Annotated in this window: 64 protein-coding genes (1 of these 64 only partly in view); 22 read left to right on the top strand and 42 right to left on the bottom strand. The window is 71.3% G+C overall.

Annotation, left to right across the window (positions count from 1 at the left end; translation table 11 throughout):
* The coding region (locus tag ACIGXO_RS27670) for a GAF domain-containing protein (RefSeq protein WP_399792141.1) at positions 1 to 912 on the top strand (912 nt) is incomplete at its 5' end.
* A gap of 193 nt (positions 913 to 1,105) precedes the next feature.
* The gene (locus ACIGXO_RS27665) at positions 1,106 to 1,243 is read left to right on the top strand and encodes a hypothetical protein (protein WP_399792139.1); all 138 of its coding nucleotides are present in this window, start codon (positions 1,106 to 1,108) and stop codon (positions 1,241 to 1,243) included.
* A gap of 21 nt (positions 1,244 to 1,264) precedes the next feature.
* Here the strand turns inward: ACIGXO_RS27665 and ACIGXO_RS27660 are convergent, their stop codons facing one another.
* From ACIGXO_RS27660 to ACIGXO_RS27645, 4 genes are all read right to left on the bottom strand, one after another.
* Positions 1,265 to 2,071: a hypothetical protein gene (locus tag ACIGXO_RS27660; protein ID WP_399792137.1), complete on the bottom strand. Its 807-nt coding sequence runs from the start codon at positions 2,069 to 2,071 to the stop codon at positions 1,265 to 1,267.
* 398 nt (positions 2,072 to 2,469) lie between these two features.
* A complete protein-coding gene (locus tag ACIGXO_RS27655; RefSeq protein ID WP_399792175.1) occupies positions 2,470 to 3,069 on the bottom strand; it encodes a hypothetical protein in 600 nt (199 codons plus the stop codon).
* 382 nt (positions 3,070 to 3,451) lie between these two features.
* On the bottom strand, positions 3,452 to 4,705 hold the full coding sequence (locus ACIGXO_RS27650; protein ID WP_399792135.1) for an SLC13 family permease: 1,254 nt from the start codon (positions 4,703 to 4,705) through the stop codon (positions 3,452 to 3,454).
* 125 nt (positions 4,706 to 4,830) lie between these two features.
* Entirely contained in the window at positions 4,831 to 5,952 is a 1,122-nt protein-coding gene (locus ACIGXO_RS27645; protein WP_399792133.1) for a PrpF domain-containing protein, read from the bottom strand.
* Positions 5,953 to 6,136: 184 nt separating this feature from the next.
* Between ACIGXO_RS27645 and ACIGXO_RS27640 the strand changes: the two genes are divergently transcribed.
* From ACIGXO_RS27640 to ACIGXO_RS27625, 4 genes are all read left to right on the top strand, one after another.
* Complete coding sequence (locus ACIGXO_RS27640; protein ID WP_399792131.1) at positions 6,137 to 7,090, top strand: LysR family transcriptional regulator; 954 nt, start codon at positions 6,137 to 6,139, stop codon at positions 7,088 to 7,090.
* Positions 7,091 to 7,211: 121 nt separating this feature from the next.
* A complete protein-coding gene (locus ACIGXO_RS27635; RefSeq protein ID WP_399792129.1) occupies positions 7,212 to 7,676 on the top strand; it encodes a hypothetical protein in 465 nt (154 codons plus the stop codon).
* Positions 7,677 to 7,942: 266 nt separating this feature from the next.
* Positions 7,943 to 8,413 carry a hypothetical protein gene (locus ACIGXO_RS27630; RefSeq protein ID WP_399792127.1) on the top strand — a complete coding sequence of 157 codons (471 nt, stop codon included), beginning with the start codon at positions 7,943 to 7,945 and terminating at the stop codon, positions 8,411 to 8,413.
* Positions 8,410 to 10,416, top strand: coding sequence for an esterase-like activity of phytase family protein (locus tag ACIGXO_RS27625; protein ID WP_399792125.1), 2,007 nt, complete (start codon positions 8,410 to 8,412; stop codon positions 10,414 to 10,416). Before ACIGXO_RS27630 ends, ACIGXO_RS27625 begins: the two co-directional genes overlap by 4 nt.
* Before the next feature lie 50 nt (positions 10,417 to 10,466).
* Here ACIGXO_RS27625 and ACIGXO_RS27620 read toward each other — a convergent pair whose 3' ends face one another.
* Both ACIGXO_RS27620 and ACIGXO_RS27615 read right to left on the bottom strand, forming a co-directional pair.
* On the bottom strand, positions 10,467 to 11,579 hold the full coding sequence (locus tag ACIGXO_RS27620) for a winged helix DNA-binding domain-containing protein (protein WP_399792123.1): 1,113 nt from the start codon (positions 11,577 to 11,579) through the stop codon (positions 10,467 to 10,469).
* Between the two features lie 121 nt (positions 11,580 to 11,700).
* Complete coding sequence (locus ACIGXO_RS27615; protein ID WP_399792121.1) at positions 11,701 to 12,669, bottom strand: helix-turn-helix transcriptional regulator; 969 nt, start codon at positions 12,667 to 12,669, stop codon at positions 11,701 to 11,703.
* Positions 12,670 to 12,826: 157 nt separating this feature from the next.
* On the opposite strand from ACIGXO_RS27615, the gene ACIGXO_RS27610 reads away from it, so the two are divergent.
* Positions 12,827 to 14,311 carry an MFS transporter gene (locus ACIGXO_RS27610; RefSeq protein WP_399792119.1) on the top strand — a complete coding sequence of 495 codons (1,485 nt, stop codon included), beginning with the start codon at positions 12,827 to 12,829 and terminating at the stop codon, positions 14,309 to 14,311.
* A gap of 87 nt (positions 14,312 to 14,398) precedes the next feature.
* On the opposite strand, the gene ACIGXO_RS27605 is transcribed toward ACIGXO_RS27610, so the two are convergent.
* Both ACIGXO_RS27605 and ACIGXO_RS27600 read right to left on the bottom strand, forming a co-directional pair.
* Positions 14,399 to 15,547: an epoxide hydrolase family protein gene (locus ACIGXO_RS27605; RefSeq protein WP_399792117.1), complete on the bottom strand. Its 1,149-nt coding sequence runs from the start codon at positions 15,545 to 15,547 to the stop codon at positions 14,399 to 14,401.
* A 145-nt stretch (positions 15,548 to 15,692) separates the two neighbouring features.
* The gene (locus ACIGXO_RS27600; RefSeq protein ID WP_399792115.1) at positions 15,693 to 16,865 is read right to left on the bottom strand and encodes an FAD-dependent monooxygenase; all 1,173 of its coding nucleotides are present in this window, start codon (positions 16,863 to 16,865) and stop codon (positions 15,693 to 15,695) included.
* Between the two features lie 247 nt (positions 16,866 to 17,112).
* Here ACIGXO_RS27600 and ACIGXO_RS27595 point away from each other — a divergent pair, with 247 nt between their 5' ends.
* The 4 genes from ACIGXO_RS27595 to ACIGXO_RS27580 are packed head-to-tail and all read left to right on the top strand — an operon-like array spanning position 17,113 to position 21,495.
* Entirely contained in the window at positions 17,113 to 18,309 is a 1,197-nt protein-coding gene (locus tag ACIGXO_RS27595; RefSeq protein WP_399792113.1) for a cytochrome P450, read from the top strand.
* Between the two features lie 8 nt (positions 18,310 to 18,317).
* Entirely contained in the window at positions 18,318 to 19,736 is a 1,419-nt protein-coding gene (gene ccrA / locus ACIGXO_RS27590; RefSeq protein ID WP_399792111.1) for a crotonyl-CoA carboxylase/reductase, read from the top strand.
* Complete coding sequence (locus ACIGXO_RS27585; RefSeq protein ID WP_399792109.1) at positions 19,733 to 20,890, top strand: acyl-CoA dehydrogenase family protein; 1,158 nt, start codon at positions 19,733 to 19,735, stop codon at positions 20,888 to 20,890. The genes ccrA and ACIGXO_RS27585 overlap by 4 nt, the downstream gene beginning before the upstream one ends.
* Positions 20,887 to 21,495, top strand: coding sequence for an NADPH-dependent FMN reductase (locus tag ACIGXO_RS27580; RefSeq protein WP_399792107.1), 609 nt, complete (start codon positions 20,887 to 20,889; stop codon positions 21,493 to 21,495). Before ACIGXO_RS27585 ends, ACIGXO_RS27580 begins: the two co-directional genes overlap by 4 nt.
* Positions 21,496 to 21,558: 63 nt before the next feature.
* On the opposite strand, the gene ACIGXO_RS27575 is transcribed toward ACIGXO_RS27580, so the two are convergent.
* Positions 21,559 to 22,221, bottom strand: coding sequence for a response regulator transcription factor (locus ACIGXO_RS27575; protein WP_399792105.1), 663 nt, complete (start codon positions 22,219 to 22,221; stop codon positions 21,559 to 21,561).
* 515 nt (positions 22,222 to 22,736) lie between these two features.
* Here ACIGXO_RS27575 and ACIGXO_RS27570 point away from each other — a divergent pair.
* Positions 22,737 to 23,471, top strand: coding sequence for a BTAD domain-containing putative transcriptional regulator (locus tag ACIGXO_RS27570; protein ID WP_399792103.1), 735 nt, complete (start codon positions 22,737 to 22,739; stop codon positions 23,469 to 23,471).
* 78 nt (positions 23,472 to 23,549) lie between these two features.
* The gene (locus ACIGXO_RS27565) at positions 23,550 to 23,981 is read left to right on the top strand and encodes a nuclear transport factor 2 family protein (RefSeq protein WP_399792101.1); all 432 of its coding nucleotides are present in this window, start codon (positions 23,550 to 23,552) and stop codon (positions 23,979 to 23,981) included.
* A 110-nt stretch (positions 23,982 to 24,091) separates the two neighbouring features.
* Here the strand turns inward: ACIGXO_RS27565 and ACIGXO_RS27560 are convergent, their stop codons facing one another.
* The 6 genes from ACIGXO_RS27560 to ACIGXO_RS27535 form a co-directional block, all read right to left on the bottom strand.
* On the bottom strand, positions 24,092 to 25,021 hold the full coding sequence (locus tag ACIGXO_RS27560) for an MBL fold metallo-hydrolase (protein WP_399792099.1): 930 nt from the start codon (positions 25,019 to 25,021) through the stop codon (positions 24,092 to 24,094).
* Between the two features lie 4 nt (positions 25,022 to 25,025).
* Positions 25,026 to 26,249, bottom strand: coding sequence for a beta-ketoacyl synthase N-terminal-like domain-containing protein (locus ACIGXO_RS27555; RefSeq protein WP_399792097.1), 1,224 nt, complete (start codon positions 26,247 to 26,249; stop codon positions 25,026 to 25,028).
* The gene (locus tag ACIGXO_RS27550; protein WP_399792095.1) at positions 26,246 to 27,517 is read right to left on the bottom strand and encodes a beta-ketoacyl-[acyl-carrier-protein] synthase family protein; all 1,272 of its coding nucleotides are present in this window, start codon (positions 27,515 to 27,517) and stop codon (positions 26,246 to 26,248) included. Before ACIGXO_RS27550 ends, ACIGXO_RS27555 begins: the two co-directional genes overlap by 4 nt.
* Positions 27,511 to 28,359, bottom strand: coding sequence for an LLM class flavin-dependent oxidoreductase (locus ACIGXO_RS27545; protein ID WP_399792093.1), 849 nt, complete (start codon positions 28,357 to 28,359; stop codon positions 27,511 to 27,513). The genes ACIGXO_RS27550 and ACIGXO_RS27545 overlap by 7 nt, the downstream gene beginning before the upstream one ends.
* 69 nt (positions 28,360 to 28,428) lie before the next feature.
* Positions 28,429 to 29,544, bottom strand: a complete 1,116-nt coding sequence (locus tag ACIGXO_RS27540; RefSeq protein ID WP_399792091.1) for an acyl-CoA dehydrogenase family protein — start codon at positions 29,542 to 29,544, stop codon at positions 28,429 to 28,431.
* A gap of 46 nt (positions 29,545 to 29,590) precedes the next feature.
* Positions 29,591 to 30,073, bottom strand: a complete 483-nt coding sequence (locus ACIGXO_RS27535) for an SRPBCC domain-containing protein (RefSeq protein ID WP_399792089.1) — start codon at positions 30,071 to 30,073, stop codon at positions 29,591 to 29,593.
* 223 nt (positions 30,074 to 30,296) lie between these two features.
* Here ACIGXO_RS27535 and ACIGXO_RS27530 point away from each other — a divergent pair, with 223 nt between their 5' ends.
* Positions 30,297 to 31,136, top strand: coding sequence for a DNA glycosylase AlkZ-like family protein (locus tag ACIGXO_RS27530; RefSeq protein ID WP_399792087.1), 840 nt, complete (start codon positions 30,297 to 30,299; stop codon positions 31,134 to 31,136).
* On the opposite strand, the gene ACIGXO_RS27525 is transcribed toward ACIGXO_RS27530, so the two are convergent.
* From ACIGXO_RS27525 to ACIGXO_RS27495, 7 genes are all read right to left on the bottom strand, one after another.
* Entirely contained in the window at positions 31,111 to 32,922 is a 1,812-nt protein-coding gene (locus tag ACIGXO_RS27525) for a 3-hydroxyacyl-CoA dehydrogenase family protein (RefSeq protein WP_399792085.1), read from the bottom strand. The genes ACIGXO_RS27530 and ACIGXO_RS27525 overlap by 26 nt on opposite strands.
* Positions 32,919 to 33,197 (bottom strand): acyl carrier protein, encoded by a 279-nt coding sequence (locus ACIGXO_RS27520; RefSeq protein ID WP_399792083.1) that lies wholly within the window; start codon positions 33,195 to 33,197, stop codon positions 32,919 to 32,921. The genes ACIGXO_RS27525 and ACIGXO_RS27520 overlap by 4 nt, the downstream gene beginning before the upstream one ends.
* A 94-nt stretch (positions 33,198 to 33,291) precedes the next feature.
* Complete coding sequence (locus tag ACIGXO_RS27515) at positions 33,292 to 34,227, bottom strand: aromatase/cyclase (protein ID WP_399792081.1); 936 nt, start codon at positions 34,225 to 34,227, stop codon at positions 33,292 to 33,294.
* A gap of 19 nt (positions 34,228 to 34,246) precedes the next feature.
* Positions 34,247 to 35,032 carry an SDR family NAD(P)-dependent oxidoreductase gene (locus ACIGXO_RS27510; RefSeq protein WP_399792079.1) on the bottom strand — a complete coding sequence of 262 codons (786 nt, stop codon included), beginning with the start codon at positions 35,030 to 35,032 and terminating at the stop codon, positions 34,247 to 34,249.
* 101 nt (positions 35,033 to 35,133) lie between these two features.
* Positions 35,134 to 41,292, bottom strand: a complete 6,159-nt coding sequence (locus ACIGXO_RS27505; RefSeq protein ID WP_399792077.1) for a type I polyketide synthase — start codon at positions 41,290 to 41,292, stop codon at positions 35,134 to 35,136.
* 4 nt (positions 41,293 to 41,296) lie between these two features.
* Positions 41,297 to 44,296 carry a type I polyketide synthase gene (locus ACIGXO_RS27500; protein WP_399792075.1) on the bottom strand — a complete coding sequence of 1,000 codons (3,000 nt, stop codon included), beginning with the start codon at positions 44,294 to 44,296 and terminating at the stop codon, positions 41,297 to 41,299.
* A 60-nt stretch (positions 44,297 to 44,356) separates the two neighbouring features.
* Positions 44,357 to 45,382 carry an acyltransferase domain-containing protein gene (locus ACIGXO_RS27495; RefSeq protein WP_399792073.1) on the bottom strand — a complete coding sequence of 342 codons (1,026 nt, stop codon included), beginning with the start codon at positions 45,380 to 45,382 and terminating at the stop codon, positions 44,357 to 44,359.
* Positions 45,383 to 45,540: 158 nt separating this feature from the next.
* Here ACIGXO_RS27495 and ACIGXO_RS27490 point away from each other — a divergent pair, with 158 nt between their 5' ends.
* Positions 45,541 to 46,641: a ketoacyl-ACP synthase III family protein gene (locus ACIGXO_RS27490; protein WP_399792071.1), complete on the top strand. Its 1,101-nt coding sequence runs from the start codon at positions 45,541 to 45,543 to the stop codon at positions 46,639 to 46,641.
* 247 nt (positions 46,642 to 46,888) lie between these two features.
* Complete coding sequence (gene ggt, locus ACIGXO_RS27485; RefSeq protein WP_399792069.1) at positions 46,889 to 48,754, top strand: gamma-glutamyltransferase; 1,866 nt, start codon at positions 46,889 to 46,891, stop codon at positions 48,752 to 48,754.
* A 172-nt stretch (positions 48,755 to 48,926) separates the two neighbouring features.
* On the opposite strand, the gene ACIGXO_RS27480 is transcribed toward ggt, so the two are convergent.
* Positions 48,927 to 50,111, bottom strand: a complete 1,185-nt coding sequence (locus tag ACIGXO_RS27480) for an LCP family protein (RefSeq protein ID WP_399792067.1) — start codon at positions 50,109 to 50,111, stop codon at positions 48,927 to 48,929.
* On the bottom strand, positions 50,108 to 52,198 hold the full coding sequence (locus ACIGXO_RS27475) for a glycosyltransferase (RefSeq protein ID WP_399792065.1): 2,091 nt from the start codon (positions 52,196 to 52,198) through the stop codon (positions 50,108 to 50,110). Before ACIGXO_RS27475 ends, ACIGXO_RS27480 begins: the two co-directional genes overlap by 4 nt.
* 233 nt (positions 52,199 to 52,431) lie before the next feature.
* On the opposite strand from ACIGXO_RS27475, the gene ACIGXO_RS27470 reads away from it, so the two are divergent.
* The 3 genes from ACIGXO_RS27470 (at position 52,432) to ACIGXO_RS27460 (ending at position 56,437) form a co-directional block, all read left to right on the top strand.
* Positions 52,432 to 52,866: a hypothetical protein gene (locus tag ACIGXO_RS27470; RefSeq protein ID WP_399792063.1), complete on the top strand. Its 435-nt coding sequence runs from the start codon at positions 52,432 to 52,434 to the stop codon at positions 52,864 to 52,866.
* 1,064 nt (positions 52,867 to 53,930) lie between these two features.
* Positions 53,931 to 54,449 carry a helix-turn-helix domain-containing protein gene (locus ACIGXO_RS27465; RefSeq protein WP_399792062.1) on the top strand — a complete coding sequence of 173 codons (519 nt, stop codon included), beginning with the start codon at positions 53,931 to 53,933 and terminating at the stop codon, positions 54,447 to 54,449.
* Between the two features lie 266 nt (positions 54,450 to 54,715).
* A complete protein-coding gene (locus tag ACIGXO_RS27460; protein WP_399792060.1) occupies positions 54,716 to 56,437 on the top strand; it encodes a VanW family protein in 1,722 nt (573 codons plus the stop codon).
* Here ACIGXO_RS27460 and ACIGXO_RS27455 read toward each other — a convergent pair.
* The 6 genes from ACIGXO_RS27455 to ACIGXO_RS27430 form a co-directional block, all read right to left on the bottom strand.
* Positions 56,404 to 59,178, bottom strand: coding sequence for a hypothetical protein (locus ACIGXO_RS27455; protein WP_399792058.1), 2,775 nt, complete (start codon positions 59,176 to 59,178; stop codon positions 56,404 to 56,406). The two genes, ACIGXO_RS27460 and ACIGXO_RS27455, sit on opposite strands and share 34 nt — an antisense overlap.
* Positions 59,175 to 60,629, bottom strand: coding sequence for a hypothetical protein (locus ACIGXO_RS27450; protein WP_399792056.1), 1,455 nt, complete (start codon positions 60,627 to 60,629; stop codon positions 59,175 to 59,177). Before ACIGXO_RS27450 ends, ACIGXO_RS27455 begins: the two co-directional genes overlap by 4 nt.
* 165 nt (positions 60,630 to 60,794) lie before the next feature.
* Complete coding sequence (locus ACIGXO_RS27445; protein ID WP_399792054.1) at positions 60,795 to 61,739, bottom strand: alpha/beta hydrolase; 945 nt, start codon at positions 61,737 to 61,739, stop codon at positions 60,795 to 60,797.
* A gap of 766 nt (positions 61,740 to 62,505) precedes the next feature.
* Positions 62,506 to 63,504 carry an MASE1 domain-containing protein gene (locus ACIGXO_RS27440; RefSeq protein ID WP_399792052.1) on the bottom strand — a complete coding sequence of 333 codons (999 nt, stop codon included), beginning with the start codon at positions 63,502 to 63,504 and terminating at the stop codon, positions 62,506 to 62,508.
* 97 nt (positions 63,505 to 63,601) lie between these two features.
* Entirely contained in the window at positions 63,602 to 64,417 is an 816-nt protein-coding gene (locus ACIGXO_RS27435; protein WP_399792051.1) for a PP2C family protein-serine/threonine phosphatase, read from the bottom strand.
* A gap of 182 nt (positions 64,418 to 64,599) precedes the next feature.
* Positions 64,600 to 65,499, bottom strand: coding sequence for an oxidoreductase (locus tag ACIGXO_RS27430; RefSeq protein WP_399792049.1), 900 nt, complete (start codon positions 65,497 to 65,499; stop codon positions 64,600 to 64,602).
* 134 nt (positions 65,500 to 65,633) lie between these two features.
* Between ACIGXO_RS27430 and ACIGXO_RS27425 the strand changes: the two genes are divergently transcribed.
* Positions 65,634 to 66,548 (top strand): LysR substrate-binding domain-containing protein, encoded by a 915-nt coding sequence (locus ACIGXO_RS27425; protein WP_399792047.1) that lies wholly within the window; start codon positions 65,634 to 65,636, stop codon positions 66,546 to 66,548.
* 129 nt (positions 66,549 to 66,677) lie between these two features.
* Here ACIGXO_RS27425 and ACIGXO_RS27420 read toward each other — a convergent pair whose 3' ends face one another.
* From ACIGXO_RS27420 to ACIGXO_RS27385, 8 genes are all read right to left on the bottom strand, one after another.
* Positions 66,678 to 67,568 (bottom strand): chitinase, encoded by an 891-nt coding sequence (locus ACIGXO_RS27420; protein WP_399792045.1) that lies wholly within the window; start codon positions 67,566 to 67,568, stop codon positions 66,678 to 66,680.
* Positions 67,569 to 67,843: 275 nt separating this feature from the next.
* Entirely contained in the window at positions 67,844 to 69,244 is a 1,401-nt protein-coding gene (locus ACIGXO_RS27415) for a hypothetical protein (RefSeq protein ID WP_399792173.1), read from the bottom strand.
* Positions 69,245 to 69,353: 109 nt separating this feature from the next.
* Entirely contained in the window at positions 69,354 to 70,868 is a 1,515-nt protein-coding gene (locus ACIGXO_RS27410) for a PLP-dependent aminotransferase family protein (protein ID WP_399792043.1), read from the bottom strand.
* 4 nt (positions 70,869 to 70,872) lie between these two features.
* Positions 70,873 to 71,052 (bottom strand): hypothetical protein, encoded by a 180-nt coding sequence (locus tag ACIGXO_RS27405; RefSeq protein ID WP_399792041.1) that lies wholly within the window; start codon positions 71,050 to 71,052, stop codon positions 70,873 to 70,875.
* Positions 71,049 to 71,654: a LysE family translocator gene (locus ACIGXO_RS27400; protein ID WP_399792039.1), complete on the bottom strand. Its 606-nt coding sequence runs from the start codon at positions 71,652 to 71,654 to the stop codon at positions 71,049 to 71,051. The genes ACIGXO_RS27405 and ACIGXO_RS27400 overlap by 4 nt, the downstream gene beginning before the upstream one ends.
* A 110-nt stretch (positions 71,655 to 71,764) precedes the next feature.
* The gene (locus ACIGXO_RS27395; RefSeq protein WP_399792037.1) at positions 71,765 to 72,562 is read right to left on the bottom strand and encodes an ArsR/SmtB family transcription factor; all 798 of its coding nucleotides are present in this window, start codon (positions 72,560 to 72,562) and stop codon (positions 71,765 to 71,767) included.
* Positions 72,563 to 72,648: 86 nt separating this feature from the next.
* Positions 72,649 to 73,218 carry a hypothetical protein gene (locus ACIGXO_RS27390; protein WP_399792035.1) on the bottom strand — a complete coding sequence of 190 codons (570 nt, stop codon included), beginning with the start codon at positions 73,216 to 73,218 and terminating at the stop codon, positions 72,649 to 72,651.
* Between the two features lie 76 nt (positions 73,219 to 73,294).
* Positions 73,295 to 74,770, bottom strand: coding sequence for a UbiD family decarboxylase (locus ACIGXO_RS27385; RefSeq protein ID WP_399792033.1), 1,476 nt, complete (start codon positions 74,768 to 74,770; stop codon positions 73,295 to 73,297).
* Positions 74,771 to 75,013: 243 nt separating this feature from the next.
* On the opposite strand from ACIGXO_RS27385, the gene ACIGXO_RS27380 reads away from it, so the two are divergent.
* Complete coding sequence (locus ACIGXO_RS27380) at positions 75,014 to 75,391, top strand: MarR family winged helix-turn-helix transcriptional regulator (protein WP_399792031.1); 378 nt, start codon at positions 75,014 to 75,016, stop codon at positions 75,389 to 75,391.
* A gap of 45 nt (positions 75,392 to 75,436) precedes the next feature.
* Here the strand turns inward: ACIGXO_RS27380 and ACIGXO_RS27375 are convergent, their stop codons facing one another.
* Together ACIGXO_RS27375 and ACIGXO_RS27370 are read right to left on the bottom strand one after the other, a co-directional pair.
* On the bottom strand, positions 75,437 to 77,161 hold the full coding sequence (locus ACIGXO_RS27375; RefSeq protein ID WP_399792029.1) for a styrene monooxygenase/indole monooxygenase family protein: 1,725 nt from the start codon (positions 77,159 to 77,161) through the stop codon (positions 75,437 to 75,439).
* Between the two features lie 75 nt (positions 77,162 to 77,236).
* Positions 77,237 to 78,457: a styrene monooxygenase/indole monooxygenase family protein gene (locus tag ACIGXO_RS27370; protein ID WP_399792027.1), complete on the bottom strand. Its 1,221-nt coding sequence runs from the start codon at positions 78,455 to 78,457 to the stop codon at positions 77,237 to 77,239.
* Positions 78,458 to 78,940: 483 nt separating this feature from the next.
* Here ACIGXO_RS27370 and ACIGXO_RS27365 point away from each other — a divergent pair, with 483 nt between their 5' ends.
* Entirely contained in the window at positions 78,941 to 79,927 is a 987-nt protein-coding gene (locus tag ACIGXO_RS27365; protein ID WP_399792025.1) for an AraC family transcriptional regulator, read from the top strand.
* Positions 79,928 to 79,964: 37 nt separating this feature from the next.
* Here the strand turns inward: ACIGXO_RS27365 and ACIGXO_RS27360 are convergent, their stop codons facing one another.
* Both ACIGXO_RS27360 and ACIGXO_RS27355 read right to left on the bottom strand, forming a co-directional pair.
* Positions 79,965 to 80,708, bottom strand: a complete 744-nt coding sequence (locus ACIGXO_RS27360) for a hypothetical protein (protein ID WP_399792023.1) — start codon at positions 80,706 to 80,708, stop codon at positions 79,965 to 79,967.
* A gap of 22 nt (positions 80,709 to 80,730) precedes the next feature.
* On the bottom strand, positions 80,731 to 82,865 hold the 3' end of the coding sequence (locus tag ACIGXO_RS27355; protein WP_399792021.1) for an RHS repeat-associated core domain-containing protein. It continues 2,542 nt past the right edge of the window; the window shows 2,135 of its 4,677 coding nt (coding positions 2,543-4,677); its start codon lies beyond the right edge, outside the window; it ends in the stop codon at positions 80,731 to 80,733.

The following is an 82,865-nucleotide window of genomic DNA, read 5'->3' as shown; positions in this document are numbered from 1 at the left end:
TGCGGCGGCCGCGTCATGCGGCGCCGGGCCGAGCGCGTCAACTTCGCCCCCGGCGGCCGCTGGGACGAGCCGGCCATGGGCACCAACGCCCTCTCCCTCGCCCTGCGCACCGGCCGCCCGGCCACCGTCTTCTCCGCCGAACACCTGGTCGCGGCCCTGCACGGCTGGGTCTGCTACTGCGCCCCGATCCACGCCCCCGACGGCCGCATCCTGGGCGTACTGGACCTGTCCACCACCTGGGACCGCTCGCACCCGCTGGCCATGTCCACCGTGCGGACCCTGGCGGCCGGCATCGAGGCCGGCCTGCGCACCGCCCCCGACGCCCTGCCCCGGCAGGCCGGCCCCGCCGCGCCGGTGCGGCTGTCCTGCCTGGGCAGCGACGAGGTCCGACGGGACGGCACACTCCTGCGGCTGCGCCCCCGCCAGCTGGAGATCCTCACCCTGCTCGCGCTGGAGCCCGACGGCTACACCCCCGACCGGCTGCGCCAGGCCCTCTACGGCGACCGGCCGGTCACCACCTCCACGTTCAAGGCGGAGGTCTCCCACCTGCGGCGCGCCCTCGGCGGCGCGGTCGCCACCCGCAAGTACGCCCTGACCACCGCCGTCACCTGCGACGCGGTGGAGGTGTTGCGGGCGCTGGAGCGCGGGGACACCGAGACCGCCGTACGCCACTACCGCGGCCCGCTGCTGCCCGACTCCGAAGCCCCGGGCATCGTGGCCTGGCGCGAGCACCTCGAGGTCGCCGTCCGCGAGGCCGTCCTGGCCAGCACCCACCCCGAACACGCGCTGCGTTTTGGCGAGTACGCACCGTACGACGCCGAGGTGCACGAACACGCCCTGGACGTGCTCGGCACGCACGACGTCCGCCGCGGAATCGCCGCCGGGCGCCTGCGCACGGCACTGCGTGCCTGACAGCCGGCCCAACGGCGACTGGATCGCACCGGCCAAGGCGACCTCGCCCTGGACGCCGCGCACGCCGCGGCCGGTAAACGGGGCCGTACGCCCACCACCGCGCGGGCCAACCTCCTGAACAAGATCGCCGCCCGCATGGAGAAGCACCTCGAAAGCCGGCGGTCGCCGAACTACGTGGTCCGCGGGGACTGAGTTGGGCGGGCTGGAGGTGGCCGGCGAGCACCAGGACGGCCTGCGCGTTGACGACTGTCCACGCACCGCCTTCGACGGGTCCCGCCCGGTGGACGCCCGCGCGATCGAACCGGTCGGCCGGGCGGCCGCCACCGGCTGACCTGGTGGCGGCCGCCCGCGCTCAGAACTGCTGCGGGGGCTGCGGCTGCTGCCCGTACGGCTGTTGCGGGGCCTGGGGTTGCTGGTACGGGGCGTGGGACTGCTGCCCGTACGGCTGCTGCTGGTACGGGGCCTGCGCCTGCTGTGGGTACGACGGCTGGGCGTAGGGATGCTGTTGCGGCGGGATCTGGCCGGGGCCGGGGTACGGGCCGGGCTGAGGGCCGCCGGCCGGGGTGCCCTGGGCCGCGAGGGAGCTGCCCGCCGGGACGTAGTGCACTCGGCCCGTCGGGTCGGGGACCTGCACATAACCGGCCTGCTGCAACTGTGCTTCGTGCGTGGTGTGCCGTTTGCGGCTGTAGAAGACCATGCCCACTGCCAGGCACATCGCCAGGGCCCAGAACGGTATCCAGAACACTGCCGAGTCGCCGCCGTCCCGCATCAGCTGGATCAGTACGATCACCGTGATCGGGATGACGGCAAGGATGCGACGCTTCTCGTTGTGCCGCCCCGTCAGATCGAAGTTGATCTGGGCTTTGAGGAGTTCGGGGGCGTGCGTGGGCAGCGGCGGCACCGGGCCACCGGTGGCGGCCTGCGGGAACTGAGCCCAGGCATGCTGGGCGCGCTGGTACGCCTGCGGCTGCGGATCGGGCAGCAAAAGGAGTTGGGTGCCACGGTTCACATACCGGGCGTCCGCGTATTGGTAGCCGAACTGCTCGCCGAGGTGCGCCAAGCGCGCCAACTTGCTCACGGTCGCCCAGCTGTTGGTGACCTCGACCGGCGCTCCCTGAGCCATCAAGCTCACCATGGTGCGGACCTGGCCAGTGCTCACGGTTCCCCTTCCCCGGCGGGCAAACCTTGCACGTTCCGCCGTCCGGCCACCCTTTCACAGCAACGGACCAGCGCCGACCTGGGCCGAGCGGTATTGAGTGGTTGCGTTGTGGGTGGCGTTGTGGCCGCCGCTCGGCGGGTGAGGTGAGGTGAGGTGAGGTGAGGGCGAGGGTGAGGTCGAGGGCGGTGGGCAGGGGCGTCTGGAGCTACTGGCTACTCGCCGAACTCGCCTGATGCACTCCCGGGACCCGGGATGACGGCCGAGTCCGGCGGATCATGTCCCAAAGCCCACCAGCAGCTGTGGCAATGATCCGCCGGACAACACGCTCAGGCCGCCTGTGCCGGCCACTGCGATGCGGCTTGGCGCACCCGCTCCGTCGGAACGTCCTTACTAACGGATTAGGAGTTCTTGAACGTCCAGCTGTACGGCTCGCCGTCGTCCTCGGCCGACCAGCGGACGGAGAGTTCCTTCGCGTCCTTCGGGACCATGTAGGTCTCGCAGAGCACGTGGCTCTGGCCCTTCTTCCAGTTTTCGATGTCGCTGTCCGACTCGCAGCCGGGCGCGTCGTCCGCCGCACCGATCAGGATGGTTCCGCGCTGGCCGTCGGCGTAGATCTCGACGTTGTCACCGACGCTCGGGTACGAGGCGACGGTGCCGCCGCCCTTGTTCGTGTACCGCAGGTGGGCCACCGCGGGGACGAACCCCTTGGCCTTTGCCGGGTCGTCGACCATCTTCTTGGTGTCCGCCTCGGTACCCACGTCGATCTTCTGCGCGAGGACGGAGTACGTGATCTCGCCGTCGTCCTCCTTGAACTTGCTGGTGGCGCTCTCGCCGGTCGCCAGCTCCCGGCTCTCGGCCTTGTCTTCCTGGAGCTTGCTGGTGCCGCCCTTGGCGTCACCCTTGCTGTCCCCGCCGCCCGACCCGCCGCATGCGGTCAGCGTCAGCGCCAGAACAGCAACGGGCGCAGCCGCGCGGAGCCACAACGTCTTGCGCTTCAGCATGTTCGATCTCCCCGTTAGTTATGATCAGTTGGCATGATCATAACCAGAGATCCGGTTGGCGATCACTGTGGTCGGCCCCGGTGACCTGCGTTTTGTCATACTGGCCACCGGGATGCCTGACTAGTGACCGACGTCGACCGCGACGCCTCCCTGGCCGGCCTGCCCCCGCGCGCCGGTAGGGGGCATCCCGGTTGTCCTGCCCGGGATTTCAGGAGTGGACGCCGGTGACTCCGAAGCCGGGGCGTGCCGTTGCGTGCTGCAGTCAGCCGGTGCACTGTACGACGGCGTCCGCGACTACGGAATCGAAGTCTTCAGCAGTACCGCGTCCTTGCGCTGCTTGTTCCGTACCTCATCAAGGAGGTGAGCGGCGTCGCCGACGTTATGACCAGGGGAGGACCAGGGCGCCCCACGCGACGACGGGGCCGAGGGCGACGATGCCGCCGGTGTAGCTGATGATCTGGCGGTAGAAGCGGCGGGTGTCGATGCCGCGGGCGTTGCTGAGGACCAGGGCGCCGTTGGTGGAGAACGGGGACGTGTCGACGATCGTGGTGGAGACGGCGAGGGCCGCGATGAGGCCGGCGGCGTTGAGGTGGCTGGAGAGCAGCAGTGGTACGGCGAGGGGGATGATCGCGGTGAGGATTGCGGTGGAGGAGGCGAAGGCCGAGGTGATGGCTACGGTGAAACACAACACCAGGGCCACGAGGAGCGGTGCACCGAGACCGGCGGCGTGGTGGGAGATGTCCTCGATGATGCCGGCCTTCTCCAGCATGGCGATGTAGGTCATCATGCCCGCGACCAGCAGCAGCGTGGACCAGCTGATGCCGTCCACGGCCTTCTCCTGCCGTTCCATGTCCACCAGGGCCAGCAGGGCGCCGGCCACCAGGGCCAGGAAGCCGATCTCCAGCCGGAAGCCGAGCGCGCCGACCACCAGCGCGAGCAGGCAGGCGAGGGTGAGCCACTGACGCCAGTCCGGTCTGCCGGACGTGGCGGGGCTCTCGTCGTCGGCCGTCTCGTGTGCCGTGTCCGCCAGCGGGGCGGGGCGCTTGGCGAGGAACACGTAGGTGAGGAGAGACAGCAGCAGGTTGATGACGAAGCTGGCGGTGAACAGTGTTACGGGCGAGATGTGCAGCGTGGTGTCGTCGACCAGGCCCAGTACGAGGGCGCCGGAGACGGCGAGGGGGGAGAACGCGCCCGCGTGCCCGCCGCTGATCACCATCATGCCGGCCACCAGTGGGTTGATCTTGTAGCGGTGGGCGAAGTTCATGGCGATGGGGACGAGGATCGCGACGGCGGCGGGAGTGAAGGTGCCGAATGCCGTGAGCGTCGCGGCGACCAGGAACAGTACCCAGGGGATGAGTGCTACTTTGCCGCGCACCAGCCGTACTCCGGCCGCGACGAGCCAGTCGATCGTGCCGTTGCGGCGAGCGACGGAGAAGAGGTACGTGACCCCGACGATGGTCACGAAGAGGTCCACCGGGAAGCCCTCGAAGATCTCGTCCTCGGTGAGGCCGAGCGAGACGGTGCCGATGGCGAAGGTGGCGACGAAGGCGAGAATGCCCAGGTTGATCGGCAGAATGGTGCCGACCACGAACATCACCAGCAGCGCGCCTATGGAGATCACTTCAGTAGACATCTTTGTCCTTGGTGCGGTGGGGACAGGATGGCGCGCCCCGAGGGCGCGAGGTTACCCCGGGGCGGAGAGTGTGAACAGGTCCCGGGAGTGGAAGTCGCTCCGGTTCAGGTGGAGGTCGTTCCGGTTCAGGCTGCTTGTGGCCGGCCTGGTTCCGGTACGTAGATACGGGCATCGGCGAGCAGCCGTGCCGCCCGCTGTACGGTGACCCGGCCAGGCAGGCCGTCGCGCAGGTCCGAACAGCGGACCGCGATCACACCGGCCGGGGTGCCCAGGCGAAGCCACTCATCGGTCGGGCCGCCCGCGGCCCGGGAGACCACGGAGTCCTCCAGCAGACCCGCGGCCGCGACCGCGACGGCGGAGGTCAGGCCGATCGCGGGGTGCGGGGCGTTCATGGTGAGCATGCGTACGGAGACGTCGTAGTCCTGGGCTGCGACGCGTTCGCCGAGCGTTGTGGTGTACGGGACGGGGCGGCCGACCAGCCCCACCTTGGGGACCGCGTCACCAGGCTCCTCGCCCGGTTTGAGCAGGCCCATCAGCGGTGCGGCGGCGTGGCGGACGGTGCGCAGCCACGGTGCGTCCGCACGCATCCGGTCCAGGGGCTCGGCACCGGTGCGTGCGGCACTCGTCGCATCGACGAGGACGACCGGTGCCCCGGCGTCCACCATGCTCACCAGCATCGGATCCGCGGCACCGACCCGTAGCTCCTGCACGGCCAGCCCGGTGGGCAGCAGGGAACCGGTGGTGCGGCCCGCCGGGTCGCGGAAGGTGAGCCCGACCGCGACGCCGCCGGCCCGGGTGCCCGGTACGGTCTGGTCGCCGAAGTCGTGCGCCACGCCACCGGTGGTGTCCACGAGCCCTTCGAGCACCGCGCCGGTGTTCATGTTGCGCATCACCACACGCGTCCGGTCCCCGGTGATCGGCACCAGGCCCTTCGCGACGGCGTACAGGGCGACGCCGGTGGCGCAGTTGCCGCAGTTGCTCGTCCACTCCACCGCGCCGGTTCCGATGCCGACCTGGGCGAAGAGGTAGTCGATGTCCGTGCCGGGCTCGGGCGAGGCGCTGACGATCGCGGCCTTGGAAGTGGTGGGAGTGGCGCCGCCGACCCCGTCGAGTTCCACCGGGTCGGTGGCACCGTAGGCGGCGACCAGCAGTTTCTCCAGTGCGCCGAGTTCGGTGGGGACGTGGACCTGGTGGAACAGCCAGCACTTGCTGGTGCCACCGCGGACCAGGGTCGCGGGAATGTGCACGTCTGAGCTCTTTCTCGATCAACGCGGAGGGGGAGGGGCGGGAGGGGCCGGAGAGCGGTTACGGGCGTATTGCCAGCAGGTGAACCTGAACCGCTCCGGCGAATGCGAAGACCTTCGCAGAGGTGTGACTTGCGCACAATGGCAGTCAACTTCACCCGGGTTTAGCTGAGCTAAACTCAGCGCCATGCTGAACGTGCGCCATCTCCTGCTGCTCACCGAGGCCGCCGAACGTGGCTCACTCACCGCCGCGGCGGAGGCGCTGGGCATGACCACCTCCGCGGCCTCCCAGCAGATGTCGCTGCTGGAGCGCGAGGCCGGACAGCCGCTGATGGAGCGGCTGCCCCGCGGCATCCGTCCCACCCCGGCCGGCGCCGCGCTGGCCGAACGCGGACAGGCGATCCGCCGCGAGCTGCGCGCGGCCCAGGCCGACCTGGAATCCTTCGCCGATCTCGACCAGGGCACACTGCGGCTCGGTTCGTTCCCCACCGCGAGCGCTTCGCTCCTGCCGCTCGCTCTCACGCGCTTCCGTCGCCGTCACGAAGGGGTCCGTATCGAGGTGCGTGCGGGGGTCCTGGCCGAGCTGCGCGAGATGCTGCATACCGGCGAGGTGGAGCAGGCACTGCTGTGGGATTACGGCTGGAACCGCATCGAGGACCCGGCACTCGCCCTTACCCACCTGCTCGACGACCCCACGGTGCTGGTCGTCCCGGCGGACTCACCCCTGCGCGCCCACCCTTCCGTGCGCCTGAGCGACCTCGCCGACCAGGAATGGATCATCCGGGCCGACAACCACCCTGTCGCCGACGTACTGCGCCGCAGCTGCCGCCAGGCCGGGTTCGAGCCGCGCATCGCCTACGCCTCGCACGACTACCAGGAGGCGCAGGCCATGGTGGCCGCAGGACTGGGCATCGCGCTCGCACCCCGACTCGCTCTCACCAGCCGCCGCAGCGACGTCCGCCTGCTCCCCTTCGCCTCCGACGTACCGGCCCCCACCCGCCGCATCCTCCTCGCTCACGCCCAGGCCCGGCCCACCACGCCGCCCGCCCAGGCGATGGACCGTGTACTGCGCGTGGTGGCGCAGCGGTTCGCGTCCTCGGGGTTGCATCGGGCCCAGTTGGGGGCTGTTCGACGGGGGTGAGTGGGGGTCCACAGCCAGCCAGGCCGGCGAGAACCTCGACGCCGCCCCCAACAGGCGGGTGGGTACACCGTCGGCTTCCGGGTCGGTCGACGTGCGTGCGCCGGCAGGAGATGATCTGCAAGTGAAGCTGGTGACACAAATCCTGAGCGGATGCCTGGTCGCTATGGCGGTACCGGTGCTGACCGTTCTCGGACTTTTCACACTGGACAGCTGCCAGGCCAGTGATGCCACGCTCGACTCCGCGCAGATCGTCGGTACGTGGAGGGGGGAGGGCGGCGCTCGGGTGGAGTTCCACAAAGAGGGGACATTCGAGATGACGAGCGTCCCCCGCAGCGCGGTCGATGACGGTGCCATGGATCTTCCGCCCGGAAAGGGAAAGCTCTCCGGGAGGGGCACGTGGGACATGAGGGACGGTGATCGCCGGACCGGGTCCATCGCGCTGCACTTCGATGCCGCAGAGTCGTTCTCGGCCGGCACAGAGGTGGCCCTGCTCGAAGTCCAGCAGGCCGGCGACAGCCCGCAGATGTACTTCGACGTGAACCCGGACAAGCATTACGGCTACGAGATCCGGCGGGTGCGGGGGTAGGCAAGAGGAAAGCGCGTCGCCGGTGCACTGACGAGGAAACGGTCTGGTCCAGCCTCCCGCTGCCGGGAGCGGCATCGCTGGCTCTGCGCAAGTCTTGATGCGGGCCGGGCTGTCGCTGCACGATCTCCAACTGACGGGTGCGGATGGTGTTTCTGGCGCTGTAGTTCGGCGAGGGGCGGGTGCGTAACTTTCGCGCTGGGGAAAGATGTTGTAGAGGGTGCCAGTGCCACAGAGCCGTGCGTGAGTGACTTCCATGGGGGATGTTGATGAAGGTCGCGTTCGAGCAGAAGGACTCCGGCCGGGAGCGCGGTGGCCCTGACGAGACCGGTGGCGGGAGCGAGCGGAACGAGCAGAACGAGCGGAACGAACTGCGTCTACTGCATAGATGGCTGCTCGATGCGCGACGGCGGCAGGAGCACAGTGCCACGGTTGAGGTGGATGATGCCGCGCGACCCGGTGAGATGGGGAGCGGCGTCGAGGTCATCCTTGCCTCGGTGTCGACGGTCGTTTCGCTGGTCCAGTTGCTCATGTCGTACGACGCGTGGCGCCAGGCTCGCAGGCCACAGTCGGAGATCGTCATTCGTGTCCGTGGCGCCAGCTCTGGCGATCTCGAGGTGGTCCGTCGGGATGTCCCAGGTGTCACTGTGTTGCCCGACGAGAACGATGAGGACTTGGGGGATGGCGAGGATCAGGAAGGCGGAGAAGGCGCCGGCGCGGCTTCGGGGGAAGAGCGATGACCTCGCCCGGTACGCCATCCGGCTCTCCCGGACACCTGGGGCGGATCGACCCGGCGCGTTCGGCGTGTGTGCTGATCGGTGTCGATGCCTACACAGAACTGGAACCGCTGCGCAGCGTGCGGCGCAACCTCACCGAACTCGAGGCTGTGCTGGCCGACGAGGGAATCCTCGGCATTCCTGAGAACCGCATCAAAACAGTGCCCAATCCTCGGTCGGCCGCGGAGCTGGTGGGCTCGATCCGCGCGGCGGCTGAGCTCGCCACGGACACGCTGATCGTCTACTACGCGGGACACGGCCTGCTGGACTGGGAGGACGAGGAACATCTGTATCTGACCCTGCCCGACTCGGTCATGGACGCGCCGGAGACCTCCGTCCCTGATTCCTATATCCGGCGGGCCATCCGCGACAGCGCTGCCGAGCGCCGCGTCCTGCTGCTCGACTGCTGCTACAGCGGCCGGTTCCTCCAAGGGGAAATGTCCGCCGCCGACGCCGCCGACCAGGGCGCACGCGCCTCGGGGAAGGCGCTGGAAGGCATGAGCGGCGCGTATGTGATGACGTCCTCGTCCGGAACGCGTAAATCGCTCGCTCCAGATCCCAAGCGCTGCACGGTGTTCACGGAGGAGCTCGTCGGCGTGCTGCGCGAGGGCGTGCCGAAGGGGCCCGAGATGCTGACGCTGCACGGGGTCTTCGAGGCAGTTCGCGAACGTATGGCGCGGCGGAAGCTGCCCCAGCAGCAGGAGCCGCGGGTCCGGGACGACGGCGGTGTGGGCACACTGCCGTTCGTACGGAACCTGGCGGTGGCCCCGCCGCCACAGGCACAGGAGCCGGCCCCACCGGCCTCCCCGTACAGCAGGAGGCGGCTGTGGATGGTCACAGCGGGTGCGCTGGCCCTGGGCGTGATCGCCGGGCTCACCGTCGTCCCACGCGTGGCCGACTGGTGGCAGGAGCGCAACCCCCGGCCCGCTGGAGGCGTGTGTTCTGCCCGCGCGAAACTGCTCAGTTACTCCGACGCACTCGATAAACAGCAGGTATCGGGCGAGAAGGTGGAGGGGCTCTCAGCGCTCGCGCTCACCGGCCCCACGGATGCCTGGGCGCTCACGGACAACCACCCGGGGCGCATCTTCCCGCTGCGGCTCGGCGCGGCGACGAAGCTCGCACCACAGGTGCAGCGGGCCAAGACGTTGCGTACGCCGAGCAGGGGCACCGCTCCGTCGCAGTGGTTCGACGGCGAGGGCCTGGTCGTCGAGCGCAGCGGCAAGGGAGACAAGACGGGGGACAGGACGGTACTGGTCGCGTCCGAGACGGGCCCGGCCATCCGGCGCTTCAGCATGACCACGGGCAAGCAGGTGGGCAAGGACCTGCCGATTCCCCCGCAGCTCCGCGCTCGGCCGAAGGGGGACGCGCAGGCCGGTCGTACTCTGGAGTCGCTCGCGGCGTCCGCGGACGGACGTTACCTGTACGCCGCGATGGAAGGCCCGCTCGCCACGGACGGCGATGCCCGGGGCCGTAACCTGCTCCGTATCCAGCGATATCGCGGCACACCCGGCGGAGCCTACGAGCTCGACCGGCAGTACGCGTACAAGACCGGTGAGGGCATGTACGTCGCGGAACTGGCCACCGCCGGGGACGACCGGCTGCTGGCGCTGGAGCGGCAGTACGTGGCCGGCATCGGCAACACCATCCGGATCTACGAGGTGCCGCTCCAGGGCGCCGCGAGCGTGGACGAGAACACGGCGCTGTACGACCAGCCGTCCGACGTCTTCCTCCAGAGCCGTCTGCTGGTGGATCTCGCCGACTGCCCAGCGGGCGACGCAGGCGTCGTCCCCACCAGGAACAAGCAGCTCAACCCGCTGCTGCAGAACGTGGAAGGCATGGCTCTCGGCGAGCCCTGGACCACGGGCCCGGACAAGGGACGTCGCCCGTTGTATCTGGTCTCGGACGACAACGGGAGCAGTGAGCAGATCACACGTGTTTACGCCTTGAGTGTGCGCTTGGACCGGTGACGCGCGGTGACGCGGTGACGAGCCGAGCGGTACGCGCGGCGCTGCCGGCGTCAGTCGGTTGGGTTGTCGAAGCGGACCTTGACGTCGGTGTTGGGTGGGGTGAGGAAGCGGGCCAGGCGGAGGCCGGTGTCGTGGAGTTGGGTTTCGGTTGTCGGGGGGAGGGGTGCGAAGGGGGTGATGGTGAGGAGCCCGTCGTCGGCGCGCCAGGTGCCGGCCACCATGCCGTCGACGAGGATGGTGGCGGGCACGATGCCGTTGCGGGTGACCAGCCGCTTGCGGTGCTGCTCGGGGACGATGCGGGTGCGGTCGGCGTGCGAGAGTACGACGTTGTCGAAGTCCGGCAGGAACCGCGGCGGCGCCGGGGTGTCGGGATCGGGCAGCGGTGCGTCGGGCACGTCGAGGAGTTCGGCACCGTTCGCGCCGCGCAGCCGCCGCAGCCCGGTCATGCCGTCCGTCACCTCGCGCAGCCTGGTCAGCCCGCACCACGTCTGCACGTCGGCGACGGTCGCGGGCCCGAACGCGGCCAGGTAACGACGGATCACCGTCGGCATGTCCGCGGCCCGCAACGGCGCGCCGAGCCAGGACTCGGCGGTGTCGTACCGCGTCACGCCGCCCACGCCCCACACCGCGCGGGGCGGCAGCTGCACGAGCGCCAGCCGGGCCCGTGCCACGTCCGCCAGCACCCGCGGCGGCCCGCCGGGCAGCCGCTCCGCCAGCGCGTCCCCCAGCTCCTTCGGCGTCAACGGCCCCTGTGTGGCAAGCAGTTCCTCGGCGTGCCGGGCGATCACCTCGGGGTCGCCCGCGGCGGCCGTCGCCTTCGCCGTCACGTACATCCGGTCGATCACACGCTGCACGACGGGCCGCAGCGCCAGGCAGTCCGCCGCGCTCACCAGGTGAACCGTGCCGCGCTGCAGGAGGATCCGGGTGACCGAGCGGTCCTCGAGCAGCCGTGCCAGATCTTCGTGCCGGAAGGTCCTCAGCCGCGTCCACAGCCCGACGTACGGCGGATACGGGGCCTGCGCCTGCATGCCCACCAGGTGCTCGATCATGTCGAGCGCCGTCAGGCCGCTGGGTGCCAGCAGATGCTGCCGGGCCAGCGTGGCCCTGTTCAGCGCCCGCTCCGTGAGCCGACTGCCGCCGCCCGCTCCTGCGGTCCCTGTCATCCCCGCCGTACCTGCCGTCCCAGCCGTTTCCGTCAAGGTGTCCCCCTCGTCATGATCATCATCGTGATGTCGCAGGTCATTCGGTGTACGTACGTCAGCACAACGCTCAGCCTGATGGGGGTCACGCATCCCCATACCGCGCCGCCAGCACCCTGTGGTGTTCCGCGAAGCGGCGGCAGGCGTCGCGGAGTTCGGGCGGGTCGAGGACCGTGAAGTCGGCGTCGAAAGAGGCGAGCCACTGGGCGATCGCCGACAGTGACTCGCCGCGGAGGGCGACCACGCAGCGGTCGCTCTCGTCGGCCTCCACCGTTCCCCACTGGGCGGGTACCCGGCGCGCCGCCTGCTCGACCGGTACGTGCAGTCGCACCCGTGCCTGTACCTGCGTGAACGCGTTCGTGATGCCCTTCGTCACGAACGTGGTCGCGCCGCCGTCCGGCAGTTCGCGCGGTGTGAAGCGTGGCCCGGTGGGCGTCTTCAGTGTCATCCGGTCCACCCGGAACGACCGCCAGGCGTCGCGCCCCACGTCCCAGGCCACCAGGTACCACCGGGTGTCGGCGCGGACCAGCCGGTGCGGTTCGACCTCGCGCCGGCTCGCGGCGCCGTCCCGGGCCGAGTAGTCGAAGCGCAGCCGCTCCCGCCCGTGACACGCCGAGGCGATCGCGGCCAGTACGGACGCCTCGACCGCGGACGCGGCCTGCGGCCGCTCCACGACCTCCACCTGGAGTGCGTCGCACCGGATGCGCAGCCGGGACGGCATCACCTGCCGCAGCTTGGTCAGCGCCCGCAGCGCGGGCTCGGCGATCCCGATCACCGGCCCGATCGCGCCGGACTGCAGGCCGAACGCCACCGCCAGGGTCTCGTCGTCGTCCAGCAGCAGCGGCGGCATCTCCGCCCCCGCGCCGAGCTGGTACCCGCCGCCGACGCCGAGCCTGGCGTTGACCGGATAACCCAGCTCCCGCAGCCGCTCGACGTCGCGGCGCAGCGTGCGCGTGGTGACGTCGAGCCGCGCCGCCAGCTCGGCGCCGGTCCATTCGCGCCGCGCCTGCAGCAGGGAGAGCAGCCGGAGCAGCCGTGACGAGGTCTCTCGCATGGATCCGACAGTAGCGCGAAAGGCGGACCGTACCTGTCCTACATGGGTCCTACTGTGCCGAGTATGCACACGCCGTGTGCGGCACCGGCCGGCCGTGGAGCCGGCCGAGGCAGGCCGTCGTCGAGGAGACGACAGAGATGAGGAGTGAGCTCATCGCATGACAGTGATCGAGAATTCGGCCGGGAGGACCGGTTCGCGGCTGGGTCTGATCCTGGTCGCCTGCTGCACGGGGCAGTTCATGGTCGTGCTCGACGCGTCGATCGTGAACGTGGCACTGCGCCCGATCCAGGACTCGCTGGGCTTCGCACCCAGCACCCTGCAATGGGTGATCAATGCCTACACGGTCGTCTTCGCGGGCTTCCTGCTGCTCGGCGGCAGGCTCGCCGACCTCTTCGGGCGGCGGCGGGTGTTCGCCATCGGGCTCGCCCTGTTCACGCTCGCCAGCCTGGTCGCGGGCCTGGCCTTCGACCCGGCGACGCTGCTGATCGCCCGTGCCCTGCAGGGCCTCGGCGGCGCGGTGCTCGCCCCGGCCACGCTGACCGTGCTGTTCACCTCGTTCACGGACCCGGCGGGCAAGGCCAAGGCGTTCGGTACCTGGAGCGCGGTGGCGGCCGGCGGCGGGGCCGTCGGCGCGCTGCTCGGCGGCGTGGTCACGGAGTGGCTCTCCTGGCGCTGGATCTTCCTGGTGAACGGCCCGATCGGTGTCGTGCTGATGGTGCTGGTCCTGACGGCCGTCCCGGAGTCGCGCAACGACCAGGCGGACCGCCGGATCGACACGATCGGTGCCGTGGCCGTCACCGGCGGTCTGATGGCCGTCGTGTACGGCATCGTGTCGGCCAACGACGACGGCTGGGGCGCGGCCACGACCGTCGTCTCGCTGCTGGCCGGCGTGGCGCTGCTCGTGTTCTTCGTCCTCAACGAGGCCAAGTTCGCCCGGCAGCCGCTGGTGCCGCTGAGCATCTTCCGCAACCGGTCGGTCTCCGCCGCGAACATCGTCTCCTTCACCACCAGCGCCGCGCTGGTGGGCGTGCTGTTCCTCTTCACGCTGCTGATGCAGTTCGTCTACGGATACGACTCGCTCACCACGGGACTGGCGTACCTCCCGCTGTCGCTGGCCATCGTCGTGGTCGCCCGCGGCGTCGCCCCGAGGCTGATCACGAAGCTGGGCCCCAAGCCGGTCCTCGTCGCGGGCAGCGTCCTGTCGCTGGCGGGCCTGCTGTGGCTGTCGGTGATCTCCGGTGACGGCGGGTTCGTGGGCGATCTGCTGGGCCCGTCGGTGCTGTTCGGCGCGGGGCAGGGCCTGGTGTCGGCCACCGTCACCATGGCCGGTACCGCGAAGGTGCCGTACACCCAGGCCGGACTGGTCTCCGGCCTGCTCAACGCCAGCCGGCAGGTCGGCGGCGCGCTCTGGCTCGGCATCATGGCCGCCGTCGTGGCGAGCTTCGCGCACAGCCTCGTCCCGGGCGCCGACATCGCCGGGTACCACCGCGCCTTCCTGATCGCGGCGGTCTTCCCCGTGATCGGCATCCTCGCGGGCCTCGCCGTCCCCGCGGTCTCCCCGGAGGCCCTCGCCGCCGCGAAGAACAGCTGGTCGGCCAAGAAGTCGGCGCAGAGCGCGGAGGGGGACGCGGCGACGACGTGAGAACCCGCGCCTGAACCGAGACAGGAGGAAGGAAACGAGTACCGCCGGTGGCCGCGCGCCGCCGGCGGTACGCGTGTCAGCGCCGGGTCACCCGGACCGCACCGTGCGGAAGAACGTCCGGACGTCCGCCACCAGGTCGTCGGGGGCCTGCAACGAGGCGAAGTGCCCGCCGCCGGCGTGCCGCGTCCAGTGCGTCACCGTGTTGGACCGCTCCGCCAGCGCGCGGATCGCACGGTCCCCGGCGAAGTTGGCCACACCGGTGGGGACCGGCGCGGGCGCGGGCCGGCTGCCCCATGCCTCGGCCCCCGCCTCGCGGTAGATCCGCGCGGCCGACCCCGCGGTCCCCGTCAGCCAGAAGACCGACACATTGGTCAGGATGGTGTCGCGGTCGATCGCGCTCTGCTTGGTGCTGGTGGGGTCCCAGTCCACGAACCATTCGAGGTTCCACGCGAGCTGCCCGGCCGGTGAGTCGTTCAGCGCGTACGCCAGGGTCTGCGGCCGCGTGCTCATCTGCGTCGCGTAACCGGAGTGGCGGTACCACCACTCCTGGTTCCGGCGCACCTGCTCCCGGTCCGCCTCCGCGAGCGTGGCCAGTTCGTCGGGGCTCTGCGTGGTGGAGGCGTTGACCAGGGCGTTGACGTGGACGCCGAGGACCCGCTCCGGGGCGATCCGGCCCAGCTCCGTGGAGACCAGGCTCCCGAAGTCCCCGCCCTGGGCGCCGAACCGTTCGTACCCCAGCCGGTGCATCAGCTCGGCCCAGGCCCGCGCCGTGCGGCGCACGCCCCAGCCGGGCTGCCGGGTCGGCCCGGAGAACGCGAAGCCGGGCACCGAGGGCGCCACCACGTGGAACGCGTCCGCGGGGTCCCCGCCGTGCCGTGCCGGGTCGGTCAGCGGACCCAGGACGTCCACGAAGTCGTAGACCGTGCTGGGCCAGCCGTGCGTGAGGACCAGCGGCGTGGCGTCCGGCTCCGGGGAACGGACGTGCAGGAAGTGGATGTTCTGGCCGTCGATCTCGGTGGTGAACTGCGGGAAGTGGTTCAGCCGCGCTTCGTGCCGGCGCCAGTCGTACGCGGTGCGCCAGTGCTCGACCAGATCGGCCAGGTAGTCCTTGCTGACGCCGTACGACCAGCCGGCTTCGGGAAGTTCGTCGGGCCATCGGGTGCGGGCCAGCCGGTCGCGCAGATCGTCCAGGTCGGACTGGGGGACATCGATGCGGAAGGGGACTGCTGTGCTCATACGGCCAGCATCCGCCCCTTGTAGGACAGCCCGGGTCCGCTGCCGCGGTGAGGGGACGGGTTCGGACACTTTCGGGTGACACGGGGCGGTCGCCCTTGGCCTGGATGCGGTGTCCCGTCCCCGGCCGGGGACGGGACAGCGGCCCTCAGCCCCAGTCGATGTGGTGGTTGTGCACCCAGAGGGTCTTCCGGCCGTCGGCCTGCGGCTTCCGGAAGGTCCGGGCGATGAAGTAGTTGCGCACCATGCTGCGCACCGGTCCGCTCAGGTTGCCCTCGATGTTGCGCTTGCCCTGCGCCACCACCGCCTCGACCCGGGTGCGGCGCTGCGCCTCGAACGTCCGGAACGCCGCGTCCACCGTCGCGCCGTCCCGCAGACACTTCGCGAGGACGACCGCGTCCTCCATCGCGATGGAGGCGCCCGAGCCGGAGGTGGGCGAGGCCGCGTGCGCCGCGTCCCCGATGACGATCATGCGGTCGCGGTGCCAGCGGGGCACGGTCGGCAGGTCGCAGTTGAGGAAGGGGGCCGGCACGTCCGGCGTCGCCCTGATGATGTCCGCGACCGGCATCCTGTCGCGCGCGAAGAGCCGCACCAGCTCGTCCCGCCAGGCGTTGCCGCCGCGCAGGGTGGCCGGGTCCGGCCGTTCCGGACGCGGCGGGTTGGCGTACCAGCGGAGCTCACCGCCGGGCGCCTGGGTGTACATGAAGAAGCACTTCCTGCCGAAGAACATGCGGATGACGCCGGGCGCCTCCTCGACCGGGTAGTCGGGCACGCATCCCCACGCGTTGAGCACGCCGACGTAGCGCGGGGCCGGTGCCGCCGGGTCGATGATGTTCCGCACCCGTGAGTGGAGGCCGTCCGCGCCGATGAGGACCTCGCCCTCGGCCTCGTCCCCGTCGGCGAAGCGGGCGCGTACCGTGTCGCCGGTGCGCTGGGCGTCGATGATGCGCTTGCCGTACTCGATGCGCACGCCGCGGCGTTCGGCCTCGTCCCGGAGGGCGACGTAGAGGTCCGAGCGCTGGACCGTCGTGTTGCCGGTGCCCGAGACGCGGTTGAAGGCGATGTCGCCGGTCAGCCGCCGTCCGTCGTGCCGGTAGAACGCCATCGCGGGGGTCTCGAAACCGGCCTTGCGCACCACGTCGGCCAGGTCGACGCAGTCGCAGGCGTCGAGGCCGTTCGGGGCGATGTTCATGAACGCACCGACGCCGTCGGCGGTGCGGTCGAACGCTTCGTGGACCGTGGGCTCGAAACCGGCTTTCTGCAGGGCCATTGCGGCCACGGGGCCAGCGATGCCACCGCCGATGATGAGTGCGCGCGCCATTCTGGTCACCTCTGTTGGAGTGTGTGGGCCGCCGAGGCTACGGCCGGTCTTTCGAATGCGGTTCGTGAACCGTTCAAGAGGCGCGGCGCGTGGCGTGTCGCCGTGGTCTTCGAACGAGCCTCGAAGCGGCTGGGCCACGCTGCGGCAGGCCGGGCTCCGGCCCGGCCGTCCACCGCCCGCACGAGGTGAGAGCCTGCGCTGATCCGACCAGGGTCATGACACAGGCTCCGAGCGCGAGGAGCCCATCGTGACCAGCAACGACAACGACGCCGCCGCATTCCCCTACCCCCGCAGGTGCCCGTTCGCGGTGCCGGAGGAGTACGCGCGGCTGCGCGAGACGGGGGAAGTGCCCCGGGTGCCGCTGGCGGCCGGCGGCAGCGCGTGGATCGTGACCAGGTACGAGGACGTGCGCTCCGCGCTCGCCGACAGCCGGCTGAGCAACGACCGGACGCATCCCGGCTACCCGTCGCCGATCCCGATACCCCCCGCCATGCGCACCAACGGGTCCCTGCTGACCATGGACCCGCCCGAGCACACCGCGTTCCGCAAGCTGGTCAAGGCGGAGTTCACCCTGCAGCGGGTGCACTCCATGGAGCCGCAGGTCCGCAAGCTCGTCGACGAACACCTCGACGCCTTCGTCGCCGCGGGACCGCCCGCCGACCTCGTGTCCGCGTTCGCGCTGCCGCTGACCATGGCGGTCATCGGCGAGCTGCTGGCGATCCCGAGCGCGGACCGGGCCTCGCTGCACGAGGCGACGCGCGGCATGTTCGACGGCGCGCGGACGCCCGAGGAACGGCGGTCGGCCATCGCCTTCCTCGACCAGTACTTCGACGACTTCGTCGCCGCGAAGTACGACGACCCCGGTGACGACATGGTCAGCCGCATCATCGCCCGGAACCCCGAGCTGACCCACACCGAGGTGGTCCACCTCACGCGGCTGCTGCTCAACGGCGGCCATGACAGTACGGCGAGCATGATCTCGCTGGGGGTGCTGACGCTGCTTCAGCACCCCGAGCACTACGAAACTCTCGGTGCGGACCCGGCACTGGCCGAACCGGTCGTCGAGGAGCTGCTGCGCTACCTGAACGTCACGGACCTGGCCACGGCGCGCGTCGCCGCCGCCGACCTGATGATCGGCGGCAGCGCTGTCCGGGCCGGCGACGGCGTCTATCCGTCCACGGCGTCGGCCAACCGGGACCCCGACGTCTTCCCCGAGCCGGACGCCTTCGACCCGTTCCGCCCGGGCAACCGCAAGCACCTCGCCTTCGGTTACGGGCGGCACCTGTGCCTCGGGGCCGACCTGGCCCGCCTGGAGCTGCGGCTGGTGTTCGCCGCCCTCGCGCACCGGCTGCCGAAGCTGCGGCTCGCGGTACCGGTGGCGGACGTCGACCACCGGGACGGCGGCTTCGTGTACCGGCTCGGCAGCCTGCCGCTGGAATGGTAGGGGGACCGATGGCGAGCGACCGTACCGCCGCACTCCAGCAGGCCGTTCTCGCGGGGGAGCCGGAGGCGCTCGCCGGGCTGCCGGTGCCCCGCAGCTACCGGGGGGTGACCGTGCACGCCGACGAGGTCGGCATGTTCGAGGGCCTGCCGAGCCGGGAGAAGGACCCGCGCAAGTCCCTGCACGTCGATGAGGTGCCGACGCCGGAGCTCGGGCCCGGCGAGGTACTGGTCGCCGTGCTGGCGAGCGCGATCAATTACAACACCGTGTGGACGTCGTTGTTCGAGCCGCTGCCCACCTTCACGTTCCTGCGGCGCTACGGGCGGACCTCGCCGTTGGCGGCGCGGCACGACCTGCCGTACCACGTGGTCGGGTCCGACCTGTCCGGTGTGGTGCTGCGGGCGGGCCCCGGCGTGCACCACTGGAAGCCCGGCGACGCAGTCGTCGCGCACTGCCTCAGCGTCGAGCTGACGGCTCCGGACGGGCACGACGACGCCATGCTCGATCCGGAGCAGCGGATCTGGGGGTACGAGACGAACTTCGGCGGCCTGGGCGAGATCGCGCTGGTCAAGGCGAACCAGCTGATGCCGAAGCCGGCCCATCTCACGTGGGAGGAGGCGGCCGCTCCCGGGCTGGTGAACTCCACCGCGTACCGGCAGCTGGTCTCCCGCAACGGAGCGGCCATGAAGCAGGGCGACGTGGTGCTGATCTGGGGCGCTTCGGGCGGGCTCGGCTCGTACGCCACGCAGTACGCGCTCAACGGCGGCGCCCTCCCCGTGTGTGTCGTGTCGAGCCCGGAGAAGGCGGCGCTGTGCCGCAGGCTGGGCGCGGAGCTGATCATCGACCGCGGCGCCGAGGACTACCGGTTCTGGCGGGACGAGCACGAGCAGGACCCCAAGGAATGGCGGCGGTTCGGGGCGCGAATCCGCGAACTGACGGGCGGCGAGGACCCGGACATCGTCTTCGAGCACCCCGGGCGCGAGACCTTCGGCGCGTCCGTGTACGTCGCGCGGCGCGGCGGCACGGTCGTCTCGTGCGCGTCCACGTCGGGCTACCTCCACCAGTACGACAACCGGTACCTGTGGATGAACCTGAAGCGGATCATCGGTTCGCACTTCGCGAACTACCGCGAGTCCTGGGAGGCCAACCGGCTGCTCGCGAAGGGGCTGATCCACCCGACGCTGTCGCGGACCTACCGGCTGGAGGAGACCGGGCAGGCGGCGCTGGACGTGCACCGCAACGTCCACCAGGGCAAGGTCGGCGTGCTCGTCCTGGCGCCGGAGGAGGGGCTCGGCGTCACCGATCCGGAATTCCGCGCGAAACACCTCGACGCCATTATGACCTTCCGCGGGTCGAACGATTCACGAACGGCTTTCGAAAGGGATGCCCTAACGTCCCCGGCACACCACCGGGACAGGGAGGCGCCATGACGGCCGACATCCTCGCACGGGTCAAGGAGTTCACCGAGGCGGAACTCCTGGGGAAGGAAGCCTATTTCGACAGCCGGCCGTCCGTGCCCACCCCGGCCTCGGAAAAGCTGCATGCCGCCGGGCTCGCCAACTGGTGGATTCCCGCGGAATACGGTGGCGCGGGGGTCGGGCTGGAGGAGAGCGTCGACATCGTCTCCGAACTTTCCTACGGGGATGCCGGCTTCGCTTTCTCGTCCTTCCTCTCCATTCTCGGCACGACCATGCTCCACCTCTTCGGCGAGCGGCAGCTGGCCGCCCGGTACCTCGGGGAGATGGCACGGACGGGAGGCTTCTGCGGCATCCTCGTCAGCGAGGAGGGGGCCGGCAGCGAACTGGGCCGGACCGCCACGTCGTTCACCCGCACCGGCGATTCGCTCGTCATCACCGGCGACAAGTACTTCTCCACCAACACCGACGCCGCGGACTTCCTCCTGGTGGCCGCGCGGTCCGCCGCGGACGAGTCGGACTTCTCGGTGGTCCTGGTCCCGCGGGACACCGAGGGCATCGAGATCGTCCGGCGCTGGGACATGCTGGGGATGCGCGGTTCGGGGACGTACGAAGTACGGCTGCACGACTGCGTGGTGCCGGCGTCCCACGCGCTCTCCGGCAACGGCCTGCGCCTCCTGGAAGCGGGGCTCAACGCCAGCCGGACCCTGATCGCCGCCACCGCCATCGGCGTCTCCCGGCGCATCCGGGAGCTGTCGATGGAGTACGCGGCCGGCAAGTGGGTCAAGGGGGTGCCGCTGGTCAGCAACTCCGTCTTCATCGCCAAGCTGGGCCAGATCGAGATGCTGATCGACGTCATGCGCAACCAGTGCCGGGCGGCGGGCGCCGAGTTCGACGGCATCCTCGCGTCCCCGGTGCCCGCGGCGTCGATCTACCGCGCGGGGACGCTGCGGACGGCGCTGGCGGCCAAGATGTACTGCGGCCAGGCGGGCTGGTCGGTGGCCACGACGGGTTCGGAGATGTTCGGCGGACTCGGCTACACCAACGAGCACCTCATCAGCAAGCTCGTGCGCGACCTGCGGTACGTGGGGCTGGTCGAGGGGGGCGACGACGTCATCCGGGACCTGCTGTTCTCGCGGTACGTGGTGCCGGCCATGAAGAGGCGGTGAGGGCCGTGCGCATCCTGGTCGTACAGGGGAGCCTCGGCAGCCCGTCGCGGACCGCCGCGCTGGCCGGCCTGGCCACGGAGACGCTCACGGAATGGGGGCACGACACCGAGGTCTTCGACCTCCGCCACCACGACCTGCCCTGGACCGAGCCCGCGCCGCGCGACGGTGTGCTGAGCGGCGCGGGGGCGTCCGCCCGGCAGTTGGTCCGGGCGGCGGGGGAGGCCGACGCCTTCGTGTGGGCCAGTCCCGTTTACCACAACTCCTTCTCCGGGGTACTGAAGTGCGCCCTGGACCACCTGAGCCGTACGGAGGTGGGCGACAAGCCCGTGGCGCTGTGCGGGGACGGCGGGCGGCGGGGGAGCGAGCAGCCGCTGGAGCACCTCAGGACGGTGGCCCGCAGCCTGCACGCCGTGGCGACGCCCTCGGTGGTGACCACGCGGACGGAGGACTTCGCGCTGCGGGACGGGCGGTACGCCGTCAGCAACCCGGAAATCGTCACCCGCACCCGGCAGTTGTGCCACCAGCTGGTCGCGTTCGCCGATCTGTTGCGGCGGGGCCACGGAACGGCCGCGGCCGCTGTCGAGTTCCTGGAAGAGGTCCTGTAGGGCGGCGGCCGGAACCGGCGTACGGTTCCGGCCGCCGCCTCGTCCCCGGGCGACCGCCGGTCCTCAGAGCCGCTCCAGCTTTCCCGGCAGCAGGATATTGGCCTTGCGGGCCTTGTTCACCGCGTCGATGCGGGAAACCGCCCCCAGCCGCCGGAAGATGTTCCGCATATGGCGCTTGACCGTGGCCTCGGTCAGCGAGAGCTTGCGCGCGATCTGACCGTTCGTCATCGCCGTCGAGACCATGAGGAGAATCTCGGATTCGACGTGCGAGAGCATGGGACGGTTGACCTCGGCGAGCCGCTCTATCTCTTCCCGGGACAGTGAAACGGTGACGTGCCCCGAAGTGCCGGCGGCCATCCGGATGGCCATCTTGAGTTGTAATCCCGTGGTCTGCCTCGGCAGATAGGCGGAGATGCCGAGCCGGACCACGTCGATGACGTTGAACGATTCATCACCCGCGCCGATGAGGACGACGCGCGGTTTGGACGGCGTGCTGAGTATGTGCTCGGCGATCAAAGCCCCGTTCGCGTCGCACGCGCCACCGCTGATCACCGCCACTTCCGGCCGGCATTCCGCGATGCGCTGCCGGGCGGTTTCACAGGTCTCCGCGACTCCCACGACGTGCAGGTCGCTCTCCTGCGCGAGAAGGTGGCGGATACCGTCCAGGAACAGAGTCTGTGCACTGATCAGAAAAACCCTGACGCCCCCCGTGGTCACGAGCCTCACCCCGTGCAGGCTGGGAGCACAGAACACGCCACCGAGAATTCCCGCATAGTCGACATGCTTTCCCCCTAGGCATAGGCAGCCGCGCCCCGCTATCTCGGCGAATCGAATGAACATTCACTCATCGGCTGCGTGTGCGTGGCCAAAGGCTAGCAACGGAAGGCGGCCGGGACAACGGTGAGTAGACCCCCCATGGGGGAAGATTTTACCCAACCCATGGTTTGTCTTTGCCGTACGGTGGGCCTCGTCGGTGGGGCCACCGAGGCGGATATCCGCCAGCGTATCGAAAGATTCGCAAGAGAACCCCTGCGGGCCGGTCGGCGCGCCCTAAAGCCCGTACCGCCTGTTCCTTTGTCCCGTACGGTCGCTCGCGGCCTTCTGGCCCGCCTATATTCATGCCCAATTCGTTCGGGCTTGATTGGGCTTGAAAGGCGGTTTGCTCCGTGCTGAGCTTCAAAATTCTCGGCCCCCTTGAAGTGGTGAACGGCAAGGAAAGCTGCACCCCTACGGCACCCCGGGTGCTGAGAACTCTCGCACTGCTGCTGGTCCGGGCGAACCATGTGGTGCCGCTCCCCACGATCGTCGAGGAGCTCTGGGGCGAGAATCCTCCGCGCAGCGCGGCGACGACGGCCCAGACGTACATCTACCAATTGCGGCGGCTCGTCGACGATCAGGCGGTCGCCGGGCCGGGCAAGGACTTTCTCGCGACCCGCGCCCCCGGCTATGTACTGCGCTGCGCCAAGGAGCGCATCGACCTTTTCGATTTCCAGCGGCTCACCGCGGAGGCCCAGTCGCTGATGGACCGCGACCTGCCGGGGCCCGCCTCCGTGAAACTGCGCGAGGCGCTGGCCCTGTGGTCCGGATCGCCGCTGGCCAACGTCGAGACCGGGCCCGTCCTGGAGGGCTACCTCGCCTCACTGGAGGAGCAGCGCATACGGGCCCTGAACCTGCGCATCGAAGCGGACCTGCAACTGGGCCGCGTCCACCACCTCGTCGAGGAACTGCGTTCGCTGGTCGTGGAACACCCCTACAACGAGTGGTACCACAGCCTGCTGATCTTCTCGCTCGCCCGGGTCGGCCGCCGGCACGACGCCATGCAGGCGTACGCCAGGACCCGGCGCGTGCTCTCCCAGGACCTCGGACTGACCCCGTCCCGCGAACTGCTGCGCATCATCCAGGACGTGGTGCTGCACGACCGGGAGGAGCGGCCGCCCTTCCCCATGCCGTCTTCGAACGAGCCTCGAATCGCCTAGCCCAGGCTGGTCGGAGCACGACGACATCCGTCCACCGCCTTCCCGCGGACACAGCAGACACAGAGGAGTACGGCCGGCATGACCACGGAATCCCTGACCGCCGTCGACGCCCAGCTCCAGGCGTCGGTGCAGCAGTTCTACGCCCGGCACATGCAACTGCTCGACGACGGCCGCATCGAGGAATGGGCGTCGTACTTCACCCCCGACGGCACCTTCGCCGTCGACGGCATTCCGGTGCCGGCGCGCGGGCGGGAGGAGATCGTCGCCGGAGCGAGCCGCACGGTGGCGCAACTGGCCGAGCAGGGCATCATGCGCCGCCACTGGCTGGGCATGTCCGCGATCTCTCCGGCGAACGGCTCGGTGCGCGTGCGCAGTTACGCGCTCGTCGTCCAGATCACCAAGGAAGGCGCCGCCGTCCGGTCCAGCACCACCTGCGAGGACGTCCTGGTCGCCGACGGCGACGCGTGGCTCATTCAGGAGCGGCTGGTCAAGCAGGACGTACCCGCCTGACGCGGCGGGGCACGCGCGCAACGCAACGCAATACAACACAACGCAACGGCCCGCCGCGGCCCCGGGAGCACTTCCCGGGACCGCGGCGGGCCGTACTACTGGTCCGGCTCTCAGGCGTGACAGGTGGGCATGCCGCCGTGGTAGGCGGCCATTTCCTGGAAGGGCACCAGGATGTCGAGGTCCGCGCCCTCGCTGCCGCCGGCCAGCTCCGCATAGGCGCGGTGCACGTTGCCGACCACCCGCTCGGGGTCCAGCCAGCGGGCGAAGGCCCCGAGGTCGGCCCGGCGCGCGGTCTCCAGTGCGGTCCGGCCCGCTTCGTACCCCTCCCGCGCGATGCGCTGGATCCACAGCAGGTACTCCTCCGTGTCGTCGAGTACGGAGGGACCGCTCACCGGGCCGTGCCCCGGCACGATCGTGGTGGCGCCGAGCGACCGCAGCTCGCGCACGGTCCGCACGGACCCCTCGACCGACCCCATCAGGCAGAACGGCGTGACACCGGCCATGACGATGTCACCGCTGAACAGCACCTGGCGCTCGGGGATCCACACGATCGTGTCGTTGGTGGTGTGCGCGGGACCCGGGTGCCTGAGTTCAGCCGTGAGGTCGCCGAGGTGCAGCCGGAGAGAGTCGCGGAAGGTCAGCGTGGGCGGCGCCAGTTCGATGTCACCCCAGTCCACGTCCGGCCACAGCTGGGTCAGGCCCAGTCCCGCGCGCAGGATCTCGGTGCGGGCCAGCTCGTGGGCGACGACCGTCGCCCGCGGGGTGAACAGGCTGTTCCCGAAGTGGTGGTCACCGTGGAAGTGGGTGTTCACGACCAGGCCGGGGCCGCCCGGGACGACCTTCGCGACCTCGGCGCGCAGCCGCTCGGCACGCGGCCGGGTCGCGACGGTGTCCACCAGCACGGCGGTGTCACCGCCCACGACCAGGCCCGCGTTGTTCAGACACCAGCTGCCGTCCGGCTGCACGTAGGAGTACACGTCGTCGCAGACGGCCGTCAGCCGGCCGGCGCCGACTCCGCGCGGTGGGGCTGCCGTACTCATCGGGTCATCCCTTCTCCGTGGTGAGGACCATGGCGGAGGCGAAGCCGCCGTGGCCGGCTGCGAGGACCAGCGCCGCGTCGCAGCGCAGGCGCCGCGGACTTCCGGTGACCAGGTCCACCCGTGGATCGGTCGCGTCCGGCCGGACGTTGACCGCGGCCGGTATCACGCCGTCCCGCATAGCCAGCAGCGCGGTGACCGCGTCCAGCGCCGCGCCGCCGGACAGCAACCGCCCGGTCATCGTCTTCGGGGCGCTGACCGGGACGCCCCGCTCCCCGAAGAGCTCCGCCAGCACCCCCGCCTCGGCCCGGTCGGCCGCCGCCACGCCCGCGGCGTCGGCGAACACCACGTCGATCTCGCCGGGCTTCAGCGCCGCGTCCGACAGGGCGGTGCGCGCCGCGCGGAGCAGCCCCGCGCCGCCCGATCCGTGCGGGTCGGGGTCGAACGCGGCCCCGTACCCGGCGACGGTCCCGTAGACGTGCGGGACGCCGCGGTCCTTGGCGCCCGCCGCGGACTCCAGGACGAGCACCGCCCCGCCCTCACCCGGCACCCAGCCGCCGGCACCGCTGTCGAACGGCAGGTACGCCCGGTCGGGTCGGGTCTCGGTGCTGCGGCCCGGCGCGGTGGACTGGATGGCGACACCGTAGGGGCACAGCAGGCCGTCGATGCCGCCCGCCGTCATGAGCGGAGTGCCGCGGCGGACCCGGCGCCGCGCGTACGCCAGCGAGTCCAGGCCGCCGGCCTGCTCGGAGACGACCACGCCGCTGGGGCCCCGCATGCCGTGCCGGATGGAGATCTGGCCGGTGTTGACCGCGTAGTACCACGCGAAGGACATGTAGGCGCTGACCGACTCCCAGCCCTTGCCCCACAGGTTCTGCAGCTCGCGCTGGCCGAACTCCAGCCCGCCGGTGGCGCTGGAGACCGCGACGCCCATCGCGTACTCGGGCCACTCCGCGGGGACGACGGCCGCGTCGTCCAGCGCATGGTCGGCGATGTGCATCGCCAGCCGGGTCAGCCGGTCGGTCTGCGGCATGAGCTTCTTCGTGAACTCCGCCTCGGCGGCGAACGGCCCGATCTCGCCCGCCAGTCCCACCGGATAGCCCTCGGTGTCGAACCGGCTGATCGGCCGGATGCCCGACACCCCGGCCAGGGTGGCCTCCCAGTACTCCTCGACCCCCACGCCGTTGGGCGCCGCCACGCCCAGGCCGGTGACGACCACGCTCCCGCTCATGCGGCATCACGCCCCGCCTTGGTGAGCACCATCGCGCTCTGGAACCCGCCGAAACCGCTGCCCACGGTGAGTACGGTGTCCAGCCGCCCCTCTCGGGCCTCCCGGGGGACGTAGTCCAGGTCGCATTCCGGGTCCGGCTCCTGGAGGTTGGCCGTCGGCAGCACCACGCCGTGCTCCATCGCCAGCGCGCAGGCGGCGATCTCGATGGAGCCGATCGCGCCGAGCGAATGCCCGACCATGGCCTTGATGCCGCTCATCGGCGTCCGGTACGCGTGCTGCCCCAGGCTGCGCTTGACCGCCGCCGTTTCGTGCCGGTCGTTCTGCTTCGTACCGGAGCCGTGGGCGTTCACGTAGTCCACGGCGTCGGGGCTGACCCGCGCCCCGGCCAGTGCCGCGTCGATGGCGTCGGCCATCTCCCGCCCGTCCGGCTTCAGCCCGGTCATGTGGAAGGCGTTGCACCTGCTGGCGTAGCCGGCCACCTCGGCGTAGATGTGCGCGCCGCGCCGCCTGGCGTGCTCGTACTCCTCCAGCACCAGGACCGCCGCACCCTCACCGAGGATCAGGCCGTTGCGGGTGCGGTCGAAGGGCCGGCAGGCCGTGGCCGGGTCGTCGTTGCGCGTCGACGTCGCCTTGATGATGTCGAAACACGTCAGCGTGATGGGGGAGATGGGCGCGTCGGTCGCGCCGGTGATCACGACGTCGGCCTCGCCCTCCTGGATCAGCTCCGCGGCGTAGCCCACCGAGTCGATCCCCGAGGTGCAGCCCGTCGAGACCACCGTCGCCGGGCCCAGGGCGCCGGTCGTCCGCGCCACCTCGGAGGCGATGGAGCTGGGCAGGAAGTAGTCGTAGAGGTGCGGGACCGCGTACGCCGGGTCCACCACCCAGTCGGCGCCGGAGTTGCTCAGCACGGCGTACTCGCGCTCCATCGTCGTGGTACCGCCCACGGCACTCCCGATGGCCACGCCCGTACGCTCCGCGAGCCCGCCGTCCAGGGTCAGCCCGCTGTCCTCGACGGCCTCCCGCGCGGAGACCATGGCCAGCTGGGAGACCCGGTCGGTGCGGCGCGCCTCCTGCTGGGTCAGCCCGTGGGCCAGGGGGTCGAAGTCGCACTCCGCCGCGACCCGGCAGCGGTGCCCGCTCGCGTCGAACTGAGTGATCGTCCGGGTCGCGGTGGTACCGCTGCTGATCAGGTCCCAGAACGGTTTGCGTCCGATGCCCCCCGGCGCCGTGACACCGATACCGGTGAGGACAGCCCTGCGCGTCACCATGTCTCCTTCACCTCGGCGGCCAGCATCTCCAGCTGCCGCATGTGGGCCGAACAGGGCACGAAGACCACCTCGTCGCAGCCCGCCCGGCGGTAACCGGCCACCGCCTCGCGGACCTGCTCCGGACTGGTCGGCGTGGCCTGCACGAACTGCTCGACGGGGACACCTCCGAAGGCGTAGTACGCGCCGAGGTGCTCCCGGGCCTCCTCCACCGCCCGCGGGCCGAGGGAGAAGTAGGTCTGCGCGACCAGCCGGGGCCGGCCGGGCCTGCCGTGCGCCGTCCAGACCTCCTCGGCCTTCCGGGCGCGCTGCGCGAACGCCGCGGGCGGCGCGACGATCACCGCGCCGTCCCCGTGCCGGGCCATCCGCACCAGCGCGGCGTCGCTGCGTCCCCCGACCATGACCGACGGCGGGCGCTCGCCGGGGCTCGGGCCGATCTCCCCCTCGCGCCAGATGCGCCGCAGCTCCGCCAGTGTCGCGTCCAGCCGCCGGCCCCGGTCGTGATAGCCCGTACCGCTCCGCTCGAAGTCGTCCGGCCGGATGCCGGCGGCGACGCCGAGCGTGAGACGGCCGCCCGAGAGCCGGTGCAGTGAAGCCGTCTGCTTGGCGAGCAGCGCCGTGTCGCCGCGGCAGGCCGCGATCAGGACGCTGGTCGCCAGCCGGATCCGCTCGGTCGCCCCGGCCGCCACGGCCAGGGACACCAGGGGTTCGGTCCCGCCGCAGACCAGCCGGTCCAGGACCGACAAGGTCGAGAAGCCGTACGACTCGGCCGCCCGGGCCCACGTGGTGAGGTCCGCTCCGGTCACCTCGTCCACCATGCTGGGCAACGCTGTTCCGATGTCCATCCCGTGTCTTTCTCCTGCCTGGTAGGGCCTGGGCCTGGGGCCCATGTCGGCGCGTCAGCTGAGGGTGCGTCAGCTCTTGGTCAGCGAATCGGCGTAGAGCGGCGCGAGCTTGTCGAAGCGCAGCGCGGCGTGTGACGCGGCGACGGACACGTCACGCCAGTTGCGCTGCAGTGCGCCCGCCTGGTCCTGGGCCGCGGTACCGGCCGCCTTCATCAGCTCGTTCACCGCGCTGACCAGGAGCTTGCCGACGTACGCCGAGTCCCGCGCGTTGCGTGCGGCGTGCGGCCGGCAGCGCCCGGAGTCCAGGACCGCGGTGACGCGCTCCAGCAGCAGGGCGGCGATGTCGACCTCGGCGGCGGCGTGCGTCAGCGCGACGTCCAGCAGCAGGGTGCCGCCGGGCGCGCCCCTGCGCTTGCCCGCGACGGCCGCGACGCACGCGTCCAGCGCCGAGCGGGCCGCGCCCAGGGCGGGCGCCGCACAGGTGAGACCGCCGACCGCCATCAGCGGAACGTTGTGCTGAACGCGGTCGGAGGCGGTGTTCTGCCCGGCGACGACCTCGGCCAGCGGCACCGTCCGGTGCGCGGGCACCTCCACGCGGTCCAGCACCACCGTGTGCGTGCCGGTCGCCCGCATCCCCACCGCGTCCCAGGTGCGGTCCACGGTGAACTCGCCCTTGGGCACGGCCAGGAACATGGGGGCGGGTGCCCCGGGGCCCGGCCGGGGGCCGGCCAGCAGCGCCCAGTCGGCGAACTCGGCGCCGCTGACGTACGACCAGCGTCCGCTGACCCGGTAGCCGCCGTCGATCGCCTCGGCCTCGCCGGCCGGCACCAGGCCCGAGGCCCAGAGCGCGTCCGGGCCGCCGCCCCAGATCTCGTCCTGCGCCTTGCCGGGCAGGTGGGTGGCGAGCCGGCCGGTGTAGGCGAACATGGACCCGCACCACGAGGCGGACGCACAGGACTGCCCCAGGTCCGTCATGGCACGGGTCAGCTCACCGAACGTGCCGTCGTTGCCGCCGTACCGCGCGGGCACGAAGTGCCGGGGCACGCCGGACGTCACCAGCGCGTCGACGATCTCCAGGGGCAGTTGGCCCGAGCGGTCGGCCGCGGCCGCCCGCTCCGCCGCGAGCGCGATCACCTCGTCGCAGTGCAGCAGCGGCTCGGCGGTGTCCACCATCGTCTGTGTCACGGTGTCAGCTCCTGATTCCGGTACGGAGGGGAAGGGCGGTGGGGACTCACCGGGCGAGGGCCCGGGCGGCGCGGGCGAAGCCCGCGAGCGTGTCGCCGGGGCTGGGGCCGTCCACGGCCGCCCGGATCTTCTGCGCCGCGTCGCCGTGGCGGTGCAGGTCGACATGGCCGATGGTCACCAGGGTCGAGTCGGCGCCCAGCGGGACGAAGGTGATGACGACGCGGCTCGCGAGCGCGTCGTCATCGATGGCCGAGAACGCGCCGTCCACCAGCCAGGACATCTTGATCCTGCGGCCCTCCTCCCACTCCAGGACGCGGCCCCAGTCGCGCTCGTCACCACCGCGGCCGCGCTCGAACCAGCGCCCGCCGACGAACGGTTCGAAGACGACGGCCTCGCGGTCGTCGGTGATGCGGTGGTCGCTCGGCCACCACTCGGTCGGCTTCTCGGTGAACAGCGCGAAGGCGTCGGCCACCGGGCAGGGGACGTCGACGGATTTCCATACGGGGGGTACCGATGCGGATGAGGTCATGCCGGGAGCATGGACCGCCCTCTTCGACGCTCCGTCCAGCCCGGATCGAAGCGTCCGAGGTACCGAACCGGCCGAAAGCGGGCCGCCCACGCGCCAAGTCGCGGCCCGGCACGCATCCAGGACACGCCCTGACCTAGAGGGTGCCTAGTCTCTTCGGCCCGCGCCCGCACCCGCCGCGCGGGCTTCGCCGCCTCCGCGCCGACCACGAAGGGATGCGATCGCCATGGCAGTCGCCCGGCCACGCCGTTCCGCCGTACTGACCGCACGGGCACTGAACCGCGCGCTGCTCGCCCGCCAGCTGCTGCTGCGGCGGTCCGGGGACAGCCCGCTCGCTGTACTGGCGCACGTGACCGGGCAGGAGGCTCCACCGCCGCCCGCACCGCCGTACATCGGACTCTGGTCGCGCGTCCCGGACTTCGACGCCGACGAGGTGCCCGCGCCGGTGCCCGGCGCGGTCCGGTTCCTGCCGGCGGGACACCGGGGACGGCCGGGCCGGCCCGCCTTCGTGACGGCGGAGGCGTGGCGCGGCGCCCGCCCGCCCGGCGGGCCGTCACCCGCCGCGCTCGTGCACCGCTACCTCGCGGCCTTCGGGCCCGCCACGCTCGCCGACATCGAGAAGCGGTGCGGGCCGGCCGGTGTCGCCGCGTCCGCAGTACGGGAACTGGCCGGCTTCACGGACGAGGCGGGACGCGCGCTCTTCGACCTGCCCGGCGCGCCCCGCCCCGCCCCCGATGTCCCCGCTCCCGTGCGCTTCCTGCCCGCGGGCGACGCCGTCCTGCTCGCGCACGCCGATCCGTCGCGCCTCCTGGGCGGCCCGTTCCGGCGGCGGCTCGTCACGCGGCACGGCCACTGGCCGCCGGTCTTCCTCGTGGACGGGTTCGTCGGCGGCTGCTGGGAGGTGCGGTACGAGGGGAGCCGCGTACTCCTCGTACTCACGCCGTTCGGCACGCTCGCCGGGGACGAGCGTGCCGATGTGGTGGAGGAGGGCTGTCGCCTGCTGCGCTTCCTGCGGCCCGAGACCGATCAGCTGGACCTGGTCATCCGCCAGGACGGCGCTCGCTGAGGCAGCCGGTCAGGCCGCGGCCGTTCTTGCGGCCCAGCAGGCCCTGCGCCACCGCCTCCACGAGCAGCGCCGGGGGCTCCGTCTCCGGCGCCGGGAACCGCTCGTGCAGCCGGCGTTGGATGGCCAGTGAGACGTCCAGGCCGACCGTGTCGAGCAGCGCGAAGGGGCCGAGGGGGAAGCCGAAGCCCCGCGTCACGGCGGCGTCGACGGCCGCCGCGTCGGTGTCCGGCCGGGCCAGCAGCCGGACCGCGGCGCCGAGGTAGGGGAACAGCAGGCGGTTCACGATGAACCCGGCCGTGTCCGGGCAGTCGACCGTGGTTCTGCGCAGCCGGGCGCAGAACGCGCGGGCCCGCGCCACGGTGCCGGGAGCGGTGTCCGGCGGCGTGACGAGTTCGACGAGCCGCATCGCGGGGGCCGGGTTGAAGAAGTGCAGGCCCAGCGTGTCGCCGGCGCGGCCCGCGGGGGCGGTGCACTCCGCGACCGACAGGCTGGACGTGGTGGTGGCCAGCAGGGCGCCCGGCGCGCAGAGCGAGCCGAGCCGGGCGAACAGCGCCTTCTTGACCTCCGTGTCCTCGGCGACGGCCTCGATCACCAGGTCGCAGTCGGCGATCGCCGCCGGGTCGTCGGTGGTGGTCAGCAGGGTGAGCGCGCGGGCCTTGGCGGCCGGCTCGATGCGGCCCCGGCGCACCGCCCGGGTCAGCGAGCCCTCGACGGTTTCCCGGGCGCCGGCCGCCTTGGCGGGGCTGCGGGCGACGAGGACGGTGGGGAACCCCGCGGTCGCGGTGACCTCGGCGATGCCCCGGCCCATCGTTCCCGACCCCACGACGGCGACCCGGCGGACCGGCGCGGCACCGCCGCCCTCGGCGGCGTCTTCGGCGGAGTTCCCGGCACCGCCGTCTTCGGCGGCGTCTCCGGCACCGCGCCGGCCGGGAGCGGTGAGGTCCTGCATCGGCGCGTTCCCGAGCCGGTGCTCGGCGGCCATCCGGGCCAGCAGCGGGGCGGGCCGGTAGTACGCGTCTCCCGTGCCCTCCCACAGGTCCGCCAGGACGGCGTGCACGGTCCCGGCGCCCATGGTGTCCAGCAGCCGCAGTGGACCGGCCGGCAGGCCGCAGCCCAGCCGCATGGCCGTGTCGATGGCGTCAGCGGTGTGGTCGCCCTGTTCCAGGAGCGCGACGGCGCGGTTGAGCAGGCCGAGGACGAGGGCCTCCGCGTCCCGGGCCGGCCCCGCTCCGACGGTGACCGGTGCCAGGCCCAGGCGGGCCAGCAGGCCCCCGACGGCGCCGACGGCCTCGTCGCTCGTCAGGGCGGTGCGTACCACCTCCGCCGGCCCGCCGGGCGCGGGCGGCGTGAACAGGCGCAGGCCCACGGTCCGTTCGGGCCGCCCGGAGGCGAGGGCCGCCGCCATGAGCGGCACGGTGACGGCGGTGGTCACCAGGACGGCACCGGCGGGACAGGCCGCGCCGATCGCCCGGAGCACCTCCCGCTTGGTCTCGCGGTCGTCCGGTACCGCCTCGATCACCAGCTCCGCGCGGGCCAGCGCCGTCAGGTCGTCGGTGAGCCGGAAGTCCGGGGCGCGGTCCGGCGGACCGGGTGGCCCGCCGGGCTCCGCCGCGTCCCCGGTGAGGCGTGTGCCGGCCTCCTTCAACGCCCGCTCCGCCCGCGCGAGCGCCTGCGGATCGCGGTCGATCCCGGTCACGTCGTGGCCCGCGCCGTGCAGCAGCCGCAGCAGGGCCTCGCCGACGGCGCCGAGGCCCACCACCGCCGCCGGTGCTGCCTGCCGCGTCATGCCTGCGCTGCCTCGGGAGCGGCGAGCTGCCGGTTGACCAGCGTCAGGAAGTCGCGGGGCGTGGTCAGGTCCGCCGTGTCCTCCTCGGGCAGCTTGATCCCGTAGTGCTGCTCGATCTTGCTGGTCGTGTCGATGACGGCGAGCGAGTCGAAACCCAGGTCGGTGAGGGCGGCGTCGGTGATGTCGCCCTCCAGGTCGACGGACTCGTCCTCGCCCACGGCCCGGCGGAGGAAGTCCTTGAGGTCGTCGAGGGTCATTTCCTTTGTACCGTCCATGACGGACACCCTTCTCTTGCGTCTTCTGCGTCTTCGTCGGTTCGGGCGGAGCACGGCGCGCGGCGCGTACGGCGGCGGCCGGCGGTTCCTCGTGTCAGCGGGACTCGATGTGGGCCTTGGCGGTCGCCAGGGTGGCCCGGCTGTTGGCGCCCAGGGCGTTGCGCACCGCCGCTCTGGCGGCGTCGAGGGACGGCGGCGGATCGGGCAGCGCGGCCACCGCCTCCGGATCGATGATCACCGAGTGGCGGGAGGTGACCTGTACCCGGCCCGCGGGCAGCGCCTCGAACCGCCACTCGCCGGTGTGCGACCGCAGCACCTTGGGGAGCCGCACCTGCTTGTAGACGATCCGGCTCGTCGGCACGCAGACCCGTCCCGAGGTGGTGGTGTGCACCGACCCGTCGGGCGACCTGGTGTCCATCTCCATGAACTGCAGGCCCGGCGTCTCCTCCTTGAGGACGATCCGCTCGACGTGGGACAGCCGGTCGGCCCACCGGGCCGCGTCACAGAGGAAGTCGTACGCCTCCGCCGGGCTGCCCGCGATGACCTCCGAGTCCTCGAACTCCAGGTGCAGTACCGGGAAGTCGGCGGCGCTCTCCGCCGCCCGCTTGAGCGAGGCGAGTTCGGCTTCGCTGTTGGTGTCGACGGCCCGCGCGATGCGTTCCAGCGCCTCCGGCGCGTCCCCGACCGCCCGGTAGGCGTGGTCGAGCCGGACGGTGCATGTCCCATCGGTGCGCTCCGTGATGCGCCATGTGCCGGACATCGCGGCCACCGGGTCCCGCGGCTCGGTCTGCGCGAACTCGATCACCAGCCCTCTGGGGTCGAGCCGGCGCGTGGAAACCCACGTGCGGGGCTCGCCGTTGGCCAGCGCCCAGATCCTGATCCGCTCCGTGTCGCCCTCGGCCGCTATGCGCTCGGCGTGCAGGGTCGGCGGGAAATGCAGCGGCCACGACGTGACGTCGGAAATGATGCGGTAGACCTCGGACGCCGGAGCCGACACCTCGGCGCTGTGCGTCACTTGAGTGAGCGTCATGAATTCTCTCCCGTCGGGCTCAGAAATTGCCCAGGCCGCCGCAGACATTGATGGCCTGCGCGGTGATGGGGTCGGCCGCCCGCGTCGTCAAGTGGCCGACCAGGCCCGCCACTTCCTCCGGGGTGCTGTAACGGCCGAGCGGAATCTTCCCGTTGAACTTCTCCAGCACGGCTTCCTCGGTGATGCCCCAGTGCTGCGCGTATCCGGCACGAATGCGCTGCGCCATCGGCGTCTCCACGTAACCGGGACAGACGGCGTTGACGGTGATGCCCGTGGGGGCGAGTTCCAGCCCGAGGGCCTTGGTGAACCCGACCACCCCGTGCTTGGAGGCGCTGTACGGCGCCCCGTACACCACGCCCTGCTTCCCGGCGGTGGAGGCGATGTTGATGATCCGGCCCCACGACCGGTCCTTCAGACCGGCCGCCAGTACCGCCTTGGTGACCCGGAAGACGCTGGTCAGATTGGTGGCGATGACGTCCTGCCAGAGGTCGTCGGCGACCTCCGCCGTGATGCCGCCGCCGCTGCGCCCGGCGTTGTTGACGAGGATGCCGATCTCCCCGAACGCCCGGGCCGCCCCGACCATCTCCTCGATGGCGGCCACGTCCGTGACGTCGCACGCCGTGCCGTCGGCCGCGTACCCCTTCTCGCGCAGCTCCTCGACGGTGCCGGACACCCGCTCCGCGTCACGCGCGCAGAGGAATACCCGGTGCCCGCGCGCCGCCAGTTCGTACGCCACGGCAAGCCCGATCCCGCTCGTCGCGCCGGTCACCACCGCGGTGGTACCGCCACCCGTTCCCGATTCCATCAGGGCTCCCTTCGCCTTTCCCGGACAATCTGCCGGTGGTGTTTCGAAGTACGTCGGAGAAGTCGTCCAGCCCTCCGGTGGCCACGGTCGGACCCGGGCCGTCATTCCATTTGCGCGCTGATGAACGCGACCAGCGCCTCGGGAGTCCGGTGCTCGTTCACCGATTCGGCCGGCAGCCGCAGCCCGGTGGCGGCATTGAGCCGGTTGCGCAGATCCACGCCGAGCAGCGAGTCGAAGCCCAGCTCCTTGAAGCTCTCGGTCGGCGGAATGACGTCGACGTCGGCGTAGCCGAGGACTTCGGCGGCCTGACTGCGTACCAGGTCCATCAGGGCCTTGCGCCGCTCGTCCCCGGACGGCTGCGCCGGTGCCTCGTCGGCCGTGGCCGGCGGAGCGGTTTGCTGTTCGGACTCCGATTCCGGCTCCGGCGCGGCCGCGGGCGCGCCGCCGCGGGGCAGGAGGTCGGCCAGCAGCGGCGAGACGCGGCCGCCGGCGGTCAGCTCCGAGGCGTCCAGCCGGATCGGCACCGTCAAGGCGGCCGCCGACTCCCGTGCCGTATCGAAGAGTTCCAGCGCACGCTCCGTGGCCAGCGGCGCGATGCCCGCGCGCCGCATCCTGCCGAGGTCGGCACCGGAGAGGTGCCCTGTCATGCCGCTGCGCTCCTCCCACAGCCCCCAGGCCATCGACACCGCCTCCAGGCCGCGCGCCCGCCGGTACTGCGCCAGCGCGTCGAGGAAGGCGTTGGCGGCCGCGTAGTTGGCCTGTCCCGGCTCGCCCAGCACGCCGGCCGCCGAGGAGAACAGCACGAAGGCGGAGAGGTCCAGATGGGCCGTCAGTTCGTGCAGGTACCAGGCCGCCTCGACCTTCGGCCGCATGACGTCGAGCAGCGCGTCGGCCGTCAGGGACGTCAGCAGCGCGTCGTCCAGTACGCCCGCGGTGTGCAGTACGGCCGACGGCGGGTGCTCCTCGATCAGCCGCGCCAGCGCCGCCCGGTCGGTGACGTCACAGGCCACGACGCTCACCTCGGCACCGAGGTCCGTCAGCTCGGCGACGAGCCGCGACGCGCCGCGCGCCGTGCGGCCGCGCCTGCTGGCCAGCACCAGCCTGCGGGCGCCGTGCCGCGTCACCAAGTGGCGTGCCACCAGGGCCCCGAGCGCACCCGTACCGCCCGTGATCAGCGTCGTCCCGTCCGGCTCGAAGGAGCGGGGCATGGTGAGCACCAGCTTCCCGCGGTGCCGCGCGCGGCTCAGCAGCCGCAGGGCCCGCGGTCCGTCGCCGACGTCCCAGGTGGTGGTCGGCAGCCGGCCGAGTGCCCCGCTCTCGAAGAGCGCGACCAGTTCCGCCAGCACCTTCCCGATGTGCTCCGGGTCGACCCCCAGGATGTTGTACGCCTCGTAGGTCACCCCCGGGTGCGCGGCCGCGACCTCATCGGCGTCCCGGATATCGGTCTTGCCCATCTCGGCGAACCGGCCGCCGGGCGCCAGCAGCCGCAGCGACGCGTCGATCGCCTCGCCCGCGAGGGAGTTCAGGACCACGTCGACGCCCCGCCCGCCGGTGGCGGCGCGGAACCGCTCCTCGAACTCCAGGGACCGGGACGAGGCGATGTGCGCGTCGTCCAGCCCCAGTTCGCGCAGCATGCCGTGCTTGGCCGGGCCGGCGGTGGCGAAGACCTCCGCGCCCAGGTGGCGGGCGAGCTGGAGCGCCGCGAGCCCGACGCCGCCAGTCGCGGTGTGCAGGAGTACCGACTCGCCGGGCCGTATCCGCGCGATCTCCACCAGGCACTGGTATGCGGTGATGTACACGATCGGCACCCCGGCCGCCTGTACGTACGACCAGCCGGCCGGCAGCGGCCGGATCATCCGGGAGTCCGCGACGGCGACCGGCCCCAGCGACCGCTCGAAGACGCCGAACACGCGGTCCCCGACCCGGAAGTCCGTCACCTGCGCGCCGGTCTCGGTCACCACCCCGGCGCCCTCGCTGCCCATGGTCTTCTCGGTGGCGACGAGCCCCAGCCCGACGGCGATGTCCCGGAAGTTGAGCCCCGCGGCGCGCACCGCGATCCGTACCTCCATCGGCCCCAGCGGCGCCTCGGCCTCCGGGTGCGGCAGCAGCGCCAGGTTGTCCAGCGTGCCCCTGCTGGTGACGTCCAGCCGCCAGGCGCCCTCAGCGGGCGGCCGCAGCCGTTCGTCCGCGGCCGGCCGGGCCAGCCGCGGCCGCCACAGCTCGCCCGCCCGCACGGCGACCTCGGGCTCGCCGCACGCGAGCGCGCCGGGCAGCCCGGCGAGCGACGCCGGGTCCTCGTCGAGATCGATCAGCTGGAGCCGGCCCGGATGCTCCGCCTGCGCGGTGCGGACCAGCCCGGACAGCGTGGACTGCGCGAGCCCGGCCACCGCCTCGCGGCCCCCGACGGCGCAGGCGTTCCGCGTGACCACGGCCAGCCGCGAGCCCTCGAACCGGGGATCGCCGAGCCACGTGCGCAGCAGCTCCAGCCCCGATACGGCCAGCGAGGTCGCCGCCGCGGGCAGCCCGGCGTCGTCCCGGAACGCGACCGCCACCACCTCCGGGGCCGGGAGCGGCAGCGCGTCCAGGCCGGTGACGTGCAGCGGAGCACCCAGCGAGAGCGGGCCGACCGAGGCCCACGCGAGGGGCTCTGCGGGTCCGTCGCCGCCGACCGGCTGCCAGACGACCTCCAGGGCCTCGCCCCGCGCGGCGTCCTCGGGGGAGGGGAGCAGCAGCAACGCGCCGATGTCCGCGACGGTCCGGCCCTCGGTGTCGGTGGCGGTCAGCGACACCCGGTCGCCGTCCGGGGTGACCCGCACGCGCAGCCGGTCGGCGCGGAGGCCGGCCGTGAGCCGGACCCGGTTCCAGACGAACGGCACGAGCAGTGCGCCCGGCCGCGCCACGACCACCGCGTGCAGCGCGGCGTCCAGCAGCGCGGGGTGCACCACGAAACCGTCCGCGGGGCCCGCGGCGGCGGTCAGCGCCACCTCGGCGAAGAGTTCGTCGCCGCGTGTCCACATCTCCCGCAGCCCGGCGAAGGCGGGACCGTATCCGTACCCCCGGGCGGTCAGCTCGTCGTACGCGCCGGACAGGTCCGTCCGCCGCGCACCGGCCGGCGGCCACACCTCCGGCGCCGGCCGCTCCCCGGAAGAGTCCGCGGTCCCCGGGCCGGCCGTGAGCACGCCGGACGCGTGCCTGGTCCAGCCCGTCCCGTCCTCCTGCCGCGAGCTGACCGTCACGGCCCGCCCCCGGCCCTCGGCGGCGGGCTCCACGACGACCCGCAGGTCGGCGCCGCCCGACTTGTCGAGTACGAGGGGGGCCTCCAGGGTGAGTTCCTCGATGGTCCCGTCACCGGTCGCGGCGCCCGTACGGGCGACGAGGTCCAGGAAGGCCGTCGCCGGGAGCAGGACGGCGCCCCGCACCTGATGGTCGGCGAGCCAGGGGTGCCGGTCCAAGGACACCCGTCCGGTCGCCACCACGCCGCCCGACGGCAGGTCGACGACGGCGTCGAGCACGGGATGGCCGTCGGCGGCGCCGCCCGCGGCGGGCCGCGCGGGCGCGGCCGTGGCCGTCGGCGTGGGCAGCCAGTACCGGTCCCGGTCGAAGACGTACCCGGGCAGCTCGGCCGGGCGGCCGCCCGGCAGCAGCGCCGCCCAGTCCACCCGCACCCCGGCCACGTGCGCCGCGGCCACGGAGCACAGGAACTGCCCCGCGCCGCCGCCGTCGCGCCGGACGGTGCCCAGCACCGTCCCGGGAACACCGCGCTCCGCCAGTACCTCCTGGATGCCGTACGCGAGTACCGGATGCGGGCTGACCTCGATGAACGCCTGGTGGCCCGCGTCGGCCAGGGCGTCCACGGCGGGCCCGAACCGCACGGTGCGCCGCAGGTTCTCGTACCAGTACTCCGCGCCCATGACCGTGGTGTCCACCGGCTCCCCGGTCAGCGTGGAGTACAGCGGGACGGCCGCCGGACCGGGCGCGACGCCCGCGAGGTCCCGGGCGAGCCGGTCCTCCAGCAGCTCGATGTCGGCGGTGTGCGACGCGTAGTCGACATCGATCCTGCGGGCGTCGACGTCCCGCTCCGCGCAGAGCGCCAGCAGACGGTCCAGCGCCTCCGTACTGCCTGCCACGACCGTGCTGCGGGGCCCGTTGAGCGCGGCGCAGCTCACGCCGCCACCGACGGCGGCCAGCAGCTCCTGGGTGCGGTCGGCCGGCAGCGGTACGGACACCATGCCGCCCGTGCCGGCGAGTTCGCGCAGCGCCTGACCGCGCAGCGCGACGATCCGCGCGGCGTCCTGGAGGCTCAGCGCGCCGGCCACGTACGCCGCCGCGATCTCCCCCTGGGAGTGGCCCACGACCGCGCCCGGTTCGACGCCCGCCGCTCGCCACATCGCGGCCAGCGAGACCATCACGGCGAACAGCGCGGGCTGCACGACGTCCACCTGGTCCGGGAGCTCACCGCGCAGCACGTCCGTCAGCCGCCAGTCGCAGTACGGCGCGAGCGCCGCCTCGCACTCCTCGACCGACCGGCGGAACGGCTCCGAGGAGTCCAGCAGTTCCCGCCCCATCCCCGGCCACTGGGAGCCCTGACCGGGGAAGACGAACACCGGCCGGGCGGCCGCTCCGGTGGCCTCCGCCGCGACCACGGCGGGCGCACGGTAACGCCCCAAGGACGACGGCACGGGGGCGCCGTCCGCGACCTGGGCGAGCCCCGCCAGCAGCGCGTCGCGGTCCTCGCCGACCACGACGGCGCGGTGCGGGAACCGGGTGCGCGACGCCAGCGTCCGGGCGACGTCCCCGGCCGGTGCGTCCGGGCGGTCGCGGAGGAAACCGGCCAGCGCCCCGGCCTGGCGCCGCAGGGACTCGCCGGTGGGCGCCGAGACCTGCCACGCCAACGGGCCCGCCGGCTCTCCGGCGTCGCTCGCCGACGGCTCCGGCAGCGCGTCGGGCGCCTCCAGGATCACGTGGGCGTTGGTGCCGCTGATGCCGAACGAGGAGACCGCGGCCCGCCGCGGCCGCTCGCCCCGCGGCCAGGGCCGGGCCTCGGTCAGCAGCGCGAGCCCGCTGCCCGCCCAGTCCACGTGCCGGCTCGGCACGGCGGCGTGCAGCGTGGCCGGCAGCGTTCCGGCCCGCATCGCCCCGACCATCTTGATGATGCCACCGACCCCCGCGGCGGCCTGGGCGTGCCCGATGTTGGACTTCAACGAGCCCAGCCACAAAGGCCGTTCGGCACTGCGGCCCTTGCCGTAGACCTCGGCCAGCGCCAGCGCCTCGATGGGGTCGCCCAGCTCCGTCCCCGTACCGTGCGCCTCCACCGCATCCACGTCGGCGGGGGAGAGTCCGGCACGGTCGAGCGCCGCCCGGATGACCTCCGTCTGCGCCGGACCACTGGGTGCCGTCAGGCCGTTGCTGGCCCCGTCCTGGTTGACGGCGTCGCCGCGGATCAGGGCGAGCACGCGGTGCCCGTGGGCGAGCGCGTCCGAGAGCCGTTCGAGGAGCAGCAGGCCCGCGCCCTCGGCCCAGGCCGTGCCGTCCGCGCCGTCGGCGAACGCCTTGCAGCGCCCGTCGGCGGAGAGTCCGCGCTGCCGGCAGAAGTCGATGAACAGCCCGGGCGACGCCATCACGGCCACCCCGCCGGCCAGCGCCAGGTCGCACTCGCCCTGCCGCAGTGCCTGCGCCGCGAGGTGCACGCCCACCAGTGACGAGGAGCAGGCCGTGTCCACGGTCAGCGCCGGGCCGCGCAGCCCGAAGCAGTACGCGATCCGGCCCGACGCCACGCTGGTCGTGCTGCCGGTGATCCGGTACCCGCCCGTACCCTGGCTGTCCTCGTGCAGCCGGGGCCCGTAGTCCTGGGGCATGGCGCCGATGAACACACCGGTGCGGCTGCCTTTCAGCGCCTCCTTGGCGAGCCCGGCCCGCTCGAACGTCTCCCACGCCACCTCCAGCAGCACCCGCTGCTGCGGGTCCATGCCGGCGGCCTCGCGCGGGGAGATGCCGAAGAAGCGGGCGTCGAACCGGTCGGCGCCGGAGAGGAATCCGCCGTACCGGGTGTAGGACCTGCCCTCCACGCCCGGCTCGGGGTCGTAGAGGTTCGCCAGGTCCCAGCCCCGGTCGGCGGGGAAGCCGGAAATGGCGTCGGTGCCGTCGGCCACCAGACGCCACAGGTCGTCGGGGGAGGCCACGCCGCCCGGGTACCGGCAGCCCATGGCAACGATCGCGACGGTGTCGTCCGGGAAGGCCGGAGGAAAGTCCGCGGCAGTCATCTGTTCAGCAACGCCCTTCAGTTCGGTCTCCGGTGAGCACGAGCGGACCGGAGGGGGTCGGCGGCAGTCGTCGGATGAGCTCGGCGGTGAGCTCGGCGGGGGTCGGGAAGTCGAACAGCAGGGTCGCGGGCAGCGCGAGGCCCGTGGCCTCGGCCAGCCGGCCGCGCAGCGTCAGCGCCATGCGCGAGTCGACGCCCAGCTCCCTGAACGTCCGCGCCGGATCCACACGCTCGCCGCCCGCGTCACCCCGTACCTCGTCGGTCGTGCGCGTCACGAGGGACAGCACGTCCCGGACCGGTGCGGCCCGGCGGACCGCCGGTCGGTCCGGCGGGGATACGGTCTGTGCCGCGGCCGGCGTGGGAGGCGCGCCGCCCAGCCAGTGCCGGCGGCGCTGGAACGGATAGGTCGGCAGGTCGGTGAGGGCCGTGCCCGGCCCGTGTACCGCGCGCCAGTCCACCGGTACGCCGTGCAGGTAAGCGCGCCCCAGCAGTTCGGCCACGCCCAGCGTCTCGTCGGGGCCGGCCAGCGGCGCGGCCAGGGTTGCGGTCCCGCTGTCGTCCGCCTCGCCGACCATCGTGGACAGCCCGTGCCCCGGCCCCGCCTCGACGAAGAACCGCACGTCGTGGTCGCGCAGGGTGCGGACGCCGGCGGCGAACCGCACGGTCCGGCACAGGTGTTCCGCCCAGTACGCGGGTGTCGTGAGGTCGTCAGGGCCCGCGAGCCGGCCGGTGACGGAGGAGACGACGGCGGGCCCCGAGGGCGCGTGCCACGTCAGCCCCTCCCCGAAGGCCCGCAGCTCCTCCTGGATCGGCGCCATCAAGGGGGAGTGGCCGGCCCGGCTGATGCGGAGGAGACGGCCCCGGCGGCCGAGCCCGGCGAAGTGGTCGGCGATCCGCGTCACTTCGCGTGCGTCGCCCGACACCACGAGCGAGAGTGGGCTGTTGACCGCGGCGATGTCCAGGCGGTCGGCGCGGGACGCGAGCAGCGGCCGCACCTCGTGCTCGTCCGCCTGCAGCGCGACCATCGCGCCGGACGCGGGGAGGCCGCTGATGAGCCGGCCGCGCTCGACGACGAACGCGGCGGCGTCCGCCAGCGACAGGACGCCCGTCACGTGCGCGACGGCGATCTCGCCCTGCGAATGCCCCAGGAGGCAGTCGGGCACCAGGCCCCAGGACTCCAGGAGCCGGTACAGCGCCACCTCCAGCGCGAACAGCGCGGGCTGCGCGTACTGGAGCTGGTCGAGCCAGTCGTCCCGGCGCCACATCATGTCGTGCAGCGGACGGCCGAGCGGCTTCTCCAGGGCCGCGGCGACCTCGTCGAACGCCGCGGCGAAGGCCGGCTGGGCCGCGTACAGCCGCTGTCCCATGCCGGACCGCTGCATGCCCTGCCCGGGGAACAGGAACGCCGTACGTCCCCCGCCGGGCAGGCCCTGGAGCACCCGGTCGGCGCTGTCCCCGGCGGCCAGGGCGCGGAGCCCGGCGACGGCGTCGTCGGTGCCGGCGGCCAGGACGGCGGCCCGGTGCCGGAGCACGGCCCGGGTGACCGCCAGGGAGCGCGCGACCGTCCGGGGCTCCGGGGCCCGCGGGGTGTCGAGCAGATCGGCGAGGCGCGCCGCCTGCGCACGCAGCGCGGCCCGGCTGTCCGCCGAGAGCACCCACGGCAGCGGACCGGCCGCGTCCGCCGGGGTGCCGGCGGGCCGCTCGGGCGCCGCCCCGGGCCCCACAGGAGGCGGACCGGCCAGTACCGCATGGCAGTTGGTCCCGCCGAGTCCGAACGAGGAGACGCCCGCGACCCGCCGGTGCGCGTCCCGCGGCCAGTCCGCTCCGTCCGCGCACACCCGCAGCCGCAGCCCAGTCAGGTCGATGCGCGGGTTCGGCTCCTCGAAGTGCAGGCTGCGCGGAATGCGTCCGTGGTGGATGCTGAGCGCCGTCTTGAGGAAGCCGGCGATGCCGGCGGCCGCCTCCAGATGGCCGATGTTCGTCTTCACCGAGCCGACCAGCAGCGGCCGTTCGGCGGGCCGGTCCCGGCCGAGGACGCCGCCGAGCGCCGCGGCCTCCACCGGGTCCCCCACCCGGGTTCCCGTACCGTGCAGTTCGACGTACGCGACGTCCTCCGGGGCGACGCCCGCGCGCCGGTACGCCAGGCTCAGCACCGCACGCTGCGCCGCCGCGTCGGGCGCGGTCAGGCTCTCGCCGCCGCCGTCATTGTTGAGCGCGCTGGACAGCAGGATGCAGTAGATCCGGTCGCCGTCGTGCACCGCGCGGGACAGCGGCTTGAGGACCACCACGCCGCCGCCCTCGCCGCGCACGATGCCGTCGGCCCGCGCGTCGAAGGTGCGGCAGCGGCCACCGGGGGAGAGCGCGCCCAACTGCCGGACGGCCGCCTCGCTCTCCGCCGCCAGGTTGAGCTGCACGCCCCCGGCCAGCGCGAGGTCGTACTCGCCCAGCCGCAGCCCGGCCGCGGCCTGGTGCACGGCGGCGAGGGAAGCGGACTGGCCGGTGTCCACCGTCAGGCTCGGCCCGCGCAGCCCGAAGGCGTACGAGACGCGGTTCGCGAGGAACGCGCGCGCCGTGCCCGTGAGGGTGTAGGCCGTGGCGGCCTCCGGACCCCGCGCGCGGGAGAGGAAGGCGTAGTCGTCCGATCCGGCGCCGACGAAGACGCCGGTGCCGCTGCCGCGCAGGGCGTCCGGTGCGATCCGCGCGTCCTCCAGCGCCTCCCAGCACAGTTCGAGGAGCAGCCGCTGCTGCGGGTCCGTCGCGTCGGCCTCGGGTGCCGGCATGCGGAACAGCCCGGCGTCGAACCGGTCGGCACCGTCGATGTACCCACCGGGGGCCAGCCCCGCGGGCCGCCACTCGGGCGCGGGCCCGACGGCATCCCGGCCTTCGTCGAGCAGCCGCCAGAACTCGGCCACCGAGGCGGCCCCCGGAAGCCGGCAGGCCATGCCGACGACGGCCGGCGGATCGTGCGCCTCCGCGCCGGCCGGTTGGTGCAAGGGAGAAGCCACGTCATCCTCCGTCGGTAACCACGAGGGGTGGGTGTGTGCCGCGGTCGCGCGGCCGTGCCGCTACCGGCTCCCGGCCGGCGCGGCGGCCACGGCCGGTGCCGCGAGGGCCGCGATGCGCTCCCGCGCCGCGGCCACCGCGGCCCGGTCCGCCGCGTCGCCGCGCGGCCGGTCCGGCAGCAGCGGGGCGACCTCGCTCGGGCCGCGCACGACGCGTACGTGCCGGCGGGCCAGTGCGCTCAGGCTGTTGCCGGGGCCCGCTTCGACCAGCACGCAGTCGTGATCGGCCAGCAGCCGGTCCAGGGCGGGCGCGAAGTACACCGTGTCCGCGGCCTGCCGGGCCCAGAAGCGCGGGTCGCGGGCCTGCTCGGCGGTGAGCACGGCGCGGGTGTACGCGGAGTACACCGGCAGCCGCGGCGGGCCGAGCGGTACGGCGCGCCAGTCGGCCATCGACTCCTCCACGGCACCGTCGACGACCGGGCTGTGGAACGCCTGCCGGGCCAGCGCGTCCCGGCAGACCAGACCTCGCTCCCGCAGGACGGCGGCCGCGCGGTCCAGCGCCGCGCGTTCGCCGGCGAGGAGCAGCTGGCGCGGCGCGTTGAGCGCGGCCAGGTGCACGTCCCCGCCGAGCAGGTCGGCGACCTCCTCGACGCCGGCCGCGACGGCGAGCATGCCGCCCGGCGGGGTCTTCGCGAACTGCTCGATACGGGCCCGCATCAGCCGGATGCCGTCGGGGAAGGCGAGCACGCCCGCGAGCGTCGCCGCGGTGAGTTCGCCCACGCTGTGGCCGAGCAGGGCGGCAGGGCGTACGCCCCAGCCGAGCACCATCCGGCCCAGGGCGTGGTTGACGGCGTACAGGAGCGGCTGGGAGACGGTCACGTCGTCGAACGCCGGCGAGGGCTCGGCCGCCAGCCACTCCGCCCGGGTGCGGCGACCGTCCTCGCCGAGCAGCGCGAACGCCTCGTCCATGGTCTGCGTGAAGACCTCGTCGTGCCCGTACAGGCCCGCGGCCATCCGTGGGTGCTGGGCGCCCTGACCGGGAAAGACGAGCGCGATCCGCAGTCCGGGCTGCTGAGCCGGGGCTGGCATGGGTTCCCCTTTCGGTGGGTCCGACCTCCGCCGGACTCCGAAAGGGATACGTGGCGCCGTTAGAGGCTCATCCGAGGATCGTCCGAGCGGATCGTCCGAGCGGGGAACCGCGGCCGGCCCTCCGAAGATCCTCGAAACGCCGTGGACCGCGTCCGGGCATGCTCGCCCCCTCAAAGAGCCCGTGTCCGGCACGGCACACGGTCGAGAAGGGGGACGGCGTGCGGTACGAGCGGTTGTACGTGGCGGGGACGGGCCTGCATCTGCCGGCCGCGGTGGCCGCGGAGGCGGCGGTGGACGCGGGGCTGTGCGACCCCAGGGCCGTCCGCCGCATGAGGATGCGCTCCGTATGCGTGTCCGACGCGGAGTCGGGGCCGGAGATGGCGGTGCACGCGGCGCGGGCCGCGCTGCGCCAGGCCGGGACGCGGCCGGACCACATCGGTCTGGTGCTGCACGCCTGCACCTACCACCAGGGTCACGACCTGTGGGCCCCCGCTTCCTATGTACAGCGCATGGCGGTGGGCAACGCCTGCCTGTCCGTCGAGGTGCGCCAGCTCTCCAACGGAGGCATGGCCGCCATGGAACTGGCCGCCGCCCATCTGAGTGCCCACCCCGACCGGCACAGCGCGCTCGTCACCACCGGCGACCGGTTCTGCCCGCCGGGCTTCGACCGCTGGAACACCGACCCCGGAACGGTCTGCGGCGACGGCGGGACGGCCATGGTGCTCTCCACCCGCGGCGGCTTCGCCCGGGTACGCAGCCTGGTCACGGTCTCCGACCCGGAACTGGAACACATGGGCCGCGGCGCCGACCCCTTCTCGGACGCTCCCCTCGGCGCCCGCTCACCGATCAGCATCGAGACCCACCGGACGGCGCTGGCAAAGGAGTTCGGCATGAACGAACTCCTCAAACGCCTGACGGTAGGTCAACTGGAGGCGTACGAGCAGGCACTGGCGGACGCGGAGACCGCCGCGACCGCCGTGGACAGATTCGTCCTGCCGAACCTTGGCCACCCCAAAATGGACTTCCAGTTCTTCCGCGCCCTCGGCATCGAAGAACGCCGGACGACCTGGACGTGGGGAAGCGGCATCGGCCACCTCGGCGCGGGCGACCAGATCGCCGGTCTCACCCACCTCATGGACACAGGCGCCCTGCCGCCCGGCGCCACCTGCGTTCTGCTCGGCGCCGGGGCCGGCTTCTCGTGGTCGGCGGCCGTACTGGACATCGTGGACACCCCCGTCCCGCACGACACCGCCTGGTGACACAGAAGCCCACAGATCGGTTACCGCTCAATTCCCCGTCCCGGATTTCGCGCGACCCGCCGGTAACTCTCCATTGCCGCTCAAATATCCGCGCGACCGGGAAGTGACCCTCAAGTTCTCCCCTCACCCGGGCACTACCGGCGAGGAACCTCATGTTTCGCGCAAATCTTGTCCATGATCGTTGCTCAAGTATTTGGCGTACACCAAGGTTTCGGGAAACCTCTCGCACAATTCCCTCGGAGGCTCCATGGGTGTCCGCCGTGCCGTCGTCGCAGCCGTATCCGCGGCGACAGTGTTTTCCCTCCCCTTTGTTCTGCCGTCCAGTGCCGCAGGTTCCGCCGCCCCTGCCGCGAGTACTGACGCCACCCCCGCCCCCTCAGGGCCGCGCCCGCCCGCGGAACAGCCCGTCGCCGAAGGCAGTGGCGGCGCGGTTTCCAGCGTCAATCCCTACGCGTCCCAGGCCGGGATCGACGTCCTCGAGCACGGGGGAAACGCTGTGGACGCCGCGGTGGCCACCGCGGCCGCGCTCGGTGTCGTCGAGCCGTACTCCGCCGGGGTCGGCGGCGGTGGCTACATGGTCTATTACGACGCCGCGGCCCACCGGGTGCGCACCATCGACGGCCGTGAGACCGCCCCGGCCCGTATGCGCTCGGACTCCTTCATCGACCCGTCGACGAAGAAGCCCATCCCGTTCGACGAGGCCGTCAACTCGGGCCTGTCCGTGGGCGTTCCGGGAACGCCCGCGACCTGGCAGAAGGCGCTGCACGACTGGGGCACGGTGCCGCTCGCGCGGGCCCTCAAGCCGGCCACCCGGATCGCTGACGAAGGCTTCATCGTCGACCACCAGTTCCGCGCCCAGACCGAGATGAACGAGGACCGCTTCCGGAAATTCCGCTCCACCAGCGACCTGTTCCTGCCGGGCGGCGAACTCCCCGCCGTCGGCTCGCGGTTCCGCAACCCGGGCCTGGCCCGTACGTACCGGGAACTGGCACGCGACGGCGTCGGCGCGCTCTACCACGGCGACCTCGGGCGTGATGTCGTGCGTACGGTTCAGAAGCCGCCCATGGCCGACGGCGCCGACCCCGTACGCCCCGGCCTGATGGAAGAGGCCGACCTCGCGCGTTACGGAGCGCTGGGACAGGCACCCACCCGTACTACCTACCGCGGGCTCGACGTGTACGGCATGGCGCCGTCCTCCTCCGGCGGCACCACCGTCGGCGAGGCCCTGAACATCCTGGAGAACTACCACCTTTCCTCCTCCGACCGGGTCCAGGCACTCCACCACTACCTGGAGGCCGCCCGGATCGCCTTCGCCGACCGCAACCGCTGGGTGGGCGACCCGGCGTACTCCGACGTGCCGACGAAGGAACTGCTCTCCAAGGACTTCGCCAAGGACCGTTCCTGCCTGATCCGGCCGGACGCCACGCTCACCAGCCCGGTGGCTCCCGCCGACCCGCGCAAGCCCGGCTCCGCGTGCGCCAAGGGCACCGGCAGCAAGGAGGCGTACGAAGGGCCGTCGACCACCCACCTCGTGGCATCCGACCGCTGGGGCAACGTGGTCTCCTACACCTTGACGATCGAACAGACCGGCGGTTCGGCCATCACCGTGCCCGGCCGCGGATTCCTGCTCAACAACGAGCTGACCGACTTCAACTTCACGCCGGTCACGCCGGGTGCGCCGGACCCGAACCTGCCGGGCCCCGGCAAGCGTCCGCGCAGCAGCATGTCACCGACGATCGTGCTCAAGGACGGCAAGCCGTTCATCGCGGTGGGCTCACCGGGCGGCGCGACCATCATCACCACTGTGCTGCAGACCCTCGTCAACCGGATCGACCTGGGCATGACGCTGCCGCAGGCGGTGGCCGCGCCGCGCATCTCGCAACGCAACACCACCAAGACCGAAGCCGAGCCGGCCTTCCTCGACTCGCCGGAGCGAACGGCCCTGGAGCGCCTCGGCCAGCACTTCGTCCTGGCCCCGTCGACCTTCACCCCGTCACCGGAGATCGGGGCGGTGGCCGCCCTGGAGTTCCGGCCCGACGGCCGCACCCAGGCGGTCGCCGAACCCGAGCGCCGCGACGGCGGCTCCGCAATGGTGCTCCACCCGACGCGCTGACGCCCGAGACACCCGAGACGCCCGAGACGCCCGAGGGCGCCCCCTCACACCGCAACGAACGGCCCGCCGACCTGCTCCTCAGCGGGCCGTTCATCCGCATGTCCGCACTCGGACAGCTCCAGCGGCTCGGGACGGGTCTGTCTCGGACACACAGTTCACACCCGCGATGCGGCTACTTCCTCGGGTGCTTCTTTGGTGTCGTCACCGGGCGGTCGTGGGCGAGTTCGTCGAAGAGTTTGCGGGACTGTTTCTTGTCCCATGTGATGACGCTGCCCTTGGAGGTGGGGATGCCGATGCCGGAGACGGGGACGTTGAGCTGTTCGCCCTTGCCGTTGGAGACGGCCTGGACCGCGCGGAACAGTTTCGTGAGGTCCTCCAGGCTCGTGCCCTTGTCGACGATGAGGGTGTCCAGGCCCGCGTCGACGGTCGGGTAGATCTCGGACGGGTCGAAGACGGTGCCGGGCCTGGCGGCCTGGTGGGCGAGGGACGCGAGGAATTTCTGCTGGTTCTTGGTGCGTCCCAGGTCACCCTCGGCTTCCTGGTGTCGTTGGCGGACGAAGGCGAGCGCCTCTCTGCCGTTGAGGGTTTGGCAGCCCTTTTTGAGGTCGGCGCCGGACTTCTTGTCCTTGATGCCCCGCTCCAGACACATCCGGACGCCGCCGACCGCGTTGACGATGTTCACGAAGCCCGCGAAGCCGATTTCCGCGTAGTGGTCGATGCGGACGCCGGTGTTGTATTCGATGGTGCGGGTGAGGAGTTCGGGGCCGCCGTAGGAGAACGCGGCGTTCAGCTTGTCCCCGGTGGGTCGTGCGGTCTTGCCCGTGGCCGGGTTGGTGTGGCCGGGCACGGTGACCCAGGAGTCGCGGGGGAGACTGACCATGCTGGTGCCGTGGGCGCCGGTGTGCAGCAGGATCATCGAGTCCGTGCGGCGGCCGCCGCCCCCGCCCGCGTGCAGGTCCTTCTGCTCGCCGTGGGAGAGTCCGTCGCGGCTGTCGGAGCCGACGATCAAGTAGTTGGTGCCTTTGCCGCGCGGGGGACGGTTCCCGTACGAGTCGAGGTCGACTTCGCGGTTGAGCTTGGTGTCGGCCCAGCCGTAGGTGCCGACGGCGCCCGCGATGACGGCGGCGATGAGGCCGAGCGCGGCACGCCGCAGCCGGTGCCGCTTCGTGGGCCTGCGGGCGTGGGCGCGTCGTGGCCCGTAGTGGGAGGAGGGGCGGTCGGCGTAGCTCTCGGGGACGACGGACACGGTGCGGCCGCCGCGAGGGGCGGGGAGCGTTCCGTTCGGCTCGGCGGCGTTGCGGCCGCGTGGCCCCCGGTACGGCAATTCCTCGCCCCACAGGTCGTGCGGGTCGCTCATGGTCCGACTCCCTTCGTCAACAGACCCGGGCTCGGGGCCTCCTCCAGCAGGTACGGGTCGGCGGTGCCGGTGCGGGCCATGCTGTGCCACTTCAGGCGGGTGCCGAGCAGGGCGGTGATCACCGACTGGATGACCACGAGGTACAGCAGCTGCCGGTAGACGAAGAGCTGGAGCGGCAGCACCCACATCACGCTCAACTTCTCCCGGTCCAGCCGCAGCGCGTACGCGGCGGTGAGCATCTGCACGAAGAGGCAGCCGAGCCAGACGAGGATCGCCTGCGTCGGGTCCCGGAACAGCACGCCGTACAGGGCGAATACGTCCACTACCGGTGCGAACAGTGGCAGCAGGATCTGGAACAGGAGGAGGTAGGAGAGCGCCCGGCGGCCGAAGCGTCCGGCCGGGCCCATCTCGAAGACCGAGCGCCGGTGTTTCCACATGGACTGGAGCGTGCCGTAACACCACCGGTAGCGCTGCCGCCACAGCTGGCCGAGCGAGCCGGGGACCTCCGTCCAGGCAACGGCCGACTGCTCGTAGACGACGCGCCAGCCGGCCCGCCACAGCGCCATCGTGAGGTCGGTGTCCTCGGCGAGGGTGTCCTGGCTGACCCCGCCGATACCCATCAGCGCTTCCCTGCGGAAGGCGCCGATGGCACCGGGGACGGTCGGCATGCACTCCAGGACCTCGAACATCCGGCGGTCGAGGTTGAAGCCGATGACGTACTCCAAGTGCTGCCATCTGCCCAGCAGGCGGCGGCGGTTGCCGACCTTGGTGTTGCCGCTGACCGCGCCGACGGCCGGGTGGGCGAGCGGCTGCACGAGCCGGGTCAGCGCCTCCGGTTCGAAGACGGTGTCGGCGTCGACCATCACGACGATGTCGTGCCGGGTGTACGCCAGCCCGGTGTTGAGGGCTCGGGGCTTGCCGCCGTTGGGCTGCCGCACCACCCTCACACGGGGGTCGTCGATGCTCTCGGCGATCGCCGCCGTGCTGTCCGTCGAGCCGTCGTCGATGACGACGATCTGCAGATCCGGGTGGCTGGAGGCCAGCAGCGAGTGAACGGTTGCGGCGATGCCCGCCTCCTCGTTGTACGCGGGTACCAGCACCGTCACCGGTTCGGTCACGGGCCTCAGCCGTGGTGTGCCGGGCCGGAACCGGTGCAGCCGCCGTACGTGTGCGCGGGCGAAAACAACGAGCATGAGCAGCCGCACCACGCTGAGCGCGCCCGCGACACCGAGGGCCCAGGCCATCACGGTGGTGAACGTGTGCCCGAGGCGCTGCGCCCAGATCAGTCCGGTGCCCGCCAGCCGTTGGGGGAGGGGGGCCCGCGTGTTGGGGAACGGATGGCCGATCCCTTCGCTGACGGTGGTGAACCGCCGCACGGTGCGGTCGCGCAGCAGCGCCTCCGCCTCGCGGTAGCCGAGGTCCGTCTGGCTGTACTGCGTCACCACGCCTTGCCACGGCTTGCGTGACTTGCGGTCGGCGGCCACCAGCAGATAGCCCTGCGAGGAGGCCCGTTCGGCAGCCGTCCACTCGGCGCCGCAGAGGGTGTCGGCCGCGGTGGTGTGCGGCAGCCGCAACAGCCGGGTGTTGACTCCCGCTGTGCCTGCCAGCGCGGTCTGCGTGAGGGACAGCTCCATGCGGGCACGCAGGGGTGAGGCGGCGCCGAGGTCGCCGCCGGTGTAGGTGTACGAGCCGATCTCGTGTCCCTCGTCGAGGATCCGCCTCATCAGCGCCGGGTGCCGCGCCGCGCGCGAGCCGTGGACGAAGAACGTGGCCTTCACGTGGTACTTGCGCAGCAGGCCGAGCACGCGCGGCGTCCACTCCGGGTCGGGGCCCCCGTCGAAGGTGAGCGCCGCGGTGCCGGCCGGCATACGCACTGTTTCGATCCGGTCGTCGCCGATCCGCAGTACGGGGCTTCCGTTGTCCGCCTCGCGCGGGATGGGCGTGCTGCACGGGCGCTTCGAGCGCGCCGAGTCGACTTCATGCGTGGTCCACCCCTCGAAGGCGAGGGCGGTGATGACCACGGTGAGGACGAGCAGCAACAACGCCCAGTGCCCGCGCGGGGGCCGGCGTATTGCATGCCGGCTCACCTCTCCACGCCCCCGTGCCGGGCCCCGGCTTCGGCTCCGGGGGAGGGCGGGGTGCGGCCGTGCGGGGCGCGGGGGCGCTCGGGACCGCCAGGCATGCGGGGGGCGCCGATGCGGTGCGCCCTGCCGGGGGCCGGGCCGGCGTTTCCGCCGACCGGCCGTTCATGGCCCGTGCTGGGCTTCCCGCCGACCGGCCGTTCGTGGCCCGTGCTGGGCTTCCCACCGACCGGCCGTTCGTGGCCGACCGGCCGGTTTGGGGCCGTGCTGGGCTTTTCGCCGCCTGGCTGTTCGTGGCCCCTGCTGGGCTTCCCCCCGACCGGCCGTTCGTCGCCGACTGGCCGGTCGGGTGCTGGGTTGGGCTCTCCTCCGCCTGGCCGGTCGGGGTCCTGGCTGGGCCTTCCGCCGCCTGGCCGTTCGTGGTCGACCGGTCGTTCGTCGGGGTCAACCGGTCGTTCGTCGGGGTCGACCGGTCGTTCGTCGGGGTCGACCGGCCGTTCGTGACCGGCCGGTCGTTCGTGGCCGACCGGCCGTGGGCCCGTGGTGCTGGGCGGCTGCTGCCCGATGGGCTGCCACAGCCCGCCGATCAGCATGCCGACGAGCAGCAGATACCCGAGGCACGCGAATCCGACGGCCACCGCCACCAAGCGCGAGAGTTTCCTGCGCCAACCTGAATTATCGATGAATACCGGGCAATGTGTCTGTTCTGCGCGGCGCGAGTGGTGTGTCATGGGAAGATCCCGCTGCGCCGGCGCGACCTGCCCGGCCTCGCCCTCCTGAGAGGGAGAAAAGGGATCAGGGAAGCCTTCGGCTTCCGGCTCGCTTGGTATGTGGGGAGCGCCTCGCACTCAGTACTCCTGATCTGCGGCCACGCGCACGGGGGCGCGCACGGGGCCCATTTTCGTGGGGGTGCCGAGCCCAAAGGCCCGGTTTGCACTGGAACGCGATGCCCCGAGATTCCGGGAAAGCCCCGAACATTACAGAAAGAGCTCCAATAGCTCCGTAATTCGGCAGGCGATCGTGGTCTCCCCGGCAGGCCGGAAAGACCACGTGAGCATGCTTCTCGGCACAGCCGGCACAGTCGGCAAGGTCCACGGAGCGCCGCGGATTCACTCGCCCAGCAAACGCACGCTGGGTCGGTTCCCCAGCCGCTCCTGACGACCGCGTCGGCCTCGACGCCCAGTAACTATTCGCCGATGGCTCCGTCCGCACCGCATCTGGCGCGGTGACACCCGGCGAAGGACGCGCACAGCGCGCTCCGGGCTTCGGCGGTTGCCGCAGATCTGGAGGTATGGGGGGTGGTGCCTCGCACTGGGTGCTCCTCGTTCCCGGCCGCGGCGTGCGGCCGTACGCGTGGGGGTCCCGGGCCCTACTGCACCCGGGTCGTACTGGAACGGGCGCGCGCCTCAAGGAACTTGGGCGCACACCTGCGCCAGACGGTGCCAGGAAAACGCCTGCTGGGGGAGGGGCACCGGCAGAGTGTTACCCAGGCTTAATCTCTCTCCGCCCAAACCCTGCGTACCCGTCGACTGCCGCGGGGGCGCGCCGCGGCCGGAGTCGCGTGGTCGGTCGACCCGTGGAGGCCGGTCCAGGCGGCCGCGTTTCATCGTCCCAGCTCAGGAGGTGCGAACAGGGTGATGTTTACCGTTGCGTTCAAAATGCGAACGAGTGGTCAATAAAGTGAAAGCGGTCCGTTACCGCACAGTCCGTAATCATCCAGCCACCGAAGAGGTTCCCCATGAGCGACGAGTCCGCCGCTCCCACAGGGCTGACCAACAAGTCCGTGGTCAAGGCGGCGCGATTGTTGCGGGAACTGGCGGCGCAGCCGCGCGGCGGTGCCACCGTGACCACGCTGGCGAAGGCCGTCGGGATCTCCCGGCCGACCGCCTTCCGGCTGCTGCTCAGCCTGGAGCAGACCGCTCTCGTGGACCGCATCGACAACAACTACGTGCTCGGCTGCGAGCTGGCCCGGCTCGGCCGATACGCGGATCCGCACTCCGGTGTGGTCCGGCGCGCGCAGCCGCTGCTGCAGGAGCTGGCGGATCACCTCAACGAGTCGGTCACCCTGTCCGCCGCCACGCCGAACGACAACCTCGAACTGATCGCGGAGGCGTACGGCTCGCACGTCGTCGGCGTCATGAACCAGGGTATGCGCGACCAGCACTATCCGCTGCACGCCAACTCGACGGGGAAGGTGCCGGCACTCCGTGATGGTGGGCGGCTCGGCCGGGCGCGGGGCCTCAGGGCGAGTGCCTGAGCGAAAACGAATGATTCTCCTCGGTACTCGTGCGACCCGCTCTGGTCCGGTCGCGTTCATAGCGGGGACGGAGCCGGGCGCGGGTTCTCGACATCGCCGTCCGACTTTTTCTGGCTCTTGGGAATGGGGCCCGGGCCCGGGTGAGCCGCGTCTGGCGTGAGCTGGGCCATATGAACCCATTGCCCGATATGGGAGCGTGGTGTGCTCCCCATGCGCACACGTTGTGTCATCGGGTGTGCTCTCATCCCCACCCCCCAAGGAGTCCCATGCCCCGCCGCGTACGCTCCGTTCCGCCCGTCGTTCTGGCAGGTGGTGCGCTGACCCTCGGTGTCGGCGGCCTGTACGTCGCCGGGCTGCTCGCGGGCGGTGACATCGACGCGGGTACGACCGTGCACGGTGTCGACATCGGGGGCCTGAGCCGGGCGGCGGCGACGCAGAAGCTGGACACACGCCTGTCGGCGGCCGGCTCGAAGGACCTGGTCGTGAAGGTCGGCGACCGCGTCGGCAAGGTGGACCCGCAGCAGGCCGGGCTCTCCGTCGATGTACGGAAGACCGTCGACCGGGCGGCCCACACCGGCGCTGATCCGATCACCGTGATCGGCGGGCTCTTCGGCTCGGGCGGCGACGTCGAGCCAGTGGTCCGTACGGACGAGGGCAAGGCCCGTGCCGCTCTGGAGGAGCTGGCGAAGACCCACGACCAGAAGGTCCGCGAAGGCGCCGTGACCTTCGACGACGGCGAGGCGAGGGCGGTCGCGCCGCGCAGCGGGTACGCCGTGGACGTGAACGCGGCGATCGGCACGCTGCGTACCGCCTTCGCCGGCGGAGAGACGGACGGCGACGAGACGGCCGGCAGCGAGGCCACGGCCCTGCCCACCCGCGAGACCAAGCCCAAGGTCACCGCCGAAGAGACGCGGCGGGCGCTGCGCCAGTTCGCGCGCCCGGCCATGTCGGCACCGATCACACTCACCCTGGGTGACAAGCGGCTCACGGTCAGCCAGGCCACTCTGGGTGCGCACCTCAAGATGCGACCGGACGACGCCGGCAAGCTGACCCCGAAGGTCGACGCCAAGGGTCTGCGTGCCGACCCCGCGGTGGCCCGGCCCCTGTCCAAGATCGCCGGCCCGGCCCGGGACGCCGAGCTGCGGCTCGACGGAGACAAGGTCGTGGTGGGCGCCGACGCCAAGATCGGCCAGGAGTTCACGGACAAGGCGCTGACCAAGGCCGTCATGCCGCTGCTCACCCGGTCGGGCGCGGACGCCCGTACCGGCGAGGTGGCGACGGAGAAGACCCAGCCGAAGGTGACCCGCGAGAACGCCGCACAGCTGGGCCTGAAGGAGAAGATGTCCTCCTTCACCGTGAACTTCGAACCGGCCCCTTACCGTACGAAGAACATCGGCCGGGCGGTACAGCTCATCAACGGCTCGCTCGTCCGGCCTGGCGAGACCTGGAGCCTCAACAAGACCGTCGGCGAGCGCACCAAGGCCAATGGCTTCACCGACGGCACGATCATCCTCGACGGCCAGTACACCAAGGCGGCCGGCGGCGGTGTGTCGACCGTGGCCACGACCACGTACAACGCGTTGTTCTTCGCCGGGCTGAAGCCCGTGGAGCACGGCGCCCACTCCTTCTACATCGAGCGCTACCCCGAGGGTCGCGAGGCAACGGTCGCGTGGGGCAGCCTGGACCTCAAGTTCAACAACGACTCCGGCAAGGCCGTCTACATCCAGGCGAAGGCCACCGATACCTCCGTGACGGTCACCTTCCTCGGCACCAAGAAGTACGACGACGTGAAGGCGATCAAGGGCCCGCGCACCCATGTACAGAAGCCGGGGGTGCGGCCGGGCGCCAAGAAGGACTGCGAGCCGCAGACCCCGCTCGAAGGCTTCGACGTCACCGTGCAGCGGGTCTTCTACCAGGGCGGCGAGGAAGTGAAGCGCGAGCCGTTCCGCACCCACTACATCCCGCGTGACCGGGTGACCTGCGACTGATCACGATCTCCGCCTTGCTGACAAGGCATGGCCGGAAACAAGCGGCGCGACATCGCCGAGTATGCGACGTCGAGGTCGGTAAGAATCTTCTGAAGCGTCTCGGGTGCACCGGCTCGGAGCGGGCTGGTGCCGATGAGCCCTGCTACTGAGGACAGATCGCCGCTGTTGAACCGGGATTCAGGTGTGGCCGGTGGCTGGACCCGGTAGGTGCGCCAGACGTGCGCGGCGGAGTTGTAGAGGACGAGGTACGGGGCCGCCCAGGCCGCGAACGCCCACCGGGTCCGGCCCCGGGCCCGGACCAGCACCCCTCGGGGCCGGTGTCGTCCGAGCCGGGTGGCTGCCCTGGCCACGACCGGAATCGGGTTGGCGAAGGAGCCGTGGATGGTCCAGAGCCCGTCCTCCCACTCGACCTCCCAGCCTGCCTGACGGAGTTCTTCCACCGCCGCAGCGGAGGGATCGTCCTCCCGCGCCAGTGCGACAAGCCGCTCCACCTCGCTCCAGGCGGCCGTACGAGCATGTGGCTGTTGCGGCGGGAACAGCAGGTCCGCCGCCTCGGCAGGGTCCGCGCGAGCGATCAGTTCGCTGCTGTCCCGCCAGGCCCGCGCGGCCCGCACGTCCAGTTCTCCGCCGCCGGTGAGGGTGGCGTCCTGGCTGAGGAGCGCCATCAGCACGGCTACGACCGCGTCCCTGCGTTGTTGCGCCTCGTGAGGGTCCAGCCGCTCATTCGGTGTGCCGGCTTCCGGGTGGAGGGAGCGAAGAAGCTCACTGAGCGTGTCGCGCCAGCTTTGATCGTGCTCCTCCCAGACTCCGGCGGCGAGGAGCTGGACGAGCAGGCTCGCTACGGTCAGCCGGACCGGGAGGGGGAACGGCGAACGGCTGGGGGGAGTGGAACGGTTGCGGGGAGAGGAACGGTCGCGGGGAGAGGCGTTGTCGGGCACGGGAGCGATTGCCCTGACCCAACGCCTGGCCCACATGCGGTAGGGGGCTCGCAGGTCAGGCGGGACCACCGGTACCCCGGGCCGGCCCATGGCGCCGGGCTCCTCGGCCTCTTCCTCCTCGTCCGTGCTGTCCGCCTCGTCCAGCTCGGTGACTGCGTCGGCGTTGACCGGGGACACAATCCACTGCGATGACGGTGCCTGCGGGAGGGCGAACTGTGTCGTTCTGAGGGCCAGTGCGGTCATGGCATCGCCCATCATCCGCCGGCATTCCTGAACGTAGGAGTCCCACTGATCGCCGTTGTGCACGGCCGTGGTCACCGTGCCGGCCGCGTTGTGCTCCGCCCCACTCGTGCCGGGTCCGGTGTGGGCGGACCGGGGGATGAGTTCGCGTAGGCGCAGCAGGTCGGCTTCGAAGCGGCGAGCGGCGCTCTCGTCGGTGAACAGCGTCTGCACCGTGTACGTGTGGCTCAGCCGGGGGCCGCTGTCGGTGCCGTCGCGCCGGGCGCAGTGTATGGGGCTGTACGCGAAAACAACCGGGGACTCCAAGGTACGGCCGTCCGATCCGGCGCAGGTGGCGCGCACGGCCGTACCCCGGTCCTGCAGCAGGGGAAAGGAGTGCTCCCTGCTTCCAGCAGGGATGCTGCCGAGTGGCGTCCAGGAGCCGGGCGAGCCGTCCGGTGAGACGCTGATCAGTACGGGAGTCGGCCACGTGCCGGCCAGCGAGATGTGCATGCCTTCGCTGTTCGTCTTCGCTCCGAGCAGGACGAGTGCTGGTCGGCTCCTGGAGGCGGAGTGCCGGACAGTACTGCCTGCGAGGGTCGCGAGCGGGGCGACCTGCCCTTCCTCGGGGAGCAGCAGCGCGGTGTCCGATGCGAGTACGGCGAGTTCGCAGTTACCGCCGTTCCTCGTGCTGGTACCCAGGGCTGCGCGAGTGAGGTTGGGGCTTCCGGTGAGGGCGTGCCACTGGTCGCCCGTCCGCCACTCGATGAGCTTGCCGTGGAGCATCCGTGTCTCGGGGAGAAGGCGGACGTCGGTGAGGGTGCCGTCGAGAGCCCTCCTGATCGTCGCGGCGTCGTAACTCGTCCAGCGGGGCTGAATTCCCAGAACGGTCCGGCGTGGTGCGAGGCGCTCGACGATCGCGGACAGGGCCTTGCCCGAGGGGTCGACGAAGGGGGCGTATGCATGCAGTTCGTCGACGGGGCCGGTGGGAAGCTGCTCCAGCAGGCTCCGGCGCAGATTGTGCAGCAGCCGGGGGCCGCTCTCCGTCCCCGCCGGCGCCTTGATGTGCTGTTCGGTCAGAAGCTGGGAGATGTACTGGAGGTGCTCGGCCGACCAGGGCGCCATGTCTACGGTGTGCGGCAGCTCCTCCAGCCAGTCCGCAAGGTCGGCCAGCATGGCGTGGGAGGCGCCGTCCTCGGTCTTCACCACCGTCCACAGTTCGTCGTTGGCTCCCCAGCCGGACAGTGTGGGGTTCCCCGACCCCACCGCCAGGTGGCAGCCGCTCTCGCCGGTCAGCAGGACGACCTTCGGGTGGAACGCGCCACGGCAGGACGCGAAGCCGTGCAGGTAACTACGGCCGGCCAGGCGGACGTCGACGGCGTCGTACAGACCCTGGGCGGCGTCGCCGATCACCGCGGTGCGGGCGCCGAGCCCCCGGGCCACCGGAATGGCAACCCGCTCCAGGAAGGGAAGGTCGACGGTGTAACCGAGGAAGACCGCCTCGTGCAGGGCCCGGCCCTCGGCGGCCCAGGACTGCAGGAGTGTGACGGGGGACGCGAAGTGGGGGTGGTGTGCCGCTTTCACCGGTCGCCTCCCAGCCTGGCGCGTCCGTCCGCCGTGACGATGTGCTTGCCGTCCAGCTCCGAGAAGAGCCCCAGTTGTTGCGCGACAAAACCGAGCTGGGGGAGGCGTGTGCCGATATTGGCGCTGCCTTCCTCGCCGGTCTTGAAGTACCGCTCGTTACGCAGATGCAGGCGGGAGAAGAGCTTGACTCTCCCCGTTGCCGGATCGATGCGCGATTTGGCGAGAGCCACTCGACGGGACTGGGCCAGCATGTCCTCCACCAGCCGCGCCGCGAAGTCGCGGGCCGGCCGGTCGGCGTAGTCCTTGATGAGGCCGTCGACCCAGGTGGGATCGAGGAACTCGGCCGAACCCCTGCGACGGCTGAGGAAAAGGGCACGCTCGTCGCCCTCCAGATGTCCCTCCCGAGACCGCAGAGCCCCCACAACGAGCAGAGACACCTGAGCCATTGGAGTGTCACCGTATTCACGCAGAAGCTCGCGCTCCGCGGGCAGCAGCCGGCCCTCCTGGCTCTTCAAGGGAGGCAGACCGTTCAGGAACTGCCTCAGAGTCCGCGACGGGGCTTGCTGGGCCAGCCAGTCGCACAGTTCCTCAACCGACCGGTCCGCCGCACCGTCCTGCGAGCCGATGTCCGCGACCAGCGCGGCCCATAACCGTCGCCAGGCACCGACGGAGTAGTGGCGCAGCAGCACTCCCCGCCAGCCGGCAGCTTGCGGAATGCGCGCGAGGACCGGATCGGAGTGGAGCGAGTCTCCGAAGGCCACCGCGGAGCGCATGGTCTCCTCGAAGGTGTCGCCGTCCGGGCCGCGGAGTTCGATCGACCGGGCGAGGACCCTCAGCGTCGCGCGCCGTGTACGGTCGGTCGTCTCCCACTCTTCGGGTACGTGAATTGCGCCGACGCCGGTGGCCGTGAACAGGTTCGTCAGCCACTCCCGCTCGGCGGGACAGGGGGAGCCGAGGGCTGCCTGCCCGGCTTCGTTCAGGTCCGTTGCGGACACTGTGTCCCGCTCACTGAGCGCGAGCGACAACAGTGGGGCGAAGAGTGCCCTCACCTCGGAAGGGCAGCGATGTCTGCCTGCACGCAGGGCACCGTCCCGGATGTCCACGGTGCCCACTATCGAGGAGGGAGTGCCGTACTGGCTCCAGAAGCCCCATGCGCGGGGCGAGTAGGACTCGTTCCGCTTCTCTTCGTCGGCAGCTTGTGCCAACGCCAGGTCCTCGGTGTGGAAGCGCCGGACGCGATCCGCTCCGTGCGGAGACCATGACGGGTCGGCCTCCGCGTGGGGCGGGAGAGCGGCCAGTAACACCTCGGAGCGTCGTACCAGACGACGGCATGCGGCCGCATCCAGTCCGTGCTGTGCGGCGAAGTCCGAGAGCGCGGCGTACAGCGAGTAGTACCGGATGTATCGGGTGACTGTGGAAACCCCTGGGACCAGCCGCTCCACCGATCGCATCACGGGACTCTCTACAGCCAGCGGATACCGGCCTGCCTGCATCCCCAGCCCGTCCAGTGCCCACGCGGGACCCTGTACGTCCACACCCACTCGACCACCCCTCGCAGTTGCCGGCATCGGGCCTCAACACCAGTAACTACGAGACTACTCAGTGGCTGTGGCCGCTCAGACGTGCGCGGCGATCCAGGAGAGCACCTTGTTCTTGATGCCGGAGGCTTCGAGGATGGCGCCGCCGTGGGCGTCTCCGGGGATGGTTTCGACGGTGACGCCGTTGGCGGGCATGTCGTGGTCGACTTCTTCGGCGCGTTCGAGGTCGGTGGAGTGGGTGACGGGGATGAAGTCGCCTTCGGAGTGGAGGAGGTACATGGGGGCGTCGTTGGCTCCGGAGGCGCGGTTTTTGACGACGGTGTCCTTCCAGGTGTCCCAGCAGCTGGGGTGCATGGAGGTGTCGGTGTCCGCGGGGTCCGGGTAGCAGCGGGTCAGGACGGCGGCGTTGTCACGGACCTTGCGTTCCTTGGCGGTGCTGGTGTCGTGGTTGCCGTCGTTCCAGGCGCGGTAGGGGGAGTTGACGGGGGAGAGGCCGACGACGCCCTTCACCCGGTCGGCGCCGGAGCCGTAGGTCGCCACCGCCGTGCCGATCTGGCCGCCCGCGGAGGAGCCCAGGATGACGATGCGGTTGGGGTCGAGGTCGAAGCGGGCGGCGTTGGATTTGATCCAGGTGAGCGCGGAGAGGGCGTCGTTGCGCTGGGCGGGCCAGGGGGCGTCGAAGTTGAGGCGGTAGTCGACGGAGAAGGTGGCGTACCCGGCGTCGGCGAAGGTACGGGACCAGGTGGCCCAGCCGGCGTCCTCGTACCAGTAGCCGCCGTGGAGGATGACGATGCCCGGCTGCGTGCCGCTGGTGGCGTTCCAGTAGGCGTCCAGCTTCTGGCGGGTGTGGGAGCCGTAGGCGTAGGTGGCTTCGCTGCGGGATTCCGCGGCAGCGGTGTTTGCCGGCTGTGTTGCCGCGCGGGCGTTGCCGGCGTTGGTGGCCTGGCTGCTGCCCGTATCGATGGTCAGGAGTGCCGCGATGAGTGCGGTACATAACGTGACGTATGCCAGGTAACGCCGCATGGAAATCATGGAAGCCTGCCCTTCACCACAGTGAGCAGGCACCCGTGAATCTGGGCGCACCCCATGGAGCGAGCGGCACGAACAGGGCGTGATCGCGGGGGTCGCGCTCGAACGCCTGCCTTATTCGAGCGAGCGGAACTATAGCCATGCGGACAAGCAGCATGTCAATGCTCAGAGGGTAAATGCGCGATTTGTTCGCCCTTCCCCTGAGAGAGGGTGACTTCCTGTTATTGATTGCTGTATCACACCCTTTGGCGTGTCAATTTCTGAGTCATCCTTGACAGTTGTGGCTGCCGTTGCCGTAGCTTTGCCGCCGCTTCGCTCGGTCTTGGGGTGAAGACCGGTGCAAAAAACAGCAAATGGGGTGGGGTGTCTGCTATGCGTACGACGCCTCCGGCAACGTCACGGCCATCGCGGACACACCCACCGGCGGTCAGGCGGACGTCCAGCACTTCCGACGGGACGGCCGCCTCGGGCAACCGTAAGGAACAGGTCATCCACGGTGGTGCCGGTGCCGGTGCCGGTGACACGACCCGGACGTATTCCTACGGGGACGCGGGGGTCCGGTTCACGTGGAGGCCGTGTGCGTTCAGGGCGGCTTGACGCAGCCGGGTGCCGCCCGTCCGGCAGGCGAAAGTCGATCGGCGCCGGCAGGCCGTGGGTATCTCAGGTCTTCGTTTCCAGGATCAGGGCGGTGGGCTCGTGCCGCGCTGTCGAGCGGGATGACGGGGTGCTTGCCGGCCGCCCTGGGGGGCCGGGCATACGGTCATTCCGGGGATTGCGAGCCGTCCGGGGGGCGGAGGCCGGGCTGCGCGCCGTTCGGCTCGTCCGGGGGGCGGAGATCGGGTCTGCGGGACGGTGCGAGGCTGGAGACCACCTCGGTGAGGACGGTGCATGCCTGCTCGATCTTCTGGTACGTGTTCTCCCGCTCGGCGACGACGGCCGCCAGCAGCAGGGTGGTCAGTGAGGCCGCGCCGTTGAGCGCCTGCAGGATGACCATGGTCTCGACGATGCTCTCGTCCGCGAACGGCCCGCGGTGCTGGGCCGCCGCCACCACGGTGAGTACGGACAGCAGCAGTACGCACGGCGCGGCGCCGACCAGGCGGGTGCGCAGCGCGGCCCAGACCAGCAGGGGGAAGACCAGGAACAGCAGGTGGAGCGAGATGTTGGTGACGGCGATCGTGACGGCCGCCGTGGCGGCCAGCAGTACCGCGGGCTCGGCCCACTCCCGCAGGCCCTCCTCCATGAGCGGCCGGGCGGCGTGCAGGCTGAGCAGTACCGGCGTGACCACCAGCACCCCCATCGCATCCCCGGTCCACCACGCCGACCAAGCGCGCCAGAATTCGGTCGCGGAGACCTCGCCGGTGAGCAGCAGCGTTCCGCTGCCCACCCCGGAGCTGATCAGCGTCCCGGCGAGGCCGCCGAAGACCAGCAGCAGGCCGTCGCTCAACCGGTCGAGCCCGGTCCGGATGCCTGCGCGCCGCAGCAGCAGGTAGGAGCAGAGCGGGCCCGCCGTGTTGCCGAAGGCGATCGCGAGGGTGGCGGGGGTCAGCGGCCCGAGGGTCAGCATGATCAGCACTGCGCCCAGGGCGATCCCGGGCCAGACGCGGACGCCGGCGAGCAGCAGACAGGCCAGGGCCACGCCGGTGGGCGGCCACAGTGGCGTGACGCGCGCGCCCGCGATGACCACCTGTTCCAGCAGGCCGAGTTTCCCGGTCGCGGCGTACGCGACGGCGACGACGAGGATCATGAGTCCCGTCGTCACCGGGGGCCGCAAGCCTTCGGATGATCGCACCACGTCGCCATCAGACAACGGTCCGTGCCCGAGGCGGGCCGTGACACGCGGGGCCGCGCCCGGTCGCTCACCCGTCGTAGCGCAGAACCAGTACCGCCGCGTCGTCGCTGTGCCCGGTCAGATCGGCCACCGTGATGACCTTGGCCGCCAGCTCGTCCGGCGGGCCGTCGGCCCCGGCCCGGACGATCCGCAGTACATGTTCCAGCCCGGCCTCTATCGGGAATGCCGGTCCTTCCAGTACTCCGTCCGTGACCAGGGCGCATGCTCCCGGCGCGGACAGCGGGTGACGGGTGACCGGGAAGTGCTCACCGGGTGTGATGCCCAGGGGTATGCCTCCGTCGTCCGGGGTGATGCCGTCCTGCCCGTCGACCGTCGCCCATATGGTGGGGACGTGGCCGGCCCGGGCGCCGGACAGTTCCCGGGTGGCCGGGTCGAAGCGGAGAAAGGTGCAGGTCGCGAAGAGACTGCTGTCCAACGTCGTGAGCAGGTCGTTGGTACGGCTGAGCACCTCGCCGGGGTCGGGGGTGAACGCGGCCACCGCCCGCAGGCCGATGCGTACCTGCCCCATGAAGGCCGCCGCCTCCACGTCGTGGCCCTGCACGTCGCCCACGGAGAACCCGAGCGACCCGTCGGGCAGCCGGAAGCCGTCGTACCAGTCGCCGCCGATGTCCAGGCCGTCCCGCGCGGGTGAATAACGGGCGGCCGCCCGCAGCCCGGGCAGTTCGGGGAGGTGGTCCGGCAGCATCTCGCGCTGCAGGGCCTCGGCCAGCTCGACCCGGGCCCGCTGCAGCTCCGCCCGCTCCAGCGCCTGGGCCGTGAGCCGCCCGAGCTCCGCCAGCAGGCTGTCGGCGTTCGCGGGCCGATGGGAACGATGCCGGGACATTGACCCTCCGAGGTACCTCGGACCATGAGCCGCTACGCGAGATCACGCGAGACCACGGGACCACGAGGGGCTGGGGAGGACGCCTGAGCAGCCCTCGCGCTCGATGGTAGTGCAGTTCCCCCACCGGGCGCCTGCCGATGCGGGCCGCCCCGGACCGCCCCGACTACGCCCGGTGGCCACGGTCACTGTGTGTCGAAGTCCGTCCCCCGGGAGACCGGCTCCCATGCGGTGAGTTCCGCCCGTACCGAGTCGAGGTGTCCGATGAGGGAGTCCACCGCGTCGCCGCCGAGGGCGAGTCGCAGCGGGGTGTTGTCGGCGTCCAGGGCCTGCCGGATCGCCGCGGCGGCCTTCGCCGGGTCGCCGGGTTGGGTGCCGTCGCCGTTCTGTACCAGCTTCCGGGTGGCGCCGACCTTCTCCGCGTACGCCGGGTGTTCCTGGGAGAAGTAGGCCGCGCCCGTGCCGAACAGGTTGGTGCGGAAGGCGCCGGGCTCCACGATCAGTACCTTGATGCCGAACGGTGCCACCTCGTCGGCCAGGCCCTCCGAGAGCTGTTCCAGCGCGGCCTTGGTCGCGCTGTACGCGGAGAAGCCGGCGAAGGACATCTGCCCGCCGAAACTGCTGATGTTCACGATCGATCCGCTGCCCCGCTCCCGCATCTGCGGCAGCAACGCCCGCGTCAGCCGCGCCGGACCGAACACGTGCAGCTCGAAGAGGTCACGCAGCTCGTCGTCGGTGGTCTCCTCGAACGCTCCGACCTGCGTGCGTCCGGCGTTGTTCACCAGCACGTCCACCCGGCCGTAGCGGGCCACGATGTCCGCGGCCACCGCGTCGATCCGCTCGCCGTCGGTGATGTCCAGGCCGATCGCCTCCACCCGGTCGGGGTGCGCGGCGACCAGGTCGGCCAGCGCCTCGGTGCGTCGAGCCGTGCCGATCACGGTGTCACCGGCGGCGATGGCGGCCTGGGCGATGGCCCGCCCGAAACCGCTGCTCGCGCCGGTGACCAGCCAGACTTTGCCGCTGCTGTGGTTGGTGTCGTTGCTGTTCGCGTTGGCGTTGGCGTTGGCGTTGGCGTTGTTCGTCATGGGTTTCTCCCTCGTTGACTGTCGTTCGGGGGTCGTTCGGGGGTCGTTCGGCGGCGCGGGCCGCCCCGTCGACAGCCCTCATCCTTTGCCGTGCACGGGGCCATGTCCAAGATCTGTTGTGATAGCCATGGGTTATGGATGTCCATGGGCGCGATCTGCGCTACTTCGCCGCCGTCGCCGAGGAGTTGAACTTCACGCGGGCCGCCGAGCGGCTGTTCATCTCCCAGCCGGCGCTGAGCAAGCAGATACGGATGCTGGAGAAGCAGCTCGGGGCGGAGCTGTTCCACCGGGACCGGCGGGTGGTGCGGTTGACGGCGGTGGGGGAGGTGCTGTTGCCGCACGCCCGCAGGACGCTGGCCGCCTGGCAGGCCGCCGAGGCGGCGGTGGAGGAGGCGAAGGCCACCGAGCGGCACACCCTGGTGATCGGCATGTCCACCAGCCCGGGCCGCGGGCTGCTGCCCGCCTTGCGTACCCGGCTCCTCTCCCGGCATCCGGAGGCGAGGCCCGTCCTGCGGCAGGTCAACTGGGCCGATCCCACTGCCGGGTTGGCGGACGGGGGCAGCGATGTCGCCTTCGTCTGGCTGCCGCTGCCGGACGGCGACCGTTACCGGTACGCGGTAGTGGCGCGCGAGCCGCTCCTCGTGGCGCTGCCGGACGGACACCCTCTGGCGGCACGGGCCGCGGCTGATCGTGAGGGGGCGGTGGATTTCGCCGATCTCCTGGACGAGCCGTTTCTCGCCCTCCCCGCCGAGGCCGGTCCGCTGCGGGACTACTGGCTGGCCCTGGACGCCCGGAACGGTCGCGCGCCGCGGATCGGCGGGGTGGTGGGCAGCGCCGAGGAGACCCACGAGGCGGTCGCCAATGGCCAGGGCGTGGTGCTGCTGGCCAGTGGCAACGCTCCGCTGGTCGTCCGGGACGAGGTGATCGCCGTGCCGGTCCGCGGCCTGGCTCCGTCCCAACTGGCGGTGGCCGCGCGCCGGGACGACGAGCGGCCACTGGCGGTGGCCTACCTGGCCGCGGCGGCGAAGGTCGGAGCCGGCGCCTTGTGAACCGGGCAGCTCCGACGGCGGAGAGTTTCCGGGCGCCTCACGTGGACAGAGCGTTGCGCCTCATGCGGACAGAGCGTTGCGCCTCACGTGGACAGAGCGTTGCGTCTCACCCGGACAGGGCGTTGTGTCTCACCCGGACAGCGCGTGGGAGACCTCCGCCGCCCACTCCCACGGCGCGGCCGTGCCGCCCGGTTGTGAGTTGAAGTACTCCCAGCCGGCGACCCCGGCGAAGCCCGGGTGCCTGGCGGTCAGCTTGCCGAGCGTGGATTTCAGGGTGGTGATGTCGACGTAGCCGCTGCCGCCGTTGCTGGGATCGGTGAGCGAGCCGGCCACCACCTTCTGCTCCGGCACGACGCCCCGGGCGATGATGTCGTCGTAACTGCGGGTGCCGGACATACTGCCCCAGCCGTTGTAGAACTGGGCGTTGAACCACGCGATGTCGTCACCGCGGTCCCGGTACAGCTGCTCGTAGTCGAAGCCCGACAGATTGCCGCCGCCGCTGAGCGCGGTGCCCACGGGAGCGAGTGTGATGAGGAAATCCGGACCGAAGTCGGCACGCAGCGCGTCGATCACCCGCTCGATGCCGGCGAGCGACATGTCCTCCTCGACATCGAGGTCCACGCCGTTCAGCCCGTACTTCTCGATGAAGTCCCGCAAGAGCGGGTAATAGGTGTCGAATTCGGTGTCGAGACGGGTGAAACTGCCCGGTGCGGCACCGCCGACCATGGCCAGTACGTTGACCCCTTGGCCCTGCATGGCCTTGAGGTCCCGCCACATCCGGTCGAACTTCGCCGCGCTCGGCGGATCGTCGTTCAAGTGCACTGGAGCGTAAGGGCCGTTGACGTCATTGAGGTGCACGGCCGCCACCAGTACGTCCGTCACACCCGTCCGGTGCTCGGTCAGCGCCAGCGGCGAGACGTATGTCCCGTTGTGATACTGCGTCTGGTAGTAGACGACCACCCGCCGCCCCGCCTTGTCCTTGCGCCGCGCCGCCCAGGCACCGCCCGCCGACGTCCCCACGGACGCGCCCACTGCCAGCGCCCCGATAAGGAAACTACGCCTCTTTACGCTCACAGCCCGACTCCCATTCCTCGCGTCACAACTGCCACACCGAGTCGCCGTAATTCTGGCGACACGGCGCCGTGCCCGGCTAGTGACGAGAACCAACTAATGCGCATTAGTGGGTTGTTGCCGGCGCGGGCCGGCCCCGGCGCTGATGTCCGACGCGGGGCTCGCCGGGACCAACCATGCGCCGGGGCCGGTTCACGGGCTCACGGGCTCACGGGTTCACGGGTTCACGGGTTCACCACGATGCGGGCCTCGTTGTTGGTGAGGTCCGGGTCGAAGGTGCGGACGGGCGGCTCGTAGGCGTCGTTCCAGATGGCCGCGGTGGCGCCGGCGCCGGGGAGCACCTCGTCGATGCGGAGGCCGAAGGTGAAGCGGTGGGTGGACTCCGTACCGGCCTCGGTCAGATAGATGGGGGTGAAGCAGCGGTAGCGCGGCGCGCCGAGCTGTTCGTCGCGGTAGCCGCCGGAGGCGGTCCGGGCCTCGCAGTTGTCCGGCTTGGCGGTGACCGTGGTCCCGGCGGGGATGTTCACGTCGACCGTCGCGGCCGGGTCACCGGCCGACAGGGAGGCGACCCAGGCCGGTCCTTGGTTCCGCACCGTCACCGACGCCTGCACGGTCTCGCCCGCGGCGCCGGAGACCTGCGACCCGGTCAGCCGGTAGTCGGCGGTGTTCTTCGCGCGCACGGACAGCATCCGGTACGGGTCGGTCTCCTCGTCGGTCGCGGGTGCCGGGGAGAGGTCCAGTTCGGCGCCGCTTCCGGGGGTGAAGACCTGGCCGTGGCGCTGCTCGTCGCGGGCCTGCTCGGAGTAGGGCTGCACCGAGTAGTCGATGCGGTCGAAGAGCGCGTTGTCCTTGGCGCGGAAGCCGAGCGGCAGCGAGTGGTACGAGCCGGGCGCCGCCTTCTCGTCCAGGGTGCAGAGCAGGGTGCGGCCGGTGTCGCCGTCGTTGTACTCGCAGTTGGCCGGGACCGGGCCGCGCAGCTTCACTCCGCGGGAGGTGAACAGGGTGAGGAGGGTGCGGTCCGCGGTGCGGTTGCCCTTGTTGGCGAGGGTGACCGGGGTGTCGAAGGCCGCGCCGGGGGCCAGGCCGGTGACGGACGCGGCCTGGGTCAGGCCGAGTGCGGGGCCGTTGCCGACGGCGACGCGGGTCTCGCCGGGCCAGGCCGTCATGCCGCCGGCCTCGGCGGAGTACCGCACGTACCCCTCACTCGCGTCCGGCGCGCCGGCCTTCGCGGTCAGCCCGATCGCGGCGGCCGGTGCGTAGCCGCCGCCGGGCAGTTCGGGGGTGTCGCAGAGGGCGGTGGTGTCGGTCTGGGGCCGGCAGTTCGCGGGCCAGCTGACGTCGGCGAACGCGGCGATCCCGGAGACGTCCACGGAGAGCGTGCCGGCGGGCACGGTGGTGCCGGTGTTGTCGTGGCTGACCAGGATCGTCAGCGTCTGCGAGGGCGCCGGCGAGCCGTCCTCGTACGGCCCGGAGAGCGTCATCTCGTACGGGTCGGAGTAGACCCACAGCATGTCGGAGGCGGCGGCCGCGGGCAGCGCGCCGGGACCGAGCACCGCGGCGAAGGCGGCGGTGGAGGCCAGTACGGGCGCGAGCAGGACGCGCCCGGTGCGACGGGAGAGGAACATTTTCTTCACGCGAACATGACATGCGTGCTGGTCAAAAGGTTGTACGCGCGGGCGACCTCGTCGGCACGGCCGGCGTGCCACTCCTGAGCCGGAGCGACTGGAGGCGGCGTCAGGCCAGTGCGCGCAGTGCCTCACCGAGCGTCGCCACGCCCTCGGCGATGACGCCGGGGGAAGTGGCGGCGTAGCCGAGGACGAGGCCGGGGCGGCCGGGGCGCTGCCGGTGCCACGACAGCGGCTGGCACTTCACGCCCCGGGCGAGCATGGCGGCGGCGAGCTCGGTGTCGGCTACCTCCGGCGCGAACGTGACGGTCAGGTGCAGGCCGGCCGCCGCGCCGTGCACGACCGCGTCCGGGAGGTGTTGGGTGATGGCGTCGATCATCGCGTCGCGGCGCCGCCGGTGCCGGCCGCGCATCAGCCGCAGATGCCGTTCCAGGTCGCCGGACTCCATCAGCCGGGCGAGCACGAGTTGCGGCAGCACCGCATTGCCCAGGTCGGTGAAGCGTTTGGCGTCGGTCAGCGCTTCCCGGTATCGGGGCGGCGGCACCACCCAGCCGATCCGCAGCGCGGGCGCGAGCAGCTTGGACACGCTGCCCATGTAACACACCCGGTCAGCCAGCAACGAGCGCAGCGCGGGCACCGGTGGCCGGTCGTAGCGGTGTTCCGCGTCGTAGTCGTCCTCCATGATCAGCCCACCGTCCGCAGCCCAGCGCAGCAGCTCGCGGCGGCGTTCGCCGCTCGTCACCACGCCGGTGGGGAACTGGTGGGCGGGCGTGAGCAGTACCGCGCGGGCGCCGGTGGCGCGCAGCGCGTCGACGCGTACGCCGTCCTCGTCCACCGGCACCGGCGGGGTGGCCAGAGCGCCGTTCCGCAAGTGCTGGCGGGTACCGAGTGAGCCGGGGTCCTCCACCGCGACGCCATCGATGCCGTCCGCCCGCAGCACGGGATGAAGGAGGGTGAGTGCCTGCGCGGTGCCGGCGACGATCAGTACCTCGTCGGGATCGACCCGGATGCCGCGGCTGCGCGCCAGCCAGCCGGCGACGGCACGGCGCAGCCGCGGAGCGCCGCGGGGGTCGCCGTATCCGAGGTTCTCGGCGGCCAGTTCGGCGAGCACGGCTCGCTCGGCGCGCAGCCAGGCCGCGCGGGGGAAGGCGGCCAGGTCGGGCTGGCCGGGGGTGAAGTCGATGCGGGCGCGGGTGGCGCGCAGTGCGTCGAAGACGTCGGCACCGGGTTCGCCGGTGAACCGTGCGTCTGGCGCCAACTGGTCGGTGGAGGACGGTACTTGGCCCCGGTACGGCCGGGTCGCGGAGGGCGCGTCCGGTGCCATGGGCGGTGCCGTGACCACCACCGTGCCGCCGCGCCGGCGCCCCTCGACGTGGCCGTCCTCGGTCAGCCGCCGGTACGCCTCGGTGACCACCCCGCGGGAGACGCGCAGCTCGGCGGCGAGTACCCGGGAGGGCGGCAGCCTGTTGCCCACCGCCAGCCGGCCGTCCGCTATCGCCTGCCGCAGCCGCCGGGCCAGCCAGTCCGCCTTGCCGCCGGCGGGCGCGTCACCCGCGTCGAGCTGCAGGAAATCGGAGCCGTACGCAGGGGCTCTACCGTCCTCCCCCTCATTCACCATGCCCATGGTGTCATGCGGCACTGCTGCTTCGGCCCGCGGCGCGGGCGGTGTACTCCGCGACGCGCGGGCCGACATCGGCGGCGGAGCCGACACCGGTGGTGGGGCCGACACCGGTGGCGTGCAGCGCGCCCGCGGCGAGTTCGGGGTAGTCGGACCGGGTGGCGTCCGCGTGCCGGAAGCGCATGGTCATGCCACCGCCAGCCGCGCGCTCAGGCCCACGAAACAGGCGGCGAACACCCGGCGCATGCCGGTCATCAGCCCCGGCCGGGCCAGCACGCGGTCGCGTACGGCGGCGGCGCACATGCCGTACCCGGCGAACACGACGAAGGTCAGCGTCATGAAGACGGCGCCGAGCCGCCACATCGTGCCCAGGGAGCCCGGCTCGCCGGCCGGGACGAACTGCGGGAGGAACGCGACGAAGAACATCGTGAGCTTCGGGTTGAGCAGGTTGAGCAGCACTCCGGAGGCGATCACGCGCGCCGCCGGCCGTGGTTCGGCCTCCTCCGCGACGGTCAGTGCGTCCTTGTCGCGGAGGGTCGCCCACGCCATGTACAGCAGGTAGCCGACCCCGAGGTACTTCACTGCCTCGTAGGCGACGGCGCTGGTGTGCAGCAGCGCGGCGAGGCCGGTGACCGTCGCGACCAGGTGCGGCACAACGCCGAGGGTGCAGCCGAGCGCGGCGACCACGCTCGCCCGTCGGCCATGGGACAGCCCGGCGGCCAGCGTGTACACCACGCCGGTGCCGGGGGTGACCACCACGACCAGGGTGGTCAGCAGGAACGCCGCGCTCAAGGGGACCTCCGTACGGTTCGGGGTCCTCCCACCCTGTCGCCGCTATGGCCCGGCGGACAGAGCCAAAGTGTGCCGAGCCGATTGGTCCATATGGGCGGGCGAGCAGGGGATCAGGCCGTGGTCGGGTCCTTCTCGAGGATCGTCTTCAGCTCCGACATCATCATGGTCCAGCCGCCGCTGACGCCCTCGAGCATCTTGGAGTCGGCCGAGGTGAAGCCGTCGTGCGTGATGGTCAGCTTCACGCCCAGCTCCGGCTCCTCGGCCGGCTCGATGTCGAAGGTGACCTTCGAGCGCTCCTTGGCCGCCTCGGCGAACTCCGCGTCGCTCATGCCGAACATCTCCTGGTGCATCGGCTGCAGCGTGTGCCAGGTGTAGGCGAGCCGCTTGCCGGGCTCCGACTCGGTGACGACCTGCCCGAGATCCTGCGGCTCACCGCCGTCCTCGACCGGCCACAGCACCTTCGAGCCGACCTTCCAGTCGGAGGAGGGCGCCCAGCCGCCGTGGTACTGCTTCAGGAACTCGGGGCTGGTCAGTCCCTCCCAGAGCTTCTCGGGCGTGGTGTGGATGTAGATCGTGTAGACGTACTCCGGCTTGGTCATCGCCGTTCCTTTCAGGGCGTGCTTCAGGTTGCTGAGCGCGGCCATCCGGCCCCGTTCGTACTTGCCGATCCAGCGGTCGGCGATTTCGTCGATGGGCACGGGATTGAGGTAGTGCAGCCTCTCCCGGCCGCGCCGGACCACCGTGACCAGGCCCGCGCCCTCCAGCACCGCCAGGTGCTTGGACACCGCCTGCCTGGTCATTTCCAGCCCCGCGCACAGCTCGCGCAGGCTCTGCCCGTTCCGCTCGTTCAGCCGGTCCAGCAGCCGCCTGCGGCTCGCGTCCGCGAGCGCCTTGAACACCTCGTCCATGCCATCCAACCCCCTCACCCTCAGGTTGGCAACCATTTGGTTGCATGTCAACCGGAGGCCCGCCCATCGGGGGCGGCGTGGTTGCTCTACGGGTCCTGGTCGGGTGCCGTGATACCGAGGTCGACGCGCATGAGGCGGCGCATTCTCCACAAGGGATCCCACACCTCGTCCATGCTCTCCCAGGCGGCTTCCAGGTTCTCTCCGTGCCGCCCGGTGCCGCCGTCGAGCCGCTTCAGCAGGCCGTAGAGGCCGCCGAGGTGACGGTTGGCCGTGCTGGCCGCCTCCGCCACCGGGTCGGGCAGCACCATCTGGGCCTCGGCGTGGCGCAGGCGGTGCTCGCGGTGCGCCTGGTCCAGATCGGACCGCAGCTCCTCGGTCACCGCGCCTGCTTCGAGGGCGTGGAGGACCTTCGTCATCACGTTGGCCAAGTCGCGAGTGCCGGCGCTGAGCTTGGCGTAGCAGGCGCGCCGCGCCTCGAGCTGCGCCTGGCGCGTCGCGTACTCCCGTTCGTCCTGCTGGAGTTGGCGCGCGTGTGCCAGCTCGCGGACCCTGGCGCGGTCGGCACCGCGCTGTGTGATCACGGCGGCCGCGAGCGTGCCGCCAATGCCCAGCACCGCGATCAGGATCTGGCTGATTGAGCTGTCAAAGCTGTCCAAGCTGTCCCCCCGGCTCCGATCGGTCGCCGGGACTGTACCCACCGCTGGGAGCTCAGCCGAAGAGCCCCGGGGCGGGTCAGGCGTGCCAGCGCTTCAGGACCCGCTGCTGGATCTCCTGCGGGAAGATGTGCCGGAAGGAGCTGCGGGGCTCGCGGCCCTCGTCGGCGGAGGGCAGGAGGGCGTCGTAGGTGACCTTCGGGCCCTGCCAGGCGTGCCGCTCCTCGGGGGAGTACACCGCCAGCAGCGGCAGGACCTTGCCGGTCCGCACGATGCGGCGCTCGGTGGGGTGCACGCGGGTGGCCAGGGCCCACATCAGCTCGCCGGTGTTCGAGGCGTCCACATCGTCGTCGAGGACGAAGATGCGCGGGACCAGGTATTCACAGCGCAGGCCGTCGATGACTTCGGTGATGCGCCGGCTGAGAGTGGCGGTGCCGATGCCGGGGAGCCGTTCCCGCCAGTCGGCGGCGACGCTCACCACGAGTGCGTGCGAGGCCATCTCGAAGGGCTCCCACGCCGAGGTGACCGGCAGGCCCGCGGCACGCAGCGCGGTGAGTGCCTCGGCGGCGAGGGTGAGACCGGTGGCGGTGTGGAATTCGTCGACGGGCTCGCCCTCCACCACGGTCGGCCAGATCGGGTCGTCCCGGTGGGTGATGGCCTCGATGGTGTAGACGGGCTGCTGCGAGGTCTCGTGGGGGCGGTACCCGGCGAACTCGCCCATCGGGCCCTCGACGCCGGTGCGTTCGGCGGAGAGATGCCCTTCGATGACGATCTCGGCGCTCGCCGGTACCTGGAGGTCGACGGTCTCGCACTGGACGAGCTCCATCGGCCTGCCGAGGAGCGCCCCGAGGTAGCCGGCCTCCTCGATGCCGTCCGGCAGCGGCATGCCCGAGACGAACGGCAGTGCCGGCTCGCCGCCCTGGACGAGCGCGAACGGCATCGGCTCGCCGAGGTCGGCCCACTGCTGCCAGACATGAGCGATGTGCTGCGGGTGCAGCACCAGGCCGGTCATGTGCTTGCCGTCGATCATCATGATGCGGGCGATCGACCAGTTGGTGAACGACCCGTCCGGAGTGCGGGCGATGATGGTGCCCCAGGTGTTCACGTACGGTCCGCCGTCGCCGTCGTGCAGCAGGGGAGTGGGGGAGCGGTCGAGCGAGGCGTCGTCGCCGAGCAGGATGTTCTTCTTGTGCGGCGCGGCGTGCGGTGCGGAGTCGACCAGGACCGGCTGGAGGGGCTCGCGGGTGCGGGCGTCGGCCAGGGCGTCGACGATCTCCCGCGCGCTCGCGCCGGAGTCGAGGCCGAGGGAGAGCGCGATACGGGCGAGGGGGCGGCCCGGGGCGGAGCTCAGGGCGCCGGGGGCGCCGAGGAGCCGGTAGCCGGGGTCGGTGCCCTTGATGTTCGTGAAGAGCGGCGCCGGGGCGACCGTCTCGTACGAGCGGCGGATGATCGCGCCGACTTCGAGGTGCGGGTCGACCTCGTGGTCGATGGTGCGTACGTCGCTCAGTTCCTCCAGGGCGGCGAGGTAGGCACGAAGGTCCTGCAGAGGGGCCATGATGCTCCCAAAACTGTCGTGTACGAACAATTCGTGTACGACGTTACGCCTCGTGGTGGCAGAATCAAATCCCCACCCGTTCCGCACCACGCCCGGTCGTCCTTGGAGGCAGCCATCGCTCAGCAGGCATCGCAGTGTCAGCAGGGAACGCCGTCTCGGCAGGGACCGCAGTCTTTGCAGGCTTCACCGCTGCACCTGCTGCGGCGAGCCTTGCAGGGCTACACGGCGAAATGGCACGCGACCGTGGGTGACATCACACCGCCCCAGTACGCCGTGCTGCTCACCGTCCGGGAGCGCCCCGGCATCGATCAGTCCCGGCTCGGCGAGCGCACCGGCATCGACCGGGCGACCCTGGTGCCCCTGCTGCACCGGCTCGAAGAGCGCGGTCTGCTCGCCCGCGAGACCGACATGACCAACCGGCGCCGCAAGCAGCTCACGCTCACCGACGAGGGCCGGCGGACGACGGAGCGGCTCGGCCCCCTCGCCGACGAGGTCGACGAGGCCGCGCTCGGCGGGATGCCCCCCGAGCAGCGCACCGCCCTGCTCGAAGCGCTGCGCCGGATCAGCGAGGCCGAGGGCAGCGACGCCGGGGGTAGCGACGCCGGGGGCGGGAAGCGCTGACGGGGGCGGCGCGAGCCGCGGGCGCCGACCCGTCCACGGATCAGGTCACAGATCCGGGTGCTTCGTCGCCACGTGGTAGTACCCGGAGTGGAAGACCAGCGGGGCGCCGCCGTCGGCCTCGTACTGTTCGACCTCGCCGAGGAAGATGATGTGGTCGCCGGCGTCGATGCGCTGGACGGTGCGGCATTGGAAACGGGCGACCGCGCCGTCCAGGAGGGGGGTGCCCGCGATGCCGGGGGTGGAGGGCGTACCACGGAACTTGTCGTCGGCCGGGGTGGCGAACTGGCGGGAGAGATGGTGCTGGTCGGCGGCCAGCACATGGACGGCGAAGTGTGACGCGTCGGTGAAGTCCGGAAGACTCGGTGCGTTCTTGCCGGGGCACCACAGGACGAGGGGCGGGTCCAGGGAGACCGAGGTGAAGGAGTTCGCGGTCATGCCGACGTTGCGGCCGTCGGGGGCGCGGGCCGTCACCACGGTCACGCCGGTCGCGTACTGGCCGAGCGCGCGGCGCAGCTCGCGGCCGTCGAAGCGGGCGGCGTGCTGGGCGCGCTTCTCGGCGAGGAAGCGGTGCGCCTCGGCCTCCTCGAACCACCAGCGGTACAGGGTGCGCGGGTCGTCGAAACCGGCGGCCAGGGCGCTCGCGACCGAGGGGACCTCGGCCGCCGCGGTGAGCAGTTCGCGGTGGTGCGGGCCCAGCCCTGCCAGGAGGGAGTTGGTCCAGCCGACGGCCCACTGCGCCCAGCCGCGCCAGAAGCTGTCGAAGGTGCGCTGCATCCACTGCGGGGTGAATTCGGCGGCTCCGTGCCGGAGAATGCTGTCGAGGTAGTGGGACGCGGCCTGGGCCGCGTTGTTCGACCCCTGACCGGTGATCGGGTCGTTGAGTACGACGGCGTCGGCCATGCCGAGGACGTGCCGGCCGGAGGCCAGGCGGGCGACGGGGTGCCGGACGGTCGGGGTGATCCGGCCACGCAACACACCGCCAACATCGGTGAGTTGGGCGTTCCGGCAGCGCTCGTACTCGTCGGGGAAGAAGCGGTGGAGGATCTCCAGCGAGCGGGTGAGGTGGGCCTCGGGGGTGCGGATGTCGTCCCAGCAGTCCATCGGGCCGCCGGGGACGCCCTCGAAGACCATGATGTCGCAGGGCCCGGTGGTGGTGAGGGCGGGGAAGGAGAAGTATTCGCCGACGCCGGGGACCATGCGGTAGTGGACGGCGGCCGCCCCCTCCCGCGGCGCCGTTCCCGTGACGTACGTCAGGGCCAGCGCGCGCCGCGGCCGGTCGTACGGGGAGAGTTCGGCGTTGCGCGGGAAGAGGCGGCTCAGCTCGGCCTTGCCGGTGGAGACCACGACGAGATCGTGCGTACGGGCGTACCACTCGAGGTCGGTGACGCCCGCCTCGTGCAGCACGATCTCGCCGCGGCCGCCCTCCGCGAACTGCTCCAGCCAGGCGGCACACTTGACCCGCTGGTCGACGGAGTGCGCCGGCCCCTCCAGCGGCGCGCGCCAGGAGACTTCCGGAGTGCCGTGCGGACCGATGAGAGAGAGCGCGATGCCGGTGATGTCGGGGGCCCGGTCCTCCCAGTGGTGCAGGCCGAGTTCGCGCTCGCTCTGCAGCGCGGTGTCGAACATGCACTGGCTGGACATGACCGGGCCACGACGTATCTCGTCGGGGCCGCGGTCGGTGACCAGGGTGACGTCATAGCCGTGCGCCTGGAGTCCCAGGGCGAGTTGGGCACCCGCCTGCCCGGCGCCGATCACCGCGATCCTTCTCATGGTCCTGCTGTCCTGCTCTCGTTACGTACGTACTGCCGCTGACGCGACGTCAGTGCCGATGCTGCTGACGGGCGATCAGGCGCCGACCTCCGCCAGGTAGTTCTTCGCGGCGGCCGGGTCCATGAACCAGTGGAAGAAGTCGCGCGGGTCGTCGAAGCCGTTGACGAAGCGGGCGGCGACACGGGGGTTGGCGCTTGCCGCGCCGAAGAGCTCCAGCACGTGCTGCGGCGGGGCGCCGAGCATCGCGTTGGTCCAGGTCGTGACGGACTGTGCGTTGTCCCAGAAGCGGCCGAAGGCCAGCTCCATGAACGCGGCGTCGTACGGGCGCTCGCCGTGGTCCAGGATCGTGGCGAGGTAGGAGGCCGCGCACTTCGAGGCGTTGTTGGAGCCCTGGCCGGTGACCGGGTCGTTGAGGACGACGACGTCGGCGAGGCCGAGCACCTGCGCGCCCGAGGGCAGCGTGGCGACGGGCTTGCGGACCGTCGGCGCGAAGCGGCCCGCGAGGGTGCCGTTCTGGTCGGTGAGCGCGACGTTCGTGCAGCGCTCGGCCTCCCACGGGACGTACGTCCGCAGCAGCTCCTGGAACTTCGCCAGCTGCTGGTCGGGGGTGAGCCCGTCGAAGCAGTCGAGCGGGCCGCCCGGGATGCCCTCGAAGAACATGATGTCGCAGGGGCCGCTGGTGGTGAGGCTGGGCATGGTGAAGTACTCGCCCGCACCGGGGATGACGTTGAAGCTGACGCCGGGGCGGTGGGGCAGCGGCGCCATGCCGTTGACGTACGCCAGGGCCAGCGCGCGCTGCGGAGCGTCGTACGGGGAACGCTCGACGTCCCGCTCGAACAGCCCCGCGATCTCGCCCTTGCCGGCCGCGACGATCACCAGGTCGGACTCCTGGGCGTAACGCTCCAGGTCCTCGATGCCGGCCTCAAGGATGTCCAGCCGGCCGCCGCGGCGCGCGAACTCACCCATCCAGATCGGCATTTTGACGCGCTGGTCGACCGAGCGCGCGGTGGCGTCGAGGCGGGCGTCGAAGGAGAGCGCCCGGCCGCCCTGGCCGTCGGCGATGTTCACGCCGAGCCCGGCGATCGGCGGGCAGGCGTTGCCCCAGAAGTCGAGGCCGAGGTTGCGCTCGTGGGCCAGTGCGGTGCCGAACATGGCCTGGCTGGACATGACCCGGCCCTCGCGGATCTGGTCTCCGGTGCGGTTGGACACGAGGGTGACGTCGTAACCGCGGTCGAGCAGGCCGATACCGAGCTGCAGGCCGGCCTGACCGGCTCCGATGATGGTGATCTTGCGCATGAGGGGGACCTCCGGGAATTCGAGGTGTGCAGTGTGAGCGGTGCCGCGCGGTGCTGTGCAGTGTCGTGCACTGGTACAGCTTTTCGGAGTCGCGCGGCGTCAACGAGTGGGGGTTCGGTGCTGCGGAATGCGGCTGCCCGCCGGAGGGGGAGCCGGCGGGCAGCCGCGGGAAGCCGGGTGACCCGTACGACCGAGGGGATGGGTCCTGGATCACCCGGCAGGCTGAAGGGGCGCGGCCGACCCGGGGAGCCGGGGCGGCAGGGGCAAGGGCTGTCTGCTGGACGTGACTCCGCCCGTGACGAGCGCAGTCCGGCCCGGCACTCCCTGCATCGTTGATTCCCTGGCTTCTTCTCGGGTCCGCGACGGTCAGGGATCAACCTTGGTATGCGAAGATCGTCTTCGCTATCCGGATGGCGAGGGTCGCTGTCCCGATCGCGCGTCTCGGCGGTGGAGATCCGGGTGGAGATACACATGGAGGTTTGCATGCCCGCTGAAGAGCTCCCGCTCCCGCTCGCAAACCACCAGCAGTTCCATACAGCGGACATTTGGGAAGCCCGCGCCGAGGTCGGCCGCGCCTTCTGCCCGCATGAGCTGCGCATCACGCAGCGCTCGGCGACGCTCGACGCCCGGCTGCACGGCGCGCCCTTCGATCAAACCGGCCTGTATTACCTCGATTACGGCACAGAAGTCCGGATCACCCCGGGTGACCTGGAGAGCTTTTTCCTCGTCCAGATCCCGCTCGCCGGTTACGCCGAAATCAGCTGCGGCCGCGAGGAGATCATTTCCTCCCCCGAACTCGCTTCTGTCCCCTCTCCGACCGGAAAGCTGGACATGCGCTGGGGTGGCGGGAATCCGCAGCTGATCGTGTGGTTCGACCGGTCGTCCCTGGAATCGCACCTGGGCAGTCTGCTCGGCCGTACGGTGCGCCGCCCGATCCTCTTCTCGCTCGGCATGAACCTCACCACGCCGGACTCGCGCTCCTGGCTCAACATCGTCGACCTCATGCGACGGGAGGCGGAGGGGCCCGGCGGCATGACGAGCCAGCCCATCGTGACGAAACAGCTGGAATCGCTCCTCATGACCCAGCTGTTGATGGCGCAGCCCAATAACTACTCGCCGGCGCTCCACGGCGAGCAGCCGCGCGTCGCGCCGCCCGCGGTCCGCCGCGCCATGGAAATCATCGAGGGGCACGCCGCCGAACCGCTCACGGTCGCGGAGATAGCGGAATGCGTCGGCGTCGGCGTACGGGCCCTCCAGGAAGGGTTCCGCCGGCACCTGGACACGACGCCGATGGCGTATCTGCGCGAGGTGCGCCTGGACCGCGTGCGCAAGGAACTCCTGGCCTCCGACCCGGGCGCCACGACCGTCACCACCGTCGCGTCCCGCTGGGGCTTCTTCCACCCGGGCCGCTTCTCACTCGCGTACCGTGAGCAGTTCGGGGAGTCGCCTTCGGAGACGCTGCGGTCTTGAGGCTGCCCGGTCCCGTCTTCTCCTCGGTCAACCGCGCCTATTCGGTCAACCGCGCCCGGCTGAACTCGAGGAGTTCCTCGATGCCGATTTGCTCGGGCTCGCCGGACTGCGTGGTCCAGTCGGCGATGTGCCAGCCGTCGTACCACATCACGCGCCAGACGGTGCCGTGCCGGTTCTCGAACTCGACGATGCTCTCGTAGCCGCCTTCCATGTCGCGCAGTTCCCGGAACAGCACCTCCGGCTCCGCGAACCCACGGTCGGTGCCCTCGCTCCTGCCGTGCGTCTTCGTGTTGATGTAGCGCATCTTGAGGTACGGCTGCGGCTGCCGGTCGAAGTGGTTCAACCGCACCATGCGGTAACGCGTCTCCGCCTCGATGAGATCTTCCTTGCCGGAGAACTCACATGCGTACGCCGGAAAAGCAAGGGTGACGTACGGGGTGAGATCCGGCATCTCGAACCGGTAGTGGTTGTGCACCTCGGGCCGCAGGGCCACGACCGTATCGAACGTATAGCCGTCCGGAGGCGTGAATCCGCCGAGGGCGCCGAGGTGGGCGTTGCCGGAGAAAAGCTCCTCCTCGTGCGACCGGGCGAACTCCAGGACCGCGGTTGCCAGCCCCTCGTCATAACTGTCGCGCGCGCTCAGCTGGAGCAGCCGCTTGCCGTCGGCGGAGAGGGCTCCGGCGAAGTCGAGGCCGGGAGCGGGAGACCAGTGCCAGGCATCCTCCAGCCCGGGGAGGGGAGTCGAATCGCGGAAGCTGCCAACTGTCTCTCGAATGTCCATAGTGTCTCCCTGTCCTCCGGACTCAGCTGCACGAATATCCGGGCCCGACTTGCTGGATGTAAGTTCTGTTCATGCGCGCACCGCCACTGGAATTCTCGCTCAAGTGCATCGGTTCCATGTGCGTCACGTCGTTGTAGAAATTCTTCCTGGTGGCGCGGTCAGTGAACCTGCCGTTGTTGTTCCAGTGGTCCACCACGGGGTCTTTGTGCTCGTAGGTGACGGTTCGGTGGAATGGCTTCGGGTTGTTGGCGTTCGGATTCCAGATCACCTCGTCCCGGCCGTTGTACCAGGTCAGCTGATCTCGGGGGATGCGCTTCCCGTTGGCGTCCAGCGGTGCCCTTCCCTGGATACGGCCTTCTGCGGTGTAGTGCCGGGTCATGTGATCGTGCGTGGCCTGACGGTAATCGCTACCGTACTGGTTTTCGCGCGTGTACTTGCGGGGGCCCGGCGGCGGAAGGCTCGGATCCCGCCCGAATCTCATGCCGTTGTTCGGGTCCTGCCAGACCAGTCCGAGGGGATCGATCCAGCTGTACGGGTTGGAGACATACGCGGTGTCGTTCGCGCTGGGCTCAAGGCCGAGTGGGTCCGGCGAGGTGTACTGCCCGGTCCGGGGGTCGTAATGGCGGTGGAAGTTGTAATGCCAGCCCGTTTCCGCGTCCGCGTACTGGCCGGGGAAGCGGAGCGGGCAGTGGACCCCGTCTGCCGCGGTGTTCTCCTGCAACGCCTCCGGCAGCGGGGCGCCCCAGAGCGTTGCGCGGTGCTTCCAGGCCACCTCGCCGGTGGCGGAAATGAGCTCCGAGGGCGTTCCCGACAGGTCCGAGACGATGGCGTGGAATTCGGCGTCGAGGTCGGAGCCGGAGTCACTGTCACCGGAGTCATCGCCACCGGACCGGTGGTCGAGCTGCGTCAGCGGAAAGTGGCTGCCCGGTGAGTAATCCCACGACGTGGTGTGGCCCGAGCGCGTCGTCTGCTCGATGAGACGGTCGCCGTCCCAGACGAAGAGCACTTCGTCGGAGACACCGCCGTGCTCGTCGAGCCGCTGCTTCGCTATGCGGCGGCCGGCGGGGTCGTACGCGTACCGCCACTGCGTGCCGTCCGGCGTGGTCGTGCCGACGAGCTGGTTCTGACTGTTCCAGGTGTAGGACCGGACCCGCTTCTGCCCGTTGAGCAGCCGCCGGACCGTGCGGATGATGCGGCCTTCGCCGTCGCGCTCGTACACGGTCCGGCCGGTGCGCTGGATCCGGGTGCCGGCGAAGACGCGTTCCTGATCGCCGTCGTCCATGCCCGGGGTCTGGGCCCGGGTGATGTTGCCGATGCCGTCGTAGGTGTACCGCTCCGTCCACCTGCCGCCGTCAACGGCCGTCACCCGGCCGAGCGGGTCGAGTGTGAAGCGGCGGGTGCCGGTGGCGAGGTCCGACACCGAGGTGGGGACGCCGTCGGCCCGGTAGGAGTACGTGCGGTGCTGGAGCAGCGCGGCGGCCTCGCCGGCGCCCCGGCTGACCTGCTGTTCCGTGAGGCGGTCGGCCCCGTCCCAGGCGTGCGTCAGGGTGACGTCGCCCGGGAGGCGGCGCGAGATCTCCCGGTGTGCGGCGTCGTAGGAGAAGGCGATGCGGTGGCCGGCCGTCTCCAGCGCGTCGGGCTGACCGGCCGGGTCGTACGACCAGGTGGACTCGATCCCCGTGGGCGTCACACGGCTGATGCGGCGGCCGAGGTCGTCGTAGCGGAAACGCGTGACGCGACCGTTGATGCTCTCGGAAAGGAGCAGGCCGAGCGGGCTGAACTCGCGCTCGACGGTGACTCCGTCGCCGTCCTCCCGGACGACGTTGTCCAAGGCGTCGTACGTGAAGCGCGATGCCTGCCCGTCGTACGCCATCTCGACGGTGCGGCCGAGCCGGTCCCGCCGGAAGTGGATGGACTCGCCCGCGCCATTGGTACGGGACACCAGCCCGCCCATGGCATCCACCTCGAAGGTGAGAGCCCTGCCGGAGAAGTCGCGTTCCGAGGTCACGTGGTTCGCGGCGTCGTAGGTGTACTCCCAGCTCCGGCCGTACGGATCCGTCACCCGCAGCAGGTTCAGCTCGGTGTCGTAGGTGGAGGCATATACGGTGCAGTCCGGCTGGATGCGCTGCGCCACCTGTCCGAAAGGACCGACCAGGT

This window comes from Streptomyces sp. NPDC053542 (assembly GCF_044544685.1).
Classification (GTDB): Bacteria; Actinomycetota; Actinomycetes; order Streptomycetales; family Streptomycetaceae; genus Streptomyces.
This window is presented reverse-complemented; position numbering and strand designations above follow the sequence as displayed.

Bases quoted from the DNA above. Each gene is read 5' to 3' on its own strand.
- ACIGXO_RS27510 (WP_399792079.1), bottom strand. From the start codon at position 35,032: ATGGAATCGGGAACGGGTGGCGGTACCACCGCGGTGGTGACCGGCGCG.
- ACIGXO_RS27415 (WP_399792173.1), bottom strand. From the start codon at position 69,244: ATGTTCCTCTCCCGTCGCACCGGGCGCGTCCTGCTCGCGCCCGTACTG.
- ACIGXO_RS27490 (WP_399792071.1), top strand. From the start codon at position 45,541: ATGCTCGCCCCCTCAAAGAGCCCGTGTCCGGCACGGCACACGGTCGAG.
- ACIGXO_RS27555 (WP_399792097.1), bottom strand. From the start codon at position 26,249: ATGAGCGGGAGCGTGGTCGTCACCGGCCTGGGCGTGGCGGCGCCCAAC.
- ACIGXO_RS27395 (WP_399792037.1), bottom strand. From the start codon at position 72,562: ATGGACGAGGTGTTCAAGGCGCTCGCGGACGCGAGCCGCAGGCGGCTG.
- ACIGXO_RS27640 (WP_399792131.1), top strand. From the start codon at position 6,137: ATGCTGAACGTGCGCCATCTCCTGCTGCTCACCGAGGCCGCCGAACGT.
- ACIGXO_RS27410 (WP_399792043.1), bottom strand. From the start codon at position 70,868: ATGGGCATGGTGAATGAGGGGGAGGACGGTAGAGCCCCTGCGTACGGC.
- ACIGXO_RS27365 (WP_399792025.1), top strand. From the start codon at position 78,941: ATGCCCGCTGAAGAGCTCCCGCTCCCGCTCGCAAACCACCAGCAGTTC.
- ACIGXO_RS27425 (WP_399792047.1), top strand. From the start codon at position 65,634: ATGGATGTCCATGGGCGCGATCTGCGCTACTTCGCCGCCGTCGCCGAG.
- ccrA (WP_399792111.1), top strand. From the start codon at position 18,318: ATGGCGAGCGACCGTACCGCCGCACTCCAGCAGGCCGTTCTCGCGGGG.
- ACIGXO_RS27650 (WP_399792135.1), bottom strand. From the start codon at position 4,705: ATGTCTACTGAAGTGATCTCCATAGGCGCGCTGCTGGTGATGTTCGTG.
- ACIGXO_RS27435 (WP_399792051.1), bottom strand. From the start codon at position 64,417: ATGTCCCGGCATCGTTCCCATCGGCCCGCGAACGCCGACAGCCTGCTG.
- ACIGXO_RS27520 (WP_399792083.1), bottom strand. From the start codon at position 33,197: ATGGACGGTACAAAGGAAATGACCCTCGACGACCTCAAGGACTTCCTC.
- ACIGXO_RS27405 (WP_399792041.1), bottom strand. From the start codon at position 71,052: ATGACCATGCGCTTCCGGCACGCGGACGCCACCCGGTCCGACTACCCC.
- ACIGXO_RS27630 (WP_399792127.1), top strand. From the start codon at position 7,943: ATGAAGGTCGCGTTCGAGCAGAAGGACTCCGGCCGGGAGCGCGGTGGC.
- ACIGXO_RS27530 (WP_399792087.1), top strand. From the start codon at position 30,297: ATGGCAGTCGCCCGGCCACGCCGTTCCGCCGTACTGACCGCACGGGCA.
- ACIGXO_RS27370 (WP_399792027.1), bottom strand. From the start codon at position 78,457: ATGCGCAAGATCACCATCATCGGAGCCGGTCAGGCCGGCCTGCAGCTC.
- ACIGXO_RS27615 (WP_399792121.1), bottom strand. From the start codon at position 12,669: ATGCGAGAGACCTCGTCACGGCTGCTCCGGCTGCTCTCCCTGCTGCAG.
- ACIGXO_RS27560 (WP_399792099.1), bottom strand. From the start codon at position 25,021: ATGAGTACGGCAGCCCCACCGCGCGGAGTCGGCGCCGGCCGGCTGACG.
- ACIGXO_RS27605 (WP_399792117.1), bottom strand. From the start codon at position 15,547: ATGAGCACAGCAGTCCCCTTCCGCATCGATGTCCCCCAGTCCGACCTG.
- ACIGXO_RS27430 (WP_399792049.1), bottom strand. From the start codon at position 65,499: ATGACGAACAACGCCAACGCCAACGCCAACGCCAACGCGAACAGCAAC.
- ACIGXO_RS27610 (WP_399792119.1), top strand. From the start codon at position 12,827: ATGACAGTGATCGAGAATTCGGCCGGGAGGACCGGTTCGCGGCTGGGT.
- ACIGXO_RS27600 (WP_399792115.1), bottom strand. From the start codon at position 16,865: ATGGCGCGCGCACTCATCATCGGCGGTGGCATCGCTGGCCCCGTGGCC.
- ACIGXO_RS27450 (WP_399792056.1), bottom strand. From the start codon at position 60,629: ATGCGATCGGTGGAGCGGCTGGTCCCAGGGGTTTCCACAGTCACCCGA.
- ACIGXO_RS27360 (WP_399792023.1), bottom strand. From the start codon at position 80,708: ATGGACATTCGAGAGACAGTTGGCAGCTTCCGCGATTCGACTCCCCTC.
- ACIGXO_RS27460 (WP_399792060.1), top strand. From the start codon at position 54,716: ATGCCCCGCCGCGTACGCTCCGTTCCGCCCGTCGTTCTGGCAGGTGGT.
- ggt (WP_399792069.1), top strand. From the start codon at position 46,889: ATGGGTGTCCGCCGTGCCGTCGTCGCAGCCGTATCCGCGGCGACAGTG.
- ACIGXO_RS27465 (WP_399792062.1), top strand. From the start codon at position 53,931: ATGAGCGACGAGTCCGCCGCTCCCACAGGGCTGACCAACAAGTCCGTG.
- ACIGXO_RS27620 (WP_399792123.1), bottom strand. From the start codon at position 11,579: ATGACAGGGACCGCAGGAGCGGGCGGCGGCAGTCGGCTCACGGAGCGG.
- ACIGXO_RS27375 (WP_399792029.1), bottom strand. From the start codon at position 77,161: ATGAGAAGGATCGCGGTGATCGGCGCCGGGCAGGCGGGTGCCCAACTC.
- ACIGXO_RS27535 (WP_399792089.1), bottom strand. From the start codon at position 30,073: ATGACCTCATCCGCATCGGTACCCCCCGTATGGAAATCCGTCGACGTC.
- ACIGXO_RS27545 (WP_399792093.1), bottom strand. From the start codon at position 28,359: ATGGACATCGGAACAGCGTTGCCCAGCATGGTGGACGAGGTGACCGGA.
- ACIGXO_RS27495 (WP_399792073.1), bottom strand. From the start codon at position 45,382: ATGCCAGCCCCGGCTCAGCAGCCCGGACTGCGGATCGCGCTCGTCTTT.
- ACIGXO_RS27445 (WP_399792054.1), bottom strand. From the start codon at position 61,739: ATGCGGCGTTACCTGGCATACGTCACGTTATGTACCGCACTCATCGCG.
- ACIGXO_RS27505 (WP_399792077.1), bottom strand. From the start codon at position 41,292: ATGACTGCCGCGGACTTTCCTCCGGCCTTCCCGGACGACACCGTCGCG.
- ACIGXO_RS27525 (WP_399792085.1), bottom strand. From the start codon at position 32,922: ATGACGCGGCAGGCAGCACCGGCGGCGGTGGTGGGCCTCGGCGCCGTC.
- ACIGXO_RS27480 (WP_399792067.1), bottom strand. From the start codon at position 50,111: ATGAGCGACCCGCACGACCTGTGGGGCGAGGAATTGCCGTACCGGGGG.
- ACIGXO_RS27550 (WP_399792095.1), bottom strand. From the start codon at position 27,517: ATGGTGACGCGCAGGGCTGTCCTCACCGGTATCGGTGTCACGGCGCCG.
- ACIGXO_RS27565 (WP_399792101.1), top strand. From the start codon at position 23,550: ATGACCACGGAATCCCTGACCGCCGTCGACGCCCAGCTCCAGGCGTCG.
- ACIGXO_RS27385 (WP_399792033.1), bottom strand. From the start codon at position 74,770: ATGGCCCCTCTGCAGGACCTTCGTGCCTACCTCGCCGCCCTGGAGGAA.
- ACIGXO_RS27515 (WP_399792081.1), bottom strand. From the start codon at position 34,227: ATGACGCTCACTCAAGTGACGCACAGCGCCGAGGTGTCGGCTCCGGCG.
- ACIGXO_RS27585 (WP_399792109.1), top strand. From the start codon at position 19,733: ATGACGGCCGACATCCTCGCACGGGTCAAGGAGTTCACCGAGGCGGAA.
- ACIGXO_RS27625 (WP_399792125.1), top strand. From the start codon at position 8,410: ATGACCTCGCCCGGTACGCCATCCGGCTCTCCCGGACACCTGGGGCGG.